Source organism: Qipengyuania sp. JB2-7 (assembly GCF_055693485.1).
Map to the genome: position 1 here is coordinate 1,067,039 of NZ_CM146335.1, position 110,483 is coordinate 1,177,521.

Here is a 110,483-nt window from a genome sequence, read left to right on the forward strand (position 1 = left end):
TTGCGGCTGTACCGCGAGCAGATCGGGCGTATTGGCGAAGGTAGTCGATGAGGCAGGGCGCGCCTGATTTTTATGCGGGTGACCTTTTTGGTGAGCTTTATGAACCGCAAGCGGTCCCAAAGCGTCGGCTTGTTGACTACATCCCGGGCCTGGCGACGTGCGGGACTGCGGCGCTAGCGGCGGCTTGGCTGGCCGAACATTATGGATTTCCGATTATCCTGCTTGGCCTGCTTATTGGGCTGGCGCTGAGTTTTCTGGCCGATGTTGAACGCACCGCACCAGGGCTCGATTTTGCATCTCGCTATGTGCTGCAAACGGGGATCGTGCTGCTGGGTTTGCAGGTGACGTTTGCACAAGTGATTGAGCTGGGCTGGTTCGCATTTGGCGGATTGCTGCTGGTCATGGCGGCGTCTTTTGCAGGGGCGATAATCGCCGCGCGGCTGGTGGGCGAGCAACGCGAAACTGGTCTTCTGGCCGGCGGGGCAACGGCCATTTGCGGGGCGTCTGCTGCGCTCGCGCTTTACGGCGTGATCGGCAAGGATCGGCTCGATCAGGCGCGGTTCTCTGTCACGCTGGTCGGGGTCGCGGTGGCGAGCGCCATCGCCATGTCCGTCTATCCCGCAATTGCGCAAATAGCGGGCCTATCCGATACGCAGGCGGGTTTCCTGATCGGTGCGTCTGTTCACGACGCGGCTCAGGCGATTGGCGGCGCTTACAGTTATAGCGATGCGGCTAGGTGCCAATGCGACGGTGGTCAAGCTGTCGCGCGTGGCCATGCTCGCGCCTATGGTCGCGCTGGTTGGTTGGTGGATCATGCGTTCGGGAAATGCCGATGTGAAAAAGCGTGGGCTGATGGCGTCCATGCCGTGGTTCATTCCGGCCTTTTTTCTGGTCGTGATCGGTAACAGTTTTGTGGAACTGCCACAGCAGCTTGGCGCAACGGCGCTCACCGTTTCAAAGGCGTGCCTACTCTTGGCGGTTACCGCCACGGCGATGCGTTCACGCCTTGGTCTGTTGCTGGAGGCCGGTTGGCGCACGCTTGCACCGGTCATTGCTGCGACCCTCGTATCGCTTGTTGTAGCGTTTGCTGTCGCGATGAGTCTGTCATGATCCGCTGCGGCTATTATGATCGGCTTGAGGGTCAGATCCACTATCGGGAATTGGGAGAAGGGGCGGATAATCCTCCACTCATCTGCCTTCATCCTGCACCGTTTAGCGGCCTCGCATTTACTGAGATAATGCCGCATTTGGCGCATCGCCGCCGCGTTATTGCGCCTGATTTTCCGGGACATGGCGGGTCGCACGCTATCGGCGCGCAGGCGTCCATTGCTGATTTTGCGAGCGCCGTGGAAGCGTTGATTGATGGACTTTGCGATGGCGGACCTGTCGATCTGTTCGGGTTCCACACCGGCGATCTGGTGGCGGTTGAGCTGGCTGTTACAGTGCCCGAAAAATTGCGCAGGCTGGTATTGTGCGATGTTCCCGCATTTGAGCCAGAGACCCGCGCGGAGTTGCTGAAAAGCAATGGATCACCGCCGGAGTTTACCTCGGCAATGTCCTCACTCGCTCCCGCATGGGAACGCGGTATCACCAAGCGGGTTGAGAGCCAGGGGATGGCGCGCAGCTTTGCCATGTTCGTAGAGCAATTGCGTCATGGCGAGGCGATGAACGCAGGCTTTTACGCCGGGTTCAGCTATCCGCTAGAGCAACGGTTCGCCCAGGCGGGAGGGGACATCACGTTGTTAGCAACCCAATCGATGTTGCTTGACGCGACCCGCCGCGCAGCCGACCTCATACCGGCTGCGAAGCTGGTGGAACGGCTCGATATCAAACGCGCGGTGCTTGACGAAGCTGCGCCGATCACTGCTCAAACGGTGTTGGACATACTCAATAGCTAGGCGGGCCGGGGCAGGGCGGTGGTATGCTTCATCCGCTCCATCGAAAAGCTGGCGCTAACGTCGGACAAACCCGGCACTTTCGCAATTAGCCTCTGATAGATGCGGTCATAATCACCAATATCGCGCACTTGCAGTACCAACATATAGTCGATGTCACCCGCCATCCGATGACACTCGATGATTTCGTCAATCGCCGCGACCCCTTGCGAAAAGGCTTCTAGCCATTCTGGATCATGCTGGTTGGTGCGGATCGTCACGAATACCGTTGTATCAAGTCCGATCTTGTCAGGATTGAGCAGTGCGACGCGCCGATCAATGATCCCGGCATCCTCCATCCGCTTGATGCGGCGCCAGCACGGGTTGGTCGACAGGCCGACCGCCTCTCCAATGGCATGCACCGGCTGTGAAGCATCCTGCTGCAGGATCGCAAGGATCGCCCAGTCGAGAGAATCTAAATCTACCTTATCACTCATAATTGGGATAAATTATCAAATTAATTGCGAAAGTCCAAAGAATTTGGGAAAAATTTGCCAGAATACCGTGTTAGAAGCGCTGCGATTGTCCATTCACCGGAGTTTACGCATCTTATGAAGCGCCTGTTTACCGAGCATCCTGAATCTATCGGCGAGACGTATTGGGAGCATTTGGCGCATGCCAGCGGCTTTGGCATTCGCATGGTGCTGGGCGGGTTCGCCTGCATCCTGCATGGGGTGTTGCCGTTCCTGTTTGTGAAAACAGGCAGCAAACAGATCGAAACTCTGCACGGCAAGATGGTCGTCAGCCGCAGCAAGCTGCCGCAGCCAATCGACTTTGTGATCTAGTTCAGCAGCTGGTTGATCTCGATGGCGACGCCGTTGGGATCAAACACATTGCATCCACGTACATTGATGTCTGGTCGGCCGTCGCGACCCGGATAAACCTGTAACCGGGTCGGGCCAGTCATTGTTACGCCCTCGATTTTGGTCGCCGCCTCGCAGGTCGCGGCAGCATCATCGGTATTGACAACCAGAAAAGCGGTTCCTGGCGCAAGACGGGTGGCATAGGGTTCATCAACGTCGGGTAGTGGCGGGTCGAATGGGTGCAGCAGTCCAACCCAGCCAATATAGGGATCATTGCCATTAAGCAGCACAAGTCGAGCCTTTGTGCCTGGTTCGCCCACGGGTAGATTGACACCCGATAGCTCGACCACCGTGTCGTAATTCACCTCAAGGCCCAGCACGTCGCGATAAAATGCCAGGCTCTGTTCCATATCGCGAACGACGATGGAGGCACGTCGGATGTCGGTCGGCAAAGTGCCATCGGTTTCGACGCCCTCCATCGCCCGGTTGGCGCTTTGCGGGGAGGAGCCGACCGGGTCGGCGGCCTGACTGTAATTATTGGTGACGGTGCAGCCGGACACGGCCAACGCGGCGGCCCCAAATACGCCAAAATGTTCTAGTTTCATGTGCTTTCCCCCACTGCGCCTTCGCGGATTAACGAACTCATTTTTTCGGTGCCGTAGCCGAGTGAGGACAGCACATCGCGCGCATCTTGCCCCGGCTGCGGCAATTGTTGCGGCGACCCAATTCGCTTGCCGTCCATCTCAAGCGGGATCGTTGGCAGACGAACTTCGGTGCCATTGTCGAGGGTCACATCTTCAAGCCCACCCTCGGCCAGATGTGGATCATCGAACATATCCTCGGGCTTGCCGATGGGGGCGAAGGGCAGACCCGTCCCATCAAGCTTTGCAATGACCTCGACTGCGGTCATCGTCCCGATCAATGCGCGGATTTGCGGAATGATTTCGTCACGTGCGAGAACGCGGGCGTTGTTCTCGTGCCATGCCTCATTGGCCCACAAATCATCGAGCCCGAAAAGCTTGCAGAATTTCTCCCACAGGGCATCGGTGACCACGCCGATAAAAACCGGCTCATCCTTGGTCTCAAACACATCATACACTGCCCAGGCAGAGACCCGTGCCGGCATTGGAGCCGCAGGTGTGCCTGTGACAGCGTATTGCGCCATATGCTGGCCAACCAGATATATCGTCGTTTCAAACAGGCTGGCCGTCACTTTTTGCCCTTTACCTGTGCGGTGGCGTTCCTCCAGCGCGGCGAGAATGCCGATCACGCCGAACATGCCGCCGGTTACGTCAATCACGCTGGCCCCGGCGCGGGTCGGTTTGCCGGGCTGGCCGGTCATATAGGCAAGCCCGCCCATCATCTGCGCGACCTCATCCAGCGCCGTGCGCTGTTCATAGGGGCCGGGAAGGAAGCCTTTCTCGCTACAATAAATCAGGCGCGGATTGTTTTTGGAGCAGTTTTCGTAATCGAGGCCAAGGCGGTCAAGCGCACCGGGGCGGAAGTTCTCGATCAGAATGTCCGCGCCCGCGATTAAATCCTTTGCGACTTGTACGCCATCGTCGTTCTTCAGGTTGAGGCAAATCGACTGCTTCCCACGATTATACATTGGGAAATAGCCTGAACCTGATCCCAGCAATCGCCGGGTGCGATCACCGCCAATCGGTTCAACCCGTACGATCTCTGCGCCCAGACCCGCCAGGATATGGCCGACGGCCGGGCCCATCACCATATGCGTGAATTCGACGACTTTGATGCCTTTTAGAGGCTGCGGCGAATTTGTTTCGCTCATGCCGCGACCCTTTCCGCGTAATCAAGCATTGGGCCTGCATCGGGTGTGAAACCGTAAAGCGGTTCGCCGGGGAGCGCGTCCTCCAGAATGCTGCGCACCTTGAGCAGTTTTTCCAGATCGATCCCGGTTTTGTATCCCATCGAATTGAGCATCAGAACCAGATCTTCGGTCACCAGATTGCCGGAGGCGCCGGGTGCGAAGGGACATCCGCCAAGGCCGCCAAGCGAGGAATCGAAGGTGGTGATGCCTTCCTCCAAACCTGCAACTACGTTTGCAAGGCCGAGTCCGCGGGTGTTGTGCAGGTGCAATGTTGTTAGCATATTTGCGCCGACAGCTGCTCTCACTTTTCGGGTCAGGCGACGGACCTGAGCCGGGTCGGCATAGCCGGTGGTATCAGACAGACTGAACTCCATCGCCCCGGCCTCGGCGGCCTGCTCTGCCAGGCGCACGACCTGATCCTCTGCCACTGCACCTTCCATTGTGCAGCCAAACGCGGTCGAGAGGCCCACCGCGAAATGAATGCTGTGATCCTTGGCGATTGCGGCGGCGTTACGGATTTCCTCCAACATGGCGGGGTGATCCTTGCGGACATTCTTGATCGAGTGCGTTTCCGACATGGAAAACGGGATGCTCATCCCGTCAACGCCGGCATCGGCGGCAAATTGCGCACCCTTGGCATTGGGCACGAGGGTAACGACGGTCAGACCATCGATACCCTTGGCGAATTTCACCAACTCGGCCGTGTCGGCCATTTGCGGGAGGAGTTTGGGTGGGACGAAGCTGCCCACCTCGATCTCTTTCACGCCTGCGTCAGCTTCTGCCGCAATCCATCTTTTTGGCGTCGAGCGGCATGACCCGATCAATCGATTGCAGGCCATCGCGAGGGCCAACCTCTGAAATGAGAATTTCGGTCATGCGGAATGCTCCAGTTATGTCCCCAAATACACCCAAGGCCGCACCGCACGGTCCGACTTGGTCCAATCGCTTATCGCTGCATCTTGAGTGAGCGTCAGATCAATCGCGTCGAGACCCTTCATCAGCATCAGCTTCGCCTCGGGATTGATGTCGAAATGATGGCTAACACCAACAATCATGACGGTTTGATCTTCAATCATGACGACAATATCGACACCTGCAGCGCTATCGATCACTTTGCGAGGAAGCGTGATGGGCAGGATGCCGTTGCGCTGACAATTCGCGCGGAAAATCGGCGCAAAGCTAACAGCGATAATCGCGCGTATTCCCCATTCGGCCAGCGCCCACACAGCGTGTTCGCGGCTTGATCCGCAGCCAAAATTGGCCCCGCCGAGAAGGATGGCGGCGTCGCGATAGTCCGGTTGATTGAGGGCAAAATCCGGGTTCTCGACGCGCGCATCTACATCTGAATATCGCCAGGGGGCGAACATACCATCGGCCAGCCCATCACGGTACGGTGGTGCGCATTTCACGGCTGGGAATGATCGTGTCAGTGTCGACATTGTCGACAATCAAAGGCGCGGCGATTGATACCAGTGGGGTTGGGAATGGCGTCATGCGTTCACCCCCTCGCGCGCATATTCACGCGGGTCAGCAATTACGCCGGCAATGGCGCTCGCAGCGACGGTTTCTGGCGAGGCGATATGGGTCTTGATACCCGGACCCTGACGCCCTTCAAAATTGCGATTGGTACTGCTGATTGTGCGACTTCCCTCGGGAAATCCTTCACCGCCTGCATAAAAACATAGCGAGCATCCGCTCATCCGCCATTCAAAGCCAGCAGCCTGAAATATCTTATCCAGCCCCTCTGCCTCTGCCTGACGTTTGACGTTGAGCGAGCCCGGCACCACCATCGCTTTCTTGATGGTGGGGGCGATTCGGCGCCCCTCAAGTATCGCAGCCGCACGGCGCAGGTCGGAAATACGACTGTTGGTGCAACTGCCGATAAAGGTGACATCGACGGCTGTTCCGGCAAGTGTCTGACCACCCTCCAGCGCGATATATTCGTGCACGCGTTTTGGCCCATGGGGCACGACGCTATCAACGGGCATGGCTTGTTCTGGACTGGTGCCCCAACTAACCATTGGGGCAATGACGCTGGCATCAATCACAATCTCAGCATCAAATTCTGCGGCATCGTCGCTTTTGAGATCGAGCCAGTATGGCTCATCGAAAGAACTGGGCGCAAATCGCCGTCCGGCGAGGTACTCGAACGCTTTGTCATCCGGCGCGACAAAGCCGGCCATAGCACCAAATTCGGTCGCCATATTGCACAGTGTCATGCGCCCTTCCATGTCGAGTGCTTCGACCGCCTCGCCGGCAAACTCCACGGCATGACCAGCGCCGCCGCCCGCGCCGTGTGTAGCGATAAGATGCAGGGCCATATCCTTCGCTGTCACGCCCGGAGCTATTTTGCCATCGAACCGCACGCGCATCGTTTTGGGCTTCTCCAGCCGCAATACGCCGGTGACCATGGCGTGCTCGGCCTCGCTAGATCCGATACCCCATGCAAGCGCACCGAAAGCCCCTTGCGTGCAGGTATGGCTGTCTGGCGCGACCAGGGTGACGCCCGGCAATACGATGCCAAGTTCTGGCGAGATGACGTGGACGATGCCCTGATCGCGGTCGTTCACGTCGAACAGGGTGATACCGGCTTCTTTGCAGGCAGCGCGAGTTTCGGTGATGAACGCCTCGCCACCCGTCATCAGAGTGCTGTCGCCCCTGCCGGGGCGCGTATCAACGATGTGATCCATCACGGCAAATACCCGCGCGGGATCGCGCACCAAACGACCTTTTTCTGCCATATTGCGTAACGCCGCCGCGCCGGTGCGTTCGTGCAGGAACACTCTGTCGATAGCGATCAGGGTTGCACCACCGGTCGTTTCAGAAACGCGGTGCACATCCCAGATCTTGTCAAACAGCGTGCGTGGCATAAATCCCATTCAGTCAAGCCGTATGCTTACGCGGTGGCCTTCATTTCCTCATCAACAGAGCGCCAATCCTTGGTCACGAAGACCTCTTGGATCGCGGTGCGCGTTTCCAGCTTTCCATCGCGGATCCAATGCCATGTGCGGCAGCGGTTCTTTCCGTCATCAGAAATCTGGATTTGCTCATAAAGATATAACGATGGATCGCCCGTGCGTTGCCAATAGAGCATCACGGTGCGGTTAAATTCATCGAGTGGAACCTCTGCAGCCCAGCCTTGGATCAGGTCATTATCCCACCATACGCGACCATCGCGATATTCGGCTGGAAATTCGCGAATTTCCTTTTTGCCATTCGCCCACGTGTAGTGATTTGTTTGGTGGTAGGGGTGCGGGCCACTGTCCGGGAACCGGCAGAGCAGGCGACTGGCGTGCTCATCGATCTTCTCATTGTCAGCGTTGAAATAACTATATGTGCCGTCCCAAACGCCTTCATGGCGGGCAAGCAACGGCATCGCTTCGCGAATATTCGTCATGAGTTCATTCCTTTTGAGGGGGATAAAATAGTGTGAAACCGTTTGGCTGCATCGCCTGCCTTTAGGCGGGCATGCATGCGTGATGCGATGGCAGCTGGAGTGATGGCCTCTTGCGCGACAGGCAGGGCGGCCTCTATCGAAGCCTCATACCAAGGCGCGAAAAATGCCTCCGCACGTGCTGCGCTCCATGCTCGTAGCAGATGCGAACCAAAGCGATCAGGTGTCAGGTCTGGGTAGAGCAGGTCCGGATCGCCTTCGGGTGTCTCCGGCCATCGTATAGTCGTCGCTCCAAGTGCGAGTGCTGCGGCCTCAATAGTGCCTTCTATATCGTCGAAGTCGCTAGAGTGGCCATGACCCGGAGCATCAATCGCCAAAGTTCCCGCTTCTGGTTCCATCAGCTCTTGGGCTGGTCCATGGAGAACGAGTGTGTTTGCGCCGTGCTCTCCGCGCCAATGGATCAGGCCGCCGTCAAGCTCCAGCCAGCCTTCGTTTTCATCTTCTGCCAGATCGGGGCAGGGCGCGAGACCCGCATGCTCAGCCAGAAACACGACGCTGGCGTCCTGATGATCCTGCGGCGTTGAGACGCGTTCAGCTCGCCAGTTCGACGGCATATCGCCAAGCCGGTCGATATGTTCCTGTAGAGGATCGCCGTCATAGGCGGTGATCAGGCAGGGCGGTACAGGTTCATCTGGCGAGGGGATATCACGCGGCGCACGCAGAACCGCGCCATAGCCAGCCTGATAATCATTGCCAGCGTCCAGCATTTCGCTGACCGCCTGGTTGACCCGCGCAAGATCAGCATGAGCTACACTCAAACGCGCTTCATCGCGTGTATCAAACCATGGGAAGAACCAGCTTTGCTCCAGCATCCGATTCCACAACCAGGTCAGATGCTCGCCATATTCCGAGGGATGCCATTCGGGCAGATATCGGTCGCTGAACAGGTCCATTTCCGCCTGCGTCCAGATTGCATACCCACCAATAGCGAGGCAGGAAAACAGCTCTGGATGGCGTTTCAACGCGGTCACCAGAATGATACCGCCTGAGTGAAAACCATAAGCGGCGCATTTTCCCGCGCCGAGAGCATCCACAAATTCTGCCAGTGCATCGGCAAAGTCACCGATCTCTGGATCTCCACCTAACGGATCAGACTGACCAAAGCCTGGCGTGTCGGGCGCGATACAGGTGAAGGAGGCGCTCCATTTGCGCATCAGCGCCTCGTATTCGGCGCTGGAACGGGGGCTTTGATGAACCATCAGCAGCATAGGGCCGCTGCCGCAACGACGGTAATGCACCCGTCTTGCGGGCTTGGATCCGGTAGCAGGGATCGTCAGTATATGGCGCGTAATCGTGTTCAAGAATTTGTCCGGACAAATTTTGCTCGACAAGCCTCTAGGCCTGTTTATTACCGTCTGTCAAAGAGGAATCGAAGGGTATCGATATGGCCGAGATGATTGGCACCAAGATGATTGAAGAGGGCAAGACCGCTCGCGAACTTTTCGAAAATGTGATGTCCAACCCTGCCCGCAAAAAGTTTGGCTTTGGAGAGAAGCTGGCGATTGTAAATGTCGATGTGCAGCAGGCCTATACGCGCACAGACATGTTCAAGACTGCCTATGAAACCGATCCGCGTCAGATTGAATATATCAATACTATCAGCCGTTTAGCGCGGGAAAAGGGAATGCCTGTAATCTGGAGCAGGGTCGCATACAAAAATGATGCCGCCGATGCCGGGGTGTGGGGCACGCGCACGGACACAGAGGATTCACTTCAGAACATTAAATACGATTCTGAACGGCATGCCTATGATCCGCGTTGCGAAGTTCATGCAGATGATCTGCAATTCACAAAACGTATGCCGAGCAGCTTTTTCGAAAGCCCTCTGGCCAGCTATCTGACCTTTCACAAGGTCGATACGGTCGTCGTTACGGGCGGTTCGACCAGCGGATGTGTGCGGGCAACGGCGGTCGATCTCGCTCAGCTATGGCTATCGCACGATCGTGCCGATTGAGACCTGCGCGGATAAGCATGAGAGTTATCATTTTGCAAACCTCACCGACCTTCAGCTGAAATATGCCGATGTTGAACCGGTACAGACGGTGATTGACTGGCTGGAGGCGCGTTGAGACATGAAAGAAGGCGCGTCCGATCCCGGCCTTTACGACTATCACCCCTATAACGACCGCCAGAAGATCGTTTGGCCAGAGGGGAAGACTTGCGCGGTGTGGGTCGCGCCCAATCTCGAATATTACGAGATAGATCCGCCTGCCAATCCCAATCGAAAGCCGTGGGCAAAACCGCATCCCGATGTTGTCGGCTATTCCTATCGCGATCATTCCAACCGCGTGAGCCATTGGCGGATGGCGGATGTGATGAGCAAGCACGGCTTTCCAGGCTCCGTCAGTCTGTCAGTGGCCCTGTGTCAGCATCACCCGGAAGTGGTGCAGGACGGTGTGGATCGCGGCTGGGAATTCTTCAGCCACGGCATTTACAACACGCGCTATTCCTACGGCATGGATGAGGCGCAGGAACGCGCCATCATCGAGGATCTCGATCAAGACTGTACAGGATGCGACCGGACAGAGAATTCGTGGTTGGTTGGCGCCGGCGCTCACGCACACGCCGCGCACACTCGATCTGCTGGCGGAGTATGAATTCGATTATACCTGCGATCTCTATCACGACGATCAGGTTCAGGAGGTAAAGGTTCCAAAAGGGCGGCTGGCGTCGATACCCTACAGCCTCGAGGTCAACGACCACTATGGCTTCAACGTCTATGGCATGGCGGGCCGTGAATATGCCGACAGTCTTATTAAGCAGTTTGATCGTCTGGCCGAAGAGGGCGAGACGTCTGGAACGGTCATGTGCATCCCGTTGCATGCCTACCTTATCGGCCAACCCCACCGAATTGGCCCGTTTGAAGAGGCACTGCGCCATATCGCCAATGACCCGCGATGCTGGAGGGCTAAAGCTGGCGATATTGTCGATAGCTGGAGGGCGCAACAATGAGCCTGCCGCAGGAATATACTCAGTATCCGCATCGGCGTGAGGGATACGACCATGATCTGTATGAGTGGTCAAACATTCACACCCGCGTGCCTGTCCGCTGGCCGGGTGACAAGACGGTCGCGATCTTCCTTTGCGTGAGTCTCGAATACTTCCCGATCACGCCATCGGATGAGCCGTTTCGCGCGCCGGGTCATATGGTTACTCCTTATCCCGACTATCGGCACTATACGGTGCGCGACTATGGCAATCGCGTGGCTGTTTTCCGCATGCTTGACGCGTTCGTGAAGGCCGGTGTGACTGCGAGTTTTGCGGTGAACGCGGCGGTTGCTGAGCGCTATCCCGAATTGATCGAGGCGGTGAAGGTCGGCGGGCATGAGATTATCGCGCATTCGACCGATATGAACGGAACAATCGCCAGCAGCATGAACGAGGGCGACGAGCGTGCGCTGATTGCGGATTCTCTTTCGCGGCTGGCAGAGGTGACGGGGCAGAAGCCCAAAGGTTGGCTGTCGATTGCGCGTTCGCAGAGTTGGCGGACCGTGGATATCCTCAAAGAGCATGGCCTTTCTTATTGCTGCGACTGGGTGAATGACGAGCTGCCTTGGCGCTTCAACAATGGCCTGGTGAATGTGCCGCTCAGTGTTGACTTGTCAGATCGCCAGATCGTCGCGGTGCAGCAGCATTCGGCAGAGGCTTGGGCACAGATGATGCGCGATAGCTTCGCTTGGCTGGCGGCGGAGGCGGCTGCACAATCGAGTGCGCGCCTGCTGCCCATGCAATTGACCCCGTACATAATGGGGCAGCCTTTTAGGATTGAGGCGCTGGAGGAATTGCTGACTGAATTGGTGCAGCGCGAGGAGAGTTGGTTCGCGAGTGGATCAGCCATTGTCGAGAGATGGGAGGGGCAACAGTGAAGGCATTTAACCCCCGCACTGGCAAGCAGGATTATGAATTTGCGGAAAGCTCGCGAGCGGAGATCGCGTCTGAGGCAGCTCGTCTGCGTGACATGCAACCGCATTGGGAAGGGCTAGGGCCTGAGGGGCGTGCCGCCGTTCTCAACAGGTTCGCCGATGCTGTAGAGGCTAACGCACCGACAATCGCCGAAGCGCTGAGCGTGGATACAGCCCGCAAGGCCGTGGCATGGATCGAGGTGGAGGGACTGGCGCGAAACCTGCGCAAATGGGCCGCGCGTGGTCCGGAGCTGTTCGCGGACTTGCCGAGCGATGCTGAACCATCTGCGACGCCGGGTATCGAGATTGTTCCGAAGTTTGACGCGTACCCGCTGTTCGGTGCAATCGCCCCTTGGAACTTCCCCGTTATTCTCAGCCATATCGATGCTGTTCCGGCGCTGATGGCGGGCTGCGCTGCGCTGGTGAAGCCATCTGAAGTTACCCCGCGTTGGGTCGCCGCGATGCAGCCTGTCCTGGACGAATTGCCTGAACTGCCACTGGCCTACGTGATGGGTGGCCCGAATGTGGGCCAGACGCTCATTGAAGAGGTCGATTATGTCTGCTTCACAGGTTCGACCGGCACCGGGCGCAAAGTTGCAGAAGCTGCGGCCCGCCAGCTGATCCCGGCCAATTTGGAGCTGGGTGGGAAGGACCCAATGATCATCACCGCGAACGCTGACCCTGAATGGGCAGCTGGTGTCGCGTTGCGCAGCTCCATCGTCGCAACGGGGCAGGCATGCCAGTCCATCGAACGCATTTTTGTGGCGCGCGACATCGCGGAGCAGTTTCTCGATGCTTTGGTGGCGAAGGCGGCGGACGTCGCAATTACTTATCCGAACTCTGATCAGGGGCATATCGGACCGTTCATATTCCCGCCTCAGGGTGCGAAAGTGCAGGCGCAGATTGATGATGCCGTTGCCAAGGGTGCTAAAATCCTTTCCGGCGGCCAAATCGAGGAATTGGGTGGCGGTACTTATCTGCGACCTACCGTGCTGACTGACGTCACGCCCGAAATGGCCGTGATGAAGGAAGAGACCTTTGGGCCCGTTTTGCCGGTCACGGTGTTTGACGCTTTGGATGATGCCATTGTGCAGGCGAACGACACTGAGTTTGGCCTCGCTGCGGCGGTGCTGGCCGGGTCGCTTGAAGAGGCCGCCAGCATAGGTGCGCGTCTGGAGGCCGGTGCAATCAGCCTGCAAGATGGAGCGCTTACCAGCATGGTCGGCGACGCAACCAACGAATCCCGCAAGGCATCAGGTCTCGGGCCGAGCCGTATGGGCGATAGTGGAATGCTACGCTTCCTGCGACGTCAGGCTATGATCCGTCAAACCGGGGATGCCGCAACAATCGCCATGTACGCAGAGGGACATCGCTGATGGGAAATCGCGCCGACTTGGGAGCGGTCATGCCCGCTATGCTTGATCACGATGGCTGGTGGGAGGGATCCTATCGAGATTTTGACTGCGATGGCCAGTTGCTCGACGAGCGACGCGTCAAAACCCATTGCGAATTCCCCGACACTGGCGATTGGCACTACATCCAGCATAACTGGATTAGCTGGGCCGATGGGCGCGAAGCGCTGTATGAGTTTGGCGGCAGGTTGGAGGGGAATCGCATCCTTTGGGAAACTGATCGTTTTTCCGGCTATGGCTGGCAAACGCACGAACACACCATCATGTTGCGACTTGATCGGCTGGATGTGCCCGGTGCCTGTTATGTCGAAATGATCAATTTGATGCCGGGAGCGCAGACCCGCGCGCGCACATGGCAATGGTTCAAGGGCGACACGCCGTGGAAGCGGACATTATGTGATGAAACGAGGATTACGCCATGATGAGCTTTGTTGCCATGCCATTGGCGGTGCTCGCCGCTGTGCAACCTGTTGCGGGTGAGCGTTTGGGTCCACCGCCTCAATCGACATGCGATCAGCCTGTCGTGATGGTGGTCACTGGTCTCACCTTAGATCGCGCGCGAATGGGTACCTATGCGCGGGCGCTTGCCGAAAGCAAAATCTACGAAGAGCTAGGCGGATATTACCTCAATATCCCGCAGACCCTGGCCATCTTTGAGGGAACGGATGATCCGCGTGCCACCACAATCACGGTTCGCTTTCCGTGTCTCGAGAATGCAAGGGCGTTTTGGTACAGCAAGACCTATCAGGAAACGATCCTGCCCTTGCGTCTGAATCCGAGCGCGGGCGATTACAGCGTGCGGGTATATCCAGAGGCTCCGTTAAGGGATGATATGCTCGGCAAGGTGGGCGATAACGCCTATGTGGCGGAGTTTCCGACTGATCGGGTCTCGCAAGTCGACCAATGATCTAGCGGTCCAGTTCGACCAGCTCGTACCTATTCATCATATAGCCGTCGATGGAGCCGTAAACGAGGATGGAATCCTCGTCAGCCGTGACCCACATGTCGAAATCAGGGTGCCTTGTGCCACCCATCCCGTCGTCGCTGTCATCGACATAACGATAGCGGCGGCATTGGAAGGTGCCGGCTTCGACCGTCTTCTCCTCCTCGCCAACATATTCCATCACCATTTCGAGACTGGCTATCTGCGGCGGTGTGGCACCGCGATGATCGGGTGAGGGCAGGAAGAAGCGCAGCTTGCGTTTGTGTGGACCTTTGCTGATGTCCATCAACCGCGTGGTAAAGCCATCACCGACAACCGGGTGCGTTCCGAAGGCGTCGAATTCGCCAGCTTCCTGAGTTTCCGAATTGCGGCCAATCGTCGGACCATGGCTCTCGCAAATGATCTGATTGGTATCTGCATCATATGCCATCCAGCCAGAGCCAAGAAATTCGTCACCGAGCGTAAGATGGACCAGCAAGTTTTTCGGTTTGCGATCAGGGCCGATGTGGCAGGTGATATTGCGCAGAACGGTTGGATCAGGCTCCTCAATTTCGCATTGCGCAGTCATAATGACTGATCCGTCGGCATGATGCGAGAAATTGAACCACTCACGGCCCCGTTCCTGCCCTTCCATACCGGGCTTGACCGAGGAATAGCGGATTTTGCCGCGGACGTTTCTATGCTTCATCGGCGATGCTCCATCAGATGATCCTTGCCCAAACTTTGCCCGGCTTAAATCAGCCCGGCGGCGTCAAGCCGCTCGATCACAAGCTCTTGCGCACGCTTGAAATAATCACGTTCAGGTGCCGTGGGCGTTCCGTTTTCCATCATGCCATTGCTGCGATGAAACGCTTCCGCACTGGCAGCATAGGCATCCGCAAACAGGCCAGGGCGTTGCCGGGCGAGCGAGTTGATCATGGCTGGCGTTCGGCGCGCGGCGCGCAGCGCGCCGATGTCGAGCGTCCCGAAGGCTGTGAATGTTTCTCCGTCGCCAGACTGTGCCATCAGCTTGCCACGGTAATCGACCACGCGGCTATTTCCATCTGCACTGGCGAGTGGGAGGCCGGTGCCAGCGATCCCGGTAACGTATTGGCAGAAACAACGTAAGCCATGTTTTCAAAAGCGCGAGCCTGCTTGGCGATGTCTTTGGGGGTGGCGAGTGGAGAGCCAATCTCGCTGGAGGAGTGTGCGAAAATTTCCGCGCCGCGCATGGCCAGCACTCGTGCGATTTCCGGATAGAGTATTTCTTCGCTTGCGATCGCCGCGATCCGGTAGATATCCGTATCAGCAACAGGAAACACCGCGTCGATGCCATAGTGGTCGAGATATGCGTCCCACACGTCATGCGGGCTGGGTGCGAACATTGAGAGCAGTCGACGATAGCGCAGCACGGTGTCGCCATTGGGTGCGACCACAAAACTTGTCTGAAAATAGAAATCAGGGAAGGCCGCGTCACGCTCATAGGCGTTGCCCGCGATAAACATGCCCAGCCTTTGCGCTATGCCGCCAAGCGCCTCATATTCCGGGCCATCCGCATCCCACGCTGCCTTTCGCGCAAAGTCCTTTGGCGAGATTGGGCCTGGGTAAGAGGTGAAGAGATATTCCGGCAGAACGGCCAGCTTCACCGGAGCGCCTGCATATTGCGCAATGAATATCGACGAGGCGCGGATGCGTGTCTCAATCTCAGCGATGTGGCTGAGCATCGCGGCGCGCGCATCCTCATCACTCAGCGGTTCCACCGCACGCGCAGTTAACTGCATCGCAACAGCTGCGTAAGGGGCAGGGGACGTGGTATCTGTGTTCATGACTGCTGCGATTACCTTAGATTACAGGCCGAGCGAACCGGGGTTCATCAGCCCGCGCGGATCAAGCTCAGCCTTCGTAGCTTTCAGCAGTGCATCTGCGCGCGGCTCCAAACTGTCGCGATAGCGATATGTTCGAGCCGATCTGGAAATGCGCAGAATCATGTTCGAAGAAGATATCGACGATGGCCTTTTTGAGTTTCTGAGTCAGCTCCCATGCCTCTGCATTAGAGTTCAGTTTGGGCAGCTTCTTCAGATGGGCTTTCTCGATCGTATCTTCGATCACCGGATTGCGCGCATCGGACCAGTATAAGCAAGGCTCGATAATCATGCCTGCCCCGCCAACCGAAGAGATCAGAGTGCCGTAATGCACCCCCAGCTCCTTCATCTCGGCAGCATGCTGGGCAAACAGCGCCTCAAATGCGGCAAAGCACTCCGCTGCGCGTCCGTGAGACACCAATCCATGAATGGGTGCCCAACGTTCCCCGTCAGGGCCCAGGATGGAATTGAGCGGGCCGAACGGGTTTGCACGTATGATCTTGGGGATCGTATTCTCGACTTCGCGACCACCATAATGCGCGACCAATTGCCGCGCGATCTCGATGTCGGCATCGGCGGCGGCTTGAATGCGACCCTCAGCCAGCACATGGAGAGAGAAGTTTGCGTCTTTCAGGAAGTCTCGTCCTGCGGCGACGACCTTTGCGCCTTCTTTGAGCGCTTTCAGCACGCCGCCCTGCTTTTTCATCATTCCAACGAGCTGCTTGGCGTCGCTGGTCAGGCTGTCGCGCTTCATCCGGATCGCGTTGAGATACGGATCGAAACCGAAGCATTCGCTGGCAATTCCGCGTCTTTCGATTTCGGAAGCTGCGGCAAACCAGCCTGCCGCGTCGTCAAAGGCAAAGCTGGCATAACCATGATTGTCCGCCTCTGGGATGAGACGCAGTGTAACCGTCGCTTTGATCCCCAACGCGCCAGTGTCGCCCAGAAACAAGCCGGTCAGATCGGGGCCATAGGGGCGAGTGTGTTTCTTGCCTGTCGCAAGTAAGGTCCCATCAGCCAGCACGACTTCCAGCGCGTTGCAGCTTTGCACGGCTGAACCGTGGCGACCGGTGCCCCAGAAAATGCCATTCTGGCTCATCCCGCCGCCAATCGTGGCCTTGAGGCCTGACAATGTGCCCCACATCGGGGTGCGCAGTTTGTGATGTGCGAGCCGTTCACGCAGGGCGGCCCAAGTGCATCCCGCCTCTACCGTGACGGTCATATTGATGTCGTCGACCTCCAGCACGCGGTTCATCTGTCCGAGATCGAACAGCACCGCACCGGGGGCATCCTGCGTGTAGCCACCAGTGTAGCTCATCCCGCCGCCACGCGGGGCAACCGGGTGCCCAGCATCCGTGGCCGCTTTTACCGCTGCGGCTAGCTGATGCTTATCCTTGGGCCTTACGACGGCGGCCAAATCAGCGCCTCGAGAATAGATGTCATGCGCGTAGAAATCGAGACTGGTTTCGTCGGTGAGGACGTCTGCACCCGAGGCGGCGAGTGCGTCGGCAAGAGTGGTTTCGGCAAGAGTGGCCATCAGGCTGTCTCCGGTTGGGGGGATAGGGCGGGGGCGCTATCACTATCATCCTCTGGCAGGTCTGTCGGGTAGCGGCCCAAGAACAGTAGCAGGCCGCCGCCGATCACGAAGCCGAACAGCGCAACTTGCAGGATCGGATCGTAGCTGCCCGTCGTGTCGCGCACATAGGCATAGATGATCGGTGACAATGCACTGAACAGGCCGAAGGGCATATACAGCATGCCGTAGATCTTACCGTAATTGGCCATGCCAAAATAGCGGTACGGTCAAATACGCGATCAGGTCGCTTTCTGCGCCTGCCGCAAAACCGAGCAGGAAACCGGCCAGTGCGGCCATTGTGAAAGTGACGTCGCCGCCTAGCAAAATTGCGCAGGATACCGCTGGTAAGCAAAGCAACGGGAATGCGACATAGCCCTGCCAGAAACGATCAAGCAGAGCGCCGGTTGCGATACGCCCCGTCAGAATGCCGATCCCCAAAATCCCCATAACGCTTGCGGCGCCCTGCTGACTGATTCCGCGATCGCCCAAGATCGTTGGCATGTTGATGAAGGCACCGCCAAACGCAGTCGCGATGATCGCGATGGAGAGCCAGATGAGCCAGAAGCGATAATCCTTGAGCGCTGTGCCCAGAGCGACTCCAGTCAGCTTGCCACTTGCGCTTTTAATGGCCTTTGGTCGTTCGTCAGGGCGCGGTTCGCGGAAAAGAAAATATGCGATCGGTAGAGCGACGATCAGCGGCAGGGTCGCGACAATCGCGAACATAGCGCGCCAGCCCTGTGTTTCGATGGCCCAAACGGCGAGCTTTGGCACGACAATAGCCGCCAGGCTGGTGCCCAAGAGGAGTATGCCGAGCGCGAGCCCGCGATGCTTGAAAAACCACAGATTGATCGCGCGGCTCCATGTCACGGGTGTCGATCCGATCCCGACGAGGCCTACCAGCACCCAAAGTGCGTAGTAGACATAGAGCGTTGATGTGGCGAGCCGCGGTTGGTGTCAGGCTGATAGCTGCGAATGAGAAGCCGAATGCGGCAAGAGACCACAAAGCTACACGCCGTACGCCGTGCTTATCCGCAAGCGAGCCGAAAAAGGGAGCTAGCAGGCTGGCGATCACGCCGAAAATCGTGATCGGGAAAAGGATTTGAGTGCGGGACCAGCCAAATTCTTCGATCAGTGGCTCGACCGTAAAACCAATCACATTGAACGGGATGGGGGAGGCACCGCATGCCACGCCAAGGACGCCCGCGAATAGGATCGTCCAACCTTTCGAGAACTCGCCGCTCTCCAATTTTGTGTGAGCGTCAGTCGCTGTCACTATAGAACTCCGTCAAATTTCCGTCTGGATCGCGCACTGCGAAAAGATCGACCGTGCCAATTCCGTCAATCACAACATCCTCGGCCTCGTAAGCAAAGGCAACACCCTTGGCCTGTAAATCTGCGCGGTAGTTTGCGAAATCTGCTACTGGATAACGAACACTGATGATGCCGAGATTGGGCAGGCTGGCATTCGCAGAGTGATCGCGCCCGGTGAACCCGGTGATCTGCATCACCTCAACTCTGCCGGTTTCGCCGGGCAGTGATGGCTGGAGAGCAGCAGCGGCGCGTTTGATCTCAGGCGTGAAATTGAGCGGGATGCTGAGATTGGAAAACGCTGGTTCTTCGGGTTCTTGGTCACTATCGAAAAGCAAACCGAACCCTAACAAATCGCGATAAAAGTCGCGCGCAGCCAGGTGGTTCCGTACCATCCGCATGGCATTGAAGCCTTGGCTGATCCGGTACGAGCGGAAAAGCGGTGAAGTCTGGTGTGATCCGCTCATAAGCGGCGACGTGTATTCCGTGCGGTCCGGTCAAAACGACATTTCGCAAGTCAGACGCACCAAATTGAAACCGGATCGGCGGGCTTTCAGCCCACCAGCCCAGCTCTAGCGCTTCTGCGTAGAGTTTAGGCACGCTGTCGGTTCTGACCATGATTGAATAAATGCCGCCCGTGTCCCAAGGTCTTGCTGCCGGACGGATTGGTTTCTGCGCGACACCCGACAGTCTCACAAAGCGAATACAGCCCGTATCAGCCGCAGGTGCACACCAGCGTTCGAATGATCCTGTGACTGAGTCTGCGAGCTGCCAATAGTCGATTTCGCTTGCATTCAGAGCCCCTGAAACCACGAGCCGCCAGCCGCCCGCATGACGGAACAGGCGCGTCGCAGGCTCAAACTCTGTTACCGAAACGACTGTTTCAGTCCAAGGTGCAACACCCCTATCAGCAGCGCCCTGTGCTTGCGCGCCGACAGTCGCCAAAAGCGAGATGCCGACCCCTGCAAGCAGGGACCGGCATCTGCGCCAAAAAGGCTTTGTCACATCAATCAAACGTAAAACCGACGTCGACACCCACAGTGAGCGGCGGCGCCGCGAAGACTTGGTTCTGGTTGCCGCCAACAAAGGTGTTCGCGCGGAAGTACTCACGATCCGTCAGGTTCTTGCCCCACAGGGTCACCCGCCAGCGATCAGTGCGATAGCCAACGCGCGCGTCGACACGGACACCAGGGTCCTGCTTGGTTCCCGGCACGTTAGCGACCAATCCGAATGTCGCATCTTCATACGCAGCATCGCCGCCGAGGAATACTTCGCCATCGCCAACCTCGAATTCATAATTGAACCCGATCAGGCCTTTCCATTCCGGAGCGTTCTTAAGGTCGAGCCCCAGAGCACAATCGATAATCGCTTGCTCGAATGCGGGGGTGTTGGGCGTGGCCGTCACATTGCCGCACGCAGGGCCCGGAGTGGTCGTGGTGCTGCCGGAAAGCAAACCAGCCTGCGCAAAGTTTAGTGACTGATATTCCGCATCGAGCCAGCTGGCATTGCCGTAAATGGTCAAGCCATCTGTTGGCTCAATGCTGCCTTCAACCTCGACACCCTGAATACGCGCCTCGCCCGCATTGATTCGTGTGAACCCGCCGGTTGGAAGGGTGCCGCTGATCTGCAAATCCTGGTAATCGTTATAGAAATAGGTGGCGTTGAAGGTTACGCGGCCATCCCAGAATTGCGTGCGAAGGCCAGCCTCAACGCTATCCAATTGCTCTTCATTTACCGGCAGAAAGCAGGCTGCCGGGCTGAAGCAGTCCGGCGAGAAACCAGGCGATTTGAAGCCTGTTGAATAAGATGCATAGAACAGGATGTCGTCTGTAAACGAATAGTCGACTTTGCCGGTCCACGTAACATTGTTTGTGTCAGCCTCACCCGTGATCCCGGAACCAAAGCCTGCCAGCGGTCCGCCGGCATTACCTTCGAATTCGCGATCTTCGCTTGTCCAGCGAAGGCCACCTGTCACAGTGAGGGCGTCGGTTACTTCGAATGCTCCTTGCGCGAAGAGTGAGAAGCTTTCGGTTTCAACATCGTTTTCAAACGGGAACACGAAGATGTAATCGAGGTCCACATTTTCGGTGTAGTAGAACGCGCCCGCTGTGAAGTTGAACGGCCCGTCAAACGTCGAATTCAGCAGGAATTCCTGACTGAACTGATCCTGCTCCGTCTGTTGGAAAAACGGGAAGCTGATGAAGCTTGAAAGATCATCTTGCAGCGCCCGCAACGCGGTGATCGATGTTATCGTGAAGTTGTCATACTCACCAGACAGCTGGATCGACGCGCCATAGGCTTCGACGCTGCTGTCAAAGTCTGTGACACATCCGATTGGCTGGAAGTTCACGGGTGTCAATGCTGAGCACGTCACACCGGCGGCAGGCTCAACTGTGAAGATGTCGCCATCAACGTCAGTTATGATAGCCGGGTTGGTGCTGCTCGCGGCGATCGAACTTGGCACTGGCTGGCTGTCATCTTTGGTGTAGTCAAAGATCGCCAATGCGGTCCAGTTCTCATTCATTTCTCCGTAGAGACTAGCGCGGAAAGCCAGAACTTGCTCTTCGCCCACTTCGGTGCCCGCCAGATCAGCAAAATCACCGTTCGGATTGAGTGTGTGGAAGCCATCACGCTCCTTGTACAGACCCGTCACACGAAAGGCTGCGCTGTCTGCCAACTCAAAATTAGCCGTCGCACGCGCCAGAATGCGGTCAAAGTTACCGTAGCCGAAGTCTGCCGAAACCGAAGTGTCGCCTAGCTGCGGGCGAACTGACGTAAACTTGATCGCGCCGCCATTGGTATTACGGCCATACAGTGTCCCCTGCGGGCCACGAAGAACCTCGACTTGTTCAACGTCGACCAAATCAACCAATGAACCAACAGTCCGGCCTAGATAGACATTATCTACATAAATCCCGACTGCCGGATCGATCGCTCCGCGCGATTCGTCTTCGCCAACCCCGCGGAAAAAGATCCGAGCGGAAGACGCCGTTCCCGTTCCGGTTGAGATGACGACGCCTGGAATTTGCGCCTGCAGATCGTTTGCATCTGCAATCTGGCGGCTTTCGAGCTGGGCTGCGCCAAGCGCGGTGACCGCAGCCGGTACGTCCTGAATGTTTTCAGCACGCCTCTGCGCTGTAACCACAATGACGTTATTGTCTGTCGCGTCATTCGCCGCTGCATCTGCAGCGGAATCCTGTGCTGAAACTTGCGTGCCCGCACATATCGCCAACGCTGAGGCGGCGAGCTTAAATGCGGATGTATTACGTTTGATGTGCTGCATTGATGGTCCTTCCCAAAGGCACAAAGTGTATCCCACCCCCGTGAGTAACGAAATTTGTCCGGACAAATCTCTGGCTTGTCAAGTAATTTTGGATTAGTTGTCCGGACAAATTTTGAAACTGATGTTCGTTTGCGTCACTTACACGGACATCCTGATTGATCTGGAGCGGTTCGTGGATTTTGTGATTTCGCCCTATTCTTTGCTTGTATATGCGCACCTCCTGCTGTTTGTGCTGTGGCTTGGTGCGGATGTCGGTGTGTTTTTGCTGGGTCAGCATTTTCGGAAACGCACCGAATATTCTCTCGACCAACGTATCGCGTTGCTGAAGTTGCTGGTGCTCGTTGATATGACACCGCGCAGCGCCTGGGCACTGATGGTGCCGCTCTCTCTCAGCGTGGTGGATGCAGGGTCGTGGTGGGACGTGCCCCCGCTCTTGTTATGGGGCGCGTGGGCCGTCGGCCTGTTTTGGCTTTGGTTAGTGTGGGATTCGCACTGGCATGACCAGACACCTCGGGCGGCGCGTAATCGCGGTATTGAAGGCTGGCTGCGTTGGATCGTTGGCGGTTTCTACCTCTGGCTCGGCGGGCAAAGCCTACTTCTTGATACACCGCTTCAGCCGGACTGGCTGGCATGGAAGGCGCTGTTGTTCGGAGCGATCTTTGTGGCGGCAATCATGATTGATGTAACGTTCAAGCCGGTAGGTGCGCAACTCACCGCAGTTCTTGAGAAGGGTTCTAGTGACGAGACCGAAATCCCGTTGCTTCGAACCATGAACAAGACCCGCATCTGGGTATGGATTGTCTATGCTTTGCTTTTAGTTACCGCCTTTTTGGGCAACGCTAAACCGTTGCCATAGAGCAACGGCACGAGTGGCTGGCACACGTAAAATAAGGACGGTGGAAAAATTTGTCTGGACAAATTTATCTGGACAAATGATCATTGAAGCAAGGTCTTGGGGGAGGCTCATGGACCAGGGAGGAATCAGATGAAACGTATAATCAAGCCGACTTTGCTAGCGGCGACGATGATCACGCCTGTGGCTGCACTCGCGCAACAGGCCGATGCTTTACCGAGTGAAGATGGGGCAACTAACGATAATCTTATTGTCGTCACAGCGCGGAAAAAAGAGGAGACTCTCTTAGACGCGCCCCTGGCTGTTTCGGTCTTGGGTCAGGAAGAACTAGAACAGGGCGGCTTTACCGACATTACAGAGATCACCAAAGCGGCCCCTGGTGCGTTTGTTGAGCCAACGGGTAACAATGTTGGCGGCCCGGCGCGGATAAACAGTACCCCTCGGTTTCGTGGTGTTTCGGTTCTGAGTGGAGATCGATTGCAACAAACCGCCACCGTTTTTGTTGATGGTGTTTACCTAAGCGGCGGCATCGAGACGATCGGGGTTAATGAGCTTCAACGCGTCGAGATCATCAAAGGGCCGCAATCGGCGCTGTTTGGACGCAATACTTTTGCTGGTGCGATCAACTATGTGACGAAGGACCCCAGCGATGAGTTCCGCGTAGATTTGGATGTTACCGCGGCAACACGCGACGAATATCGCTTTGCGGCTGGTATCGAAGGTCCGATTTTTGATGGACTTTCTTTCCGCGTCGGTGGCAATTACGTCAGCAAGGACGGCCATTATGACAACATCGCTGTCGCAGGTCAGCGTCTGGGTGACCAGGAGCAGTGGTCTGTCAATGGTTCTTTGCTGTTTGAACCATCGTCCAGTTTCCGCTTGAAACTGCGCGGCTCTTACCAGGAAATCGAAGATGGCCCCGCGGCTGCTGTGTCGTTCTTCGGAACCGCGCAACACAATTTCGGCGGTTTCTTGATAAATCCGGATGGGTCTGTCGACACCTCGGATAGCAGCCAGCCCGCCTTTGGTTCGCGTACTGAGTCGGTCTTCCGTGGGCAAATTGGTTTGCCTCCCGCATCAGCGATTGGTCAAAATTCCGGTGCAGACGCTGTCGCATTGTTGCGTGGGTTCATCAATGATCCACGTTCAGATCCAAGCGATGCGATCTTCAATTTCAAATATAATCCGACGACTGTCGATGAATTTGGCCTCAATCTGGACTCGCTCCAACTCAGCGCGGTCGGGTCATTCGACCTTACGGACAACCTAGAGTTCAGCTTTCTGGCGGGATACAATGAAGAGAACTTCGGCTTCTTCTCTGACTTTGATTTGACGCCAGACAATTCGTTTTTGAATTTCAATGCGCGTGAGACTGAGGACCTTACTCTGGAAGGGCGGCTTCAGGGCAACTTCCTTGACGATGATCTAACTGTGCTTGTTGGTGCAAGCTATGTCAGCATCGACATCAATGAACTTGGCGGAACGTCGAGTTTCTTTGGTCCGACCATCTTTTTCGGAGACATTTTCCGCGAAACTGGCTTCATATCTGGCGCAGAAACGATCGGCGTCTTTGGCCTGCTCGACTATCAGTTCTCGAACGAATTTTCGATCACGCTGGAAGGTCGCTATCAAGAGGATGAAATCTTCGAAGACGAGGTAAACCTTGGGTTGACCACTCCGATTTCGCCGGCGACGATCACCAACTTCTTGCCACGTGTGACATTACGTTATCAACCAAGTGATCTGACGACGTTGTATGCCACATATAGTGAGGGCAACTTGCCAGGTGGTTTCAACGCAGAGGTTGCGCAGCTTGACGCCTTGCAGCTTGGTGAGCTCGCTGCGGTCGCGCCTGATGCGGATGTCGTGTTCGGCGAGGAAAAGCTCATCAATTATGAGCTTGGCTGGAAACAGCAATCCGCAGATGGGAATATAGCGTTTAATCTCGCGGCATTTTATATGCGCCGGCAAAACGAGATATTCAACTCCTTCGAAGTGGTAACTGACACCAGCCCCGGTGCACCAAACCCGCAACGAACAGTCCAATTCATCTCAAATGGTGCGACAACCGACATCTACGGTGTTGAGCTAGACGCAGCATTTCAGGTGAGCGATGAGTTCTCTTTGCAAGGTTCCTTTGCCTACATTGATGCGACAATCGCCAGTTTCCCAGCTGACGGCGGCACCGGCGATTTCGGGGATATCTTCGGAGCAGATGCAGATGTCGCTGGTCAGCGTGCCCCGCGGTTCCCGCCCGTTTCTCTATCCTTGGGAACGCTCTATGAAGACGAGTTCAATGGGCTGGGGGAATTGTTCGATACCTGGTTCATGCGAACTGATCTGTACTTCACTGGCGACTACTTCATTAGCAACGCCAACGTTGCAGAGGTGGAATCAGCAACTGACGTGAATGCTCGGTTCGGCTTGCGTGGCGAAAATGTCGGTTTTGAACTTTTCGTGACCAACCTGTTCGATGAAGATGCGCCGACTTCAGCGCAAAACTTTGCTGATACCGGATTCGGTACGCGAACGCTCCCCGGCGGGTTCTTCAACTTTACTCGAGAAGGCGCTCGTGTGATCCTGCGGGATCGCCGACAGTTTGGCGTCAGGTTGAGCTATACCTTCCGGTGATGGAGGTTGCGACTGGTTCGCTGTAAATACAGAGAAGGGGCGGCGACTTCGGTTGCCGCCCTTTTTCGTTAGGCTTTGGCAAGCACGTGTTTGGCGGCAGTTTCGCCGCTCTCCAGCGCAGCTTCCATGCCGCTGCTGGCGATGGCCATATGCTCGCCTGCGAAGTGCACTCTGGACCCCTGATGCTGGATCGCCTGGGCAAGATCGCGCGCCATTCCGGTTCCGATGTGGTGGTAGATACCGCGCGCATAGGGATCGTTCTGCCAGCTATATCGGCGCAACATGGTCAGTTGGCCAACAGCAGAGGGTCGCGCTCTCTCGATACGGGCAATAATCTCGTTCGCGGCGGTTTCTAATGGCATGCGGTCGAGCAGATCGGCACCTGACCCGGTGGTCCAAAGCTTTAGCATGGCGGGGTCACGTCCGAGCACGAAAACACGCCCGATTAGCGGGTCATCGCTCCATAGCGTCGCGGGCAATCCGTCTTGCTCCCAGAATGGCGCTTTCGCTTGCAGGAAGGCGAAGCTGGCACGGGTGTAGGGCAGTTCAGCGATCATACGCGCTGTGCTGTCGGGTATCGATATAGAAAGCGGTATCGTGCGAAGCGCGGCAAACGGGATCGTGCAAATTACGTGGCGGACGCGCAGGGTCTGATCGGGCAGGCGCAGTGTTACGCCGTCCGCATCCTCCGCAATCGCGCGAATTGGCGTGTTGAATATGATTGGTGAGGCTAGATCGCTGGCCATCGCATCGGTCAGCCTCTGGGATCCCCCTTGATGGTCGATATCGGTCCCGGCTGACTTCGGAAAATTGCCGTGCTGCGCGCGCGATGAAGCACAGACATGCTTGCTGGCGTGCCGCCGTTGAAATTGGCGGTTATCAGCCGCAGCGCCTCATCATCTGCGCCTGCATCGCGCAGAATGTGTTCCAGCGATTGGTCGGCTTTCAGAGCTGTATTGAGCCAGTCCGATGGCTTGTCGAGATGCGGCAGGGCCTTGCTGAAATGACGCAAAAGCCCAGCCGGTTCGATGGCCCGCGCATCACCTTTCAGCCGGTTGGCTGCGCTGTCCGTCCAAGCTGACGAAGGCGTTGAAACACCATAGATATGATACAGATTGCCGGGCACTTGCGTGCGGCCCGCCCCCGCGCCGGAACTCGATGACAGCTCCACGCCGAGCTTCCCTGCTATCGCATGGAGGCGTTTGTACCCTGCGCCGATTTGGATACCGCCAGCATCGGGCGCTCCAGGCAAATCATCAAGGGTGTGAAGCCTGCCGCCAGCCCGGCCTTTCGCTTCAATGATAGTGGTTTTGAGCCCTGCATCCTCACACAGTTTTGCCGCGTTCAGACCCGCTAGACCTGCGCCAATGATTGCAACATCAGCTTGGGTGTTGCCCCATGCCATCCGTGGAGCGGCCCCAGCAATCAGCGCCGCGGAACTTCCGGTTAAAAATCCGCGGCGCGAGGATGACATCAGTCAGAGTGACCCGCTGCTGGCCGGGCTTCCTCGCTTTCAGCGCGTGCCCTGTCAGTCAGCAGCTTGAACTTGGTCCAAGTCGTTTCATTGCGTCGTGTGTCATCTTTTGGCGGCGCTTCTTCATAGATTGGATAGTTCTCACGGATCTCATCCTTAAGAACGCTGGGCAATTCCTCGAACCCACCTGGCAATTTGCGACCCATAGCATTGAAAACCATTTGTCCGGGACGTCCACCCATTTCCATCCATGGTGCCCATGACGAAATGCGCACCCAGCTGATCATCGGATAGGCGGTGGGTCTGGTGGAATCGTAAAGCTCGTCCTTAAGCGCCGCAAAGTCGAAAATCTCCATAGCGTGATACTTGCCGCCAACGAAATCCTGATAGTCCCCGGCAAGCGGGTTGGTATAGAGCAGCGGAACCTCGAACGGCATAAACACGTAGGGCCCGGCCTCCCTCAGTGTGCTGATGGTATAGGGCGTGCCATCGGCGCCGCGCGGGAAAGTCGGGCGACTGTTCACCGGGTCATTGTGGATCTGCATTACTGTGACGGTCTTGCCGGTGTAGGGATTCTCCCATTCATCGACGACTTCACCAGTGGTCGGATCAAGCATCAGCATAACCTCGCGGCTGATAATCCGCCAACCTTTGCCGCGCTCTGGGTCTTCCACTTCGACACAGCGGCGAATGTTCATTCCTTCGCCTTTGAACAACAGCTTGTCGCGGATACCCGGAGAGCGCCCGTAAATGTTGCCAGACCAGTGATAGACCGCAGGCTCATCGGCGGAAATACCGCATTGCATCCTTTTGGAAATCTCCACGGCGTCTTCAGGGACAGACGGATCGAGCATGCGGGCGGTTGCAACATGCCCCGTCGCCATCAGTGCGACCGCGCCAATTCCAGCCAAGAGTTTAAGAGCAATCATGATTTTGTTTCTCCCTGAAATCGGAATTTGTCCGGACAAATTTGCGATTCTCTCTTGACTTTAGATTTGTCCGGACAAATTGTGAAGCCACGCTATTTCGAATTATCGATCAAACTAGGAGTCGCTTCGCGTGTTTGCTGTCAGCAGCCTGTTATTTGTGCCCGGTTCGCGCCCTGATCGGTTCGCGAAGGCGAAGGCTGGCGGAGCAGATTTGACCGTTGTTGACCTTGAGGATGCAGTCGCCGCTGATGACAAGGCAAGCGCACGCAACGCGGCAATGGCAGAAATCGCGAAAGATGCCTCTGGCTGGGCCATCCGGATTAACGGCATTGTGACAGCCGCTGGCATCCGAGATCTTGCTGCGTTGGCCGATGCGGATATTTTGCCACACACATTGCTCGTGCCGATGGTTGAGGATGCTGCGGAGCTTGCGGTTGTTGCCGGCGCGCTCAGTGAGAATTGCCCTGACCTCGTGCCTTTGATCGAAACGCCCAGAGGCTTGCGTAACGCGCTTGCAATCGCGCAGCATGACAAGGTTGTCGCGGTAATGTTTGGCGGCGGGGATTTTTCCGGCGAGCTTGGTGTCGAGCTGGCATGGGAGCCTCTACTCACCGCGCGTCAGCAGGTCATTCTCGCCTGTGCGGAGGCTAACAAACCTGCGATTGATGTCCCCTTCATCCACCTCGAAAATGAAGATGGCTTGGCCGAAGAATGCCAACTCGCGCGAGCAATTGGCTTCACCGCAAAGGCGGCGATCCATCCGCGCCAGCTGGACGCGATCCGATCTGCGTTCGCGCCCTCTGATGCCGAAGTCAGTGAGGCACGCGAAGCGCTGGATGCTTACGAGGCGGGCGGCGGGCGCGCAATCCGGTTTAGGGGGCGCATGCTTGAAGCCCCGTTTGTCAAAAAGTATCGCGCGGTTCTGGCGCGGCATGAGGAGCAAGTGAATGCGTGATGGTGTGATTGAAGTTTCCCCGGGCAGATTCCGCGAGGTTCAGGGGCGGTACTTCGATGACTTCGAAGTGGGGCATGTTTATGAACATCGTCCCGGGCGCACGATTACCGATGCGGATAATGTATGGTTCACGCTGCTCACCATGAACACGCATCCGGCTCATTTTGATTATGAGCTGTCGAAGAAGACCGAATTTGGCAAGCCGCTCGTGGTCAGCCCGCTGACGATTGCCTTGATGACCGGCATGAGTGTGTCGGACACAAGCGGTAAGGCGATCGCCAATCTCGGCTGGGACGAGGTGCGGATGGTGCATCCGCTCTTTGTCGGCGACACAATTTATTGCGAAAGCGAAGTCCTAGAGAAACGAGAAAGCAAGAGCCGCGAAGGCCAAGGCATCGTTACATTCAAGACTATTGCCAAGAACCAGGATGGCGAAGTGGTAAGCCACTATAAGCGCTCCGTCTTGGTTTGGAAGCGTGGCTTTGGAAATCTCGACGACTAAGTCAACCAGATACAGCAGGACCCCCGAAGGAACACAGTATGGCAACCGCCGCAGTACTTGAAGACCAGATCCGTACCATCGATCCCGATGAAGAACGCGCCTTTATGGACGCAATTGATCGGTGGCTTGAACGCGAGGTAATTCCGGTCATTCAGCACCATGATCATGGCGATATTTGGCCGGAAAAGCTCGTTGAGCAGATGGCAGAGATGGGCCTGTTCGGTGCCACTATCGGTCAGGAGTATGGCGGCCTCGGCCTGCCAGCAACGACCTATGCAAAGATCGTGATGCGCATTTCCAGCTATTGGATGGCCATCACCGGTATCTTCAACTCGCACCTCATTATGGCGGCTGCGGTTGAGCGGTTCGGCACGCCAGAACAGAAGATGAAATGGTTGCCCAAATTTGCGACGGGCGAAATTCGTGGTGGCCTGGCGCTGACAGAACCCAATGCGGGCACGGACTTGCAGGCGATCCGTACAGTGGCCAAAAAAGATGAGAACGGCGACTACATTCTCAACGGTACGAAGACGTGGATTTCGAACGCGCTCAACGGTCAGTGCTTTGCCATGCTCGCCAAGACAGATCCAAATGCAGATCCGCGATATAAGGGCATGAGCCTCTTCATTGCTGACAAGAGAGACGGCCTGACCACCGGCAAAAAGTTCGACAAGCTTGGTTACAAGGCGATCGACTCTGCTGAACTGGTCATGGAGGATTATCGCATCCCCGCTGATCAGTTGATTGGTGGTGCCGAGGGGCAGGGCTTCTTTCAGGCGACCGGCGGGTTGGAGCTTGGCCGGATCAATGTTGCCGCACGCGGAGTTGGCTTGGCCGAGGGTTCGCTGCGTTTGGCGACCGAATATGCACAGCAGCGCGAAACAATGGGCAAGCCTATTGCTCAGCATCAAGCGATCCAGTTGAAGTTAGGCGAAATGGTGACGCGTGCTCGCGCGGCCCGCTTGCTCACGCTTGATGCATCGGAAGCTTACGATTCCGGTGAGCGCTGCGACAAAGAAGCAGGCATTGCCAAATACTTTGCATCCGAAGCCGCGGTCGAGAACAGCCAAGAGGCCATGCGGGTCTTTGGCGGTTACTCTTATTCCAAAGAGTACGACATTGAGCGGTATTACCGTGACAGCATGCTGATGTGCATTGGCGAGGGCACAAATGAGATGCAGCGCATGATCATCGCCAAGCAGCATCTTAAAGAGAACCAGATCTGAGTATGAGCGCTGGCCTTCCTCTCGCGGGCTTTCGGGTCGTTAGTGCTGAGCAATATGGCGCTGGACCTTATGGAACGATGCATCTGGCGCAATTGGGCGCTGAGGTCATCAAGATCGAGCCGCCGCGCAAAGACGGAAAAGGTGGTGGCGATACCGCTCGCGCGGTCGGTCCTCATTTTCTGCGCGAGGGCGAGAGCCTCTATTTTCAGGCCTTCAACCTCAACAAGAAGTCTCTGACGCTCGACCTGCGTGCGGAAGAGGGACAAAAGATCTTTCGCGACCTGGTCGCAAGCAGCCATGTTGTGGCGAACAATATGCGCGGCGATCTGCCTGAAAAACTGGGCCTGACCTATGATGCGCTGAAAGACGTCAATCCTGCTGTCGTGTGCGCGCATTTGTCAGCCTATGGCCGCGACAATGAGCGTGCCAAATGGCCGGGGTACGATTACCTGATGCAGGCTGAGGCTGGCTATTGCGCGATGACTGGCGAGCCGGGTGGAGAGCCGCAGCGGATGGGCCTGTCCATGGTCGATTTCATGACCGGGACGATTTTTACGATCGGTCTGCTGGCCGCGCTGACTGATGCGCAGCGCAGCGGGAAAGGGCGCGACGTCGACACAGACCTCTTGTCCGCAGCTGTCCATCAGACAAGCTATCCCGCGCTGTGGTATATGAACGAGGGCGATGAGACCGCCCGTACACCGCGCAGCGCACATCCAACTGCGACACCCAGCCAGATGTTCAAGGCCGCCGACGGCTGGATGTTTGTGATGTGTCAGCTGCCGAAATTCTGGGACATTTTGGTAGATCAAATCGTACCGCGATGATTTGCGCGATGACCCACGTTTTGCCAGCAATGCTGATAGGCTGGCGAACCGCGAAGTGCTGACCGAACTGCTTGATGCAGAATTTTCGAAGCAGCCTATGGCCTATTGGAAGGAATTGCTCGCCGGGTTTGTTCCTGTCGCGCCCGTGTATGAGTTGGCCGATGCCTTGGACAATCCGTGGCTTACCACAATCGGTATGCGCGATCAGGTCAATCATCCGGACCGTGATAATGTGCAAGTGCTGGCAAGCCCGATTAAGATTAACGGGGAACGGCTACCCAATCGCGCGGCGCCATTGCTTGGGGCTGACAGCGACACGCTGCTGAGTGAGTTGGGTTATGACGCAGAGGCTATTGCCAAATTGCGCGCTGGCGGCATTGTCTGACCACAGGCAAGCTGAGACGGGTCTAGTCAGATATGGGCAAACTTTCTGGTATTACGGTCGTTGACCTGACGCAGTTTCTGCCAGGGCCAATGATGACTGTCATGATGGCGGATCATGGCGCGCGTGTGATCAAGATCGAGCCAAAGGCTGGCGATCCCGCCCGCCAGATGGAGCCGAAGGAGGCAGGCCATTCGGTGTGGTTCGCAAATCTCAATCGCGGCAAGGAAAGCGTTGTTCTCGACCTGAAGAGCGAGGAAGGTAAAGCGGCGCTGATGGATTTGTGCCGCGACGCGGATGTTTTCGTCGAGGGTTTTCGTCCAGGAGTGATGAAGCGCCTCGGCTTTGATTACGATAGCGTGAAGTCGATCAAGCCCGATATTGTCTATTGCTCGATCTCCGCTTTTGGGCAGGAGGGAGAGCTCGCCCACCATCCCGCGCATGACATGGCGGTACAGGCTCTTGCCGGGTTCCTATCGGTCAATGATGGCGCGGACGGCATGCCGGTCGTGCCGGGGGCACCGAGCGCAGATATGGCCGCTGGTCTGACGGCACTTTCGGCAACCCTTATGGCGCTGCTCGGGCGAGATCGGACTGGCGAGGGCGCGTATATCGATTGCGCGATGTTCGACAGCCTGTTGCCGTGGTGCGCGCATACTGCCGGTAGCGCTATTGCGGGCGGCGAGAGCCCCGTCTCGCAGCGTCAGCGCTCGCTTGGCGGCGCGGGGTTCTATCACGTCTATCAGACGCGCGATGGCAAGCACGTTTCGCTTGGTGGGCGCGAAATTAAGTTCGCGACAAACCTGCTCACTGCGCTTGAGCGTGAAGACCTGATCCCGCATGCAGAGCGAGAGGCGGGTGAGCAAGAAGAGCTGATCGCTTTCCTACGCGAAACCTTTGCGGCCAAGACCCGCGATGAATGGGTCGCGTGGTTTGCGGATAAGGATGTCGCATTTGCGCCTGTTCTGAATTTTCGCGAAGCCTTGGACGAACCGCACATTGTCGAGCGCGGCCTGATTATTGAGGGTGAAGACGGAGCGCATCACATCGCCTCACCAATTCGCTTTGCGGGTGACACGTTCGTACCCGGAAGCGTGCCGAGTTTGGGCGAAAAATGAGGGCGTCAGCTGTCGAGGTCGATATGCATCGCGTAGGCGAAGCGGCCACCGGGGTGATGGCTCACGGAGATCTCGTACACGCTGCCCTTGGGGTCGAGATAACAACGTACGATCCGCAGCACCGGCTCGCCTTCGTCAATCTCGAGAAAGCCTGCCACACGGCTATCGGCGGTGATCGCCTGAATATCTTGCGTGACGCGGTCGATGGTCACACCGGCGGTTCGCTCAATCTGACTGAACAACGTACCGGCGGACAGATCAAGCTCGTCGACTGCATCGCCCAATTTCTCGTGAAAATAGGCGTCAGTAACGGCGATAGGCGGGGTATCGGGTGTTTGTCGCCGCACCCCGCGAAAACGGCGCCATATACCGTCCGTATCGTCGCCGATTTGTTCCGCAACGCCCTGGGGCAAAGCTCCGGAGTCGCGTTCGGAATACTCAACCTCGCTCTCGCGCGAATATTGGAGCAGCTCGCCTACATTCGACAGCGGCTGATGCAGTGCGCCACCCCGCGCGGAAGCGGGTTGAACTACAGTGCCCGAACCACGTTTGCGCGCAATCAGCCCCTCGTTTTGAAGTCGTTTCAACGCCTCGCGAACCGTAAAGCGGCTGACGTCGTATTGGCTGCACAATGCCGTCTCAGTCGGAAATTGCTGACCATCGGCATAGCGGCCAGACAAAATCTCTTCGCGCAATTCACCCGCAACCTGCATGTAGCGCGGGGTTTTGCTTTTCACAGGCGCGTCGGCGTCAGCCAAAATTATCTCCCAGTCCCAAGTCAAGGTATCGCGCCATGAGTGAGCCGTACCTCGCTACATTAGGACGTAGGCTAGCGCGCATTGTTCCCGATGGCGAGAAAAAGCGAGCACGTATCCACTTACTCGATTGGCTGGCATGTGTGGCAGGCGCTCGTGATACCGAAGCGGGGCATCTGGGGACTGCGATTTCGCAGGCTGGGTGGGAACGTGCGACATATGCCGGGAATGTATTGGAGATGGATGACGTTCATCGCACCGCATTGTTGCATCCCGGCCCGGTGATCTGGCCCACTGCGATGAGCATGAGCAGCGCTATGATGGATGACCGTCTCGGTGCGGCGGTGCGCGGGTATGAGGCAATGATCGCGGTCGGATCGGCATTTGATGCGCATCACTATGCGCATTGGCATCCGACTGCGACGGCGGGGGTCTTTGGAGCCGCCGCGGCGTTTGGATCGCTTATCGGTTTTGCGCCAGTCGAATATACCAATGCTCTGGGTAATGCGGGATCAGTGGCGGGTGGGCTGTGGCACATGCGCCATGACGATGTGCTGACCAAGCAATGGCATGTTTATCACGCTGTACGCACGGGGCGCGATGCGGCTCTCCATGTGCACTATGGCGCGACTGGCCCGTCAGGTATCTTGGAGGGCCCACAAGGTCTGTTTGCAGCCGCAACCAAGGAGCCGGGCGATCTTGGTGGGGATGATGCAGGCTGGTTGATCCACGATGTGAGCTTCAAGCCGTTTGCGGCATGTCGGCATGCCCATCCGGCGATTGATGCGGCAATGCAGTTACGTGATGCGGGCAAGCTCACAGCACCATTCAGCGTTGAAACGTTTGCCGATGCTCTGACATTTTGTGATCGACCTGATCCCAAGACCGAGATCGAGGCGAAGTTCTCGTTGCAGCATGCAGTCGCCGTTATCGCTGATGGTCGCAATGCAGACCCGGAAGACTTTACTGAGGAGGCGGTTGCTGCGCTGGCCGATTTGCGCGGACAAGTCTCGGTCTCAGAGAATCCAACAATTACAAGCCGTTATCCCGAACATTTCGGTGCGCGCGTGAATGGTCATGAGATCGCGGATACGCTTGGCGATCCAGAGGTCCCGGTGAACGAGGATCGCATTATCGAGAAGATGCACACGCTCGCGCGTTGGGGTGGCTTGGCCAAAGGTGAAGCAGATCGCGCGGTTGACCTAGCTCTGAATGGCGAAGATGCATTGGCAATCGATGCAATGCTGGAGGAGTGGCTGGCGTGAGCGCAACCGAAGACCTCTTGGAATTTGCCGCCGCGTCGCACACTTTGCCAGACGACGTAAGGTCCGCTGCCATCCGGCTAATGGGTGACACGCTGGCCATTGGAGCGGCAGCAGTAAATGCGCCTGGCGAGCCAGCAATTCTCGACACCGCGCGGCAGTTTGGCACCGGGAAAGAGGCGCGGCTGCTTGGCACGAGCGAACGTTTGCCAGCACCCTCAGCCGCGTTTGTGAACGGGTATCGCATCCACTGCCTTGAGTGGGATGCGGTGCATGAACCCGCTGTGGTCCACGCGATGAGCGTTGTGACGGCGGCGCTTGGCGCCGCTATCGACCGTCAGGGAGGATACGATCCAGAGGAAGCGCTTGTCGCGCTATCCATTGGCGTCGACATCGCATCGGGCCTGGGCCTTTGTGTCGACAGTGCGATGACGTTCTTCCGTCCAGCGGTATGTGGGGTGATGGGCGCGGCGATGGCTGTGGCGCGGCTGGATGGAGCGCCATTGGATGACGCGTTGGGGCTGGCCTATTCGAGTGCTGCCGGGACCATGCAGGCGCATGTCGAGGGCAGTGAGACCCTGCCTTTCCAGATCGCCAATGCGGCGCGTGCGGCAGTGACCGCCAGCGATCTTGCGAAGGCGGGTTTCTCCGCTCCCAAAGACCCGTTGGAGGGACCCTTTGGCTATTTGGCCTTGTTCGAAACGGGTGACCTGTCGCGCTACACCGCCGGCCTTGGTAAGGTTTGGCGGATTGCTGAGGTGAGCACCAAGCCATTCCCATCGGGCCGTGCGAGCCATGCCGCGCTGGGCAAGTTAGAGGAGTTGGCGCTTAGTCCGGCAGAAGTCACGAGCATTGAGCTTGCCTGCCCGCCGCTGATCCGCCGCTTGGTTGACCGACCATATTCGCCGGATATGACGCCCGCCTGGGCGCGACTTTGCATGCCGTATCTTACCGCACTTATGCTGACAGATGGACGGATTGATCCGCGCCGTTTCACATCAACCGACATTGGCGATCCGAAGCTGGCCGCAATCGCGGCCAAGGTTCGCCTTACTGACGACGGCAATACGGATGGCAATGCGCTGTTCCCGCAATCGCTCACGATAACTCGGATCGACGGCAGCACTGAAACGCACCCGGTAGATCATACACTTGGTAGCCCGGACAACCCGCTCTCACCCGAGCAAAACGCGGCCAAATTGAACCTCGCACGCGAGCTCGCAGCAGACGATGCGGATGCCCGTATTTTCGACGATCCTCTTGCCTATTTCACGGATATTCAATGACTTATTCGACCTATTTCGAAGCACTCGATCATAAGCAGATGCTGGCCGATTATCCGGTGGGCGAGGAATTCGTTTCGCGCTACACATCCATGAGCCGAGACGAGCTGTTTGCGGTGCAAGATGCGCAGTTCAAGAAGCTGATGGCCAAGGGCTGGCAAGTGCCATTCTACCAGCGGCTATGGGGTGCACAAGGCATTGAACCCGGCGATATCACCGGCTTGGCCGACATCACCAAGCTGCCCGTTTATGACAAGTCCGACCTGATGGCGTCTATCGCAGAGTATCCGCCCTATGGTGATTTTCACGGCATGGGCAACGCGGCGACGCGTGATCCGGTGGTTTTTCACACTACCAGCGGCACGACCGGCAAGCCGCAAGTGTTGATGTTTGGACCGAAGGGGCGCGAAGTCGGCAATTTGCTGGTTGGCCGCATGTATCGCTGGATGGGTTTGCAAAGCGATGATGTCGTCCATTCTGTCTATGGTCACGGCATGATAAATGGCGGTCACTATATCCGTGAAAGCGTGACCAAATTCACCAACTCAATCTTCCTCTCAGCGGGAACAGGCATCGAAACGCGTAGCGTCAATCAGGTTCAACTGATGGCTGATTTCGGCGTTACCTGTGTGGTGGGCTTTGTCGATTACATTCGCAAACTGGCGGAGACTGCGGAGGAGCTGGGCCTATTCGACACAATCAACATCAAGATGATTATCGGTCATCTGGGCACAGAGGATCGTCAGGCGACAGAGGACGCATGGCACGGCGCAAAAGCGTATGATTGGTACGGCGTGGGGGATACCGGATCCATCGCGGGCGAAGGACCGGACCGCAATGGCATGTATGTCTGGGAGGATGCGCAATATCTTGAGTTGCTCGGCGTTGATGATGGCGCGCCGGTGAGCCATGGCGAGACAGGAGATATGGTCGTTACCTGTCTTTACAAAGACGATATTGCGCCCTGTATTCGCTTTAACACGCATGACATTACGCATGAGCTTGATGGGCATGGTGAGATTGCGTTTAAGCGGATTGCGGGCTTCCGCGGGCGCAGTGACAATATGGTCAAGCTGCGCGGGATCAACGTGTTCCCACACGCGATCGGCGCAATTATTGAGAACCGTCCGGATCTCACCGGCGAATATGTGTGCCACCTCACGCGCGATGCGAGCCAGCGCGATTCCATGCGGGTGACGCTGGAAAGTCGGGGCGGAACCGACGAGGCGGCGCTCGCCGAAACGCTCAAGCAGGGGCTCGGCGTGGAAGTCGAGATTGCGCTTTGCGAGCCGGGCGGGACTGCGACGGTAACAGAGATCGACAAGCGGCAGAAACCGCTGCGCCTGATTGATGAGCGGGGCGTCTGAGCGCAACCCATGATCGACCGTTACAACGCCTTTCTCTATCGTGACGAAAACGCCACCGGCGGGGACGGCCCGCTGGCAGGCGTAACCGTTGGCGTGAAGGCCAACATTTCGGTGAAGGGCATGCCCTTCCATGCGGGCATCGGTGCGTGGGAAGACCGCGTCGCTAACGAGGACGCGGATGTGATCAAGCGCCTGCGCCAAGCGGGGGCAGCGATCACCGGTATCCTCAATATGGAAGAAGGCGCGCTCGGATCGAAAACCGACAACCCGCATTTCGGGCCGACGCAAAATCCCCATAAAGATGGCTATTCCCCTGGCGGTTCATCCGGGGGCAGCGGGGCAGCGGTAGCGGCTGGCCTTTGCGATGTGGCGCTGGGCACAGACACGATGGGGTCGGTGCGTATCCCGGCGGCGCATTGCGGGGTCTATGGCTTTAAGCCAGCGACCGAGGCTGTGAGCCAAGGTGGGCTCATCCCCGCAGACCCGTCGCTTGACGCGATTGGACCACTCGCACGTGATTTGGATATGCTTGAGCGCGCGGCGCGGGTGATGTCCGATTTTGGTGAAAGCGGGATCGAAGGGGGCGGCGCGACATTGGTGGATCACGGCGTGAATGTTGCTCTGCCTGTTGCCACCGCTTTCGAAGCGATAGTCGCGTCATTGCCGGATGCGCCTGCGCAGGTTTCGCTCAGCCAATCCAATTCACGCATCCGATTTGCCGGATTTATCGGCGTATCGAAATTTATGGCGGGAGATTTGGCTGGTATTGCGGTCTCAGAACATCTGGCCAAGCTGCTGACTTATGGCCCCAAGCGCTCCGAAGCCGATTGGGCCGACGATCAGCGCATTCTGGAGGCATCACGTCAGGAGGTGCAGGACATTGTCGCGAAGCATGGCTTTTTGATCATGCCAACCGTTCCCAATGTTGCGTTTCCGCATTCAGAGCCTGAGCCAGCGGCGCAGGCAGACTTTACCTGCCTCGCCAATATCGCGGGATTGCCTGCGATCAGTATTCCGGCGGGATGGACCAGCGACAACCTACCAATTGGTGTGCAGATTATCGGCGAAACCGGTGCGGAGGCAGGCTTGTTTCGCATTGCCCGCCAACTTGATGACAAACTTGGCGCTTACCGCGCACCACAAACTTAAGGGAGAAACGCCATGCGTATTATCGTTCCGTTCAATCTAAAGCCTGGCACAGACATCGCCGAATATGAGGCATGGGCGAAGGGCAAGGATATCCCGACCGCGAGCGCGCTACCGTCGGTGAAGAGCTTTACGGTACACAAGTCGACGGGTCTGTTCGGCGATCCCGATACGCCGCCGCCCTATGCCTATTTCGAGGTACTCGACATCACTGATATGGATGCGTTTGTGGCGGATGTCTCTGACCCGGAATTTCAAGCGAAAGCCGCACCGTTTCAAGACTATGCCGACGCACCGCAATTCATCCTGACCGAGGATTTGTAAGCGATGGACAAATACGCTGGCAAAACCATCGTTGTGACAGGCTCTGGAAAGGAGAAAGGGCTGGGGCAGGGCATCTTGCAGGCCTTTGCTGATGAAGGCGCGAACTGCGTCGTCTCCGATTTGGTTATTGATGATGAAGCCGAAGCGGTCGCAGAGGAATTGCGTGGGCGCTCATCTGTTTCGGGGGCCAAGGTCGCGACCATTGCCTGCGATGTTTCGAAGGCGGATCAATGCCAGACGCTTGTCGCACGGGCGATCGAGCAATTTGGCTCGCTCGACATCTTCGTCAACAATGCCGGCATTGGTTTTAAGATGAAGCCGCTTCTTGAAGTTGATACCGAAAGCGAGTGGGATCAAGTGATTGCGGTAAACCTGTCCGGTGCATTCTATGGCACACAGGCGGCCGGACGGGCGATGGTGGAGGCCGGAAAGGGTGGGCGCATCATCAATATTGCGTCACAGGCTGCCAAAACCGGTTTCCCGCATTTGCCCGCCTATGTCAGTTCTAAGCATGGGATGGTTGGCCTGACCCGCGCTTCGGCTGTCGAGCTTGGTGCGCATGGGATCACGGTGAACGCTGTGTGTCCAAACCATGTGACGACGGGCCTTGGCGCACAACAGAACGAATATTTCTCCAAGCTGCTCGGCTTCGATACGGTTGACGACTACCTTGCCAATATGTCCGCCAAAAACCCCATGGGTCGGCCAGGTCTGCCAAGTGATACTGCGGCGGCGTGTTTGTGGCTCGCCAGCGATGATGCCTTCTACGTGACTGGCGAAGCGCTGAATGTTTCAGGCGGCGAGGAGATGCATTGAGATTGTTCAGGTTTCCCAGGCCACCCGCGCCCTCCGCCCTTCGACCCGGAGCCTGCCGGGATACCATCCGGGTGGAAGGGCGGAGGGCGCGGGTGGCGCGGTCATCGAGCGATAGCGAGGACAAATGAAACTAGAAGAAGAACGTATCGACTGGCCAAACGATGCCAAGATGGCGCTCAGCGTCGTGGTGAATGTCGAGGAAGGCAGCGAGATGACCATTGCGCGAGGCGATCGTGGGATGGAGCCGGTCGACGAGCTAGGCGTGTTCGTAAAGTCGAAGATGCGCAATTATTCCAACGAGTCCAACTATCTCTATGGCATCAAGGCAGGCGCGCCGCGCATCGTCAAGCTGCTCAAGCGCTATGACATCATGGCCAGCTGGACCGTCGCCGCGCTTAGCCTTGAGAACCACCCGGAGATTGCCGAGGCGATTGTCGAGCTTGGCCATGAGCCGGTCAGCCATGGTTGGCGCTGGGTCCATCAGTTCAAGATGGATGAAGATGCCGAGCGCGAATTCATCCGCAAGGCCGTCACGAGCATTGAGAAGACCTGCGGTGTCCGGCCCTATGGTTGGCTATCGCGCTATCTGCTGACCGATAACACTCGGCGTTTGTTGCAGGAGGAGGGCTTCACCTATCACATGGACGACTATTCCGGCGATGTGCCCTTCTGGGATCGCGAGACCACCGGTAAACCCATGTGCATCGTTCCCTATCAGCTCGACAATAACGATATGAAAATGTGGACCGACCCGGCGCTGACTCCGCATCAATGGCTCGATTATGCGAAAGCGAACTTTGACCAGGTCTATCGTGAAGGCGAGGAAGGTAATCCGAAGATGATGAGCCTTGGATTACATTTGCGGATTATCGGGAGGCCAGGGCGAATCTGGGCGCTAGAGGAGTTCTTAAAGCATGTCCGCGCACATGATGGCGTTTGGGTAACCACGCGCAAAGCGATTGCCGATCATTTTATGGATACGCACCCGGCATGACCCTGCGCCTCGAAATTAGCGGGCAGCTCGCTCATCTGCTGATTGATCGCGCGGATAAGCGAAACGCGTTAAACATGGAGATGTGGCAGGCGATGCCTGCTTTGCTGGAGCAGGCATGTGCGACAGGCGGAGTGCGGGCTTTGGTCATCCGCGCGGCGGAGGCAGGTACTGCATTTTGTGCTGGTGCGGATATCAAGGAACTGCTCGCCAACAAAGACGACGCCGATTGGCGTGCAGCCAATCAGGCCGCGATCAACCGCGTGCAATATGAACTTGCACGCCTGGATTTGCCGACTGTGGCCGTTGTCGATGGTGATTGCATTGGCGGTGGTTGCGGCATCGCGATGGCTTGTGACCTGCGCATCGCAACCAGCGAAAAGGCACGTTTCGGCATCACACCGGCTAAGCTTGGGCTGGTCTATCCGTTGCATGATGTGAAGCTACTGATCGATCTGGTGGGGCCGGGGCAGGCCAAGCGATTGCTCTATACCGGCAAACTGATTGACGCGGCTGAGGCGTTGCGTATCGGCTTGATCGAACAGATCACTGATAAGCCGGAAGCTCTTGTTGATGAGCTGCTGGCCGCCAGCCCACATTCTATTCGCGAAACCAAAAAGTTCGTCCGGCGCGTTCTTGATGGGCAAACGGAAGATGACGCGGAAACGTTGAGTATTTTTGCTGCTGCTTTCACGGGTGATGACTTTCGAGAAGGCACAACCGCCTTCGTCGAGAAACGCAAACCAATCTTTGGAGATGACGGCTGATGACTATCGCGCACGGCACGATCATGGGCGGCCTCTCGACGGTGCCTGACCTTGATGCCGCAGTGCGCGGCTATCGTGATTGCCTGGGGCTGGAATTGGTCGAGCGCGGCGAGCTTGCGCGGGATTTGGCTGCAAGCTGGAACGCGCCCGCCAATGCTGCTTCACCTTATGCGGTTTTGCGTCCCGCAAGCGGCGAGCCATGCTGGTTTCGTCTAGTCGAGCAAGCGAGTCACAGTGATTTCAAACCTACGCGCAGCTATGGCTGGGCCGCGTTTGAATGCACTGTTGAGGATGTGTGGCACTGGCCCGAAGTCGTTGAGGATGCCGGGTTTCAGATCGTCGGGCCGCCAAAGAAGCTGGAGAACATTGAGCCGGCCTTTATCCCAATGCAGGTGCTGGGAACGGGGCAGGAGATGGTCTATCTCAATCAGGTTCTCAATGACATGCCTGGCACGGACTTGCCGCGCGCCAAATCGTCCGTCGACCGTATTTTCATCGTCGTGCTGGCCACCCCTGATCGCGATGCGAGCGTCGCATGGTATGCCGACCGGATTGGTCTGACCCGCGGTGCCGATTACACGCTGCCCTATTCGATGATCAACAATGCCTTTGGTTTGCCCGCCGATACGCAAACGACCATCACAATGGTTCAGCATGATCGCATGCCGATTGTCGAGGTGGATGACTATCCCGACGCAGCAACTGAGCGGGCACGCCATGGCGATATGCTGCCCCCGGGCAATGCGCTCGTCAGCCTTGCGGTGCGTGATCTGGATGCGTGTGAGGTTGATTGGATTACGCCACCCGTGGCTCGCCAAGGCGCGCTATATGAGGGGCGCCTTACAGGAACAACCATTGGTGCGGGCGGTGAACTGGTTGAGTTGGTCGAGGTCGCCGAATGAAACTCTACGCATTTTATTGCCGTGATGGAGACGATGCACCTGAGATTCGTGAAAAATTACTCTCGGCGCATCTTGATCATGTGGAGGCGAATATCGGTCACTATGCCGTGGCTGGCCCACTCAAGCGCGGCGAAGAAACAGTCGGCTCGTTGCTGGTTATCAAAGCCGTTGATGAAGGGGAGGCGAGGGCTTTCTTCGAACAAGACCCCTATTTTGATGCCGGGGTTTGGCAATCCATCCGCGTTGAGGAATTTTGTGGTGTCGCAGGAGACTGGGTCGGCGGGGCCGCCTGGAAGAGCTAAGTGTTTTGTTCGCGAGTAGTATGCTTGCCCGGTTCCCAAACATCGTCGGTGTAGGTTTCGCTGGCAAAGTTGAGCGGCTTGTCTTCCAACTCGGTCGCAAGCGTATCATTCCAGCGATTGAGGAAACCGAATAGGCCGATCACGCCCATAATTTCCATGATCTGTTGCTTGGAAAAGTGCCGCTCAAGTGCACGAAAATGCTCGTCAGTCGCAGCATTTGGCTGAACGCCTGCCGCAGCGGCCAGGTCTAGTGCAGCGCGTTCTGCATCGTTGAACAAATCGCTTGTCTGATACTCCCACGCTTTGGCGATCTTTTCCTGGTCTCCGCCCACCATCTTGGCCGCCCCATGCGCGGTATGCGCCTGGCAATACCGGCACCCGTACCGCACCGCTGGTGATTGTGGCTATCAAGCGTTTCAGCACTGGATCAAGCTCTCCCGGCTTGTAAATGACCTGTACCAACCCCTCCATCGCCGCGAGCAGCTCTGGCCAGTGTGCCATGGTCAGCACATCATTGGGCGCGAAACCCATGATCTCTTGGGCATAGGAGAGGCTCTCTCGTGTCTTGGGCGGTAGAGCCTCGATGGCGATTGGGACTATACGGCTCATGGTAGCAAAACCGTCGAGCCGGTCGTCTTGCCCGCCTGCAAATCGCGATGGGCCTGTGCCGCGTCTGTTAATGCGTAAGTCTGGCCAATTGTGACGGAAAGCGCGCCCTTGTCGAAGAGATCCCACACTCGCGCCGCGCCCGCAGCGCGGTCAGCTGGATCTTCGTAATAGTGAAACAACATCGGGCGGGTGTTAAACAGCGAACCTTTCATGGCCAGCACGCCAACATCGACCTCGCCGACGGGTGCATCGGCATTCCCGTAATTGATGATCAGGCCCATCCTGCCCGTCGCGTCCAGCGATGTTTCCCACGTCGATTTGCCAATCCCGTCAAAGGTTACGCGAACACCCTCTCCGCCCGTGATCTCGCGAGTGCGGGCTGCGGTGTCTTCATCCTTATAGAAGATAATATGGTCCGCTCCCGCAGCGCGTGCGGCCTCTGCCTTCGCCTCTGTTGAGACTGTGCCGATCACCTCTGCGCCGATATGCCTTAACCATTGGACAAGCAGCAGGCCGGTCGCTCCGGCAGCAGCATGGACCAGCACTGGCCAGCCAGCCTGCACCTTGCCGCACCGCTCAACCAGAAACTCGGTCGTGCAGGCTTTCAGAATGGCGGCGGCGGCGGTTTCATCACTGATACTGTCGGGAAGCCTGAACAGATGCTCGGCACCGATATTGCGCCGTGTGGCATAGGCACCGAGCAGTGGCCCGAATGTGGCCACGCGGTCTCCCTCGGCAAAGCCTTCAACGCCATCACCAATCGCCACGATCCGGCCAGCAGCCTCCAGACCCATGCCGCTGGGCAACTCGACCGGATAAATCCCGCGACGGTGGTAGGTATCGATGTAATTCAGCCCGACTGCGCCATGCTCGATAGTGACCTCGCCCGCGCTCGGTGTGGGGAGATCTTCGGTCACCCATTCGATGACCTCGGGTCCGCCATGCGATCGGAAAATCGCTCGTGTAGTTTCCATGTCTTTAGATGCCTTCGATCTCGGTGGGGGTCTCGCTGCAGCTGGCCTGAACCCAGCGTAGATTGATCCCGACGATTTCTGACGTGGGGGCGGCCCAGCTGTAGCTGTCGGCTTTTACCGGGTCATCGGTGTGCACGTAGATCACCCGCACCGGCTTGTTGGAACTGCTCTCAGCCCATGTGACGTTGCGCAAGCGGATGGTTACGTCAGGCGCAATGCCACCTCCGGGCACCAGCACACGACCACCCTGATCAAAGTTCTTCAGGCCTCGCTGAAAGGTCCAGTCTTCGCTTCCATCCGGTTTGCTTTCGAACTTTCTGACTGCAACCCAGCATGAGAATGGCTGCGCACGGCGCAGCTCGCTGCCATTGATTTGCCAACCAGTGGAGATACCCACCGTCAGGCCAGAGATCGGCTCATTGGACCAATCGCTCTGTGCCTGCCCGAATGCGTCAATAGCGCGCCATTGGCGGTCTTCGCCGATCTCAAGGAAAACAGGATCAGGCTTTGTGCGACCTTCTTCCTCCGCGAAATACGCATCTTCTGTGTTGGTCCAGATGCCCTGAGGCAGCATGTCTTGTGCCATCGCCGGGGCGCTGATCGCGACTGTAGAGGCTAACGCTAGTAGTGTCTTTTCGATCATGTGCCGGAGTGTAGGCACAATTTCGCCCTGATGGAAGAGTTGTCCGGACAAATTTTAACGTCCGTGGCTTTTGACCTTTGTCCAACCGCACAAATCGGATTGCTGCACCACCTGACGAGGCCGTAGAATGGGCACCGCCGCTTGATTATCAGACCCCCAGTTGCGACGGCTCATGGGTGACGTGCGCAGCCTGATCGAAAAATCAGTCAGCCAGTTGCCGAAGCATAGTGACTTTATCGCCAAATATTGGCAACAGGTTGAAGTTGCGGCGGCTTGATCGCGCGGACACAATTTCGAGCGGCCAATTCATGAGTTTCGATGTGGAGATCAGCGCGGAAATGCAGGCAGGCTTTGACGCGCTTGCCGACCGATGTGAGAATTGGATGCTGCAAAGCTCATTCCCATTTTGGGCGGAGCGCGCGGTCGATCCTGATGGCGGCTTTTTCGAGCGGCTAGATCTCGATGCGCGGCCAATCGTTGGCGAAGATAGCCGTGTAAGGCTGCAGGCGCGGATGGCGTATACATTCGCTTTGGCGGCAAAGCTTGGATGGGATCGAACGAGAGCCGAAGTGTTGGCGCATCGCGGGGTTGCTGTCCTTATCAATGAGTGTCGGCGGCCTGATGGCTTGTTCGGTCGGCGGGTCAAGCCCGGACATGGCCTGACCGATGACGGCGCAGAAACCTATGACACAGCCTTTGCGCTTTTGGCTTTTGCGACTGTTTACGAGGTTTTTGAGTCTCAAACGGCATTTGACGCAGGCACAGAATTGTGCGCAGCGATTGATGCATTGCTGAAGCGGCCCGCAAGCGAAGGGGGATATCGCGAACGTTTGCCTGCAACTTCCCTGCGCGAGCAAAATCCGCATATGCATTTGGCCGAGGCTTCGCTGGCCTGGTTTGAAGCGACGGGTGACAGGGCTGCTTTGGCACGCGCAGAGGCGCTTGCGCAGTTTGTCGAGCAGACATTCTATGATGCAGAGAACGGATGTTTGCTCGAATATGCCGGTAACGGGATTGAGGAAAACCGCGTGGAAGCCGGGCACATGTTTGAATGGGTCTGGATTCTGGGGCGTATGCGCGATTTGGGAGGGCGCTACCCAGCGCAGTTCGCGTCAGCGCTGCATGATAACGCCATGCGTTTGATTGCGGGCACGAATATGGTGCCTTTATCGCAGCATCTCGACGGATCAGAGCGAGAAAACTTTCAACGGACCTGGGGCCCTACGGAGAAGCTCAAGGGGCACATCGCCTTGTGGACTTCGGAACCGAGTGAATCCCTGACGGAAGAGATATTGGCAACGGCAAAGCGGCTGTGGGAAGACCACGTTGAACACGCCATCCCGGGTGCGTGGATCGATGTGATTTCGCCCGAGCGCGAACCCCTGATCACTGACATAACGCCAGCAACCGGCTATCATATCTACTTGGCGTTTGCCGAGTTTATTGACTTTGCCCGGGCGTTGTCAGTCCCAAAAACGCGCGTCTGATCGCGGCCTTATTGTGGACGCGCTGGAACCGCGACACGTCGGGCATAGTCGGCTGTATATGCTTCCAAGCCTGCAAGTTGACGCCCGGAACCCAGATCACCGCCTGAACAGTTGAGCATCAAATTGATGCAGTTTGTCATCCATTCGTCCAGAACATCATCGTCCCAGGCGCCAAACCAGTCGGCGTGGAAAGTCAGCCCTGATGTCAGGGCCGTGCGACCTTCCGCACGGTCAGATGAGAAATGCCATGTCTGAATGCTTGGGTCTGTATTGCCGGAACGATCAAGCGTATCATCGGTCTCGTACCATGTACTCAGCGTAAAGGTTGGAATGCGATATGGGTGGCTCGCGGGGCAGCTGGCGATACCAGTGTTCCGGTCGCGAACCTCATAGGACATGTGAGAGCGGTGATCGGCTGAATCCAGTTCCGTACCATTCCAGCAATCCGGTGCCGCGATGACCGCGCCTAAACGAGCACCGCTTGGGCAGTTTTGCGCCGCCTCAACCAAAGTCTCATAATGCCCCGGCGTGGCGCCCGGTCCATCGCAGTTGAAGTGTACGGCGCTCGCCCTCTCAGGCAGTCCACCATCCATTGTACGCCCAAAGATATAACGTAGACCGCGCGGTAGACCGATGCAGCCTTCGCCCTCGGCACATTTGGGGTCATTGTTTGGATAGCGCTTGTAATAGATCGAGATAAATTCTGGCATTACGACGCTGCCGCGCCCGTCAAGCAAGGCTGGAATCCAGTATGCCGAGCGGTTGAGCGCATTGCGGCACGTGCTGTCGCCGGTTGTTCTCAATGAAGTGAAGGTGGAGTCGCCATCAGCCTCTGTGTTGCCGAAGAACATATGCAGGTGCGAGCGGCCTTTTTCGCCAGGGAATACAATCGGGTCATCATAGGCGAGGTGGCTGGGTTTACAGAGGAATCGGAAGGCACCGACAACATCTGGCGCAGCGCTTGCCGGAATGGCGCCGGTACCCCACGTCGCGACCAATTCGTCATCGACAGTGAAATTTGTCGGAACTCGATCCAACTGTGGGAACCCCTGAGTGGTGTTATTTCCGACGATCGGGCCCGATGTGGGAGTGGGCGTCGGGGTTGGTGTAGGAGTTGGGGTAGGGGTCGGAGTCGGAGTCGGTGCTGGCGTCGGATCGCTGCCAATCGCCGCGGCGGTTGATGCAGGCGCGCTCGCCGAACCGCCACCACACCCCGTCAGCGCGAGGCAGGAAATGGTCAGAAGAGATACAGTCTTGAAGCTACGCATGCTAAAGAAACCCACCAGTTTTCGTTCTGAATTCCGAATGGCCGAACGACGTTAAGGCGGGGTCGAACGATATGGTTAAGCATGAGTTAGCCATATCGCGTTTGCGACCGGGGAGTTCCAAAAATTTAATATTTTGAGTAGCTTGCGCGTTTTTACTAACGCGGTAATTCGAACAGGGCACGTAGTATTACCCTCCCAGTTTGGAGGTGGCTGACGCCGGTGACCCTGTTCTTTGATTGCCTTTGGTAGTATTTTGGCTGTCGGTGAATCGAATTGAGACGTGCCGTTTGTTGCAAGCGGCGCAATGAGTGCGCGGAGAATTAGCCGTCAGATTGCGCGAAATGCGCGGCGCGTTTTGCCTGAATATCCTGCGCTAACTTGGCAGTCTCGGCGAGGCTAACCTGCAATTCACGCTCAATAGCCGCCATTTGCGGCAAGTCTGGAGCGTCAGTGCCATATTCATCGAACAACAGCGTTTTGCGAGCGTAGAGCTGGTTTTGTTGGCCGAGCAGAAAGTCCCGGCGATCAATCAGCTTCTCCATCGAAGTCCGTGGGCGCGTTGCCTCGGCCAGACGACGCTCTCGCTCTTCCTCGCGGTACAGCGTCATGGTGATGGCATCGCCTATAGTCTCCGGCGCTCGCCCCGTCTCATCCACCAGAACCTCACCGCAAAATGCGCTGGAACCGGACCAGTGTGCCACAACATACGTTGCCAAAGCCGCCCGTTCATCGCTCTTCAGGTTTTCACCCAGTTCCTGCAGAACGGCCATATTGCCAAGATCGAATTCGGAAATCGGGCGTTCCTTCACACTCCCACTGCAGGCAGCGAGTAGAGAGAACGCAAAAAGAAGAAACGAGTAACGCATAGTAAATGCTCGATTTTTACCTGCATTCAAAACCAACGACAAGGCGCGCAAACCAACCGATAATCCGCCAGAGTAAATAAACCGGAAAACACTACCGTATGTAAGCGCGTTTAGACCTTACGTGCGACATGTGCGATTACAAGACACCCGCGCGTCACAAGGCTTGACCCGATCTCGCCTGTGCTCGATAATTCCAACACATTTTGGGAGTGGCTGTGTACCTAGCGGCCATATTACACAGGGTATAGACGCACGCTTTTATGGAGCACGTAAGCGCCAACCAATCGCCTGATCAGGCGGTTACCGACACTGTCGACAGCGATGTTGATGTACCCGCCGCGAGCACGAAGCCTGCGGCGAACCAAGGCTTTAGCCTGTCTGATATGCGCTGGCCTGACGTCATTTGGCTGGTCGGGATGCTGGCCGTTTGTATTCCAACGATGGTCTTTGTCGCTGAAGAGACCTGGACGGGTGAACAAGGCGCGCACGGCCCAATCGTCTTGATGACCGGTCTTTGGCTGTTATGGCGGGAGTGGCCAGGGGTGCGGCATTTGTCCGAAGCACCGGCGATTTGGAAAGTCATTGGCCTGCTGATCCCCGCCTTGCTGGCTTACACGATCGCGCGGGTTACTCAGATCATTGAGATTGAAGGGTACGTCATGTACGGCGTGCTCGTCATCGGTGCGTACGCCTTGGTTGGCGCAAAGCCACTGATAAAGCTTGCTTTTCCGATCATCTATCTGGCGTTTATCTTTCCGCCACCTGACACCGTCATTTACACGCTCACACTGCCGATCAAAGTGGCGATCAGTGAGAGCGCGATCTGGTTGCTCGACCTGTTCGGCTATCCCATTGGCGGCACTGGCGTAACGATCCAGATTGGGCAGTATCAGCTGCTCGTTGCCGCGGCATGTGCCGGCTTGAACTCGATTGTTTCGCTCTCTGCGCTGACGATCTTCTACATCTACATCCGTCACATGGGTGAGCGGAAGCTGCAATTCACACTGCTGCTGTTTGTGTTGCCCGTGGCAATTGCAGCGAACTTCATCCGCGTGCTGATCCTGATCCTGCTTACATATCACGCCGGTGAAGCGGCGGCGCAGAGCTTCCTGCATGATATGGCGGGCCTCACCATGTTTGCGATGGCGCTGCTCCTGATCTTCCTCGTTGATATGGTGCTGAGCCGTTTCATGGGTAAGAAAGAGATGGATCATGTGGAAATGAACGCACCATCTGCGGACACCGATAAGGAGGCTAGCCATGCCTGACTCTTCAAAGAAAGGCTCGTTGGGCAATCTCGATCGTCGCAAAGTGCTGCTGGGTATCGGCATGGCCAGTGTCGCTGGTTTCGCGCAGGCGCGCCAGCCGACGCCAAACACACCGGCACTGGAAGAGGGTGAGCTTGAAGATTTGATGCCGGCCCAGATCGGGCAATGGAGCTTCATGACAAAAAGCGGGCTCGTCCTGCCGCCGCAGGACGCGCTGTCGGATCGTTTGTACGACAATCTGGTAACCCGGATTTACACAAATCCGCAGGGTAAAGTCGCTATGTTCCTTATGGCGTATAACAATCAGCAGGGCGGCGTGTTGCAAATCCACCGCCCAGAGATTTGTTATCCAGCCGGCGGTTTTGTTTTATCGCCAACGCAGCCCTTGGACATCGCACTGCCCGGCCAGAAACAACTGCCCACGCAGTTCTTTTCCGCCGACAGCCGGACGCGCGATGAAGTTGTGCTGTATTGGACGCGGGTCGGTGAAGAATTCCCGCGCCAATGGTCTCAGCAGCGCCTGACCGTTGCAAAGGCGAATATTCTTGGCGTGATCCCCGACGGCATGCTGGCACGCGTTTCCACGCTGGGCGACGACATGGATACTGAATTGCCTGCGCTTGAGGATTTCGTGACCGGACTATACGAATTGGCACCGCCGAAGCTCAAAGGGCTTTTGTTTGGTAACGGCGTGCCAGCTTAATTCACCACATTTGACCGAAGATTTTAGGGAAGGGCGGTATCTCATGACAGATCACTCCAAAGCGACAGCAGTGGCTAGCCACGCGCCGAAGAGCCGTAAGACAAAACTGCTGGCGAGCGCGATGCTCGCCGGATCACTGACACTGCTTGCTGCGTGCGGCGATAAGCAGCCAGAGGGGCAAGTCGTTGCCGTGCTCAATGGTGATGAAGTCACCCTGCAAGAGGTCAACGCTGCTCTACAAAACAATCAGATCCCAGAAGGGCAGGACGAAACCGTTGCCCGCAATGCCGCGCTGCAGAACGTCATCAACCGCCGTCTGATGGCGCAAGTCGCGCGTGACGATGGGATCGAGAATACGCCTGAGTACATTGTTCGACGCCGTCAGGTGGAAGAGGCGCTGCTGGTGCAGATGCTGAGCCAGAATATCGGTCGCGATTTGGAGCGACCATCCGATCAAGAGGTTGACGCATTTATTGCCGAAAACCCGCAAATGTTTGCAGAGCGTAAGGTATTCGCGGCGAACCAGATCCGTTTCCCCACGCCTGAGCGTGATGATTATCTGGCAGCGCTTGCTGACACCACGAACATGGACCAGGTGGTCGCTGCGCTTAATCGCCTGGGCATTCAGTTCCAGCAGGGCAACACCCGCATTGACAGTGGTAATCTGCCAACTGACCTGTTTGAGCAGGTGGTCGCCGTTGGCTCGCGTGAGCCGATTATCGTGCCCAGCGGTCCGTTTGTCACCGTGTCGCAAATTTTGCAGATGCGGGATGCGCCGATCACGGGTGAGAATGCGCGTCCCGTTGCGCTTAACACAATGAGCCAGCGTGCCGTGGCAGAGGCGCTGAAAGAGCGCCTTGATACTGCGAAGGAAGAAGCCGGTATCGATTATCAGCCAGGCTACGGCCCGGTTGAAGGCGCCGACGAGGCTGCTGATCTGACCGCTGATGGCGGTACCGAAGACATGACGCCGTCGCTGACGGAGTAAGAGCGCTTACAATCCATGTTGACGCAATGATAGCTGTTCCGTTGAGGCGGATCAGCTATCAGGTGCGTATGCGCAACCTTAAGGCAAATCATGACTGACGCAGCAGCCCCGTTGTTCGCGGCCTTTGATCAGGTTCGCATTGTCAATCTGCCCAGCAGAACTGACCGTCGTGCCGAAATGGAGCGCGAGTTGGCGAGGGTTGGCATGGCGGGCGATTCCCGGGTCGCATTCTTTTCCGCAATTGCGTGCCAGGATAGCGGACCGTTCCTGCGGGTCGGCTCGCATGGGAATTTTTTGGGGCGGCTGGCAATTCTTAAAGAGGCCGTCGCGGCGAATGCTTCGGTTTTGATCCTTGAGGATGACTGCGACTTTTTGCTGCCAGAGATATTCGATTATCAGCTGCCGGAAGAGTGGGACATTTTCTATGGCGGTTTTGAGTTTCTCGGCGATGGTGATCCTGCCGATAGCGATATTATCGGATCGCACTTCATGGGCTTCTCGCCCAAGGGGGCTGCGGTTACGCTTGATTATCTGACGCGATATCTCGAGCCTGACTTTCCGCCAGACGCTCAGGCGGCGCAAGAACCGGATTTCGATCCGGCCATTCGTCCACCCATCGATGGCGCCTTTGTATGGCTGCGGCGTGCACATCCTGAATTGAAGACAGTGTTTTGTAAGGTCGGGGCGCAGCGCGCATCGCGTACCGATGTCGGCGATCAGCGGTTTTTTGATCGAGTCCCGATTGTTCGCGACCTGGTCGGCATTGCCCGCCGCGTTTTGCGTAAGCTGCGCGGCACATCGCGGTCGATGAAAGAAAGCAATCTGCGCTAGCGCCGCAGCGCTGGCGCGACCCGACCGTTATCGACGGCGGGTGCGTTTCCATTCTGCTTCGGGTCCTTTGATGAAGCCCGCATAGACCGGAATTTTCCAAAGCACGTAAAATGGCATGCGCAGCAACGCAGCGCCGCTCAGGAATGGTCGGCCACCTGCCAACCACGCGATCAGGATGAGTATTAGCGCAAGAGCCAGCAAGCCTCCCAAAGCGGTGAGCGGCCAGTAGATATGGGTGAACCATGCAAGCCCCGCCAGCAGGACGCAAACCGTGCTGGACAGCATGACCAGCAAGGCCAATGGCGGCACCATCAGGTGCAGGCCCAGCAGTGTTTCGGACAGTGAGAAGCGTCGCAATCCGCCCAAAACAGTCGGCAGTGCATGGCTGCGCAGCGTTTGCAGGAAACCATGTTCCCATCGAGTACGCTGAGCCAGCGCGTCACGCATATCAGCAGGCGCGCTGCGTACATTGGCCCCAGCGATCAGCCGGGGCGCTTTGCCCGCGCGTGTCAGCGCAATGCCAAGCCCCAAATCCTCGACGATGTTGCCGGTCGCCAGTTCCGCCTTCCCGAAAATGGACCATGGGAAGGCCATACCCGTGCCGGTGAGCAGGGCTGCCCCGCCAAGGCGCTGCATGCCGCGCGACCGGAACAGGTTTTTGACCACCATCGCGAAGCTGGACACCTGCACCATTGGCGGTGCGGCCAAATCGCCATCGATCAGATTGACGGACTGCACCGGGACTTGTCGCTTTAACGCCTCATTGGCGAGCGTCTCAATGCTACCATTGCTGAGCCGACAATCAGCATCCAGCACAATCACAACATCGGGCGGGGTATCCTCTGAGGCCAGATGATCGCGCCCAAAGGCGAGTGCAAACCCCTTGCCGCGATTGTTAGGATCGCTCCGCTCAAGTACTTCTGTGCCCGAATCGCGTGCAATCTGCGCGGTATCGTCAGTGCAATTGTCGGCGACCACCACCACGCGGGTTTCAGCCGGGCTGACTGCTTTGAGTTCGCTCAACGTCTTCGCAATACCTGCGGCTTCGTTGTGAGCGGGCATCAGGACGACGATCGTGGGAGTGTTGTCACCTGCTGAAACCGAAGCGTTTCTGCTCGGCCACAGCCCGGCCAGCATTTCCAGCACGAACACGAGAAGCGGCAGCCCGACCATGATGACGAGCAGCCATGCAAGAACGGCCAGCATGGTTGTCACTTGGTGTGGCTTTCCGCGATCAATTCGGTACCGCAAACGCGCGATACTTCTTGGCGATGCTTGACCACGCAAACTCATCAGCGCGGGGATCAAAATCACCTCTACCGATCTCCAGCGCGCGCGCGATTTTTGCAGTCAGCGCAGACTGATCCTGCGTGTCGCACAGCGTCTCTCTATCACCGACGATCCAGCGCAGGCGCGGCGTGTCATGGCCAACAATCGGTAATCCGCCAGCCATCGCCTCAACGAAGACATTCCCGAAACTCTCATGCAGGGACATGTGCAAGAAAGCGTCTGCGGAACGATACAATGTCGCCATCTTGTCTGCAGTCGTCGTGAACCGGGTAAAGCGTCCTGGCAGAATCTGTGCCGCCAACGCATCAACTTCGTCGCGCAGCGGTCCGTCGCCAGCGCAGACGAAGTGCACGCCATCTAGCGGAGCCACCGCGCGCATTCCATCCATCACACGTTTGGTTTCGATAAATGCGCTGACCATCAGCACCACTGGCACGCCTTCGGGGATACCGAACGCGGCGCGATCACCCTCAACGCCGCGGAAACGGCTGGGATCGATGCCATTGGGAATGAGCGCAGTGCGCCAGCGCGGCGAATTGTCCCGCTCATAATCAGGATTGGTGCAGACGAGGCCGTCGCATGAGAAGTAGCGAAACTCTGACTTATCGCTGCGCGCGCACCAATCGCCATTTTGCGTAACGAAAATGTGGAGCGGAGCTTTCTCTCCGCCATGGCGACGCAAGGCCCAGTGGCTGAAGGGAAAATTACACGTAAGCGCGACGTCGAACTCAGCGGGATCGTAAGCTCGTTTCAGGCTGCGGGAAAAACTCGCATCCTCCCACACGGTTTCAGACCGAAACGGCGGGAAATTTGGTAGCCACTCAAGCTTGCGCCGATTGATCGCCTTGGCTTGGCGATATTCATATTGCGGCCCATCGCGGGGCGGACCCGAACCAATGACCGTTACTGTATCGCCCTGCTTGGCTAGCTCGTCAGCCACAGACAGCAACGCGACCTCAGCCCCGCGTTCCTCCTGATGGAAGCCGGGTAGCGCGAAGAGAAACCGGATCGGTTTCTCTCTCGTGCCGCCGTCCATTGGCTCTGGCTGATCGTCAAGACGCGCCACTGCGCTCCCCCTCAATTATTCCGCCAGATATGGCGAAGCGTGGTCGCTTTACGGGATGTGTTCCGCTTCGAGTAGCCCCAAACTGCCCTGTTTCAAATGTGGACGTTGCCGCATTGGGACAGAATTTACGCATTGAATATTGGCCTAATCGCTAAAACCCCCTATTGAACATGAAATAGTGCACTAATGGTGGCCTGTGCCGGGCCATCATGCGGGCCAAAACCGTTAGAGCGGCTCCAAAGTCCGCTAAGGAGAGAACGGATGGAAACGTTTTGGGACTGGATCACAGTCATCGCCTTTGGGGGGCTGGTGGTGCTGATGCTCAGCCGGTCTTCGCAAGAGGAACCGCCGGATCATCTGGCGGAATACCTCGTACCCGCTGCGGGGTGCGCAATCTCCAATTACATTGGCAACAATCACTCTGATGTTGGCGCAGCGATCGCACTCGCGCTGGTTGCTGCCTATGTCTATAAAGTGTTGAAGTGGCCGCCAGCTGATTTCTTCAGCCGCAACAACGGCGATGACGGTAACAATCCGCCAGCCTGACCTGCTCAACTGAAACAAGAAAAGGGCCACCAGTGATGGTGGCCCTTTTTGCGTTTGGCGATGCGGTTACGCGCTCAATTCTTGCGCTTGCCGTATTCCTTCAGGCCGTATGGATCGCCATAGCCATAGCCATAATCATCGGCAAAGCCGCCCTGATACCGGTTGAGAATAGTGCCGATACATGTCGCGGGCTCAAGCAGGTTCAGCGTTTCCTTGACCTGACCTGTGGTCGTGCGGCCATGATCAACCGCCAGCAGATAGCCGTCAATTTCGCGCATGCAGAGCATGGCATCGTCGTTGGCGAAAACAGGAGGCAAGTCGCACACGACCAAGAAGTCTTCAGGCAAGGCGCGAAGCCCGCTAATAAGATCAGCAAAGCGCGTGCCGCTCAGCAATTCGCTGCTGCCCTGAAGCGATGCGATGGACGGGAGCACATACAGGCCCGTATCATTCACGCGGTAAACGGCTTTGGTCCAGTCTTCCTCTTCACCGCGCAGATACATTCCCAGATCGATAGGAACCTCAGCGGGAAAGCGGGAAAGGATGGATCCGCGGCGCAGGTCAAAATCACATAGCAGGACCTTGCGCGTTTCAATCTTTGACATTGCCGCAGCCAAATTGCTCGACAGGAAAGTCTTACCGGTACGCCGGGGTGGCGCTGGTGATCCCGATCAGGCCGGCGCCGGTTTCCTCGATAAATTGCGTTAGCTGCGTGCGCAGCAGATTGAACGGACGAGAGCGCCCGTCAGAACTGTTGAACCCAACAATTAGCTGCTCATCCAACACATCTTCGCTGATGGTCAGCACCATAGCCTTATCTGCATCAAATGTGTGTTTTGGCTCAGTCATTGGAGCGTCTTTCACGTTAGTCAGCATGGAGCTGATCTTTCTTGCGCCAGAACATCAGTCGCTTGAGTATACCGGGCTTGGCCTCCGTCTCATCACCTTCACCGGGCAATGGACCGATGACCGGAACCATCGCAAGAGGCCGTGTCCCCGTAATGCGGGTAAGCGCCGAAGGATCACGAATAGGGTGCAGGAGTATCTCAATAGCGAGCGCGAGTAAGAGCCCCAGACCCAGTCCACCCACAATGCCTGCGCCGATAATCAACGGGCGATTGGGCGAGGATGGTGTGTCAGGGATCACTGGCGGATCAACCACTCGCAAGCGTTCACCCATCTGCTCTTCATTGGCACGTGCACCAGCGCGCGCAGCGAGCAGACGACCAGAAATCTCTTCATTCTGTGCGTAAAGCGTCGCCAGCCGTTGTTGCAATTGATCGCCCTGCTGTTGAATGGCTGGGACCTGAGCGCGATTGGTCATCATGGCCGTGACCTGAGCGTCAGTGCGCGCTTTCGCTGCGCGCAGTTCGGCGATCTGCGTGCGGTTAAAGGCAATCTGGCGATCAATACTCTCAACCGGAACGCGTTCGACGTTTTGTTGCGCAAATATTTTTGCCTGTTCCAGACGCTGTTTGGCCAAGACCACATCTGGATGGCCTTCTGTATAACGGGCTCTTGCAGAGGCCAGAGCCGCTTCGGCGTTGACCACAGCGGGGTCGCGTTCATCAGCGGTGTCGAGCAAAGCGCGACGTGCCTGAAGATCCTCGATCTGGCGCTCTAGGCTGGCAATCTGGAAATCATAACCACCGCCGCCGCCGGCGATGATTGGTGCCCCACCGGCTGACAGAATACCGCCATACTGGCGATTAAAGGCCGCAACCTGGGCCTCCATATCGGTGATCTGGGTTTGCAGATCAGACTGCTGGTCCGTCAGAAACTGAACTGTCTCGGTAAGCTGAGCGGTGTTGGTTGTCGCATCGACTTCAACAATACGCTCCATCAATTGCTGGGCGACCGCCTGTGCGCCAGCCGGTTCGCTATATTGGAACGCCAAGCGGACAGAGATTGTTTGACCCTGCCGACCAGGGCCCATTTCAATCGCTTGCGGGGTCAGCGTAATCGCGTCACGCATTTCCTCAATCAGTTCTGACAGAGGCGCGCTTTCGCGTTCACTGGCATAGAGGTTGTTGTTCTCAATCAGGCCGATCAGCGCAGGCCGATTGATGATCTGTTGCCGAATGGCCTCGATGCGCTGTTCGGTCGCCTCAGTTGGCTGATTGCCAATGACATCGGCGGGCAGGCTTGGCGCCTGCACCAGTAGAATAGCCGATGATTGATACTGTTTCGGCAACAGGAATGCAGTGGCGAGGCCCCCAACAATGCCAATCACCGCAGGAATGATCAGCCACCAGCGGCGCTGCCACAGGATTGACGGAAATTGCGAGAAGAATGCACCAATCCCGGCGCCCGCATCATCCGCAGAAGTGCCATACTCACTCATCGTCGTGCCCCAAGTTTGATACGCACACCGACGCCAGCACTAATGGCGGCGTCTGTCTGTAGATCGGGACGATAAAGCCGTGACACGCCGGCAAAGAGAAATCCGTCAAGTTGATCATTGAAACGGCGATTGATCCTGCCTCTAACATCGGCGAACTCGATTTCGGGGACGAGGATCGGCCCCTGCTCTGTGCCCTTCGTACGCGAGTAATTCCCGCTTACAGACACGTTGTCCCTCTCAGAGATGCGCTGTGACATTGATAGGTTAAGCGCTTCTGAATTGCGAACGCCGCCAAGCGATGTCGGTAATGGCGTGCGCCGATAGCTGAGGCACAGATTGCGCAGATCGTCGCGCTGACACAGCGCCGACTGCGTAGTAAACGTGGTAAAATCACGTCCTGGTACAAGCGGCGTTGTGTCAACCTCGGTATGGGCAACGCCCCCAGTCAATTCGAGCGATACACCGCCCCCGAAGTCTTGAATAAGAGATGCGCCGCCAGAATAGGTCGTGGCATCGCCATTATTCTCATCGTCGTAATTGTTCGTACGCGCGCCGCCAAACACACCAACTGTCGTGCGCTCGGCCAGGCGATGCTGCCACGAAACATCGGCGTTTACAGAGTTATAGTCCTGACCTTGTAGCTCATCAGAAAGCGACAGGTCTTGGTACCCCAGGCCAAAGCTGATCGTATCTCGATCACTCGCCACAACCTGAGCGCCGGTGTTGACGTTCCAGCTCGTGGTACGTCCACTTTGGCCAAGCACGGTTATGTCGTCGCCAAGAGCGGGGTCGACAGGTAAGGGTGGAAAGCCTGGCTCATCGACCACCAGCGGTAGGCCGGCATCCAGCAATCTGCTGCGGCGCGCATTGCTGGAGAAAATACCACCGCGCACGAATAGAGAGACCCGCTCGGTCGCCTGAGTGTTGATGGCCGCAGTACCGCCATAACGATCTTCTGAATCGTAATCAGAAGTAAACTCACGCAGACTTGCGAACGCTTGCAGGTCGAATGTCGTTGTCGCGGTCTCGCTTCGCAGCCAAGGGCGAATTTCGATGCTACCAGCGGGGACGATGTCGGTGTCCGACTGATCCAAAATCGGATTGCTCGCGACTTCAGCGATCACATTTATGTCGACGCCCGTTTTGGTGGCTTGCGCGTGAAGCGCAGTGATGGGCGCGCCAAACAGTGCGGAACTGCACAACAACGCAACACTGGTGCGGGATAAATTCTTGCGGATCATATCAATTCTCACGGAACGATCAGAACATCGCCGGGCAGCACGCGAACGATACCGGCTCGTTCAACATCGCGCGCACTTACGCCGGGGCGGAAAAGGTTGGCGAGGCGAAGGCGGGTCGAATAAACTTGCCCCTCCTGCTCTCGGATAAGGGTGACATTGTCGAGGTTGGCGAACTCTGCTGGCCCCCCGGCCAGACTGAGCGCCTCCAGCACATTCAAATAGCGGCCTGCCGTAAATGCCCCGGGCGAGCGGACTTTACCCATGATCGAAAACTGCAAGCCCGCCGTCTCGCTGACGGAAACAGTGACCACTGGCACTTCGCCGCGATATTGACCGCGCAGCCGGTCGCGAACCATGCGCTCAACATCCTGCGGCAGGGTTCCGGCGACCTTTAGCTGGCCGACAAGTGGAAATGCGATGCTGCCATCGGGAAGAACCTTCAGGCTGCGCTGGAGGCGTTCCTCGCCCCAGACATAGATTTCCAACGCATCGCCAGCATTGATTTGATAGCTTGAAATCGATGGTGTCGGTTGTGGCGGTGGGGTTTGCTCGATCACTTGCTGCGGCGCGGGTGTTGTCTGCGGTGGCGCAGCGACAGGCTGAGCCTCAGTGGGCTGTTCTGCAGTGTTTGTAGCGTCTTGAGCGACCGCCATACTGGATGCTGAAAGGGCTAGGCTTCCCGCTATGCCGATCATGGACAAGCGAAATTTGTCCCGCAAAGAGGCACTATTCATTACCAAAACTCTAACCCCGTCATAAATCTGGACTATCTGTCTGGCGAGGCTATTAACACGGCGATGTCGCATCGCCAATCATTTGTCGGCACCCTCCTCCCTGTATGGGACAGGCGTCGTATCATTCTTTTACCTTTGCTTCTTGGTTTGGCGGCTTGCTCCAACCTGTTTGAGAGCCCGCTCGACAAGGCCCGGAAAGAGGCGGAGTTAGCTCAGGTTTTTCTGGAGCAGGGCCAATTGCCTCTTGCACGGATGGCTGTGACGCGGGCGCTTGGGCATCGCGATGACCAGATCGAAATTCTGCAATTGGATGCCTTTATCAAATACCGGATGGGCGATCTAATTGCGTCTTACGAGGCTTACCGTGTTATTTTAGCCATAGATCCCAATAATCTGGGCGCGCTGGTTGGCGTTTCTCAATTGGGCCTAAGTACCGGCAACTTTCGCAGATCCCGCGCGGCAATCGACAAGGCGCTGGCCATTGACCCTCAGCGGCCAGATGTCCTTTTGGCCAAGGGTGTACATGCGCTGATCCGCAAGGAATATGATCAGGTCGTCGAGACGGGTGAGCGGATCAATTCATTCCTGCCTGATGATCCACGCGGTATTATCTTGCGGGCACGCGGCAAATTTCTGCGCGGAGAGCAGCAGGAGGCGATGGATCTGCTTTATGACGAGGCAGAGAGGATCGGCAATAATCGCATGATTGCCACGGCTTTGCTGGAGAATGCGCGTGCAATGCCGGACGTAGAAATCATGCTGCAACAATTGGCCTTTCTCCGTTCGAATGAGCCCAACAGCGTCGATCTCGCAATGGATGAGATTAACATCCTCTACAAAAGTGGCGATGTGCAACGGGCGCGCCGTTTCGGCCTGGAGGCGCTGGGCAAGTTCAGTGAAAATCAAGATGCTATCGGACGTTTGGCGGAGTTCTGGCGTGAATATGATGAAACGCCGCTCACCAGCAATGAAATCGGAAGCCTCGCAAATTCTGGCGGGGTCGATGCGCGGCTGGTTACGGCGCGTTTTCTTTTCGAACAGGGCGATCTTGAAGGTGCTGAGCGTTTGGTAGCTGGCCTTGATGACGACCGAGCGAGGGGCATGCTGGCGCGGATCGGCGTGCGCAAAGGACGCGGCGATGCGGATGAGCAGGCTGAGGCGATCCTTGAGGAGGATGCGGGGCAATGCAACGCATTGTCGGCGTTGGCTGAGGCGCGGCTTTCAACGGGTCAGCCGAATGAGGCCATCCGTGCCGCACAAGTGGTCGCGACAGATTGCCTGGATCGCAGCGACGGATATCACATATTGGCCCGCGCATATGCCACCACCGGTCGAGCGAGCGCGATAGAGCGGATATATCGTGAGGGGATCGACACTCACCCGCAAGACCATGATCTCACGAGCAAATTTGCCGATTGGCTGATGAGCCAAGACCGCGGACGGGCCGCGTTGTCAGCGGTACGGCGTCTCACAAAAACGGCCCCCGCGCGCATAAGCACGTGGGAACTATTTGGATCAACGTGTGAAAAGCTGGGCAACACGGCTTGCGCGGCAGAGGCGGCGAGGGGCAAGTCTGAAGCTCAGCAAAACTATGCGGTCGATCTGCCACCGGGCGCGCGCCCGGCCAACCCCCTGACCGGGCAAAGCTGGCGCTGACCGGATGGCCGACGGCGGGCAAGGCGCAGAGGTGTCCACTCTACCCAAAGTGCGGTTTCTCGGTGCGCCATTTTCGCGGTGCAGCGTTCCGGTTGCGGCAGATTGGGTGAGAGACGCCGCGCAAGGATCCGATTTTTCCTACCTTGTTACGCCCAATGTCGATCATATCGTCATGCTCAATGACCCGGGTACAGAGAGCTGGCTGTCAGTGTATCGACGGGCTGTCGCGAACAGCGATTTGTGCGTCAATGATAGCCGCATTCTTGTGCGGCTTGGGCGACTTTCTGGACAGCAGCTAGGCCTTGTGCCGGGCAGTGATCTTGTAAAACACTTGCTGGCGAATAAAGCCGAAGGGCTCGGCTCAATCGCGCTTATTGGTGGCAAGACCCGCGAATTTGAATGGTTGCGTGATAACTTGCCGGATCAGCGTATCGTCCATTTCGATCCGCCCATGGGGGTGCGCGAGAATGAGAGCGCACAGGCGGCGATCGCCGAGTTTATCGAGCGGGAGGCTTGCGATCTGGTGCTGATGGCATTTGGTGCACCGCAGAGCGAAATTACCTGCGCGCGCGTCAAAGATCGGGGCAAGGCTCGCGGCGTTGCTTTGTGTATTGGCGCGTCCGTTGAATTTTTGAGCGGTGCGCAAAGCCGGGCTCCTGCTTGGATGCAGAAGGCCAGCCTCGAATGGCTGTACCGGCTGCTGAGCGAGCCGCGCCGCTTGTGGCATCGTTATCTGGTGCGTGGACCGCGTGTGTTCGCAATCTGGTGGGCACGCCGTAAAGAGGTCACTGAGTAACGGGCCGCATATACGCCAAGGCTTGCTGAACTGTCAGGCGCGGCTTCGGATCAAAGTCGAAGCCTGGCGGTCGTGCCAGCTTGGTCCCATCGCCCAGATCACCGGAAACGCACGACAGGTGTTTATCGATGCACTCGCGGTGAAATGTATCGCGCACCCACGGCTCAATCGCTTCGAAATAGTCGCTGTGAAAGGTCGTGCCACCCGCCGCATTGGCCATCACATCGCTGGAATAGCGCCACTCGCTCGGGCGATCGTCTGCCTGCAGGGTCGTAATTTCGATATAGGTGACGGTGGGAATGACCAGCGGATGCGTTTTGGGGCACCGCCGGACGCCGGTGTTTTTCTGGCGGGTCGCATAGGCGAGATGAGCCTGATGATCGGGCGCGTCCGTGTGTTTCCCATCCCAGCAATCGGGCGCGCTAACGCTCGCGCGCAAAAACTCGCCCGGTTTGCAGTCTTGAACGGCCTCGGCAATGGATTGTGACAGATTACGGCCTGAGCAGTCAAAGCGAACATTCGGGCTTTGGCGCGCGTCGGTTTTGTAATTTGTGCCATAAATCGCACGCAATCCCACGGGCAGATCGACACAGCGTTCGCCGCGCTCTTCGCATTTTTTCGATCCCACCGGATACCGCTTGTAATAGAGCGTCGTGTAATCGGGCGTAACGATCAGGCCATCCTGATCAAACAGTACCGGTGCCCAAATGGCCGTGCGATAAAGCGATCCGCCATAGCAAGAGCTGTCTCCGGCGTTGCGCAAACTCGCATAGTCGGAGTTTTCATCGGTCAGCGTGTTTCCCATAAAGCGGTGCAGATGGCCGGCATTCGTTCGTCCAGGAAATACGATCGGATCGACCCGCGCGAAGTGGCTTGTACCGCAAAAAATTCTGAAGGCGCCAACGACATCGGGTTTGTTGCTTGGCGGAATACGCCGCCCGGTAACCTTTAAGCCCTTGGCATCGGTTGCGATGGGACTGATCAGCCCGAAATCACCGTCGCCGGGGGAGCGATCAGAAGCTTCGTGCGCGATAGCCACATCAATTGCGGCGAGGGCTCGCTGGGCAGCCTCACGAGCCGCCAGCAGGCATTGTTCTGGCGCATCCATCTCACACGAATTCGCCGTACCGTCAGTTGTATCGCCGGTCGCATTACCCGTCGCATAGGCTGGGGCGGCACTCACCAGCGCAGTCAGAAAACCAAAAGCGGCGATTGCACGCATATTCGTCAAGAATCTCGCTCCGTTATTCGTGTAGCGGTAAGATAGGCGAAGGCATTGTTTGGGTCACCCAGAGTGATCGCCATGTCAATTATGCCGTCGACCGGTGCGATGCCCGTGCGTGTGCGCAATTCGCTGACATTGTTGGCTGCGTTCACTTGTGGTTGTGCCTCGCCATCAATCGTGATCACAGCGTTGCGGTTACCACCACCAGCGCGGCAGGCCAGCACATCGATGTCATAGACTTTGGCATTGTCTAGCCCCGTAAAGCGCCAGATGGCAGGTGCGCCGCCATTGCGCCATATCGTCGCGGACAGCACAGCGTCCGGGATCCACGCGACGCCGCTCGTTAGAGTGCCATTGTTTGATTTGCCGGAGAATGGCGCATCGACAATGTAGCTCCAGCCGGTGGTGTTGCCTTCACTGTCGAGAATGTCTGCAATCTTGGTTCCGGTTGACGTGCCTTCATCGACCGCGTTCCAGCCGGGTACGGCGGTGGTGCTGCCATGGCGGATCATGGCCGTAACAGTGGAACCGCTATCAATTGCATCGAGTCGGGATTGAAGCGCGCTGACGTCATTGCCTTGCGCCGCAGCCGCATCGATTTTGGCTTGCGCGGCATCGACATCCACTTGGGATTGCGATGCCTCTGCCTGAGTCACCGCCTCGTTTGCGTCCTGCAAGTAAACTTGCTGCCGAACCGCCTCCAACCTGTTTGTGATTGCGGTTTTCTGTGCGCCCGCCACGATCGCATCAAGGGCAAATATACCCTCTTGATACCCGAGCACGCGGTTTGCGCCGGTCTCGCCAGTATCTTCGGCCAGGAGCGTGCGTTGCTCAATCTGACTGTCCGGCCATTCGCCAGTATAGACATAGCGAAACCACGTATCTGACCAGAGCTGGCGCACCAGCGCGTATTGCGCGCCTGTGCCGTGAACCTGATCCGCCAGCAATGCGCGATGAAGCAGGGTGAGAAGGTATTCGTCAACGCGCCCTGTGCCGATTGCGGCATCGTATACATCGGGCATATTCGCCTGAACGAAAGGTGCGATCACATTTTGGTTATAGGGAAGCGAACCACCAGACTGATCCTGAGGTGTAACCGCTGGCGCACTGGTATAGGCCCGATAGCTGGTTGTCCCGAGGCACAGCTGCATTCCGGCATTGTCGAACGCAGTGAAAATCGCCGCTAAATCCGTGTCCAGCGCCGCTTTTCCCGCCGCATCATAGGGCCGGTTGCTGGAAACATCGTTCCCGATCAGCGAGCCAAGCATCGCATAGCGAATGACGCCACTGTAATGGCTGGCAGCCGCCGGGGCATAAGTGCTCGCGATATTGCCAACACCCGCTCCGCCACGCGCATAGTTGAGAATGATTGGATCGCGGCCCGGGTGATCGGCGATCACCTGATCCTCAATACCTATCGAGCGGTGGGCACCCAATTCACGGCTTGCGCCAATCACTATGTGTGCATCCCAAGGACCGGTAGGCGGCTTCTTGTGCAGCAACGGACGGAGAAATTCGTTCGACCGCGTTGATGTGACGGTTAGCCTGATGGTGTCGCCGGCAGTGACCGCCAGCAGCATGGCCTGACGACGGTTATTGGCATCCGCGCCGTCGGGGCTGCGAAGCGTAAAACCCTGATCCACTCCGTTGAGGGTGACAAAAGCATTGCCGGGCTGGCTATCGCTCTGGAAGATAAACGAGAGCAGTGCATCGCCGTCTTCCTGCGCGGTCCACTCGACATACTCGGTGCCGTTGGCCGGGATCGCAAGTAGCGGGCGCGTTTTGTTGTCGGCGGTGCTGCTTGCAGCGGTCAGTGCGATTTGCTGGCTGGCAAAGCCTGCGCTGGTTGTGACGGTTGCCAGCATGCGCCAGTCAGCGGGCGGTGGCGTATGGCTCGCCGGTGGGGGCGGGGGTGGCAGAGCTTCACCAAGCGGACCTAAGGCCGCATTCGTGACATCGACGGTCAGGTCCAGCATTAGGCGAGACCCACGAGATTGGTGGCCGTGGTGCCCGATGCGCGGACAAACTCAGGGCGTACCGGGATGATTTGTCCCGCAGCTGCATTGATCAGAACATCAGTTTCGCCATCAATCGCGCGCAAGGTGATCGTGCCGCTGCCGCCAACCAGAATGGCCTTAGGCAATTTGACTAAGGGCTGGGCGTCATCGGGCGTGATCGGAAAAGCATCGCGAGCCGGGCTGGAAACGGTGTCGGCGTGGCTTTCGAAACGGTCAAAGTCATTGGCTGGCATAGCGTTTGGTCCTCATCTGGACGCGCAACAAAGCGCGTGATGGGACTCTCGCTAAAACTCAAAATGGTGTGTAGGAAAGTAAAAAATTACCAAATAGGTAAAAATGATCCAACAGCCAGAACGATGCCGATCCAAAGCGCCAAACTTGCGCTGCCAATGATCGCAAACTGTTGCCATGCGGGCAGGACCGCGGCGGCCCCCTCAATCATGCCGTCAACATCATCAATGACGGCGTCAGCATCGACAACATCGCGGCCATCGGATGTATCCGCCCAGGCTGCCAATTGCTCCTGCATCTGGCGAGCGGGGCTGGGGCGATAATGATCGGCAGGCTGGATTGCTTCTGAAAGCGCGACTGCCACCTCGCCGTCGCCCTTCGGGCGCTCGCCGGTCGTCGTTGGGACGGCTGAATAGTCCGCAGCGGGTTTACGTTGTGCCTGTGCCATCATCGTGCTCCTGTCGATGGGCAGTATTCTGGCGGCAACACTTTAAGAAAGTGTCACTTGGCAGCCGGAACGGCATCCTTGGCAGGTTTACCAAACCGGTCTGCAAGTCTTTTGCCCATGGCCGTAAAACGCGCTTCGAAATAGAATGTCGAAACATGTGCTGCTGCAACAGTCGCGGCAAGCAGGAACGGGCGCAGCAGATAGCGGGTCAGTTTATCCGCCTCTTCACCGCCGAGCCATGTGTGGCCCAACACGCCGTGCCAAACATACAGCGCGTAGCTGGTTTGGGCGACGTACTTCGCTGGTTTGCTGCACAGCGCCCAGCGCAAAAGGTCCGGCAAGGCATACAGCGATAGCCCGATGGTGAGCGCCGCAAAGTACGGGCGGAGATATTGCAATGGCCCGGTTTCTGGATGTGCAGCGGCGAGCATCATGATGCCTGCGCCGACACACGCCCATGGGCTGATCCGGTCCTTGAGGGCCTCGACCGGGAATTTGTGCAGGAACAGCGCCAAGCAGGCACCGACCAAAATCTCGTCGACGCGGTGCCATGTGATGATGCTGATATACTCGCCATCAATCACGCGCAGAGCGGTAATTCCGATACAGAATAGTGGGAGCAGCCAGAGCCCTCGCTTACCCAGAATTGCCACAAGCAGTGCGACGCTGAGATAAAATTGCACCTCGACGCACAGACTCCACAGATGATGGCCACCGGACATCAGCTTTGCCGGAGGCAGGTTGGAATAGAACAGGAAATTCGCGATAGCCGTTTGGGGCGCAGCGGCGGTCCAGATGACCAGAATGGTCATGGCCAGCCAAGCGAGGGGCAGAATGCGGAACAGACGCCGGATCAGGAACGGGATGATCCGTTGGTCTTTCAGCAAGAGCCGCGTGATCAGAAAGCCCGATAGCGTGAAAAACAGCGCCATGCCCGATGCCGCGATCATATGGTTGGCTTGCAACTCGCGAGGGATCGGCATCCAGTGGCCGATGATGACAAATGTGATGCTCACCGCGCGCCATCCGTCGAGAATGGCGATATGACCAGACAACGGCTTTGTATCGGGCAGTAATGCGTCGGCTTCGCGGTTCACGATGCGTCTCCAGTTTTCATGAGCGCCGTCGCGGTAAACAAGTCGATCAGCGGCAAACTGGCCTTTGGATACGAAAACTCGGCGGCGACCTTAGCTTTGCCCGCTTCGGCGAGCTCGGCGCGCAGCGCTTTATCCTCGCACATCGCAACCAGCTTAGTTTCCAGATCGTCCCAATTGCCCGGATCAAACAGAAGGCCCGTCTCGCGATCAATAATCAATTCCGGAATTCCGGCAACACGGGTCGCGACCGCCGGTACACCTTGCGCCAGCGCCTCCATCAGCACGATGGGCAATCCCTCCATAAAGCTGGGCAGAACCATCACATCAGCCTGTGCGATAGCGCGCAGCGTGCTGCGCTCGTCAAGCCGCCCCGTGAACTGGATATGCTCAGCATGATCAGATTGAGCGGCGAGGGCGTGCAGCGCAGCTTCCTGCGGGCCGTCGCCCACCAGTTTCAGACTGACTGGAACGCCTCTGCGACGCAGGTTCGAGAACGCTTGGATCAGCCCGGCATGCCCCTTTTCCGGCGACAGTCGACCCACGCAAATTATCTCGACTTCATCTGAAGTGCTGTCCTTGGCTACCGGCTCAGGCAGATCCTGAGGGTCAATACCGCAGCGGACAAGATGCAGTTTGCTCCACATATTCGGAGAGATCATCCGCATCGCCTGCGCGCGCCCGAAATGCGACACGCAGGCGGCAAAGCTCGCCTCCGCCAGCTTGGCAGGCAGCAGATTTCCTGCCGGATAGTCGAATTCTGAAATCCCATGCAGCGTCAGGCTCCATGGGATATCGAGATATGTCTTGGCCAGCAGGCCGACCGTGGCGGCGGGATTGGCAAAGTGATTATGCAGATGCGTGACGCCGTCCTTCTCAAGCTGCCGCGCCAACACGATCGCTTCCACGAAGTAAAATACTGCCCATAGAAGAGCTTTGAGGCCGGGTACGCGGTGGCGCAGTGCCAATCCAAACACGGAGAAAAACCGGATCGGATGGCTGAACAATGCAGCGAGAAAATCGATTGTGATACCGATCGCTCCGCGCCGCAAAACGAAGAAGGTTTCGCCTGCCGCTTCGCGCTCAAGATCATTGTCGAGGGCATGTTTTGGCGCGCGGATTGAGTAGCTGCGGATCGAAAGCCCCTTTGCGCGCAGGCTCGCAATCTCGCGCCGGATAAAGGTGTGACTGGGCGAGGGATACTCGCTCGTCAGATAGCCGATCACCGCGCCGCTCATTTGTACTCCACCGTACCGCCGGTTTCGCCGCGCAGTCGCCGCGACTGGAACCGCATGATGCCCAGCAGCTCAGCATATTTGCCGAGAATCGAAAGACTGGCTGAGGCGATGCCATCGCGCAGGGTGAGCCTAAGCCATTGCAACGCCGTGATTGCTGGCCAAAGCAAGATAAACGCGGGATGCAGGGCTATCGCCAAGACCATGCTCAAAAGCGGCAGGATCGACGCCCAGCCAATCGCGCGCTTAATCTCTCGCCCATAAAGCGCGCCACCGGGGGCATTCTGTGTGGCGAGGTTGGCTTGCTGATAGCCGATCCCGCTGCGCACCGCGCGGTTCCACCATTGCCCAAGCCTATGCATCGCCGCGTCATGCAGCGTCATGTCCGCATCCAGTCGCATGATCCGCCACTCCGCTTTGCGCAGGCGTGCACAGAGTTCTGGTTCTTCACCTGCGATCATGGCCGGGTTAAAGCCGCCAACCGCATTGTAAGCGGAAACTCGAAAAACTGAGTCGCCGCCGCATGCGTCAGCCTCACCGACGGGTGTATTCCATTCCCCATCAATCAAGCGGTTGTACAGCGAAGCCTCTGGAAAACGCTCTTTGCGCCTTCCGCACACCACCGCATAGTCCGGGTTGTTGTGCAGAAATTCAACCGCGACACTGGGCCAGCTTGCGACCACTTCACAATCGCCGTCGACAAACATTACGAACTCACAATCGGGAGCGAGCTCCATCAGCTTTGTGAAACCCTCTGCGCGGGCGCGGGCGGCAGTGAAAGGCAGCGCCATATCGAGCGGCACCACCGTAGCGCCAAGCTCGGCTGCGCGCTCCTGACTGCCATCAGTCGAGGCGGAATCGACGTAAACCACCAGCAGATCGTGCGACTGCAGTGAGGTAAGGCAACGGACCAACCGTTCCCCCTCATTCCGTCCAATCGCAATAACCCCCAGTTTAGCCATCCATGAGGCCCCTGAATTCCCACCATTCGGCTGGCGTGGGTACCAAACCCAAAGAGCCGAGCGAAGCTTTAACAGCGATCGCCGCGATCACGACAATCAGTGTCAGGATAATATCATCGCGATACTTCACAAATCCTTCACGGCGTTCGGCGGGCACGAGCACAGCCCAGCGCATGACTTCGGCTGCTATCAAGACCCCTAGCGCCCCGAAGAAGCTGCCCTGTGCCATCGCGATGGGTAACCCAATCAGCAGTACCAGAAACTTGACCAGATTTGCTCGTGCGCCCGGTTGCGGGCGACCGCAGCCCATCAACATGGAATCGGCGAAGGCAGACAGGATCCCAAACCAGATGCTGAGCAGCAGGACAGGCAGGATAAAGGCCGCAGCGCGATAACGATCATCATAGGCCAGCAGGATAAACTGATCGGACACCGCGATCCCGCAACCCGTCGCCACAGCTATGAGTGCCAGGACCTTGAAGCGCATCGTCCGAATGCGACTTGCCAGCTCCCCACGGCGTTCCTGCACAGCCGCGACCTTGGGAAATACAAGAAACGCACCCGCGCGTTGACCCAATTGGCTCAGTACCTCGGAAAATGATCGGGCCACCGCATAAACCCCGGCAAGAGCCAATGGCAGCGCGGCGACGAAGTATAATCGGTCATAGCTGGTGGCTGCAAAGTAGACGGCGGTCGACAGGAATATCCATTTGCCGAAGTTGATGATCTCGTGGACGTGCGCTTTATCCCAGGTGAGGCGAGGGCGCATCCGCGGCTTGAGGGAATAACTCATTGCGCAGGTGAACGCGGTGCTGACAACCAGAGCGATCACCAGCGCCCAGATGGTTGGCATCAGGATCGCAATGATGATCGAGAAACCGCAATGGAAAATCGTATAAGCTGTGTCATATGCGGCGCGCGTTTTCACATCGACCCGTCGCTGGACGAGAAACAGGCTGATCGAATGTAGGCCGGTGATCAGGAAGATTGGACTTACTGCGAGAATAATCAAAAACAGCTCGGGCTGTTCATACAGCTGCGCAATTGGATATGCTGCGGCTAGCATGAGAATGGTCAGCAGCACGCCGCGCAGAACCTGCAGTGTCCATGCCACATTGAGGAAATGGCGATCCTCGCCATTGGGTGAGCGAACAACGCTTTGTCCAATGCCAATGTCAGAGAGTAACTCGGTTCCAGTGCGCAGCGTATTCACCAGCAGCATCAGGCCGAAGATCTCTGGCGCGAGTAGCCCGGCCAGAATTATATTCGTGCCGAGCCTCAGCACCTGGTTCATCGCAAAGGGGGCTGCGACCCAACCAGCCTCGCCGACGAGTTTGCTGCCACTCAGCAGAGCCCGAATGCGCGGGAACACAGATGTGGTGTTGGACATAGCGGGTCAGGGCAGGCTGCTCCCAAGAGCGCTAGGCCTGCTCGCCTCCAGGCATGCGGCTACGGGCCAGATTGACCGGCTGGCCAGGACGCCAGACTTTGCTCTTGCTGACCGGGCCTTTCTTGGCCGGTCCTTGCAGGTTTGTCTCCACCCGCTCCGGCGACAGGGCCACGCCTTTTTTCCGCGCGACAGCGCAAGCAGCGATAATGGCGACATTCAGGAAGAATACGCGTTGAGGTAATTCTACGAACCAGACATATTCAAAGTTGTTGTGCACGATCAGCGCGAAAATCGCAGCCGCTGACCCCAAGGCGATGCCTCCCAACGGATCGCGCGGTCTGCTGAATGCTGCCTTGAGCCCAATCAACAGCGGCACGCCCAAAAGGATCATCAGGGCGATCTGTCCTGCCCATCCCGTCTCTGCGCGAGCCAGTAGATATGCGTTGTGAACAGGTGCAGAACGGCTGCCAAAGTTCCAGTTCACCCCGGCACGCGCGGCGTAGCCTCCGGTATTGCTAACTGCGACATATGTATTCGCGCCGACACCCAGCGGATGATCCGCCGCCATTGCGGTCGCTGCACGTTTGAAAGCGGCACGCTCGTTCTCTGCAGTGACAAATGAGTGTTCACCAAATCGTTCATTGAGCGTGTTGAACGCCAGTGGCACAAACACAAGCGCACCCAGCGCCGCCCCACCAACCATCTTGAGCTTTCGTGCAGATGTTCCGCGAGCGAGGCTGAGTATGACCAGCGCGATTACGCCTGCCGCAACGAACGCCATTGTGCCGCGTGATCCGCCGCCTGTGACCACGATCATGCCACCGACGATCCCGCCATAAATCCATTTGCTGCGTTCACCCTCTAGCACGGCAGCGATAAGGGGCAGTACCGCAAGCTCTACCATGAGGCCCAAAATGTTCTGGTGCGACATAGTGCCAGCGGCCTGAACAACGCCGTTCACTTTCTGATACGCGACGAAGCCGCCCTGGATCATCAGGCCAACAGACAAGCCGATCATCAGGTTTCTCAGCGCGCCCGGGCGATGCACTTCCCCCCAACGGCGATCACAAATATGGCCATGCGTATCAGTTGGACAAGGGTGAAGCTTGACGCGATTGGACTGCCTGATGCGGTGATCGAGAGGGCGATTGGGATCGCGAAAATCGCGATGAGCGCCATGATCGGGAAGTAGATATTGTGGCTTTTTCGAGTAAAGATCAGGGCCAGACACAGAGTGTCTATCGGCGATATCATGATCCCTTTAACGGTGCCATTCCACATCGGCCACGTATACAGGGCCGCGTCAATCTGAAGTGATCCAGAGGCGAAGCAGAACAGGCCGACAGCGATCAGCGCTTGATCACGGCGTTCCTTGTTCTGAGACAGGAACGCAATAAACGCAGGCAGGCTCGCAAGAATGACTGCAAGAGCTATCCACCGCATGGCGCCAAACCTCTCATCTAACTAAAGCCCCTGTTTCTGCCTAAACGGTTAGTACGCATTGTTATGCGATACCACTTTCACCGTGGCGAGCAGAATAGTGAAATCGTTCCAAAGGCTCCAGTCCTGCAAATAGTGCAGGTCATACCGCAACCTCGCGACGAGATCTTCGCGCGTATGCGTTGCGCCGCGGAAACCATTGATCTGGGCGAGCCCAGTGATGCCCGGCTTCAGGGCGTGGCGCATCCAATAGAGCTCTGACACTTCCCAGAATAGCTGCGAGCCTGCACGCGATCCTTCGGCATGAGGGCGCGGACCGACGAGCGACATGTTGCCAATCAGCACGTTAATCAGCTGCGGCAGCTCATCAATGCTGGTGCGCCGGATGAACGCGCCGACCTTAGTGATCCGGTCATCATCGCGCTGTGTCGATTGGTTGCCGCGATCATCCTGCGCATCAATACGCATGGAGCGGAATTTGTATATCTGAAACGGCAGGTTGGCCTGACCGATGCGGCTTTGGCGGAACAGGGCAGGGCCGGGCGATTCAAGCCTGATCGCCAGTGTAACCAGCAACATTAGCGGCGCGAGGAAGATCAGCAGTGGCACAGTGATCGCCAGATCAAAGATGCGTTTCTGCATCCTGCTACCAAGGCTGAGCGGACCACGCGAAAGCACAAGAGTGTCGTTTTGTCCGACCCAGCCAATGCCCACGGCGGAATGAATCTCGTCGTTGGACACCACAACCTCGCAAGCGACACCGGTCGCTTTGAGTGCGGTCACCCAATTAACAACTTGGTCTTTCATGCGGATGCCGTCCAGGTAGACCACATCATAGCGGCATAGGACATCAGAAACCTCGGCCATTTGTGTCGGGTCCGAGAGGTCGGGCTTGAGGCCAACCTCTTTTAGATCAATGACATCCATACCGATGCTGGAAGCATGATCTGCTGGCGCATCATTGGTAACGAGCAGTCTGTCCGCAATCTTACCCTTGAGGAACAGGCGGGCGAACAGCGCAATGACTATTCGCGACAGCAACAACAGGGCGGTGGAAACGATGACTGCGTAGAAAAAGGCGGAGCGCGAAATCTTCATGCCAAACTTGGCGAGGAAAGCGCAGACCATCATCACCACGATCGCGCCAAGCAGGGCACGGCAAGCGCTGCTGAAAGATTTGGACATACTCGCCAAATTATATGTCGAGTAACTCGACCACAGGATCGCAAAGTACAGGAATGCAGGAACAATGATGACCAAAAGCGGCACACCGCCGGGCGACAGCCAGCGATAGTCGCGCATCAGTTCCACTGATTGAAAGCCAACGATCAACGCTAAAGAATCGAAAACTGCCGCAAGGACTGCCAGGAGAATGCGCAGGTTCTCTCGTTTAATGGCAGGGCGAACGGGGCGCGACACTGTACCGCTTGGTTTTACCAGCGTCTCCTCCCTCACATTACCCTCCATGTCAGTCCCACAATCTTCATTCTCTTTGGCATGCCTGATGCTCAGCAATTAGCGTCAGCCCATGCAAGCTGATAGCCAACGAAACGTGCATGTTTCGTGTCAGGACAAGCCTTTGGGCAATTCTTTAACACCACTCAACATGCCCAATCTGTCCCGCTTTGGCACGATAGTTCGCTGCTACCGTGATTTCTCGCCCGACGCAAAGGTTGCGCACGCTCACAGCTCTGTCGCTCCCCTGTCGATATAGCCGGTTATTGGCAAATCCTGTCTGAACGGGATCAATCTCGGGCTTGAATTCACGAAGTTTAACTTTTGACCATCGGCTGTTTCATGGTGTGACCGGATGTCGATTTGTCTTGAAGCTGCTGGCCCCGGCGATACAAGGCGCAGCGAATATTCAGGAACGGATGGGTTATGTCGCGGGACTATTTTTCTAATCGCAGGGTGCTGGTCACTGGCGGTGCAGGCTTTGTTGGCTCTCACTTGATTGATCGCTTGATCGCGGCGGGCGACGAGGTGCTTTGCGTCGACAACCTGTTTACGGGTGCCAAAGCGAACATCGCGCATTTGCACGACAATCCGCGTTTTGAATTTATGCGTCATGACATCTGCTTTCCGTTATTTGTTGAAGTGGACGCGATTTACAATCTCGCATGCCCAGCATCACCGGTGCACTATCAGCACGATCCCGTCCAAACGACCAAGGTATCGGTCATGGGCTCCATCAATATGCTGGGACTGGCCAAGCGTACGGGTGTGCCGATCCTTCAAGCCTCGACCAGTGAGGTTTACGGAGACCCGGAGCAGCATCCCCAGCGTGAAGAATATTGGGGCAATGTGAACCCGATTGGCCTGCGCAGCTGTTATGACGAGGGTAAGCGCTGCGCCGAGACACTGTTCTTTGACTATCACCGCCAGCATAACCTCGACATCAAAGTCGCACGTATTTTCAACACATATGGCCCGCGCATGCACCCTGCCGATGGCCGCGTGGTGTCGAACTTTGTAATGCAGGCGCTTAGCTGTGAAGACATCACGATTTACGGTGACGGATCGCAGACACGCAGCTTCTGCTATGTCGATGATTTGGTGGAAGGCCTGATCCGACTGATGGAATCGCGCGACGGCTTCACCGGCCCGTGTAACCTCGGGAACCCGGTCGAGTTCACTATCCGTGAGCTGGCCGAGCTTGTTCTGGAAATGGTTGGCTCAAAATCCAAGCTGATTGAGCAGCCCTTGCCATCGGATGACCCTACCCAGCGCAAGCCTGACATCTCGTTGGCGAAGAAAGAGCTGGATTGGGAGCCTTCAGTGCCTCTGCGTGATGGCCTGGAGAAAACCATCGCTTATTTCCGCAAGCTGAAGAACTAGCTTCCCGTTTCTGAATTTGCGGACGGCGTTCTCTCAGCGTCAGTTGTCGGCTCAAACCCATCGCGATAATCGATCTGGGCGCTGGCTCGCAGATCTGACAATAGCTCATCAACTGAGCGATTGAGCTGGCGTTCTCTTACAATCCGTTCCGCAAGCGGGCGGGCGTCGGCCCCTGCGACAGGGGCGCTGCGTGCTTCTCGCAAGACGGCGATGGCCAATCGTGATCCTTCGGGTAGCAGGAACGGCCTGCCACCACGCATTTTCAAGATCGAATCAAGCTTATCCTCAGAAATACTTAGTGAATCCAATTCAATAGAGCCGCGATTGAAGGGGATATCGAGCCTCTTGAGACGTTCAGAAACGGCCTCAAGCGACTGCGCATTCTCGAGCGGTTGCAGTTCACGCCGATCAGAGGGAACATCGAAGACGATCCGTTCCAATGTCAGCAATCGGCGGTTAGCAAATAGCGGCGCGTTGTCTTTGATGAACTGATCCACTTCCACCTGATCTGCTGCGCCGAGCGATTGTTCGGCCTGTTCGCGCAGCAATTGAGCAAGCAAGGCGTCGCGCAACTGCCGTTCTCGGAGAAGGAAATAGCTTGTTTGGTCGATCCCCTCATTACGCGCGGCCTGCGCCATCAGGCGGCGGTCGATAATGCGCTCCAGAGCAAGTTTCTGCCCGTCCGCTTCGCCGATACCGTCGGGTAACTGCATACCGCGCAGTTCGGCATTGACCTCGGCAAAGGTAATCTCGTCACCGTTGATATTCGCAGCGACTTGGCCACCGACCGCATCGCTGCACGCGGCGAGAGCCAGCGGAGCGACAAGACCCAGCAGAAGCCGCGCACGGGAGTTCAAGATATTGTGATGTTTGGGCAAAATCGTCTCTTTTGGCGGCTTTGTGCGATGCTAGGTTGAGTTAATCTGATAGCTGGTAAGCAATCCAGAAAATTTGTGCCATTCCTGAGACCAAAGGTGAAGGGTGTGGACGTAAATTCGCGGTAAATCTAAACGGCACCCAGCAGATACGGAATCTCAAGTGGCCACTATGCAGCGCGTGCGCAAACGCGACATTGCTGTTTTTCTGATCGTCCTAGCCATTATTGGCCTGGCGCTCGGTCGGTGGTGGATGACGTATAGCGAGGCGACTTCATCGAGATCTGTCGACGGAATTTCCAGCGATATTGAAGGAGGGAGCCAGCGCGTTATTCTCCCTGAAATCGGACAGCAGTCTTACAAACCACTGAGCGAAACAGAGGCGTTTGTGGAGAACGCGCAGCTCCCTTTCTCCAACACACCGATTGAAGAGGCGCGGCCCTATGCCATGCCGGATAGGCCGGATATGCCTTTTGCGCGTCGTTCCGCCATCGAGTGCCTTACCGCCGCGGTTTATTACGAGGCGGGTTTTGAGCCGACAGCAGGAAAACGTGCCGTGGCTCAGGTCATTTTGAACAGGGCCCGGCATCCAGCCTTTCCAAACTCTGTATGTGCGGTTGTGTATCAGGGGTCTGAAAGACGTACCGGATGCCAGTTCACCTTCACATGCGATGGCAGTTTGGCGCGGCAGCCGGCCCCGGCAGCGTGGGCAGCGGCGCGGCAGGTTGCGACCGGGGCATTGTCCGGCACGGTAGAACCGAGTGTGGGGATGGCAACGCATTACCATGCGGATTATGTGGTGCCGTATTGGGCATCATCGCTGAACAAGATCACCAAGCATGGCAGCCATTATTTTTACCGTTGGAAGGGGAATTGGGGCCTTCGCCGCGCCTTTACGCAAGCGGTCGTTGCTGACGCACTGGCCCCTGGAATGACGCCGCCGGGCGAGGGCGTGGATGAAGAGATCGGCGATTTGCTGGCGACAACCACGGCAGCGACAGAGGTTGCGCCGCCATCGAACATCTTTGCCGATGAGAACGCGGGTAGCTTGATTCAGGGCGAGTTATCACCGGGCCTGGGTGGTGGAGGCGCCGATGTTGCGCAGGGTGCCGTCGCCACTACGGAGAACGCTTCGCCATCGAGGATCGAGGCCGATCGCTCGGCTGGCACGTTGGTTGTTGATGAGAGAATTGGCGAGATACGCCAGTAAGTTCATCTAGCTAGATCTAGAGCGGCTTGCGTCCGATGACATTTCCGGGCCGTTTGTACCGGCAGACCAGAATTTCTTCTGCACCTTTGTCACTGACGGCACAGCCAACCTCTCGTGTCTTGCGCCAGATCACCTGCGTATAGTGGCTTACATCCGCGACATTACCGGTGGTGCTGTTGTGGGGAAAGGTGCCGGTTTTGAAGTACCGTTTCTCTGCCAGCCACAGACCAACCATCGATTCCGCCGAATATGCGCCAGCGGTCCCGCCCCAGATATTCTCGCCTTCGAATGGCTGCCCGGGCACGTTGGGCGAATGCTTAAATTGTCCGGTGGCTGATAGGTGATCCGCCCATTGTTGAGCGCCCTTGGCCAGATCGTCATTCCAGCGCATGTTTGGGACACCCATGATAGCGCGTTCGTGATTGTGACTTGCCAACATTCGGCCTTCCAGATCAGATACACGACTTTGCGCGCCGGGCAGCAACGCCAATGCGCCGGCCAAAACGCCGAGCTTGCCAATTTTTGAGAAAGCTGTGTTGCGCATCGTATCCATCTCGAACCTGAGACAGACATGCGCATACGCAACCTAAAACGCGGTGCAGGAACAGGCTTAATCGCTTTGCTTAAAACGGGTTAAGCATCATTGGAAAGAACGGGATTATGCGGCAGACGAAATAAGACGCCTTGGTCTTTTCCGGATCAGACCGGACAATTTCAACCACGTCATTTTTCTCGGCAGCTTCGAACAGAAGACGAGCAAATTCGAGCGGCAAACCTATACAGCCATGCGTCGCGCGGTTGGCGGCCATCGGGCTGCCGTGCAGCGCCACGCCATCATTTGTGATGAACAATGAATAGGGCATGGGCGCATCGTAACTGCGTGAATGATAATCACGAACGCGGCGCATGATTGGGAAAGATCCCGTCGGCGAGGCTTTCTCTTTCGCGCCATAGACGATCACGGCTGTGCCAATCTCGTGACCATCACGAAACACCGAAACCATCTGCCGGGTCAGGTCGACCCAGATGGTAAGATCGCCTTCGGTAACCCCCTCATCCAACCACATATATTGCCCGTGGCTGAGCGTGCCGGGAGTATTGAGCACTGATTTCACGTCTGCGGGAAGCAGTTTGCCTGCTGCCGCTACGTCCGCTTCCTCTTGAGACAGGACGCTGCGCCGACGATCTTCGTTTGCAGTAGTTTCAGTTGAAGGCGCCTCTTGCGCCGAGGCGAAAGCGTGCTTGAAGCCAAGCGTGTCAGCGAGCGAAGGCGCTGCGAGAAAGGTTGCGCCCACTGCGCCAATTGTCAGAATGCCGAGGAGAAACGAGCGCTCGCGCATCGTCCGCCTTATTGACCCAGGATGCGGGCTGTCGCATTTGAGCCAAGCCTGCGTCGGCGCATCGCACCACCGATAGCGCCAAAGCCGAGGATCATCATCATCCAGGTGCCGGGTTCAGGAACCGCTGACATTACACCGCCAGAAGAAGAGCCCCCAGTGGACGTTCCGCCGCCGGTTGAACCGCCAGTCGATCCACCGCTTGAGCCCCCACTAGAGCCAGTACCACCGGTGCTGCCGCCAGACGAACTGCCGCCAGAACTTGATGCCACTGCGCCGCTAGAACCGCCTGATGACCCGCCAATTGGAATGATCAGGCCGCCGGGCGTGCCAAAACCGCTGGTCGCGGGTGCTGGCAATGTCGCGGAAGCTGGCGAGCTTGCGATATCGCTGATCGGGCGTGCCGTGCCGGGGATCGCTTGAGGCCCAATTGGGCCTTGTGCGAGTTTCTCGATATCTTCCTCAGGCGGGGTATCGAACACCTTGCCAAGCGCGCGCTGCTCAGGAGTTACTTTCTCGCCCAGCGCCAGAGCCGTACCTTTGCCCTTGCCCTTAAGTGGGGCGGTTGCACCACGTGCACCGGGGGAACGATCAACGAACTGTTTCAGAGCATCGCTGCCTTGCGCGATAGCTGTAGAAACGGCTGATTGCGGAAACATAGCGAGCGAAGCAGGCACAGCTAATACCGCTGCGAACAGCGGCAATGCCCACTTCATACGTGCTTTGTTAGACCCGTTGTTAATCATTATTCCTAATTCTGATAACCGATGTTTTCTGAACAGGCTTAGAACGTGACCAAGCCACTTACTCAAGTGCAATTAGATCGATTTTGCTTGTTTTTACAAAGCCGTTAACCAAATAAATCCCGGAAATGCGACGAACCGAGCCAATCGGAGCATGGCCGCTTGGTCAACGAATGCATAAGCATTAGCGTTAACCATATTTGTTAACTGTGACCATGCCGAGGCTACTTATCTGACGACTTTGCCGAGCGCGTGCGAATAGCATTCCGCTTAGGATGAGTTGTGCGAAAAAAGAGGCCGCCCTCTGCAGGGCGACCTCCTGATTGGTCCAGTAATTGAAGGTAGGTGTCAGAAGCCCACTTTGTTAAGCCCAGCCAATTTCCCATCAACAAACGTCCCGGTTATGAAGCTGTCCGAGTTTGCATCGGTCCGCCACAGATAGGTCGCTGAGTTGGTTGTGAAGGCTTCGCGATCGCCAGCGAAACCAACAATCGCATTGACGTCATCTACGCTCATACCTGGTTCGATGCGATTGAACGCGTCTCGCGAAATCCCATAGCCGGTTTGTGCCGGGGCCGAGGCGGCGACGACCTCACCCTCTGCAAGCGGCGCAGCATCGCTTGGGTTTACAGGAAGGCCGCCCAGCTGATCGACCATGTCGCGATACGCCTCCAGATATGCGAGCACGATTACCTGACCGATCTGCGTGTTTTCATAGCCCGAGCCGCTGATGGCAGCCAGCGTACCACCAAAAATGCCGCCACCGCGACCGCCGAACGAAACGTCTGACTTGCGGGCATAGCCTTCTGTGATGCGTTCCAGTTCGGTCGTACGCGAATTCACAAGTGTCAGAGTGACGTTCGCCTCTTTCTTATTGACCTTAACGCCGCCCAGAATGCCGCCGAAAGCGCGGCGGCCCAATGCACCGGCGAGCGCGCCGCCAATGCCGCCACCGCCAGAGCGCTTGTTGCGCCCGACCAGGTCAGGAATGACGAAATAGTCAGCGGCCTTGACCTGGCCCCGCCCAATGTTTGATCCGCGTTGCAATTCACCGCTATCAGCCAGATCACGCTCCAGCCCGCGCATTTCCAGGCCGCGTCCGCGATCCACGATGCTGAAGCATCCCGACTTCGCCACGAAAACTTTGATCAATGCCTCTGGGTTCGGGAGGTCATAAGCCCGCCACCAACGGTTTTCCGGTTCATCAATCGCGATAGTGCCAAGCTTTTGGCGGCAAACGGGGATTTCCTGCATCCCCTGCTCTTGCGCCTTGCGGCCAGAGGACTTGCCTTGCGCAGCCGCTGGCACGCTCGTGAGTACTGTCGCAACCGCAGTCGCGGCCATCATCAATCCAAAAAGTCGCATGATTTCCCCAATTCCCAATAGCAAACCATTGAAGCTTAGACCTAAAGAGCACTTTGCGAAAGCCAGTGATTGGAAAAAGACGACTATCTGTTGATCAAATTTACTCGAGCCTCATTCGATATGTGATCGTGAAGCCTGGATGATCTGCACCATTGGAGGCGTTTAACGAGCCTGTTGGTTCGATAAGAATCCCGGTCACATTCCCATCATAGGAGCCGCTGGGTGAGTAGGAGTAGGGTGCGGCGCCAACTGGCTGGTCTGAAAAGCTGACCATTGTGTTTGGATCGAATGCGTTGAGCCCACTCGCTGTGGCACCTTCTGTAAGTGTAATTCCGGTCGAAACGTCATATTCGACTTGTGGCGGGATGATGTCAGTCAGATCGAGCGTGTCGACATCAACGGGTGCGTCGCCCTCATTTCGGACGCTGATCGTATACTCAATGATTGCGCCAGGGATTGCCTTGTGATTGCTTGCCTCGAAATCGTTGGTGATGACGGAAGATGATTTTTCAACCACGAGCACAGCGTTTGCTGGGCTTTTTGTGTTGGTCAGGACACATGTCACGACATCGCCAATGGCAAGTTGTAACTCGGCAATCGCGACCGAACTTGGCAAGGGCGTGGCGGACGATGGGTTTGCGTTTGTGCATACTGTATTGGCGTTATAAAAATTTAGATCAGTGGTGCCTATGGCAAACTCGCGCACGCGGAGCTGATTGCCGGGCGTGACTTCGATCTGGTCAACTATGTTATTGGAAAGCGTCGATCCGCTGCCTGTAGTGTCTAATGTGGCAAGATTGATCGCGGTACCGTCCGGTCACGAACACGCAGGCGGAACTGATCGGTATCAAATCTGCGTCCACCCGATCCCAGAGCCTTGCGATAAGTAATATGTGGCAGAGGTGTATTCGTGAAAATGCAATCGACCGCATCGCCGAATTGCAGTGAGCCAAAATTGTAATCAGTCGTAGCAACCGCAGTCGGAAGAGGCGTACTCGATCCAGTATTGTCGTTTGTGCAGGTCAGCAGCGATTGATAGCTCGTCAGCGCACTGTTGCTTCCCGTCGCCATGCTTTCGCGCACCCGCAGCGGAATGCCAGATGCAGTCGTCAGAACTGCCGCATCAAATGGGCCGAGGCCGGTGCCACTGGTAGACCCGGTCGCGAAAACCGTGCCGGTGGATTGAGACTCGATAGAAAAATCGAATTGATCGCTCGGATCCAGGCGGACACCTCCGATCTGTTTCGAAAGCGTGATCGATGCAAAGCGCAAGGCAAACATCATTCCCTGCAGGCCCGCGCCGTTCATGGTTGCGGTCACCGTCGTTGGGCTGTTCGATCCGATGATGTGCGCGCCGACGCGGCCGCTTTGGCCACCGCCATCGCTGCGAAAGGTTGTCGTCCCTTCTCCGCTTGGGATCGGCAACTGGCTGCCGCTGATCGGTGGAACTTCGTCGAGCAACTCCCACGCGCCGCCATTGGTTGTGAATTCGAGAAATTCGGCATTATCAGTCGATTCCGCATCAGCAGCAACGAACGCATATTCAGTAACGGCGGCCACACCTTGGTGGCGGGGTCACCGCTATATTGGAGAATGTGAATGTGACCGTCGCACCCGAATTGACCATGTACAGGATCGGGCGACCGGGAATGCCGAGAAATGCACTATTGCCGACAGCCGCGCCGGTCCAGCTTGGTGCGGTTATGGCATTCGCTCCACTGGCGGTGTTGGTCGTGGTGTTCAACGTGAAGCTGAGCACCGTGCCATCAGTAAGCGTGATTGAGAAATTCTGTCCTGCTGCCGTGCGTGCTTGCGCATCGTTGTAATTGGCCATGTCGATCCAGCAATAGGTCGGCCATGAAGGAGGGGCCGTGCCGCCACTGCTGGCGGCGCCGCAATTGGTGGTTTGTGCAGATGCTGAATGCGCGAGGAAAAACCCGCTGAGCAGCATCGCTGTCAGTCGCCAGAAAGCCGCAATGTTAGCGCGGGCGAATTGCATCTTTCCCCAACCTGAAAACACTCGCGCACGCATAGGAAACCAGCGTTGAATAGTGGTTAATGCAGTTTAACCCGCGCGTTACGTAATGATGCTGGACGCGAGAGGCCTTGCCGCCTATCAATAATCCCATCCCCGGGGAGCTAGCTTATTTGGCTGAGAGGGGCGCGTTGCAGCGCTCGACCCGTTGAACCTGATCCGGCAGTTTGTTTGCCGCCGAAAAGTGGGAACCGGTTTTCGGCTCTTCGGCAAGCGAGCAAGCAAAAACCGGCGTAGGGAGCGGATGGCTTTTGGCCTGAAGTTCCCTTTCGACATTGAAAGAGAGAGAACGAGAGACATGGCCGACATCAATTCCCCCGTAGAGATTGGCGTAACCGCAGGCCCCATTCGCGGCAGCCGCAAGGTTTATGTTGGAGCCCGCACGGGCAGCGGCGTGCGCGTGGCCATGCGCGAAATTGATCTCGAGGGGGATGAGCCGAGTGTGCGCGTTTACGACACCTCCGGCCCCTACACAGACCCAGAAGCGAATATCGATATCAATGCAGGCCTGCCAGCGCTGCGCAGTGACTGGATCACTTCACGCGGCGATGTTGAGGAATACGCCGCGCGCGAGGTAAAGCCAGAGGATAACGGCCAGCTTGGCCCGGATCGCAGCGGCGGCGTTGCACAATTCCCAAACGTGGTGAGGCGCCCCTTGCGCGCAAAAGCGGGCCAGAACGTCAGCCAGATGCACTATGCCCGCAAAGGCATAATTACCCCCGAAATGGAGTATGTTGCGGAGCGCGAAAACCTCGGTCGCGAGATGGCCGCAGACCTGATCGCCGCCAATCGGGCCGGTGCGCTGAGCTGGGGCGCGCAGATACCCGATGTCATCACGCCAGAATTCGTCCGCGATGAGGTCGCGCGTGGTCGCGCAATTATCCCGAACAACATCAATCATCCGGAAAGCGAACCGATGGCTATCGGGCGCAATTTCCTGGTCAAGATCAACGCCAATATCGGCAATTCAGCCGTTGCATCGGACGTCGCCACCGAGGTTGACAAGATGGTGTGGGCCACCCGCTGGGGCGCCGACACGATCATGGACCTCAGCACCGGGCGTAACATTCATGACACGCGCGAATGGATCATCCGCAACTCCGCCGTGCCGGTCGGCACCGTCCCGATTTATCAGGCGCTGGAGAAAGTCGGCGGCGTCGCCGAAGACCTGACGTGGGAGATTTTCCGCGATACCCTGATCGAACAGGCGGAGCAGGGCGTCGACTATTTCACCATCCACGCCGGGGTTCGCCTGCCCTATGTGCCGATGGCGGCAAACCGTGTGACCGGCATCGTATCTCGCGGCGGCAGCATCATGGCGAAATGGTGCCTCGCGCATCACAAGGAGAGCTTCCTCTACGAACATTTCGACGACATCACCGAGATCATGAAGGCCTATGACATCGCCTATTCACTTGGCGACGGCCTGCGCCCCGGCTCCATCGCCGATGCCAATGACGAGGCGCAATTTGCCGAGCTTTACACTCTGGGCGAGCTGACGCACCGTGCCTGGAAACATGACGTGCAGGTGATGATCGAGGGGCCGGGTCACGTGCCCATGCACAAGATCAAGGAGAATATGGACAAGCAGCTGGAGGTGTGCGGCGAGGCCCCGTTCTACACGCTCGGCCCGCTCGTCACCGATATTGCGCCGGGATATGACCACATCACCAGCGGCATCGGCGCGGCGCAGATCGGCTGGTACGGCACAGCGATGCTCTGCTACGTGACGCCCAAAGAACACCTCGGCCTGCCCGACCGCGACGATGTGAAGGTTGGCGTGGTGACCTACAAGCTCGCCGCTCACGCCGCCGACCTCGCCAAAGGGCATCCAGCGGCGAAGGTACGCGATGATGCCCTGTCAAAAGCGCGCTTTGAGTTCCGCTGGCGTGATCAGTTCAACCTGTCGCTCGATCCCGATACGGCGGAGGATTACCACGACCAGACGCTCCCGGCAGAGGGTGCGAAGACCGCGCATTTCTGCTCCATGTGCGGCCCGAAATTCTGCTCGATGCAGATCAGCCAAGAAGTCCGCGATTTCGCCGCCAAGCAGAACGAAAGCCCCGAAACCTTCCTCGCCGCCGAGAAACTGGGCGCGGACACCGCCGAGGCGAGCAAGCAGGCGGCGCTCAAGGGCATGGAAGAGATGAGCGAGAAGTATAGGGACATGGGGCAGAAACTGTATCTGCCTGAAGGGGAGAAGGCAGAGTGAAACATCACATCACATCAATCGCAGCGACCCTCGCGTTTCTCGCCGCGCCAGTTGCCGCAAATGACCACGCGTCGACACAAGCTGCCGAGCCAGAATACCGCCCGCTTGCCGCTGGCAATTTCCCGTTATCAGAAGCGGTGCAAGTCGGCGATATTCTCTATCTGTCGGGGCAACTGGGGCTGAGGAAAGACGGACGCGGTATAGTGGAAGGCGGCATCGAACCCGAAGCACGCCGAACGATGGACCGGATTGGTGAGACGTTGGCCAAGTATGAGCTTACGCATGACGCCATTTTCAAATGTACCGTATGGCTTGCTGATATGCAGGATTTCGGCGCATTCAACGCGGTCTATAGCGAATATTTCAAACCGGGGCGTTACCCGGCCCGTTCCGCGATGTCGGTGAAGGGCCTGGCTGCGGGCGCTCTGGTAGAGGTCGAATGCATGGCCTGGAACCCGCAGGATTGATCAGCGCGGCGTTAAGCGGGGCTGACTCATGAATGGGATGCAAAGGCGGCCAGAAAGTGCGAACTTTGGCGCTGAGACCTTTGTAATTATCGGAGAGCGAAATGGAATCGCATAAGCCGGAGAAGCAGCCCTACCGCGTTCCCTTTGTTGAACGCACCGGGATGCAATATCTTGTCAAGGAGCGCGGCTTTGCGAGGCTCCTCATGCCGCTTGAGCCGAACGCCAATCACGTAGCGGTGATGTATTTAGGCGCATTCACCGTACTGGCAGAAGCCACGGCGGCAAATCCCGGCATCTCCGTTATCGATACGGAAAAGTACTTTCCGATCGTCAAGGACATCGCCGTTGATTTTCACCGCATGGCAAAGAGCGATGTGGTGGCCGAATATCGACTGTCAGAAGACCAGATTTCCGGCATCCTCGCCGATTTGGAGCGCAAGGGCAGTGCGACCTATCTCGCTGAGGTGCCCATGCACGATGATGACGGCGTGCTGGTGGCCACCGGGCGAGTGACGATAAAACTGCTAAGTCACAGCTGGAAGGGGTAATATCTGGTCTGCGTTCTGTTTACCGACTCAGCTTCACCAGCACCCGGTCCAGTTCTTGCAAAAACCGTGACCGATCTGCCTTGCTAAATGGCGGAGGGCCTCCGCCAATCCCGTCCATCCCGGCGCGCAAATCTTCCATAATTGCGCGGGTTGCAATCGCGCTGCCAATGCTCGCCGCGTCAAACCGTTTGCCATTATGCGCCATCACCGCTGCGCCTGCTCTCAGGCATCGTTCGGCGAGCAAGATGTCTGCGGTGATCACGACACTTTTTGCGTCCGCATTCTCCGCGATCCAATCGTCCGCTGCGTCGAAGCCGTCGCTCACCACAACCCGCTTGACCCGCTCGCTCACCGGCACGCGAAAGGGCGAATTGCTGACCACGCGAACATGTGCGCCGTGCCGTTCGGCCACGCGATAAATCTCGTCCTTCACCGGACAGGCATCGGCATCGACCAGTATTGTGGCTGGGCTGGGCATCCCGATGTCGTAGCCGCGACCGCCCCCTGAAGCCAGCAAAGGCGATCTAGACCCAGCCTTTCCGACTTGCCTCCATCCCTTCAATTCAATAGCTTGCTAGCACACAACAACGCTTCGGGGGTGGCAAACAATGTTCAATAAGAAACAGGTCATGTGGGTTGTGGCGGCATCGGGATTTGCGGCCACGCCAGCAGCGGCGCAATATATGCCGCATCTCGACCCCAACACCTACATTCTCGCCACAATGAATTACGGCAATGGCGCGAATACCTGTATGACGGGTAGCCCGCCGCCAGATGATGAGATCGCCGAGGCGCGGGGGCCTGCGCCAGGCGTCATGCAGACCTATTTCAACGCCGCGCAAAATGACGGTGCGCTGAGCGCGTCATTCCGCAAGTCGAAGAAGTCGCAATGGACGCATGGCGACACGACCGTGTCCCATGATCAGATTGATGCGCAGCGCGATCCGCTGGCCGCGCCGGGCAACGTGCTGGAGGCGGAGCCGCTGCGGTTCTTTCGCGCGGGCGATTTTAACTCCGCCCACGGCCAATGGGCGGTGATGGATGCGGGCGGGGCGGTCGTTGGCGTTTACGATGCGCAGTTCCGGCGCAAGCGCGGCGAGTGGATGCTGCATGCCCTCACAGTGCTGGATGCGGACGCGAAGGTAACGCCAGCGATGCAATATTGCTCTGAACCCGGTGATGTGACGGAGTATAAGGTTGAAACCGCTGATGAGCAGATCGAAAACCTGAAAGAGGTGGTTGAGAAAAATACGCGCAGGCTGGTCCGCGATGAGGCGCGGCTGGCAGAGGCGCGGGAGCGGTTGGCCGAGAGCCCCAATCGCACGCGATATCGCGAGGCGGTGCGGCGCGAACGGCTGAACCTGGAACGACGTCAGGCGAAACTGGCGGACCTGATGGAGACCGTTGAAGATGCGCAGGAGTTTCAGACGAAGTCCAAGCGCGATGTTGCCGAGATCGCGGCGATGACGGTGCCGGTAACTGAGGCTGGGCGGTTGCGCGGCTTTGAGACCACTACAGAGATAGAGGCGGCGGAGGAAAAGGCAGCTGAGGAGGCTGAAGCAACAGGCGGCTGAGCCGCCTCGCGTCTGGTCTGGAGCGGCGGCTTTCCTACTCCCCAACAATCTGGCTTATCCCGATGGATGAGCTGGATTTCGCATAGGTTTTTGGGGTGCCGGAGGGGTCGTGCGCTTCTGCGGCCTTTTACCCCCTATACCGTGTTCCACGTGTTCCATCCGGTTGGGTTTGCGGGCGGCGAAATCCTGCATCTGTCCTACACGAATTCGCTGGAAGATTGGGTGATGCGTACCCATATCATGCGAGACGGGGGACCTTATGAGAGAGGAGCATTTCCCCTAATGACCCAAACACCCTCCGATATGCAATTTCAGTTCAACTCCGACAGTTCCGTGATGGGTACGGCGAACGTCGCCGAACGGATCGAAGCCTCTGTGCGACAGAAGCTTGCACGGTTTGAGGATCGCCTGACCCGGCTGGAGGTGCATGTCTCTGATGAGAATGCGCGCAAGGGCGGCGATGATGACAAGACCTGCATGATTGAGGCGCGGCCCCGTGGTGATAAACCGATTGGCGTGACTGAGCATGCGGCGGACGTCGATACTGCGGCGCGCAAGGCGGCGAATACGATGGCTCAACGGCTTGAGCGCGTTCTCGAGCCGGGCGGACAAGCATCGCCACGATCCGCGCCCTGACAAGGTAATGTGAGCGCACGCGATGTACGGGATCTGGCGTGCAGCTGAATGTGCAGTCAGGCGCCGAGGATGCTGGCCTCACGCATCGCGCGCTCCATCTGCTTTTTGACACCGAAGAACCCGGCCTTGGCATGCGGCCAGGTCGCCCGGTCGAGATCAGAGACCAGCGTGATGACCCGACCTTGCTCAGCCAGCGGAGCGATTTGCGGCCACAGCGCGTCGCGCGTCCACCCGGTCGGCAGATAGGGTATGGCCAAGTGCTCCACGTCGGCTTGGCCGAGGATGGCGTCGAGACCGGTCTCAGGCGTCCAAGGCAGCGCCGGACAGCCGAAGTCGCTTGCGGCGGCTTGCATGCCAGACTCAACCGCGCCTCTCGCAAATCGAGCGGCGGCGTCGCTGATCTCAACAGGACTGCGCGCCTCTGGCCGCGCTGCTCCGATTACAAGCGCCGGTGCGCTTGGCAAGTTGAGCGGAAGATGACTCGCGGCCTCATCATGCAGCAGCAATGCGAATGGCTGAGCAAAAGCATCTTCGCTCGGCACGGCAGGCAGGTTGAGCGTTTGTCGGGCATGCTCTTCCGCCTCGATGAGCGGCTCGGGTTCGATAGCGAGACCTTCCGCTGCCAACGGACCGTGCGGGTGGTCGGCAGTGAAGCGCGTTATGTTCTCCGCACTCGCAGCATAGTTCTTGCCCTTGGTGTGAAGCCCCGCCACCCAGCGCCAGCTCAGCGTGTTCGACGCCGCATCGCCATCGAGCAGATGGCGCAGGAAGAAATCGGCGCCCAGATGCCAATCTAGTTTTAGTGTGAACATCCAGATGCTCGCGAACCACATGCGCGCGTGATTGTGAAGGTAGCCGGTCTCAACCAATTCTTGTGCCCAATAATCGAACGCCTCGATGCCGGTGCGACCTGAAGTTGCCTCATTATAGGCTTTGTGCAGGCCGGCATTGCCTTCCGTTGTCGCAATGGCTTCATCGCGCCCTTCGCAAAAGGCACGCCATACGCTGGGGCACTGCTCGAGATAGCCTTTGAAATAGACCCGCCAAAACACCTCGCTGATAAATTTATCAGCAGATTGGGTCGAATGCTTGCCCAGAATCTGCTTCAGAACTTTGGTTTCGTCGATCACACCAGCGTGCAACCAGGGGGATAGCAGCGAAACGTTTTGGCGCTCCTGACCGTTGTCGTGATTGCGGGTAGCGGTGTAATGTCTTCCCGCCGTTGGGAGAAAAGCGTCAAGTTGCGTTAGCGCAGCGTCTCTGGTCGGATCCCATTGCATTATCAGCCAACGGGCATGCCTCTTTCTCGTTCCAACGCATCAGCTAAACGGCGCAGCCACAATTTTGACAAAATCGGAACATCCACCCGGCAGTTCCGTTCGTATCTTATCGCAGGCAGCGGAATTCGCCGCGCCCACTGAAGATACTCCCCCAACTTTCCGAAAGAGGATTTCACTATGAACACCCTTCGCATTGCACTCGCCTCATCTGCCGCACTCGCACTCGCTGCATGTGCGCCGGAAGCCGAAGATACATCAACAATGGAAGACACCGCGATGGCCGATACCATGGCCAATGAAGAGGCCGCTGCGGGCACAATTGTAGAGGTTGCCCAGGGCAATGAAGACTTCTCAACGCTGGTCGCGGCAGTCACGGCTGCAGGTCTCGGTGACACACTGTCAGGGGAAGGGCCGTTCACCGTATTTGCGCCAAACAACGCAGCGTTTGCGAAGATCCCTGAGGAAACGATCATGGACCTGACAACCAATGACACCGAAACGCTCGGCGCAATTCTGCAGTATCACGTGGTGTCCGGAGCAGTTGATGCGAGCACGCTGACGCAAGCGATCACAGAGGCAGGCGACGCGGGCTATACCGTCGAAACCGTTGGCGGAGGTTCGCTGACCGCGTCAATCGTGGACGGCAATGTCGTCCTAACAGATGCCGCTGGCGGCACCTCGACGGTTGTCGCGACAGACGTTGCAGCGTCAAACGGTCTGATCCACGTGATTGATACCGTGCTGATGCCGCAGTAATTTCGCTAAACGGCTAAGAGATTTCGGGGCGGACTGAGCGATCAGTTCGCCCCTTTCTCTTGGAGCCAGGCGAGGCTATCGCAAGATGAAACGACTATGCGGGATGTAAATATGGTCAGTGTACGTGCGAGATTGTTGAACTGGGCGCTTCCATTTCTGCCGATCTCAAAATTCGCGGCTGAGCCTGATAAGATTGAGCAACGCCTGTCGACAGCGCGGGCGCGACCTCAGCCGCAGCCTTCGGCAAAAATGCGGGCACGGCTCGACGTCACTCAGGACAATTCACGAGGCTTTCCTGTATTCACTGTCGAACCAAAGGGTGGTGCGAAGAAGGGCGCGCCGCATCTCCTTTACCTGCATGGCGGCGGCTATGTGTTCGAAATTGATGCTATGCATTATGGCCTTGTCGGGAGGCTGGCGGAAACGCTTGGAGCAACGGTCACTGTTCCTCTCTATCCCCTCGCACCGGAGCATAAGGCGACAGAAGTGCTCGATGCCATGCTGAAACTGTATAGCGATCTGGCGCAGAAGCATTCGGCGGACACCATCACGATAATGGGCGATAGCGCGGGCGGAGGTATGACTCTGGCGATGGCGCAGATGCTGCGTGATCGAAAGGAGCCTCTGCCCGCTAGTCTGGTACTCTATTCGCCATGGTTGGATGCGGCTGCAAGCGGCCCAGATCAGCCTCAGATCCAGGCGGATGACCGTATGTTGACCATTGGTATGCTGCGTAAGTGCGGTGAGCTCTATCGCGGCGAACTTGCGGTTGACGATCCAAGGGTCAGCCCGCTTTTCGGTGAGCTACAAGGCTTACCACCGATGGCGATATTCGCTGGCACATATGATATTCTGCTCAGCGATGCGCGCCGTTTGATAGCGCGTCTTTCAACTGAAAATGCGCCATCACATGTCTATCACGAATATGAAAAGATGATGCATGTCTGGATGGTTGCGCCTCTGCCCGAGAGCAGGCGAACCGTTGCCGAAACCGCCCAGTTTGTGAAAGAGCGTGTGGCATGAACAAACACGCGTTTCTGGTCGCTTTTCCCATGATCGCGCTTGCCGCTTGCCAAGGTGATAAGCCACCAAATCTTGCCGTCGGTTTTGATGGGATTTCCGACAACGAAACTGTTTACTTCACCGGCAATGAGCCATTTTGGGGTGGAGAGGTCGCTGGTACAGAACTGCGCTATTCGACGCCAGAGAATGTCGAAGGTAAAACGATCACCGTGAGCCGTTTTGTCGGCAATAGCGGGTTGGGCTTTTCTGGCACGCTCAATGATCAATCGTTTGACCTGACGGTGACGGCTGGAAAGTGCTATGACACGATGAGCGATCGGACATACCCATTTACCGCCACACTAAAGCTGGATGAGGAGGTCTTGTCTGGCTGCGCTTGGACAGATGCTGAACCATTCCAGGGTGACGCCGCCCCATGATGCGGGGTGTTCCGGCTCTGCCGAGGTCACTCGGGCTAGCGGGCGTTTTGCCGCAACTGGCCTGTGTGGCGCTGCTGGTCTGGGGTAAGCCGGAGTGGCGTGAAATCACGCAGCTCGGCGCGCTCATTTACGCGGCGATCATCTTCACATTTCTGGGCGGCACGTGGTGGGGGATCGCTGCGTCAGCACCGGCTGCTGAACGTCGTCAGGCGCTGGGCTGGTTATGGATTGCCGGTATTCTTCCCTCGCTCATTGGTTTCGCTGCCGTGCTGTGGCCGCTTCACCAAATGGCGATCGAGCCGGCGCTTGTGGCAGTGGCGGGCGGATTAATCCTCGCTCTCGCGGTGGATGCCAAGATTGCCCCGCTTGCGCCAGCCTGGTGGATGCAGTTGCGTGCGCCGCTCTCGCTGCTGTTGGGTTCAGCGACGCTTGCTGTCGCGCTGCTTTAGGTTTCGCCAAGTACGCCTGCACGAACCAGTTCTGGCCGAAGCCGCCCTGTCAGCCACATCCACCACATTTTGAAATCGGCAATCAGACTCCACAGCGGATATGTGAATGTGGCTGGCCGGTTCTTCTCGACCATGAAGTGGGCGATCCATGCAAAGAAATAGCCGGCAATCGGCAGCGCAATGAATAGCGCCCAATTCTGCGTCGCCACCATCGCGATTGCCAGGAGCACGACCAGACTGGTGCCCACATAGTGCAATGCGCGCGTTTGGGGCTTGGCATGCTCACGCAGGTAGAACGGCCAGAATTCGGCGAAAGTGGTGTAACGGTTATCCATGACTGCGGTTTAGCGCGAAGATGCTTCTTGGGCTAGAACAGCCCGGGAATTTCGCGCTGCGCCGCAGTTGGTCGATCAGGTTGCATCAACTCCATGCGGTCACCAACAGACTGCACCGTGCGTTGTCCGGGTACGCCGGAAATTGGCGTGCAAGAACGGCCTGCCATGAAATCGAGTGCTACGCTGATCGATTCCTCATTCGCATCACCAAGAGGATTGTTGAAATCATCTTCGGCACGGCAAGTGGTATCAACTACGCTGGCAAGCCCGGTGAAGTATTCACCTTCATCATCGGCATTGGTCGTCTGGAAGGTCACGGCGCGGAGGCGGTCATCGCAGGCAGAACGGTCAAACGCGAATTGGCCGACCGGCTTACCGGAAGTATTCCCGCCAATCAGCGCCAGATCAGCACCGAGGAAAGGGATGAAGGAGTTCGTCACAAGTTCGCTCGCAGAAGCCGTGCCACTTGTGGCAATGACGGCAAGCTTGGTTACGCCAATCGAGGACGCTTCCTGGCCAAAGAGACGCGTTTCATTTTCTGAAGACTTAGAGGCGCGCAGTACGGTATTGCTGAACACTTGGCCCTGTCGACCGTTCGCCATCAGATCGCCCAGCACCTCAGCAGCAGAAACAAATCCGCCACCATTATAGCGTAAGTCCAGAATGACCTTGTCGATGCCCGCGTCGCGGAATTGCTGAAACGCCTCTCGCAATTGCGGAGCTGCATCGTTTGAGAAAAAGGTACGGAGACTGAGATAGCCCACATCTTGTGTACCATCATTCAGAATGCGAACGCCAAAGCGGTCAGAGATTGGATCGAGCGTATATTCGGCTTTTGTAACAGGAGTATTCAGTGTGGGCGCCGTATCATTGATCTTGAAGCCCAAGGTTCTGGTTATGCCGGGATCGCTCGGCCCAAGAGCATCAATAACTGCGCGCGGCCCACCTGACGCCATCAGTGTTGATACATTCTGATTGTCGATGCGAACCAGCTCGGTGCCTCGATCAATGCCCGCTTGAAAGGCCGGGGCATTTTCAAACGCCTCTAGAATGAAGACGCGATTTGCATCGGTGTCATAGGCTAGGCGTATCCCAAAGCCTGCGGTTGAGCCTTCGGCCAGCCTCTGTTCCTCTTCGATCGATGTTATAAATGAGAAGAACTTGTCTCGTGAGGCGTTGCGCGCTGGCGCCACCAACGCATCGATATAGCTCTGAACATCGCTATATTGGGCTGGGTTGACGCTGGCATCGAGCAGGTCCGGGAATAGATACCATTCCTGCATGACATCAAGAACAAAACGCTGGCGCTCAGCGAGAGAGCAACCAGCTGTGACTTGGCCGCCGCCTGCACCTCCACCTCCACCATTATTTGCGACCGACGTATTCCCATCTCCGCCGCCACATGCAGCAAGGGAAACAGCAAGTATGGCGGAAAGTGCAGTCCGTGCAGTATTCATAGTGACTTCTCGACCCCAAAGATCTCGTTTTGCTTTTGTGTCCGACATATGCGGAAAAATCCCCTTAACGGGGGCTGAGTGACCTTATCCACCCCTGTTTTTGCCGCAAAAACCCCGGAATTCCAGCACTTACACCCGCAATCGGGGGAAAACGGGGTAAATTCACGTCAAATGGCATGGCGAAAGCCCTAAGGGAGGCGCATGATTATTTCACAGCGACGCAAAGTCGACGGGACGCGAGTCTCATCAGGAGGAAAAGGTAAATGAGTGCAGGAGTGCCTGATTGGGTGGCGAAAGCTATCGGCGGGAAGCCTGCGTCTGCCGTTCCCACGATAGCGAAGGCCGGATCGGAAAAAACGCTCGGTCGATCGGGATCTCGCAATGACTAGCCCAGCCTTCGAAAACGGCGGCGAACTCGATCCGAGCTTTACGGCATGTGAAGAAGACTCCGTCGCTCCGCCATTTGAGTGGACAGCACCACCGCCCGGTGCGCAGGAACTGGTGTTGATCGCCGAAGATCTTGATAGCGGAGATAGCAAACCGCCCTTGCACTGGTTGGTGTGGGGGCTGGCGCCGCAGCGAGGCAAATTGCTTGAGGGGGAAGTTCCTCCGCGCACTGGCAAGAATGGTCTTGGCAATTCAGAATGGTTGTTGCCTGACCCGCCGCTGGGTGAGGAGCACCGCTACATCTTTCAGCTTTTCGCGCTCGATCTGCCGCTGACGACTATGCCGGGCGCGACATATGATGAGATTTTGTCCGAGATTGACGGACATGTGATGGCCAGCGCGATCATTACCGCGCGGTTTGAAGGGCACGAAGTTGAGGAATGGGATCCCGGTGATGATGATTGGGATGCCGAATGAAAGTTCGCCGGGCTCGGGATGGAGCCCAGATTTTTAGCAAGCATGACTTAGGAAAGGATTAGATCATGGCTGGCAAGAACAACGCACTGCAAAAACCAGTGACCCTCTCAGGAGATCTTGAGAACGTGGTTGGCAAGGGGCCAATGACACGCGCTCAGGTGACTTCGAAGGTCTGGGAATACATCAAGGCCAACAACCTTCAGGATTCCAAGGACAAGCGTCAGATCAACCCTGATGCGAAACTTGGCGCGGTGATCGGCAAAGACCAGATTTCCATGTTCAAGATGACTGCTGCGGTGTCCAAGCACCTCAGCTAAGTTCAGCTTTGCGTATGTGTCGGGCGGCGACCAAATGGCCAATCGGTCACGCCGCCCGTCCATAGGCTGAGCCAAATAATAAGAGGCTGTGCGAACATGCGCGGCACGTGATAGGTGAGACCCGCTCCGCCATCATCACTGGCCAAATCCATCGCAAAATGATGGATGTTGGCGGGAAACACGCAGATTGCATATAACGCTAGGCCCCAAGCGCCCCATTTGCGCAGGGTGACGTTGAATGGCTGCGCAAGCGCGATAGCCCCTGCAAGTTCAACCACGCCTGTCCAAAAGACTGTGGCGACCGGATAGGGGACCCAAGCCGGCATTATCCGCATAAAAAAATCCGGATTAGTTATGTGTGCGTACCCCACATAGGCATAAAATGCCGCAAGTACCCAGCGCAAGCCAGCCCGGATCATCAACTGGTTTATATCCTACGCCTTGTTCGGCAGTTTAGATCGTTCGGTTGACGCGAGATCTTCGAGTTCATCCTCGCTCATGCTGTCGTACATCTCTTTCGAGGCTCCGACCAAATCTCTGACGTTCTGCTCGCCGCGTTTCGCAGCCAGCGCAGCGCCCGCAGCCTTCTGCTGAGCCTTGCTCTTTGCGTCCTGCACTAATCGCTCGCAGCCTCTAACTCGCTGCCTAGCTTCAGCACCTTATCACCATCTTCCTGTTTGATCAGGTAAGCGGGATTATCTTCGCTGCCGTCGCGGGTGACCTCGCTACCCTTGAGCGTGCGGGTTACTTCGCGCTCAAACCGCTCTTGGATTTGACCTTCGGCAGTTCCACTGCCCCAATTCCACTGGACATATTGATTGGTCTGGAAACTGTTGGCGTTACTCATCCTTCAAACTCCGTCATTGCGAAGTGTGACGATGTGAGCGCTCCTAATTGGAAAGCGCTGGAATAATCCAAACGGCAGACATCACGACGATCGCGAGAAACAGACCAATGCCAAGGACATATCGCATATGTCCTGTCGTGTGGGCTGCCCGGGCATCATCGTCTTCGATATGGATTTCGTCACCTTCTTTGTGTGTCATTATTCCCTCCAAAATTGCCTGCTTAGAAGAGTTACGGACGACAAACGTGATTGTTCCAATACCACATAAAAGAAGTTTCGCTCAGTCGCGTAGTAAGTCGTTGATTCCAGTCTTTTCTCGTGTCCGCGCATCGACCGTTTTGACGATCACGGCACATGCGAGCGACGGTCCACCGTTGGGGTCAGGTAGAGTACCGGGCACCACCACTGAATATGGCGGCACTTCACCGCGCGTTATCTCGCCAGTCTCGCGGTTCACGATTTTGGTCGATTGTGTGATGAATACCCCCATGGCCACCACGCTGCCTTCGCCCACAATAACCCCCTCAACGATTTCAGAGCGTGCGCCAATGAAGCAGTTATCGCCGATGATTGTCGGGTTCGCCTGCATCGGTTCCAACACGCCGCCGATACCTGTGCCCGCCGAGATGTGGCAGTTCTTGCCGATCTGGGCACAGCTGCCAATTGAACCCCAGGTATCAACCATCGTGCCCTCGCCAACATACGCGCCGATGTTCACGAAGCTCGGCATCAGAACGCAGCCGGGCGCGATATAGGACCCCTGGCGCGCGATTGCGCCGGGGACTACGCGAAAACCCGCCGCAGCGAACCGAGCTGCATCCCAACCGGAAAACTTGCTGGGGACTTTGTCATAGGCAGGGTGCCCTGCGCTACCGCCGTCCATCACCTCGTTTTCATTGAGGCGAAAAGACAGGAGCACAGCTTTTTTGAGCCATTGATTGACATGCCAACCGCCATTTCCGTCGGGTTCTGCAACACGGCCAGTGCCAGCGTCCAGCATAGCAAGAGCCTCATCTACATCGGCGCGAACATCGCTGCTTTGCGGTGTCACGCCGGCGCGATCTTCCCATGCCTGTTCGATGCGGTCGGCTAGCTCAGCGCTCATAAAATCTCCGAATTGGCTGCAAACTGTCTGGCGCGGCTGTTAGGCGGTGTGCCACTCTATCGCAAGGATGGAGAATCGCGTTTGTGAGGTTGGTTTGGCCGGTGCGATTGGCAACATGAACACAGGCCAGCGTAAAATTAAGTGACTGCGCCCCAACAGCGCTGGCGTTAACCTTGCGGCCAGAATAGCGTTGTACCGCAGTATGTTCTCATCGGGGGATGGGTCGTCTTGGATTGTGAGTTCTATGGTTGCGAAGAAGAATACGGGTGTAAAGCTGGCGACGGCAATCGTTGCTATTACGATGGTTACGGCGTGCGGCGGTGGTGGAGAACGGTACGGTGAGCGCACCTGTGGCGACGCCTCCACCGGCGCCACCCCCGCCACCACCACCTCCTCCTCCGCCACCTCCAAGCACTAATTTCAACACTGCCGAGTTTCGCGATTCTGACGGTCCGGATCAGCATAACGCTATCTCTGCTTGGGAAGGCGGCGCGACGGGCGATGGTGAAATTGTCGCGGTAATCGACACCGGCCTTGACGCGGATAGCCCGGAATTCGCGGGGCGTATTCATCCAGATTCCCAGGACGTGGCGGGCAATCGCAGCTTTGACGCAGAAGATGACCATGGGACCAACGTGGCCCTTGTGGCGGCTGGAGGGCGCAATAATACAGGTGTTCTAGGCATTGCCTTCGACGCGCAAGTGCTTGCCTTAAGGGCAGACGCGCCCGGAACCTGTGGGACCGACACGCCGGAAAACACCGATCTTGGTTGCAGTTTCTTCGATAGCGATATTGCCAACGGTATCAATCAGGCCGTGACCTCAGGCGCGACTGTCATCAATATCAGCCTTGGCGGTGGCGGGGGAACAACCGACGCGGTTCGTCAGGCGGTTGCCAGAGCGGCCAATCGGGGAGTTGTCGTCATCGTTTCTGCGGGCAATGATGGGGATGGATCAGGCGGCGGCGACCCAAGCCAACCAGATCCGTTTGCGACTGAACTGGTCCAGGCTGGCAATGGTAATGTGATAATCGTCGGTTCGGTTGATGAGAGCAACCGCTTTTCCGATTTCAGTCAGCGTGCCGGCGATCAGGCGCAGTTTTATCTGTCGGCGCGCGGTCAGCGTATCTGTTGTGTCTATGAAGACGGCGAAGTCTTCGTCGGTCAGGATGCTCAGGGATCATTCCGTCTGGTGTTTTCGGGGACCAGTTTTGCGGCACCGCAAGTTGCTGGTGCGGTCGCTTTGTTGGCGCAGGCCTTCCCCAATCTGACTGGCCAGGAAATCGTCAACATACTGCTCGACAGCGCGACCGATGCTGGTGCCAACGGCACGGACACCACGTTTGGCCGCGGTATTCTGGATATCGCCGCAGCGTTCGCGCCAGCGGGTGCAACCACATTGGCCGGTGGTACAGCTGTTTTGCGCGCCGGTAGCAACACCGCTGTCGGCTCGCCTGCGATGGGCGATGCGTTCGCAAACGGGCAGGGCGTTCAGAGCGTTGTGCTGGATCAGTACGATCGAGCCTATGAGCTGAATATTGCCGCTGGATTGCGCGGCGCATCCATTCAGCCACGCTTGCAAAGCGCGGTGGACAGCCAGAACCGGCGAGTATCCTTGAATGCTGGTAGCGTTGCTCTGGCATTCTCGATTGCTGATCCGGGCACAACGCCCGGAGAGAACTGGTCACAGCAGCTTAGGCTGACGCCAGAGCAGGCAGAGAACTCTCGCGTTCTAGCTGCGCGGATTGCGGCGCGTATTGCTCCGGGCACGCAAGTGGGATTTGCTTTACGCGAAGGCGCAAGCGGTCTCTCCGCCCAGTTGCAAGGCGCTCAGCGCCCTGCCTTTATGATCGCGGGCGATACTATCGGCGAAACGGGTTTTGCATTGCAAAGCGACACCGCTTTCGCCGTTAGGCAGAATATCGCCGGCTTTGGGCTGACCGCGTCGGCGCAACGTGGCCAAGCTTGGCTGGGCAATACACGACGCGAGCAGCAATTCATTACCAACCGGCGAGAGCGCTACCCAGCGCATACATTCTCTCTGGCGGCTGACAGGAGACTTGGTCCTATTCATGCGGTTCTCGGTATGAGTTGGCTACAGGAGGAGCGCACCGTCCTTGGCGGTTTCTTCCACGAGAGTTTTGGTGTCAGCGGGGCAGAGACGCTGTTTCTCGACGGATCCGCAACGATGACGATTAGCGATAATTGGAGAGTGGGTGCATCTTGGCGACAAGGGTGGACGAAGCCCAATAGTGGTGGCTTGGTCGCCAATGGTTCCAATATCGCCAGCAACGCATGGGCACTTGATGTGACGCATGCGGGCACCTTTAAGTCAGGTGACAGCTTTGGTTTCCGTCTTTCGCAGCCATTGCGTGTCAGTGGCGGTGGCCTAAACCTGACTTTGCCGGTGGCGTATGATTATATCACGGAGACCGCGCGGTTCGGAACGCAACAGATTTCACTCACTCCGTCCGGACGTGAAATGATTGGCGAGATCAATTGGCGAGGGCCACTTGCGGTGGGCTATGCCAGCGCAAGCGTTTATATGCGTAACGAGCCCGGACATTATGCCGACGTCCCAATGGATGCTGGCGTCGCCGTGAGTTGGAGTGTGGATTTTTAGAATATCTCACGAGGGCGCGGGCGACTAGGCCCAGAACCCGCAAATCCTAATCCGGCATTCCTGACGCTTTTGCGAATGCATGGGCTTGCTGCACCAGCGGTGTGACCCGGTCGCTCATCTGTTTCGCGTGCGCTGACGACGCAGTGCCGTCTATCACCCGCTTCTTGATGCCTTGCAAAATTCCGGCGAGCCGGAACAGATTATAGGCAAAATACCACTCCATCGGTGGCACAGGATAGCCGGTGCGGGCTACGTAACGTTCAACCGCCTCCTGCACGCTGGGGATGCCGAGGGGCTCGATATCCAAACCGCCCAGACCAGCTCGCCCATCCGCCGGATTGAACCAGTTGAGCATCAGGTAACTGAAGTCCGCGATGGGATCGCCTAGCGTCGAAAGCTCCCAATCAAGGACGGCGATGATGCGGTTCTCTTCCTTGTGGAAGATTACGTTATCGAGTCGATAATCGCCATGGACGATGCCGCTCGCATGCTGCGGCGGAATAGTCTCCGGCAGCCATTCGATCAGGCGGTCCATCTCCGGAATCGTTTCAGTTTCTGAGAGCTTATACTGCTTGCTCCACCGGCTGATTTGGCGCGCGCAGTAATCCTCTGACTTGCCATAATCACCCAGACCGATTTCGGCTGGCTTCTGCAAGTGCAGGTCCGCCATCGTATCAATCAGCGAATGGTAGATTTCACGGCGTTCTTCTGGAGAATTGTTCGGCAATGCGCCGTTCCAGAGCGAGCGACCATCCGCCATGCTCATCACGAAGAATTTGGAGCCGATCACGTCAGCATCTTCGCAAAGCCCATGAGTTTGCGGAACAGGGAAACCAGTGGGATGTAAACCTGTCATGGCCCGATATTCACGGTCTACTGCGTGAGCGCTCGGCAGCAACTTTCCAAAGGGTTGGCGACGCAGTACATAGGATGCCGCAGGTGTATCTATTCGATACGTCGGATTGGATTGGCCGCCCTTAAACTTTGAGTAGCTTATCGGACCGGCAAAGCCATCGACATTCTTCTCAAACCATTCTGTCAGCTTTCCCAGGTCAAGCTGATCGCGCTCCTGCACCTCAACAGTGCCAACCATCTCTTTTTCATAGTCAATCTGAGGCATCAATCAAACACCACAACGCTGCGCGCGCTGTGCCCCTCTCGCATTTTGTCAAAGCCTTCATTGATCTGATCGAGCGCAATTCGCTCCGCGATGATCGTGTCCAGATCAAGCAGGCCTCTAAGATAGAAATCCACCAGGCGAGGCAGATCGACCGGAAAATGGTTCATTCCCATAATTGCCCCTTGCAGCTTCTTGCCGCTCAGCAAATCCATAGCGCCAAGCCCAACTTTGCAATCGAGCGGCATCATACCAAGGATCGTCGCCGTTCCTCCGCGACGCAGAGAGGCCACCGCCAAATCGGCGCTAGCTTGCCGTCCGACTGCCTCAATAGCGTGATGAACCCCGCCAGAACTGACGTCGATGATTTGTTTGGCGGCGTTGTCTGCCATCGCATCAACCACATGTGTCGCGCCTAGCACCTTCGCCAAGTCACGTTTCTCCGCAATCGGATCAACGGCAATAACCTGGCCTGCGCCTGCAATCTTGGCTGCGTTGACCGCTGCCAGCCCGACACCGCCGCATCCGATGATTGCGACGCTTTCGCCAGGAACGACCGAGCAGGCATTAAAGATCGTCCCGGCACCTGTTGTGACCGCACAACCAATGATGGCGGCACGATCCAGCGGCATGTCCTTGTCAATGGCAACGCAGGCGTGTTCGTGGATCAGCATCTGCTCGCTAAAAGCCGACAGATTGAGCATCTGATTGACATTCTCACCACCACTGCGGGTGATGCGGGCATTGTCTGTCTTGCCGCGCCTTGTGTCGCCGCCAAGGCATAGGGCCATTCTTCCAGTCACGCAGAACTCGCAATGTCCGCAGAATGCGCTCAAGCACGAAACCACATGATCGCCCGGCTTCACGGTGGTTACTTCGCTGCCTACGGCGCGGACGACGCCTGCTGCCTCGTGCCCCGGAATTGCGGGCAGTGGGTGCGGATAGTGTCCGTCGATGAAATGCAGATCGGAATGGCACAACCCGCAGGCTTTTGTGTCGATCAACACTTCATGAGGCCGCGGATCGGCGATGTCGACATCACCGATCACAAGGCTTTCGCCCGGCGTTTCAAGGATTGCCGCGCGGGTCATTACCGGGTTGCCCCCATATCGCCGGAGCTAAGGCCAGCGTCATTGGCGGCGCGACCACCACCATCGCGCAGAGCGTTGGCTGATGGTCCAGCATCTGGGATGTGTTTGCCGATTTCCATGCGGGCGATCGATCGCGCGTGCACTTCGTCCGGCCCATCGGCGAGACGCAGCGTGCGCTGATGCGCATATGCCTGGGCGAGGCCGTAATCCTCCGACACACCGCCACCGCCATGCGCCTGGATAGCATCGTCAATGATCTGCAACGCCATGTTGGGGGCCTGCACCTTGATCATGGCGATTTCCTGTTTGGCCGATTTGTTGCCGACCTTATCCATCATGTCTGCCGCCTTGAGGCAGAGCAGGCGAGTCATGTCGATATCAATACGGGCACGCGCGACGCGCTCTTCCCAAACTGAGTGCTTGTAGATCGGCTTGCCAAAGGCTTCGCGCTCTTGCAGGCGCTTGCACATCTTCTCCAGCGCTTCCTCTGCCACACCGATGGTACGCATGCAGTGGTGGATGCGGCCAGGGCCGAGGCGACCTTGCGCGATCTCAAAACCGCGCCCTTCGCCCAGCAGCATGTTGGTGACCGGGATGCGAACGTCTTTCAGTTCAATTTCCATGTGGCCGTGCGGCGCATCGTCATAGCCAAAGACCGGTAAGTGGCGGAGAATATTCACACCCGGCGCATCAAGCGGCATCAGCACCATGCTTTGCTGAGCGTGACGCTTTGCCTCAAAATCGGTCTTGCCCATGACAATCGCGACCTTGCAGCGCGGATCGCCTGCGCCCGATGACCACCATTTGCGGTACGTTGATCACATACTCGTCACCATCGCGTTCGATACGAGTTTCGATATTGGTCGCATCTGATGATGCGGTAAATGGCTCGGTCATGAGGAAGGCGGAGCGGATTTCCCCGTTCATCAGCGGCTGGAGATATGTCTCCTTCTGCTCGCGCGTTCCGTAGCGGTGGAACACTTCCATGTTGCCGGTGTCAGGTGCGGAACAGTTGAACACCTCTGATGCCCAACCGATACGGCCCATCTCTTCGGCGCACAGCGCATATTCGAGATTTGTCAGGCCGGGGCCGTCGAATTCGAACGTATCATCCACGTGGTGATGGCTGTCATTGCGCGGCGGCATGAACAGGTTCCAGATGCCAGCTTCCTTCGCTAGCTTCTTCTTGTCTTCGATGACCTGAATGACTTTCCAGCGATCACCCTCTGCGTCCTGCGCCTTGTAAGTGCCGATGTTCGGACGGACTTCTTTTTCGATGAAGTCACGTACACGGTCGCGCCAATAAACCTGACGTTCGGTTGGTTCAAAATCCATGAGAGAGTGCTCCTATTTGTCTGTCATTGTATTGGCAGAGCCGTAAGGCAGCGCCAACCGATGTTTTTGGGTTAATCCTGAAGCGCAGCCGCCTGATTGGTCGTCGATTGCATATCCCGCCGCGCCACGCGCGCCTCGTGCTCTTCCCGAGTGATGGGGAACCGCCCGAGCCAGAACGCAGCGATGAGGGCGAGAGCAATTGTCGCGATCGCAAAAGTGATAATCATTGATGACAGCACGCCCATGGGAACCGTGGACGGATCCGCGCCCTGTTCAAGCTGCGAAAACGCAATGATCTGACCGGTGAGAGCCGCGCCAAAGCCTGTCGCGCACTTTTGAACCAGCCAGTTGCCGGAATAAAAAGCTCCCTCGGCGCGCCGTCCCGTGCGCTCTTCAAACGCCTCCACGATTTCCGCCAACATAGACGTTGCAGAGATCATGAGCACAACGCCGAACATGTTGGAGAAGATGATGAAAAGAAAGAACAGCAGGGTCGATGATAGAGACGGGATCGCTGGCCAAAATCCGACGAGGAATAAGCCGTAAGGCAGCAATCCTATGATCAAGGCTGCTATGGCGCTGATCGCGGCACTTTTGGGCTTGCCAAGCCGATGATGCATAGGCCCTACAATCAGAAACATGCCAATGACCGAAATACCCAGAATGAAAGGATAGGCGGTTAAACCATTGAGCCATTGCGGCGCGCCGTCGAAGCTCACCCGATCCAGCTGCCACACAAATATATTGAGGTAATTGGATATGGAAAAACTCATCCCTTGGCTGACATAAGCAGCAAGGCCGCCTGCAGCGAAGATCAAAAACGCCTTCTCGCTGAAAGCCTCAATGATTTCAGCAAATGCTTCCTTCAAATTGAAAGGCGCAGGCTTCGTCGGTGGTAAATGCGCCACGATTTTGTGCTGGCCATACGCCGAGCCGAGCACGGCCACGGCCATCAAAACCGCGCCAAACATGCCGTATGCTGGGTAGCCTTCCTGTTGAAGTAGGCCGTTCTCACCCGGCATAAAGACGGTATAGGCGAGGACCATCATCAATATCCCGCCCATCCATCCGGACAGATAGCGGTATCTGAACAGCGTTGTGCGTTCGTGATAGTCCGAGGTTAGTTCCGGAACCAAGCTGATTGATGGCACCTCGCAGGCAGATAACAACAATCGGACAGCCACCATAATGCCAAGCAAGCCCAATGCGCTAGGCGCTTCGCCGCCCGGGGGTGACCACAAAATCACCCAAGCGAATGCCAACGGAATGGGCGCCACATAGAGCCATGGCAGGCGCCTGCCCCAGCGGGTGTACGTGCGATCCGAGAGGTAGCCGATGATCGGATCGACGACTGCATCAATGAGCAGCGCGCCCAGCAATATCAGGCCGACGAGCCCGGCGTCCATGCCAAGAACTTGGCTGTAATAGAAGAGCAGGAAGAAAAGGAATCCGCCATCTTTTACACCGAAGGCAACCGCGCCAAACCCGTGAATGAGTTTAAGCCTCAGCGGGATGGGGCCTTTGACAAAACTCATCCGGCGGCACCGGCTTTTGCAGCTTCTTCGAGCTGCTCAAGCCCTTCAAACATGCCTGGCTCTTCTTCGTCCCAGCTATGTCGCGGGCCGAGCGTAATCCCGCCATCAACCAGCATAGAGGAGCCGGTCATAAAACCAGCCGCCTCGCTGGCCAGATAAGCCGCGGCCTGTGCGATGTCAGAAGGCTGACCGGCGCGCTTTACTGGCTGGGCATTGCTGCTCATCTGAGCGATCATGCTTTTCGCCATGTCTTTCGCTTCGTCCGGTATCTCCATCGAGGAGGTGAAGATGTTGGTGTTGATGAAGCCAGGCTGGATCGCGTTCACCCTGATTGAGTATTTCGCCAAATCTGCAGCCGCTGTTTTTGTGAGATGCAGTACACCTGCTTTCGCAACAGCATAGGCGGTGGGCGAATACCCCGGCCCAGTTGCGGCAACGCTGGAGATGTTAACGATACTCGCGCCCGGGCGGCTTTTCATATGCGGGACCGCATAGCGAATGCCGAACGCAACTGAGCGCAGCAACAGGTCCATCGTGAGATCCCACTGATCGGGCTCAATCTCACCAATCGGTTCGCGCGCGCCACCAGCGCCAGCATTATTCAGTACGACGTCGATGCCGCCGGTTTCTTCGACCGCACGGTCCATCAGCGCTTTGATATTTGCGGGATCACAGACGTCGCAGCGATGAAAGCGAATGGAACCGTCGGAATTTTCGGCCAGAGCTTTGCCGCCAGCTTCATCAATATCGGCAGCATAAACGACGGCACCTTCGCTAGAAAACAGCTTTGCAGCCTCTGCGCCAATGCCAGATGCCGCACCAGTAATAATGACCGTCTTCTGCGAGAATCGCATGCCGGCTCTCTCCCAATTCTCTCACGACCAGCTTAGGCGCGCCTCCGTTTTCGTCAACGTAAACTGCTTGACGCTACGGCATGGCGACTAAGCGTAGTTCTGCTTGCAGGCGAGGCCCGAATCGCTTTACGTTGGCGTCAACTTCACATCCCTTTTTGAGAGAGGAAAACTGGTGATGTCCGATCTGGAAACATTCCGCCTAGAGACCCGTGATTGGCTGGAGGCGAACTGCCCGGCTGAGATGCGCGAACCCGTTCGCGATGATGGAGATGTCTATTGGGGCGGTCGTAAAGCGACTTTCAAGAATGACGCGCAAAAGGCGTGGTTCGAAGTGTGTCGTGATAGGGGATACACCGTGCCGGAATGGCCCACCGAATATGGCGGGGCTGGCCTTTCCCCAGCGCAAGCGAAGGTCCTGCGTCAGGAAATGCAGCGGATTGGCGCGCGCCCGCCACTGTCCAGCTTCGGCATCTGGATGCTCGGCCCTGCGCTGCTGCACTTTGGCACAGAGGGTCAGAAGAAGCGCTTTTTGAACGAGATTGCGCGAGGCGAAATCCGCTGGTGTCAGGGATATTCAGAGCCTGGTAGCGGATCCGATCTGGTTTCCATGCAGACCTTTGGCGAAGACAAAGGCGATCACTGGGTCGTAAACGGACAAAAGGTGTGGACGTCTTACGCGGATCAGGCTGACTGGATTTTCTGCCTCGTCCGCACGGACAAGAATGACAAATATCGCGGCATCACCTTTATGCTGTTCGATATGGAGAGTAAAGGCGCGAGCACCAAACCGATCCTGCTCATCAGCGGCAACTCACCTTTCTGTGAAACTTTCTTTGACGATGTTGAAGTGCCAAAATCCTACGGTGATGATTGCCCGGCCTATGTCGGTGAGGTCAATCGTGGCTGGGATGTTGCCAAATATTTGCTGGGCCACGAGCGTGAGATGATTTCCGGCGCGGGCGGCGGTGATCGCACATCGGCCATCGGTGCTGCCATGAAACGTCACGCGGGAAAAACCGGCGATGACCTGGATCCGATCCTGCGCGCAGAACTCGCCATGTTCGATGTCGATGCGCTCGCTTACGCAGCCATGGGCGAAAAGTTCCTCGACGAAATCAAGGTTGGCAAAGCCCACCCGGCGCAGCCCAATATGATGAAATATGTCGGTACAGAGCTGAACAAGCGTCGTCACGAATTGATGATGAGCGCCGGTGGCTCGCGCAGCCTTGAGTGGGAAAGCGACGAGACCAGCGGCGGCAAGCCCTCGCGCAATTGGCTACGCACTAAGGCAAACTCGATCGAAGGCGGCACAAGTGAAGTGATGCTCAACGTCATTTCGAAGCGGATTCTCGATCTGCCGGGCGCCTGATCCCAAAGCAATAATCGCCGCCCTGTTTGCACCGGGCGGCCCATGACATTTCTGAAGAGAGGAACTGGCTCAATGCCACTCTATCACAATGATGATCAGGCCATGCTGGCCGACACCGCCAGCCAGTTTATGGCAGAAGAAGGCAACATTTCGAAACAGCTACGCCACTGGCGTGACCGCGACTGTCCCGACGGTTTCGGCCATGCGTTGTGGAAACAGTTTGGCGAAATGGGTTTTACCGGCATCCTTGTTGACGAGGCCGATGGTGGCCTTGGCATGGGGCACGTTGAGACAGGCATCGTTCTCGAAGAGATTGGCCGTAACCTGACCCCATCTCCATTCCTGACCAGTTCGGTTCTGGCTGCAAGCGCGCTAAGGCATGGTAGCGATGAGGTGCGCGGGCGGTATCTGCCAGGCCTCGTTTCCGGCGATAGTGTGTTTGCCGTCGCCATCGACGAGACATCCAAGCATCGTCCAGAGCGCATTCAGACTAAGGCGGAAAAATCGGGCAACGGCTTTAAGCTCACTGGCCAAAAGAGCTTCGTCCTGCAGGGCGCGAGTGCCGACATGCTGGTGGTTGCGGCGCGCACATCTGGCGGCGATGAGGATGCGGACGGAATTACTCTTTTCGCAGTGCCAAAAGATGCGGGAAATATGAGCCACGAAGCGGTTCGTTTGGTCGATAGTTCCATGGCAACACACACCAAGTTTGACGGTGTTGAGCTTGATGGCGATGCGGTGATCGGCGAAGTGGATGGCGAGCCGCGAAGTGCTCAACGCGATGTTGCTTGCGGGCCGAGTTGGTTCCGCCGCAGAGGGCGTGGGTGTTGCTCGCGGTGCGATGGATATGACCGTCGATTACCTCAAGCAGCGCAAGCAATTCGGCAAACTTATTGGCGAATTTCAGGCACTTCAGCACCGCGCTTCGCATCTTTATTCAGAAGTCGAGATTGCCCGCGCAGTCGCGATCAAGGCGGCACAATTGCTTGATGGTGGCAGCGAAAAGGCCGATCTCATGACGTCTGTTGCGAAAGCGAAAGTTTCCAGAGTTGCCGGGCTCGCGGTACGCGAAGGCGTGCAAATGCATGGCGGCATTGGCATGACCGATGAATACGATATCGGCCTTTATATGAAGCGGGATCGTGCGCTCACGGAATTTCTGGGTGACGCAAACTACCATGCGAACCGCGTGGCCGAACTTAGCGGCTACTAAGAGCCACAGCCGCTCGTGGTGAGCCTGTCGAACCATGAACGCGATTTCCTCGCCCTTCGACAGGCTCAGGACCAACGGAAATACCTATGATGAAACTCAATGAACTCTTCGGCCTTGAGGGTCGAGTGGCACTGGTGACCGGGGGATCGCGCGGTATCGGCAAGATGATCGTGGAGGGCTTGCTTGAGGCTGGCTGCGCGCGCGTCTACATCGTCGCTCGCAAGAAAGAGCAAGTCGACGATACCGCAGCGGAACTGGGTGACAGAGTCATCGGAATGGTTGGCGATCTCAGCCAGATGGATGGCATTCAGCAGTTGGCAGATGATCTTGCCGCTCGCGAAGACAAGCTGGATTTGCTGGTCAACAATGCAGGCGCCGCCTGGGGTGAGCCGTTTGAGAAGTTCACAGAAGCCGGTTGGGATCGTACGATGGATCTCAACGTTAAGACGCCATTCTTCCTTACGCAAAAACTGACGCCGCTGCTTAAGGCGGCTGGTACGCCAGAGCGTCCTGCGAAGGTTCTGATGATTGCCAGTATCGACGGGATGAAGTCGAACCCGTGGCCGACCTATCCCTATCAGGCGTCGAAGGCTGGCCTGATCCATCTAACGCGCCGCATGGCCGCTGAGCTGATCGGACACAACATTGTTGTGAACGGTATCGGCCCTGGCGCTTTCCCCAGCGCGATGAACCGAGCGGCGCGCGACAATGAAGAACTGGTCAAGAAAGGTATCCCGTCCAAGCGTGTTGGCGTGACTGAAGATATGGCGGGCGGGGCGATTTATCTGCTCAGCCGTGCAGGCGACTACGTGGTTGGCACAACGCTGGCGATTGATGGCGGTGTAGTGAACGCGAATATCGGCGCTGGAAACTTTGTCGACCCGTCGGGCGGCTGACGATAACCATTCTGTGGAGTAGTTCGCCCGGCAGCTACTCCATCAATTCCCTCACAAACGGGATCAGGCCCGTTTGCCGGGTGCGTTTCATGCGTTCTGAATGCAGGATCTCGCGGACCTTGGCGAAGCAACTGTCGAGGTCGTCGTTGACCACCACATAATCGTATTCAGCCCAATGGCTTATCTCACCCTTGGCGCGCTCCATCCGGTCGTCGATCACATCGTCGGCATCGGTCGCACGTGACTCTAGCCGGCGACGTAGCTCCTCAATGCTTGGCGGCAGGATGAACACGCTCACCACATCCTGCTGATCTTTCTGATACAGCTGCTGCGTGCCCTGCCAATCAATGTCGAATAGAAAATCCTGCCCTTCTTTCAGCGCTTTGCGGATCGCACCTTTCGGCGTGCCATAACGGTGATTGAAGACATGAGCCCACTCATAGAAATCGTCTTCCTCAATCATCCGATCAAACTCGGCATCGTCAACGAAGTAATAATGCACGCCGTCTTTTTCGCCCGGGCGGGGCGGGCGTGTGGTGGCGGATACAGAGAGCTTAATCTCTTCGTCCGCAGCCAACAGCTTGCGTGATATTGTTGTTTTGCCCGCACCGGATGGCGAGGAGAGGATAAACAGCAGTCCACGTCGATGGAGAGTATCTTGATCGGCCATGTGCGCTGTTGGCCTAGCCCGCACTGGCAAATCAAGTGTTAAGCGGGATTTTTCTGCGCGCCATCCGCTTTTCAGTTTGCCGGATCATCGGCTTGTTCGGCCTGCTTGCGAGCGCGGCGGGCTTCGCTGCGATCATAGAGCGCCTTTGCGATAAGCGTGCCGCCTACGAGAATTGAGCCGGGAACTGACTTTGTGGCGACTTTGGCTATGCCATACGCTGCGATCGTGTTTACAAGAGAACGGTTCTCGACGGCTTCCTGAGCAATCTGCTTGCTATATTTGCTGCCCAAAAAGGCTTTCTCTGCCGCCTTACGCGCAAATGTTGTCGCCCCGCGCAGCACCACTTCACTCGCCAAGAGACTGGTTTGTGGGCTAGCGCCGGGCACTTCGGCCTCATTGATTTCGGCAGCGCTATCTACCTCAACACCGGCTGTTTCACGCGGTTTGGTTTTGGAAGGATTTTTGCGTTTGGCCACGTGTTTTTGCCACCGCTACTTCTTGCGGCCAAAATCGACTTCGACGACATTGGAGCCATCATCTGCGCCTTTTGGTTGTTCATCATTGCCCGCTGCTTCGTCATTCTCGGGCGCTTCAGTAGCGGCGGGAGCCATGTCGGAAACGGCCGCCTGAAATTGCAG

General features: G+C 57.1%; 122 protein-coding genes and 4 pseudogenes (2 of these 126 running past the window's edge). 56 read left to right on the forward strand and 70 right to left on the reverse strand.

The annotated features are described in order from the left end of the window. The 4 genes and pseudogenes from ACZ1GM_RS05210 to ACZ1GM_RS05225 all read left to right on the forward strand — a co-directional run. Nucleotides 1-51, forward strand: the 3' end of a protein-coding gene (locus tag ACZ1GM_RS05210) for an MFS transporter (RefSeq protein ID WP_472678078.1). The gene continues 1,314 nt to the left of window position 1, outside the view; 51 of the gene's 1,365 nt are visible here — the last part of the coding sequence; its start codon lies off the left edge, out of view; it ends in the stop codon at nt 49-51. Continuing rightward, nucleotides 48-656 (forward strand): annotated as a pseudogene (locus tag ACZ1GM_RS05215) (putative sulfate exporter family transporter); the annotation flags it as partial. The gene ACZ1GM_RS05210 and the pseudogene ACZ1GM_RS05215, both read left to right, overlap by 4 nt. A 118-nt stretch (nt 657-774) precedes the next feature. Continuing rightward, the gene (locus ACZ1GM_RS05220) at nt 775-1,110 is read left to right on the forward strand and encodes a putative sulfate exporter family transporter (RefSeq protein ID WP_472678079.1); all 336 of its coding nucleotides are present in this window, start codon (nt 775-777) and stop codon (nt 1,108-1,110) included. After that, entirely contained in the window at nt 1,107-1,898 is a 792-nt protein-coding gene (locus ACZ1GM_RS05225) for an alpha/beta fold hydrolase (RefSeq protein ID WP_472678080.1), read from the forward strand. The genes ACZ1GM_RS05220 and ACZ1GM_RS05225 overlap by 4 nt, the downstream gene beginning before the upstream one ends. On the opposite strand, the gene ACZ1GM_RS05230 is transcribed toward ACZ1GM_RS05225, so the two are convergent. After that, entirely contained in the window at nt 1,895-2,371 is a 477-nt protein-coding gene (locus tag ACZ1GM_RS05230) for an Lrp/AsnC family transcriptional regulator (protein WP_472678081.1), read from the reverse strand. The two genes, ACZ1GM_RS05225 and ACZ1GM_RS05230, sit on opposite strands and share 4 nt — an antisense overlap. A 54-nt stretch (nt 2,372-2,425) precedes the next feature. Here ACZ1GM_RS05230 and ACZ1GM_RS05235 point away from each other — a divergent pair, with 54 nt between their 5' ends. Continuing rightward, a complete protein-coding gene (locus ACZ1GM_RS05235; RefSeq protein WP_472678082.1) occupies nt 2,426-2,719 on the forward strand; it encodes a DUF6356 family protein in 294 nt (97 codons plus the stop codon). On the opposite strand, the gene ACZ1GM_RS05240 is transcribed toward ACZ1GM_RS05235, so the two are convergent. From ACZ1GM_RS05240 to ACZ1GM_RS05270, 7 genes are all read right to left on the reverse strand, one after another. Continuing rightward, nucleotides 2,716-3,342, reverse strand: a complete 627-nt coding sequence (locus tag ACZ1GM_RS05240) for a VOC family protein (protein ID WP_472678083.1) — start codon at nt 3,340-3,342, stop codon at nt 2,716-2,718. The genes ACZ1GM_RS05235 and ACZ1GM_RS05240 overlap by 4 nt on opposite strands. Continuing rightward, on the reverse strand, nt 3,339-4,529 hold the full coding sequence (locus ACZ1GM_RS05245) for a CaiB/BaiF CoA transferase family protein (protein WP_472678084.1): 1,191 nt from the start codon (nt 4,527-4,529) through the stop codon (nt 3,339-3,341). The genes ACZ1GM_RS05240 and ACZ1GM_RS05245 overlap by 4 nt, the downstream gene beginning before the upstream one ends. Beyond that, nucleotides 4,526-5,332 carry a hydroxymethylglutaryl-CoA lyase gene (locus ACZ1GM_RS05250; RefSeq protein WP_472678085.1) on the reverse strand — a complete coding sequence of 269 codons (807 nt, stop codon included), beginning with the start codon at nt 5,330-5,332 and terminating at the stop codon, nt 4,526-4,528. The genes ACZ1GM_RS05245 and ACZ1GM_RS05250 overlap by 4 nt, the downstream gene beginning before the upstream one ends. A gap of 126 nt (nt 5,333-5,458) precedes the next feature. Then, the gene (gene leuD / locus ACZ1GM_RS05255; protein ID WP_472678086.1) at nt 5,459-5,977 is read right to left on the reverse strand and encodes a 3-isopropylmalate dehydratase small subunit; all 519 of its coding nucleotides are present in this window, start codon (nt 5,975-5,977) and stop codon (nt 5,459-5,461) included. A gap of 81 nt (nt 5,978-6,058) precedes the next feature. Next, nucleotides 6,059-7,438 carry a 3-isopropylmalate dehydratase large subunit gene (locus ACZ1GM_RS05260; RefSeq protein WP_472678504.1) on the reverse strand — a complete coding sequence of 460 codons (1,380 nt, stop codon included), beginning with the start codon at nt 7,436-7,438 and terminating at the stop codon, nt 6,059-6,061. A gap of 26 nt (nt 7,439-7,464) precedes the next feature. Next, on the reverse strand, nt 7,465-7,965 hold the full coding sequence (locus ACZ1GM_RS05265; protein WP_472678087.1) for a DUF3598 domain-containing protein: 501 nt from the start codon (nt 7,963-7,965) through the stop codon (nt 7,465-7,467). Further along, nucleotides 7,962-9,230 carry an alpha/beta hydrolase gene (locus ACZ1GM_RS05270; protein WP_472678088.1) on the reverse strand — a complete coding sequence of 423 codons (1,269 nt, stop codon included), beginning with the start codon at nt 9,228-9,230 and terminating at the stop codon, nt 7,962-7,964. The genes ACZ1GM_RS05265 and ACZ1GM_RS05270 overlap by 4 nt, the downstream gene beginning before the upstream one ends. Nucleotides 9,231-9,406: 176 nt before the next feature. Between ACZ1GM_RS05270 and ACZ1GM_RS05275 the strand changes: the two genes are divergently transcribed. The 8 genes from ACZ1GM_RS05275 to ACZ1GM_RS05310 are packed head-to-tail and all read left to right on the forward strand — an operon-like array spanning nt 9,407 to nt 14,243. Then, nucleotides 9,407-9,976 (forward strand): cysteine hydrolase family protein, encoded by a 570-nt coding sequence (locus tag ACZ1GM_RS05275; protein ID WP_472678089.1) that lies wholly within the window; start codon nt 9,407-9,409, stop codon nt 9,974-9,976. Then, complete coding sequence (locus ACZ1GM_RS05280) at nt 9,966-10,091, forward strand: hypothetical protein (RefSeq protein WP_472678090.1); 126 nt, start codon at nt 9,966-9,968, stop codon at nt 10,089-10,091. The genes ACZ1GM_RS05275 and ACZ1GM_RS05280 overlap by 11 nt, the downstream gene beginning before the upstream one ends. A gap of 3 nt (nt 10,092-10,094) precedes the next feature. Next, nucleotides 10,095-10,619 carry a polysaccharide deacetylase family protein gene (locus ACZ1GM_RS05285; protein ID WP_472678091.1) on the forward strand — a complete coding sequence of 175 codons (525 nt, stop codon included), beginning with the start codon at nt 10,095-10,097 and terminating at the stop codon, nt 10,617-10,619. After that, nucleotides 10,564-10,974: a polysaccharide deacetylase family protein gene (locus ACZ1GM_RS05290; RefSeq protein WP_472678092.1), complete on the forward strand. Its 411-nt coding sequence runs from the start codon at nt 10,564-10,566 to the stop codon at nt 10,972-10,974. Before ACZ1GM_RS05285 ends, ACZ1GM_RS05290 begins: the two co-directional genes overlap by 56 nt. Further along, nucleotides 10,971-11,888: a polysaccharide deacetylase family protein gene (locus tag ACZ1GM_RS05295; RefSeq protein ID WP_472678093.1), complete on the forward strand. Its 918-nt coding sequence runs from the start codon at nt 10,971-10,973 to the stop codon at nt 11,886-11,888. The genes ACZ1GM_RS05290 and ACZ1GM_RS05295 overlap by 4 nt, the downstream gene beginning before the upstream one ends. Continuing rightward, nucleotides 11,885-13,300, forward strand: a complete 1,416-nt coding sequence (locus tag ACZ1GM_RS05300) for an aldehyde dehydrogenase family protein (RefSeq protein WP_472678094.1) — start codon at nt 11,885-11,887, stop codon at nt 13,298-13,300. The genes ACZ1GM_RS05295 and ACZ1GM_RS05300 overlap by 4 nt, the downstream gene beginning before the upstream one ends. Then, a complete protein-coding gene (locus tag ACZ1GM_RS05305) occupies nt 13,300-13,758 on the forward strand; it encodes a hypothetical protein (RefSeq protein WP_472678095.1) in 459 nt (152 codons plus the stop codon). The genes ACZ1GM_RS05300 and ACZ1GM_RS05305 overlap by 1 nt, the downstream gene beginning before the upstream one ends. Then, entirely contained in the window at nt 13,755-14,243 is a 489-nt protein-coding gene (locus tag ACZ1GM_RS05310) for a DUF1330 domain-containing protein (protein WP_472678096.1), read from the forward strand. The genes ACZ1GM_RS05305 and ACZ1GM_RS05310 overlap by 4 nt, the downstream gene beginning before the upstream one ends. 1 nt (nt 14,244) lies before the next feature. On the opposite strand, the gene ACZ1GM_RS05315 is transcribed toward ACZ1GM_RS05310, so the two are convergent. From ACZ1GM_RS05315 to ACZ1GM_RS05360, 10 genes and pseudogenes are all read right to left on the reverse strand, one after another. Continuing rightward, nucleotides 14,245-14,967 carry a hypothetical protein gene (locus ACZ1GM_RS05315; protein WP_472678097.1) on the reverse strand — a complete coding sequence of 241 codons (723 nt, stop codon included), beginning with the start codon at nt 14,965-14,967 and terminating at the stop codon, nt 14,245-14,247. 44 nt (nt 14,968-15,011) lie between these two features. Then, nucleotides 15,012-15,308 (reverse strand): hypothetical protein, encoded by a 297-nt coding sequence (locus ACZ1GM_RS05320; RefSeq protein ID WP_472678098.1) that lies wholly within the window; start codon nt 15,306-15,308, stop codon nt 15,012-15,014. Next, entirely contained in the window at nt 15,284-16,084 is an 801-nt protein-coding gene (locus ACZ1GM_RS05325) for a nitrilase-related carbon-nitrogen hydrolase (protein ID WP_472678099.1), read from the reverse strand. Before ACZ1GM_RS05325 ends, ACZ1GM_RS05320 begins: the two co-directional genes overlap by 25 nt. A gap of 67 nt (nt 16,085-16,151) precedes the next feature. After that, nucleotides 16,152-17,657, reverse strand: a complete 1,506-nt coding sequence (locus tag ACZ1GM_RS05330) for an FAD-binding oxidoreductase (protein ID WP_472678100.1) — start codon at nt 17,655-17,657, stop codon at nt 16,152-16,154. Beyond that, nucleotides 17,657-17,878 (reverse strand): hypothetical protein, encoded by a 222-nt coding sequence (locus ACZ1GM_RS05335; protein WP_472678101.1) that lies wholly within the window; start codon nt 17,876-17,878, stop codon nt 17,657-17,659. Before ACZ1GM_RS05335 ends, ACZ1GM_RS05330 begins: the two co-directional genes overlap by 1 nt. Nucleotides 17,879-17,888: 10 nt before the next feature. Further along, nucleotides 17,889-18,599 carry an MFS transporter gene (locus ACZ1GM_RS05340; protein ID WP_472678102.1) on the reverse strand — a complete coding sequence of 237 codons (711 nt, stop codon included), beginning with the start codon at nt 18,597-18,599 and terminating at the stop codon, nt 17,889-17,891. A 58-nt stretch (nt 18,600-18,657) separates the two neighbouring features. Further along, nucleotides 18,658-18,969, reverse strand: a pseudogene (locus ACZ1GM_RS05345) (MFS transporter); the annotation flags it as partial. After that, a complete protein-coding gene (locus ACZ1GM_RS05350; RefSeq protein WP_472678103.1) occupies nt 18,956-19,342 on the reverse strand; it encodes a VOC family protein in 387 nt (128 codons plus the stop codon). The pseudogene ACZ1GM_RS05345 and the gene ACZ1GM_RS05350, both read right to left, overlap by 14 nt. Beyond that, the gene (locus ACZ1GM_RS05355; RefSeq protein ID WP_472678104.1) at nt 19,329-19,949 is read right to left on the reverse strand and encodes a hypothetical protein; all 621 of its coding nucleotides are present in this window, start codon (nt 19,947-19,949) and stop codon (nt 19,329-19,331) included. Before ACZ1GM_RS05355 ends, ACZ1GM_RS05350 begins: the two co-directional genes overlap by 14 nt. Nucleotides 19,950-20,010: 61 nt before the next feature. Next, complete coding sequence (locus ACZ1GM_RS05360) at nt 20,011-22,287, reverse strand: TonB-dependent receptor (protein ID WP_472678105.1); 2,277 nt, start codon at nt 22,285-22,287, stop codon at nt 20,011-20,013. A gap of 121 nt (nt 22,288-22,408) precedes the next feature. Here ACZ1GM_RS05360 and ACZ1GM_RS05365 point away from each other — a divergent pair, with 121 nt between their 5' ends. After that, entirely contained in the window at nt 22,409-23,143 is a 735-nt protein-coding gene (locus tag ACZ1GM_RS05365) for a hypothetical protein (protein WP_472678505.1), read from the forward strand. A gap of 129 nt (nt 23,144-23,272) precedes the next feature. Next, nucleotides 23,273-25,771 (forward strand): TonB-dependent receptor, encoded by a 2,499-nt coding sequence (locus tag ACZ1GM_RS05370; protein WP_472678106.1) that lies wholly within the window; start codon nt 23,273-23,275, stop codon nt 25,769-25,771. A gap of 68 nt (nt 25,772-25,839) precedes the next feature. Here ACZ1GM_RS05370 and ACZ1GM_RS05375 read toward each other — a convergent pair whose 3' ends face one another. The 3 genes from ACZ1GM_RS05375 to ACZ1GM_RS05385 all read right to left on the reverse strand — a co-directional run bounded on the left by ACZ1GM_RS05375 (nt 25,840) and on the right by ACZ1GM_RS05385 (nt 28,174). Continuing rightward, the gene (locus tag ACZ1GM_RS05375) at nt 25,840-26,517 is read right to left on the reverse strand and encodes a flavin monoamine oxidase family protein (RefSeq protein ID WP_472678107.1); all 678 of its coding nucleotides are present in this window, start codon (nt 26,515-26,517) and stop codon (nt 25,840-25,842) included. A gap of 8 nt (nt 26,518-26,525) precedes the next feature. After that, nucleotides 26,526-27,176 (reverse strand): NAD(P)-binding protein, encoded by a 651-nt coding sequence (locus ACZ1GM_RS05380; RefSeq protein ID WP_472678108.1) that lies wholly within the window; start codon nt 27,174-27,176, stop codon nt 26,526-26,528. Nucleotides 27,177-27,244: 68 nt separating this feature from the next. After that, nucleotides 27,245-28,174, reverse strand: coding sequence for a DUF1838 family protein (locus tag ACZ1GM_RS05385; protein WP_472678109.1), 930 nt, complete (start codon nt 28,172-28,174; stop codon nt 27,245-27,247). A 130-nt stretch (nt 28,175-28,304) separates the two neighbouring features. Between ACZ1GM_RS05385 and ACZ1GM_RS05390 the strand changes: the two genes are divergently transcribed. From ACZ1GM_RS05390 to ACZ1GM_RS05415, 6 genes are read left to right on the forward strand one after another with little or no spacing between them, the layout of a single operon-like run. Then, entirely contained in the window at nt 28,305-29,129 is an 825-nt protein-coding gene (locus tag ACZ1GM_RS05390) for an HpcH/HpaI aldolase/citrate lyase family protein (protein ID WP_472678110.1), read from the forward strand. Beyond that, nucleotides 29,122-29,631, forward strand: coding sequence for a MaoC family dehydratase (locus ACZ1GM_RS05395; RefSeq protein WP_472678111.1), 510 nt, complete (start codon nt 29,122-29,124; stop codon nt 29,629-29,631). The genes ACZ1GM_RS05390 and ACZ1GM_RS05395 overlap by 8 nt, the downstream gene beginning before the upstream one ends. A gap of 38 nt (nt 29,632-29,669) precedes the next feature. Continuing rightward, the gene (locus ACZ1GM_RS05400; RefSeq protein WP_472678112.1) at nt 29,670-30,857 is read left to right on the forward strand and encodes an acyl-CoA dehydrogenase family protein; all 1,188 of its coding nucleotides are present in this window, start codon (nt 29,670-29,672) and stop codon (nt 30,855-30,857) included. Between the two features lie 2 nt (nt 30,858-30,859). Then, the gene (locus tag ACZ1GM_RS05405) at nt 30,860-31,684 is read left to right on the forward strand and encodes a CaiB/BaiF CoA transferase family protein (RefSeq protein WP_472678113.1); all 825 of its coding nucleotides are present in this window, start codon (nt 30,860-30,862) and stop codon (nt 31,682-31,684) included. 1 nt (nt 31,685) lies between these two features. Next, nucleotides 31,686-32,069, forward strand: coding sequence for a CoA transferase (locus ACZ1GM_RS05410; RefSeq protein WP_472678114.1), 384 nt, complete (start codon nt 31,686-31,688; stop codon nt 32,067-32,069). 32 nt (nt 32,070-32,101) lie between these two features. Next, nucleotides 32,102-33,184, forward strand: a complete 1,083-nt coding sequence (locus ACZ1GM_RS05415; protein WP_472678115.1) for a CaiB/BaiF CoA transferase family protein — start codon at nt 32,102-32,104, stop codon at nt 33,182-33,184. Between the two features lie 5 nt (nt 33,185-33,189). Here ACZ1GM_RS05415 and ACZ1GM_RS05420 read toward each other — a convergent pair whose 3' ends face one another. After that, nucleotides 33,190-33,942, reverse strand: coding sequence for a GntR family transcriptional regulator (locus ACZ1GM_RS05420; RefSeq protein ID WP_472678116.1), 753 nt, complete (start codon nt 33,940-33,942; stop codon nt 33,190-33,192). A 35-nt stretch (nt 33,943-33,977) separates the two neighbouring features. Between ACZ1GM_RS05420 and ACZ1GM_RS05425 the strand changes: the two genes are divergently transcribed. The 10 genes from ACZ1GM_RS05425 (at nt 33,978) to ACZ1GM_RS05470 (ending at nt 43,099) form a co-directional block, all read left to right on the forward strand. Next, nucleotides 33,978-35,204 (forward strand): MmgE/PrpD family protein, encoded by a 1,227-nt coding sequence (locus ACZ1GM_RS05425; RefSeq protein WP_472678117.1) that lies wholly within the window; start codon nt 33,978-33,980, stop codon nt 35,202-35,204. Next, entirely contained in the window at nt 35,201-36,487 is a 1,287-nt protein-coding gene (locus ACZ1GM_RS05430) for an MmgE/PrpD family protein (protein WP_472678118.1), read from the forward strand. The genes ACZ1GM_RS05425 and ACZ1GM_RS05430 overlap by 4 nt, the downstream gene beginning before the upstream one ends. Continuing rightward, a complete protein-coding gene (locus ACZ1GM_RS05435) occupies nt 36,484-37,851 on the forward strand; it encodes a phenylacetate--CoA ligase family protein (RefSeq protein ID WP_472678119.1) in 1,368 nt (455 codons plus the stop codon). Before ACZ1GM_RS05430 ends, ACZ1GM_RS05435 begins: the two co-directional genes overlap by 4 nt. A 9-nt stretch (nt 37,852-37,860) precedes the next feature. Beyond that, a complete protein-coding gene (locus tag ACZ1GM_RS05440; protein ID WP_472678120.1) occupies nt 37,861-39,000 on the forward strand; it encodes an amidase in 1,140 nt (379 codons plus the stop codon). 12 nt (nt 39,001-39,012) lie between these two features. Then, entirely contained in the window at nt 39,013-39,321 is a 309-nt protein-coding gene (locus ACZ1GM_RS05445; protein ID WP_472678121.1) for an REDY-like protein HapK, read from the forward strand. Nucleotides 39,322-39,324: 3 nt separating this feature from the next. Then, nucleotides 39,325-40,137, forward strand: coding sequence for an SDR family NAD(P)-dependent oxidoreductase (locus ACZ1GM_RS05450; RefSeq protein WP_472678122.1), 813 nt, complete (start codon nt 39,325-39,327; stop codon nt 40,135-40,137). Nucleotides 40,138-40,261: 124 nt separating this feature from the next. Next, complete coding sequence (locus ACZ1GM_RS05455) at nt 40,262-41,131, forward strand: polysaccharide deacetylase family protein (protein WP_472678123.1); 870 nt, start codon at nt 40,262-40,264, stop codon at nt 41,129-41,131. Beyond that, nucleotides 41,128-41,895 (forward strand): enoyl-CoA hydratase/isomerase family protein, encoded by a 768-nt coding sequence (locus ACZ1GM_RS05460; RefSeq protein ID WP_472678124.1) that lies wholly within the window; start codon nt 41,128-41,130, stop codon nt 41,893-41,895. The genes ACZ1GM_RS05455 and ACZ1GM_RS05460 overlap by 4 nt, the downstream gene beginning before the upstream one ends. Then, on the forward strand, nt 41,895-42,797 hold the full coding sequence (locus ACZ1GM_RS05465) for a VOC family protein (RefSeq protein WP_472678125.1): 903 nt from the start codon (nt 41,895-41,897) through the stop codon (nt 42,795-42,797). The genes ACZ1GM_RS05460 and ACZ1GM_RS05465 overlap by 1 nt, the downstream gene beginning before the upstream one ends. Next, nucleotides 42,794-43,099, forward strand: coding sequence for a YciI family protein (locus ACZ1GM_RS05470; RefSeq protein ID WP_472678126.1), 306 nt, complete (start codon nt 42,794-42,796; stop codon nt 43,097-43,099). The genes ACZ1GM_RS05465 and ACZ1GM_RS05470 overlap by 4 nt, the downstream gene beginning before the upstream one ends. Here ACZ1GM_RS05470 and ACZ1GM_RS05475 read toward each other — a convergent pair. From ACZ1GM_RS05475 to ACZ1GM_RS05485, 3 genes are all read right to left on the reverse strand, one after another. Continuing rightward, nucleotides 43,096-43,434: a carboxymuconolactone decarboxylase family protein gene (locus ACZ1GM_RS05475; RefSeq protein ID WP_472678127.1), complete on the reverse strand. Its 339-nt coding sequence runs from the start codon at nt 43,432-43,434 to the stop codon at nt 43,096-43,098. The two genes, ACZ1GM_RS05470 and ACZ1GM_RS05475, sit on opposite strands and share 4 nt — an antisense overlap. Before the next feature lie 270 nt (nt 43,435-43,704). Then, nucleotides 43,705-44,682, reverse strand: a complete 978-nt coding sequence (locus ACZ1GM_RS05480) for a quinone oxidoreductase family protein (protein ID WP_472678128.1) — start codon at nt 44,680-44,682, stop codon at nt 43,705-43,707. 4 nt (nt 44,683-44,686) lie between these two features. Further along, on the reverse strand, nt 44,687-45,343 hold the full coding sequence (locus tag ACZ1GM_RS05485) for a hypothetical protein (RefSeq protein WP_472678129.1): 657 nt from the start codon (nt 45,341-45,343) through the stop codon (nt 44,687-44,689). Nucleotides 45,344-45,633: 290 nt separating this feature from the next. On the opposite strand from ACZ1GM_RS05485, the gene ACZ1GM_RS05490 reads away from it, so the two are divergent. After that, complete coding sequence (locus tag ACZ1GM_RS05490) at nt 45,634-46,812, forward strand: AGE family epimerase/isomerase (protein WP_472678130.1); 1,179 nt, start codon at nt 45,634-45,636, stop codon at nt 46,810-46,812. Between the two features lie 8 nt (nt 46,813-46,820). Here the strand turns inward: ACZ1GM_RS05490 and ACZ1GM_RS05495 are convergent, their stop codons facing one another. Together ACZ1GM_RS05495 and ACZ1GM_RS05500 are read right to left on the reverse strand one after the other, a co-directional pair. Next, nucleotides 46,821-48,095, reverse strand: a complete 1,275-nt coding sequence (locus ACZ1GM_RS05495) for a DUF1996 domain-containing protein (RefSeq protein WP_472678131.1) — start codon at nt 48,093-48,095, stop codon at nt 46,821-46,823. 305 nt (nt 48,096-48,400) lie between these two features. Continuing rightward, nucleotides 48,401-48,889, reverse strand: a complete 489-nt coding sequence (locus ACZ1GM_RS05500; protein ID WP_472678132.1) for a hypothetical protein — start codon at nt 48,887-48,889, stop codon at nt 48,401-48,403. A 317-nt stretch (nt 48,890-49,206) separates the two neighbouring features. Here ACZ1GM_RS05500 and xrtV point away from each other — a divergent pair, with 317 nt between their 5' ends. From xrtV to ACZ1GM_RS05520, 4 genes are all read left to right on the forward strand, one after another. Beyond that, nucleotides 49,207-50,214: an exosortase V gene (gene xrtV / locus ACZ1GM_RS05505; protein ID WP_472678133.1), complete on the forward strand. Its 1,008-nt coding sequence runs from the start codon at nt 49,207-49,209 to the stop codon at nt 50,212-50,214. Beyond that, complete coding sequence (gene epsI / locus ACZ1GM_RS05510; RefSeq protein ID WP_472678134.1) at nt 50,207-50,917, forward strand: exosortase-associated protein EpsI, V-type; 711 nt, start codon at nt 50,207-50,209, stop codon at nt 50,915-50,917. Before xrtV ends, epsI begins: the two co-directional genes overlap by 8 nt. A 43-nt stretch (nt 50,918-50,960) precedes the next feature. Beyond that, nucleotides 50,961-51,905 (forward strand): hypothetical protein, encoded by a 945-nt coding sequence (locus ACZ1GM_RS05515; RefSeq protein ID WP_472678135.1) that lies wholly within the window; start codon nt 50,961-50,963, stop codon nt 51,903-51,905. Between the two features lie 90 nt (nt 51,906-51,995). Beyond that, complete coding sequence (locus tag ACZ1GM_RS05520; protein WP_472678136.1) at nt 51,996-52,736, forward strand: hypothetical protein; 741 nt, start codon at nt 51,996-51,998, stop codon at nt 52,734-52,736. A 27-nt stretch (nt 52,737-52,763) separates the two neighbouring features. Here ACZ1GM_RS05520 and ACZ1GM_RS05525 read toward each other — a convergent pair whose 3' ends face one another. After that, nucleotides 52,764-53,942 (reverse strand): glycosyltransferase family 2 protein, encoded by a 1,179-nt coding sequence (locus ACZ1GM_RS05525; protein ID WP_472678137.1) that lies wholly within the window; start codon nt 53,940-53,942, stop codon nt 52,764-52,766. Nucleotides 53,943-53,970: 28 nt separating this feature from the next. Then, nucleotides 53,971-55,092 carry a glycosyltransferase family 4 protein gene (locus ACZ1GM_RS05530; RefSeq protein ID WP_472678138.1) on the reverse strand — a complete coding sequence of 374 codons (1,122 nt, stop codon included), beginning with the start codon at nt 55,090-55,092 and terminating at the stop codon, nt 53,971-53,973. Between the two features lie 261 nt (nt 55,093-55,353). Between ACZ1GM_RS05530 and ACZ1GM_RS05535 the strand changes: the two genes are divergently transcribed. Beyond that, the gene (locus tag ACZ1GM_RS05535; RefSeq protein WP_472678139.1) at nt 55,354-55,638 is read left to right on the forward strand and encodes an XrtV sorting system accessory protein; all 285 of its coding nucleotides are present in this window, start codon (nt 55,354-55,356) and stop codon (nt 55,636-55,638) included. A 74-nt stretch (nt 55,639-55,712) separates the two neighbouring features. Here ACZ1GM_RS05535 and ACZ1GM_RS05540 read toward each other — a convergent pair whose 3' ends face one another. Genes ACZ1GM_RS05540 through ACZ1GM_RS05560 form a run of 5 tightly spaced genes read right to left on the reverse strand, consistent with a single transcriptional unit; the run spans nt 55,713 to nt 59,957 of the window. Further along, nucleotides 55,713-56,243, reverse strand: coding sequence for a P-loop NTPase family protein (locus ACZ1GM_RS05540; RefSeq protein ID WP_472678140.1), 531 nt, complete (start codon nt 56,241-56,243; stop codon nt 55,713-55,715). A gap of 31 nt (nt 56,244-56,274) precedes the next feature. Next, the gene (locus tag ACZ1GM_RS05545; protein WP_472678141.1) at nt 56,275-56,487 is read right to left on the reverse strand and encodes a hypothetical protein; all 213 of its coding nucleotides are present in this window, start codon (nt 56,485-56,487) and stop codon (nt 56,275-56,277) included. 16 nt (nt 56,488-56,503) lie between these two features. Next, nucleotides 56,504-57,982: a GumC family protein gene (locus tag ACZ1GM_RS05550; protein WP_472678142.1), complete on the reverse strand. Its 1,479-nt coding sequence runs from the start codon at nt 57,980-57,982 to the stop codon at nt 56,504-56,506. Further along, nucleotides 57,979-59,223, reverse strand: coding sequence for a porin family protein (locus ACZ1GM_RS05555; protein WP_472678143.1), 1,245 nt, complete (start codon nt 59,221-59,223; stop codon nt 57,979-57,981). The genes ACZ1GM_RS05550 and ACZ1GM_RS05555 overlap by 4 nt, the downstream gene beginning before the upstream one ends. Before the next feature lie 8 nt (nt 59,224-59,231). Then, nucleotides 59,232-59,957 carry a polysaccharide biosynthesis/export family protein gene (locus tag ACZ1GM_RS05560; protein ID WP_472678144.1) on the reverse strand — a complete coding sequence of 242 codons (726 nt, stop codon included), beginning with the start codon at nt 59,955-59,957 and terminating at the stop codon, nt 59,232-59,234. A 147-nt stretch (nt 59,958-60,104) separates the two neighbouring features. Here ACZ1GM_RS05560 and ACZ1GM_RS05565 point away from each other — a divergent pair, with 147 nt between their 5' ends. Further along, the gene (locus ACZ1GM_RS05565; protein ID WP_472678145.1) at nt 60,105-61,613 is read left to right on the forward strand and encodes a tetratricopeptide repeat protein; all 1,509 of its coding nucleotides are present in this window, start codon (nt 60,105-60,107) and stop codon (nt 61,611-61,613) included. Nucleotides 61,614-61,617: 4 nt separating this feature from the next. Then, complete coding sequence (locus ACZ1GM_RS05570) at nt 61,618-62,409, forward strand: WecB/TagA/CpsF family glycosyltransferase (protein ID WP_472678146.1); 792 nt, start codon at nt 61,618-61,620, stop codon at nt 62,407-62,409. On the opposite strand, the gene ACZ1GM_RS05575 is transcribed toward ACZ1GM_RS05570, so the two are convergent. The 11 genes from ACZ1GM_RS05575 to ACZ1GM_RS05625 form a co-directional block, all read right to left on the reverse strand. Then, on the reverse strand, nt 62,399-63,631 hold the full coding sequence (locus tag ACZ1GM_RS05575) for a DUF1996 domain-containing protein (protein ID WP_472678506.1): 1,233 nt from the start codon (nt 63,629-63,631) through the stop codon (nt 62,399-62,401). The two genes, ACZ1GM_RS05570 and ACZ1GM_RS05575, sit on opposite strands and share 11 nt — an antisense overlap. 5 nt (nt 63,632-63,636) lie before the next feature. Continuing rightward, the gene (locus tag ACZ1GM_RS05580; protein ID WP_472678147.1) at nt 63,637-65,610 is read right to left on the reverse strand and encodes a hypothetical protein; all 1,974 of its coding nucleotides are present in this window, start codon (nt 65,608-65,610) and stop codon (nt 63,637-63,639) included. After that, nucleotides 65,610-65,885 (reverse strand): spike base protein, RCAP_Rcc01079 family, encoded by a 276-nt coding sequence (locus ACZ1GM_RS05585; protein ID WP_472678148.1) that lies wholly within the window; start codon nt 65,883-65,885, stop codon nt 65,610-65,612. Before ACZ1GM_RS05585 ends, ACZ1GM_RS05580 begins: the two co-directional genes overlap by 1 nt. An 86-nt stretch (nt 65,886-65,971) precedes the next feature. Continuing rightward, nucleotides 65,972-66,334, reverse strand: a complete 363-nt coding sequence (locus tag ACZ1GM_RS05590) for a hypothetical protein (protein WP_472678149.1) — start codon at nt 66,332-66,334, stop codon at nt 65,972-65,974. Between the two features lie 50 nt (nt 66,335-66,384). Then, nucleotides 66,385-67,428, reverse strand: a complete 1,044-nt coding sequence (locus tag ACZ1GM_RS05595; RefSeq protein WP_472678150.1) for an acyltransferase family protein — start codon at nt 67,426-67,428, stop codon at nt 66,385-66,387. After that, nucleotides 67,425-68,663, reverse strand: a complete 1,239-nt coding sequence (locus tag ACZ1GM_RS05600; RefSeq protein WP_472678151.1) for a glycosyltransferase family 4 protein — start codon at nt 68,661-68,663, stop codon at nt 67,425-67,427. Before ACZ1GM_RS05600 ends, ACZ1GM_RS05595 begins: the two co-directional genes overlap by 4 nt. Then, complete coding sequence (locus tag ACZ1GM_RS05605) at nt 68,660-69,622, reverse strand: glycosyltransferase family 2 protein (protein ID WP_472678152.1); 963 nt, start codon at nt 69,620-69,622, stop codon at nt 68,660-68,662. The genes ACZ1GM_RS05600 and ACZ1GM_RS05605 overlap by 4 nt, the downstream gene beginning before the upstream one ends. Beyond that, the gene (locus ACZ1GM_RS05610; RefSeq protein ID WP_472678153.1) at nt 69,615-71,012 is read right to left on the reverse strand and encodes an oligosaccharide flippase family protein; all 1,398 of its coding nucleotides are present in this window, start codon (nt 71,010-71,012) and stop codon (nt 69,615-69,617) included. The genes ACZ1GM_RS05605 and ACZ1GM_RS05610 overlap by 8 nt, the downstream gene beginning before the upstream one ends. A gap of 31 nt (nt 71,013-71,043) precedes the next feature. Then, a complete protein-coding gene (locus ACZ1GM_RS05615) occupies nt 71,044-72,030 on the reverse strand; it encodes an O-antigen ligase family protein (protein ID WP_472678154.1) in 987 nt (328 codons plus the stop codon). A gap of 8 nt (nt 72,031-72,038) precedes the next feature. Further along, a complete protein-coding gene (locus ACZ1GM_RS05620) occupies nt 72,039-72,455 on the reverse strand; it encodes a hypothetical protein (protein ID WP_472678155.1) in 417 nt (138 codons plus the stop codon). 48 nt (nt 72,456-72,503) lie between these two features. Continuing rightward, nucleotides 72,504-73,967, reverse strand: coding sequence for a sugar transferase (locus ACZ1GM_RS05625; RefSeq protein WP_472678156.1), 1,464 nt, complete (start codon nt 73,965-73,967; stop codon nt 72,504-72,506). Nucleotides 73,968-74,333: 366 nt separating this feature from the next. Between ACZ1GM_RS05625 and ACZ1GM_RS05630 the strand changes: the two genes are divergently transcribed. After that, nucleotides 74,334-75,290 carry a UDP-glucuronic acid decarboxylase family protein gene (locus tag ACZ1GM_RS05630; protein WP_472678157.1) on the forward strand — a complete coding sequence of 319 codons (957 nt, stop codon included), beginning with the start codon at nt 74,334-74,336 and terminating at the stop codon, nt 75,288-75,290. Here ACZ1GM_RS05630 and ACZ1GM_RS05635 read toward each other — a convergent pair. Further along, the gene (locus ACZ1GM_RS05635; RefSeq protein ID WP_472678158.1) at nt 75,287-76,168 is read right to left on the reverse strand and encodes a hypothetical protein; all 882 of its coding nucleotides are present in this window, start codon (nt 76,166-76,168) and stop codon (nt 75,287-75,289) included. The two genes, ACZ1GM_RS05630 and ACZ1GM_RS05635, sit on opposite strands and share 4 nt — an antisense overlap. 169 nt (nt 76,169-76,337) lie before the next feature. Between ACZ1GM_RS05635 and ACZ1GM_RS05640 the strand changes: the two genes are divergently transcribed. Next, on the forward strand, nt 76,338-77,375 hold the full coding sequence (locus tag ACZ1GM_RS05640; protein ID WP_472678507.1) for a cell wall hydrolase: 1,038 nt from the start codon (nt 76,338-76,340) through the stop codon (nt 77,373-77,375). Between the two features lie 16 nt (nt 77,376-77,391). Here the strand turns inward: ACZ1GM_RS05640 and ACZ1GM_RS05645 are convergent, their stop codons facing one another. The 7 genes from ACZ1GM_RS05645 to ACZ1GM_RS05675 form a co-directional block, all read right to left on the reverse strand. Then, nucleotides 77,392-77,919: a CAP domain-containing protein gene (locus ACZ1GM_RS05645; RefSeq protein WP_472678159.1), complete on the reverse strand. Its 528-nt coding sequence runs from the start codon at nt 77,917-77,919 to the stop codon at nt 77,392-77,394. A 79-nt stretch (nt 77,920-77,998) separates the two neighbouring features. Next, a complete protein-coding gene (locus ACZ1GM_RS05650) occupies nt 77,999-78,715 on the reverse strand; it encodes a L,D-transpeptidase (protein ID WP_472678160.1) in 717 nt (238 codons plus the stop codon). 8 nt (nt 78,716-78,723) lie between these two features. After that, nucleotides 78,724-79,458, reverse strand: a complete 735-nt coding sequence (locus ACZ1GM_RS05655; protein WP_472678161.1) for a PEPxxWA-CTERM sorting domain-containing protein — start codon at nt 79,456-79,458, stop codon at nt 78,724-78,726. 345 nt (nt 79,459-79,803) lie between these two features. Further along, entirely contained in the window at nt 79,804-80,820 is a 1,017-nt protein-coding gene (locus tag ACZ1GM_RS05660; RefSeq protein WP_472678162.1) for a CsgG/HfaB family protein, read from the reverse strand. Between the two features lie 100 nt (nt 80,821-80,920). Beyond that, nucleotides 80,921-81,622: a hypothetical protein gene (locus tag ACZ1GM_RS05665; protein ID WP_472678508.1), complete on the reverse strand. Its 702-nt coding sequence runs from the start codon at nt 81,620-81,622 to the stop codon at nt 80,921-80,923. After that, nucleotides 81,604-82,380 carry a CshA/CshB family fibrillar adhesin-related protein gene (locus tag ACZ1GM_RS05670; protein ID WP_472678163.1) on the reverse strand — a complete coding sequence of 259 codons (777 nt, stop codon included), beginning with the start codon at nt 82,378-82,380 and terminating at the stop codon, nt 81,604-81,606. Before ACZ1GM_RS05670 ends, ACZ1GM_RS05665 begins: the two co-directional genes overlap by 19 nt. Beyond that, nucleotides 82,364-82,819 (reverse strand): hypothetical protein, encoded by a 456-nt coding sequence (locus tag ACZ1GM_RS05675; protein ID WP_472678164.1) that lies wholly within the window; start codon nt 82,817-82,819, stop codon nt 82,364-82,366. Before ACZ1GM_RS05675 ends, ACZ1GM_RS05670 begins: the two co-directional genes overlap by 17 nt. A gap of 334 nt (nt 82,820-83,153) precedes the next feature. On the opposite strand from ACZ1GM_RS05675, the gene thiC reads away from it, so the two are divergent. The 3 genes from thiC (at nt 83,154) to ACZ1GM_RS05690 (ending at nt 86,082) form a co-directional block, all read left to right on the forward strand. Further along, nucleotides 83,154-85,067 (forward strand): phosphomethylpyrimidine synthase ThiC, encoded by a 1,914-nt coding sequence (gene thiC, locus ACZ1GM_RS05680; protein WP_472678165.1) that lies wholly within the window; start codon nt 83,154-83,156, stop codon nt 85,065-85,067. Next, on the forward strand, nt 85,064-85,534 hold the full coding sequence (locus ACZ1GM_RS05685) for a RidA family protein (protein WP_472678166.1): 471 nt from the start codon (nt 85,064-85,066) through the stop codon (nt 85,532-85,534). The genes thiC and ACZ1GM_RS05685 overlap by 4 nt, the downstream gene beginning before the upstream one ends. 101 nt (nt 85,535-85,635) lie before the next feature. Beyond that, nucleotides 85,636-86,082: a PaaI family thioesterase gene (locus tag ACZ1GM_RS05690; RefSeq protein ID WP_472678167.1), complete on the forward strand. Its 447-nt coding sequence runs from the start codon at nt 85,636-85,638 to the stop codon at nt 86,080-86,082. A gap of 19 nt (nt 86,083-86,101) precedes the next feature. Here the strand turns inward: ACZ1GM_RS05690 and ACZ1GM_RS05695 are convergent, their stop codons facing one another. After that, nucleotides 86,102-86,560, reverse strand: coding sequence for a YaiI/YqxD family protein (locus tag ACZ1GM_RS05695; protein ID WP_472678168.1), 459 nt, complete (start codon nt 86,558-86,560; stop codon nt 86,102-86,104). 130 nt (nt 86,561-86,690) lie between these two features. Here ACZ1GM_RS05695 and ACZ1GM_RS05700 point away from each other — a divergent pair, with 130 nt between their 5' ends. Continuing rightward, on the forward strand, nt 86,691-87,656 hold the full coding sequence (locus ACZ1GM_RS05700; protein WP_472678169.1) for a hypothetical protein: 966 nt from the start codon (nt 86,691-86,693) through the stop codon (nt 87,654-87,656). Nucleotides 87,657-87,938: 282 nt separating this feature from the next. Beyond that, complete coding sequence (locus tag ACZ1GM_RS05705; protein WP_472678170.1) at nt 87,939-88,292, forward strand: HPF/RaiA family ribosome-associated protein; 354 nt, start codon at nt 87,939-87,941, stop codon at nt 88,290-88,292. Between the two features lie 56 nt (nt 88,293-88,348). Here ACZ1GM_RS05705 and ACZ1GM_RS05710 read toward each other — a convergent pair whose 3' ends face one another. Next, nucleotides 88,349-89,422: an FAD-binding domain-containing protein gene (locus ACZ1GM_RS05710; protein ID WP_472678171.1), complete on the reverse strand. Its 1,074-nt coding sequence runs from the start codon at nt 89,420-89,422 to the stop codon at nt 88,349-88,351. A gap of 327 nt (nt 89,423-89,749) precedes the next feature. On the opposite strand from ACZ1GM_RS05710, the gene ACZ1GM_RS05715 reads away from it, so the two are divergent. The 4 genes from ACZ1GM_RS05715 to ACZ1GM_RS05730 all read left to right on the forward strand — a co-directional run bounded on the left by ACZ1GM_RS05715 (nt 89,750) and on the right by ACZ1GM_RS05730 (nt 92,219). Next, nucleotides 89,750-90,328: a fasciclin domain-containing protein gene (locus ACZ1GM_RS05715; protein WP_472678172.1), complete on the forward strand. Its 579-nt coding sequence runs from the start codon at nt 89,750-89,752 to the stop codon at nt 90,326-90,328. A 135-nt stretch (nt 90,329-90,463) separates the two neighbouring features. Further along, nucleotides 90,464-91,351, forward strand: coding sequence for an alpha/beta hydrolase (locus tag ACZ1GM_RS05720; protein WP_472678173.1), 888 nt, complete (start codon nt 90,464-90,466; stop codon nt 91,349-91,351). Beyond that, complete coding sequence (locus tag ACZ1GM_RS05725; RefSeq protein WP_472678174.1) at nt 91,348-91,770, forward strand: COG3650 family protein; 423 nt, start codon at nt 91,348-91,350, stop codon at nt 91,768-91,770. The genes ACZ1GM_RS05720 and ACZ1GM_RS05725 overlap by 4 nt, the downstream gene beginning before the upstream one ends. After that, entirely contained in the window at nt 91,767-92,219 is a 453-nt protein-coding gene (locus ACZ1GM_RS05730) for a DUF3429 domain-containing protein (protein WP_472678175.1), read from the forward strand. The genes ACZ1GM_RS05725 and ACZ1GM_RS05730 overlap by 4 nt, the downstream gene beginning before the upstream one ends. On the opposite strand, the gene ACZ1GM_RS05735 is transcribed toward ACZ1GM_RS05730, so the two are convergent. After that, the gene (locus ACZ1GM_RS05735) at nt 92,216-92,554 is read right to left on the reverse strand and encodes an Mpo1-like protein (RefSeq protein ID WP_472678176.1); all 339 of its coding nucleotides are present in this window, start codon (nt 92,552-92,554) and stop codon (nt 92,216-92,218) included. The genes ACZ1GM_RS05730 and ACZ1GM_RS05735 overlap by 4 nt on opposite strands. Before the next feature lie 32 nt (nt 92,555-92,586). Next, nucleotides 92,587-94,011: a S41 family peptidase gene (locus ACZ1GM_RS05740; RefSeq protein ID WP_472678177.1), complete on the reverse strand. Its 1,425-nt coding sequence runs from the start codon at nt 94,009-94,011 to the stop codon at nt 92,587-92,589. Nucleotides 94,012-94,392: 381 nt separating this feature from the next. Here ACZ1GM_RS05740 and ACZ1GM_RS05745 point away from each other — a divergent pair, with 381 nt between their 5' ends. Next, a complete protein-coding gene (locus ACZ1GM_RS05745) occupies nt 94,393-94,875 on the forward strand; it encodes a YbhB/YbcL family Raf kinase inhibitor-like protein (protein ID WP_472678178.1) in 483 nt (160 codons plus the stop codon). A gap of 65 nt (nt 94,876-94,940) precedes the next feature. After that, nucleotides 94,941-95,192, forward strand: a complete 252-nt coding sequence (locus ACZ1GM_RS05750; protein WP_472678179.1) for an SWIB/MDM2 domain-containing protein — start codon at nt 94,941-94,943, stop codon at nt 95,190-95,192. Between the two features lie 2 nt (nt 95,193-95,194). On the opposite strand, the gene ACZ1GM_RS05755 is transcribed toward ACZ1GM_RS05750, so the two are convergent. From ACZ1GM_RS05755 to dapD, 5 genes are all read right to left on the reverse strand, one after another. Next, on the reverse strand, nt 95,195-95,611 hold the full coding sequence (locus tag ACZ1GM_RS05755) for a DoxX family protein (RefSeq protein WP_472678180.1): 417 nt from the start codon (nt 95,609-95,611) through the stop codon (nt 95,195-95,197). 15 nt (nt 95,612-95,626) lie between these two features. Beyond that, the gene (locus ACZ1GM_RS05760; protein WP_472678181.1) at nt 95,627-95,809 is read right to left on the reverse strand and encodes a DUF3008 family protein; all 183 of its coding nucleotides are present in this window, start codon (nt 95,807-95,809) and stop codon (nt 95,627-95,629) included. Beyond that, nucleotides 95,809-96,039 carry a hypervirulence associated TUDOR domain-containing protein gene (locus ACZ1GM_RS05765; protein ID WP_472678182.1) on the reverse strand — a complete coding sequence of 77 codons (231 nt, stop codon included), beginning with the start codon at nt 96,037-96,039 and terminating at the stop codon, nt 95,809-95,811. The genes ACZ1GM_RS05760 and ACZ1GM_RS05765 overlap by 1 nt, the downstream gene beginning before the upstream one ends. A 43-nt stretch (nt 96,040-96,082) precedes the next feature. Beyond that, the gene (locus tag ACZ1GM_RS05770) at nt 96,083-96,238 is read right to left on the reverse strand and encodes a hypothetical protein (protein ID WP_472678183.1); all 156 of its coding nucleotides are present in this window, start codon (nt 96,236-96,238) and stop codon (nt 96,083-96,085) included. 81 nt (nt 96,239-96,319) lie between these two features. Beyond that, nucleotides 96,320-97,144 carry a 2,3,4,5-tetrahydropyridine-2,6-dicarboxylate N-succinyltransferase gene (gene dapD, locus ACZ1GM_RS05775; protein ID WP_472678184.1) on the reverse strand — a complete coding sequence of 275 codons (825 nt, stop codon included), beginning with the start codon at nt 97,142-97,144 and terminating at the stop codon, nt 96,320-96,322. Between the two features lie 338 nt (nt 97,145-97,482). Between dapD and ACZ1GM_RS05780 the strand changes: the two genes are divergently transcribed. Further along, complete coding sequence (locus ACZ1GM_RS05780) at nt 97,483-99,765, forward strand: S8 family peptidase (protein ID WP_472678185.1); 2,283 nt, start codon at nt 97,483-97,485, stop codon at nt 99,763-99,765. Nucleotides 99,766-99,811: 46 nt separating this feature from the next. Here the strand turns inward: ACZ1GM_RS05780 and ACZ1GM_RS05785 are convergent, their stop codons facing one another. From ACZ1GM_RS05785 to ACZ1GM_RS05805, 5 genes and pseudogenes are all read right to left on the reverse strand, one after another. Next, nucleotides 99,812-100,885, reverse strand: a complete 1,074-nt coding sequence (locus tag ACZ1GM_RS05785; RefSeq protein WP_472678186.1) for a phosphotransferase family protein — start codon at nt 100,883-100,885, stop codon at nt 99,812-99,814. Next, nucleotides 100,885-101,973: a Zn-dependent alcohol dehydrogenase gene (locus ACZ1GM_RS05790; RefSeq protein ID WP_472678187.1), complete on the reverse strand. Its 1,089-nt coding sequence runs from the start codon at nt 101,971-101,973 to the stop codon at nt 100,885-100,887. The genes ACZ1GM_RS05785 and ACZ1GM_RS05790 overlap by 1 nt, the downstream gene beginning before the upstream one ends. Then, nucleotides 101,973-103,308: pseudogene (locus ACZ1GM_RS05795) on the reverse strand (acyl-CoA dehydrogenase family protein). Before ACZ1GM_RS05795 ends, ACZ1GM_RS05790 begins: the two are co-directional and overlap by 1 nt. A gap of 71 nt (nt 103,309-103,379) precedes the next feature. Continuing rightward, entirely contained in the window at nt 103,380-104,843 is a 1,464-nt protein-coding gene (locus tag ACZ1GM_RS05800; RefSeq protein WP_472678188.1) for an MFS transporter, read from the reverse strand. Further along, on the reverse strand, nt 104,840-105,697 hold the full coding sequence (locus ACZ1GM_RS05805; RefSeq protein WP_472678189.1) for an SDR family NAD(P)-dependent oxidoreductase: 858 nt from the start codon (nt 105,695-105,697) through the stop codon (nt 104,840-104,842). Before ACZ1GM_RS05805 ends, ACZ1GM_RS05800 begins: the two co-directional genes overlap by 4 nt. 175 nt (nt 105,698-105,872) lie before the next feature. Here ACZ1GM_RS05805 and ACZ1GM_RS05810 point away from each other — a divergent pair, with 175 nt between their 5' ends. The 3 genes and pseudogenes from ACZ1GM_RS05810 (at nt 105,873) to ACZ1GM_RS05820 (ending at nt 109,175) form a co-directional block, all read left to right on the forward strand. Next, nucleotides 105,873-107,066, forward strand: coding sequence for an acyl-CoA dehydrogenase family protein (locus tag ACZ1GM_RS05810; protein WP_472678190.1), 1,194 nt, complete (start codon nt 105,873-105,875; stop codon nt 107,064-107,066). Nucleotides 107,067-107,138: 72 nt separating this feature from the next. After that, nucleotides 107,139-108,279: pseudogene (locus ACZ1GM_RS05815) on the forward strand (acyl-CoA dehydrogenase family protein). An 89-nt stretch (nt 108,280-108,368) separates the two neighbouring features. Beyond that, nucleotides 108,369-109,175 carry an SDR family NAD(P)-dependent oxidoreductase gene (locus ACZ1GM_RS05820; RefSeq protein WP_472678509.1) on the forward strand — a complete coding sequence of 269 codons (807 nt, stop codon included), beginning with the start codon at nt 108,369-108,371 and terminating at the stop codon, nt 109,173-109,175. A gap of 34 nt (nt 109,176-109,209) precedes the next feature. Here the strand turns inward: ACZ1GM_RS05820 and gmk are convergent, their stop codons facing one another. From gmk to ACZ1GM_RS05835, 3 genes are all read right to left on the reverse strand, one after another. Next, the gene (gene gmk, locus ACZ1GM_RS05825) at nt 109,210-109,845 is read right to left on the reverse strand and encodes a guanylate kinase (protein WP_472678191.1); all 636 of its coding nucleotides are present in this window, start codon (nt 109,843-109,845) and stop codon (nt 109,210-109,212) included. Between the two features lie 71 nt (nt 109,846-109,916). Beyond that, a complete protein-coding gene (locus ACZ1GM_RS05830; RefSeq protein ID WP_472678192.1) occupies nt 109,917-110,321 on the reverse strand; it encodes a hypothetical protein in 405 nt (134 codons plus the stop codon). Nucleotides 110,322-110,336: 15 nt separating this feature from the next. Continuing rightward, nucleotides 110,337-110,483 carry the end of an SspB family protein gene (locus ACZ1GM_RS05835; protein WP_472678193.1) on the reverse strand. 354 nt of this gene lie beyond the right edge of the window, so the window shows 147 of its 501 coding nt (coding positions 355-501); its start codon lies off the right edge, out of view; the stop codon is at nt 110,337-110,339.

Excerpts from the sequence above, each read along its gene's own strand:
- ACZ1GM_RS05425 (WP_472678117.1), top strand. The coding sequence starts at position 33,978 with ATGAGTGAGCCGTACCTCGCTACATTAGGACGTAGGCTAGCGCGCATT.
- ACZ1GM_RS05480 (WP_472678128.1), bottom strand. The coding sequence starts at position 44,682 with ATGGAAACTACACGAGCGATTTTCCGATCGCATGGCGGACCCGAGGTC.
- ACZ1GM_RS05415 (WP_472678115.1), top strand. The coding sequence starts at position 32,102 with ATGGGCAAACTTTCTGGTATTACGGTCGTTGACCTGACGCAGTTTCTG.
- ACZ1GM_RS05660 (WP_472678162.1), bottom strand. The coding sequence starts at position 80,820 with ATGCGACTTTTTGGATTGATGATGGCCGCGACTGCGGTTGCGACAGTA.
- ACZ1GM_RS05520 (WP_472678136.1), top strand. The coding sequence starts at position 51,996 with ATGACTGACGCAGCAGCCCCGTTGTTCGCGGCCTTTGATCAGGTTCGC.
- ACZ1GM_RS05450 (WP_472678122.1), top strand. The coding sequence starts at position 39,325 with ATGGACAAATACGCTGGCAAAACCATCGTTGTGACAGGCTCTGGAAAG.
- ACZ1GM_RS05610 (WP_472678153.1), bottom strand. The coding sequence starts at position 71,012 with ATGTCCAACACCACATCTGTGTTCCCGCGCATTCGGGCTCTGCTGAGT.
- ACZ1GM_RS05490 (WP_472678130.1), top strand. The coding sequence starts at position 45,634 with ATGAGTTTCGATGTGGAGATCAGCGCGGAAATGCAGGCAGGCTTTGAC.
- ACZ1GM_RS05270 (WP_472678088.1), bottom strand. The coding sequence starts at position 9,230 with ATGCTGCTGATGGTTCATCAAAGCCCCCGTTCCAGCGCCGAATACGAG.
- ACZ1GM_RS05735 (WP_472678176.1), bottom strand. The coding sequence starts at position 92,554 with ATGGATAACCGTTACACCACTTTCGCCGAATTCTGGCCGTTCTACCTG.
- ACZ1GM_RS05455 (WP_472678123.1), top strand. The coding sequence starts at position 40,262 with ATGAAACTAGAAGAAGAACGTATCGACTGGCCAAACGATGCCAAGATG.
- ACZ1GM_RS05220 (WP_472678079.1), top strand. The coding sequence starts at position 775 with ATGCTCGCGCCTATGGTCGCGCTGGTTGGTTGGTGGATCATGCGTTCG.
- ACZ1GM_RS05315 (WP_472678097.1), bottom strand. The coding sequence starts at position 14,967 with ATGAAGCATAGAAACGTCCGCGGCAAAATCCGCTATTCCTCGGTCAAG.
- ACZ1GM_RS05690 (WP_472678167.1), top strand. The coding sequence starts at position 85,636 with ATGGAATCGCATAAGCCGGAGAAGCAGCCCTACCGCGTTCCCTTTGTT.
- ACZ1GM_RS05550 (WP_472678142.1), bottom strand. The coding sequence starts at position 57,982 with ATGAGTGAGTATGGCACTTCTGCGGATGATGCGGGCGCCGGGATTGGT.
- ACZ1GM_RS05810 (WP_472678190.1), top strand. The coding sequence starts at position 105,873 with ATGTCCGATCTGGAAACATTCCGCCTAGAGACCCGTGATTGGCTGGAG.
- dapD (WP_472678184.1), bottom strand. The coding sequence starts at position 97,144 with ATGAGCGCTGAGCTAGCCGACCGCATCGAACAGGCATGGGAAGATCGC.
- thiC (WP_472678165.1), top strand. The coding sequence starts at position 83,154 with ATGGCCGACATCAATTCCCCCGTAGAGATTGGCGTAACCGCAGGCCCC.
- ACZ1GM_RS05585 (WP_472678148.1), bottom strand. The coding sequence starts at position 65,885 with ATGCCAGCCAATGACTTTGACCGTTTCGAAAGCCACGCCGACACCGTT.
- ACZ1GM_RS05240 (WP_472678083.1), bottom strand. The coding sequence starts at position 3,342 with ATGAAACTAGAACATTTTGGCGTATTTGGGGCCGCCGCGTTGGCCGTG.
- ACZ1GM_RS05715 (WP_472678172.1), top strand. The coding sequence starts at position 89,750 with ATGAACACCCTTCGCATTGCACTCGCCTCATCTGCCGCACTCGCACTC.
- epsI (WP_472678134.1), top strand. The coding sequence starts at position 50,207 with ATGCCTGACTCTTCAAAGAAAGGCTCGTTGGGCAATCTCGATCGTCGC.
- ACZ1GM_RS05515 (WP_472678135.1), top strand. The coding sequence starts at position 50,961 with ATGACAGATCACTCCAAAGCGACAGCAGTGGCTAGCCACGCGCCGAAG.
- ACZ1GM_RS05650 (WP_472678160.1), bottom strand. The coding sequence starts at position 78,715 with ATGCGCGAGCGCTCGTTTCTCCTCGGCATTCTGACAATTGGCGCAGTG.
- ACZ1GM_RS05265 (WP_472678087.1), bottom strand. The coding sequence starts at position 7,965 with ATGACGAATATTCGCGAAGCGATGCCGTTGCTTGCCCGCCATGAAGGC.
- ACZ1GM_RS05605 (WP_472678152.1), bottom strand. The coding sequence starts at position 69,622 with ATGGCTAAACTGGGGGTTATTGCGATTGGACGGAATGAGGGGGAACGG.
- ACZ1GM_RS05395 (WP_472678111.1), top strand. The coding sequence starts at position 29,122 with ATGCGTGATGGTGTGATTGAAGTTTCCCCGGGCAGATTCCGCGAGGTT.
- ACZ1GM_RS05575 (WP_472678506.1), bottom strand. The coding sequence starts at position 63,631 with ATGCGTGCAATCGCCGCTTTTGGTTTTCTGACTGCGCTGGTGAGTGCC.
- ACZ1GM_RS05790 (WP_472678187.1), bottom strand. The coding sequence starts at position 101,973 with ATGACCCGCGCGGCAATCCTTGAAACGCCGGGCGAAAGCCTTGTGATC.
- ACZ1GM_RS05555 (WP_472678143.1), bottom strand. The coding sequence starts at position 59,223 with ATGATCCGCAAGAATTTATCCCGCACCAGTGTTGCGTTGTTGTGCAGT.
- ACZ1GM_RS05540 (WP_472678140.1), bottom strand. The coding sequence starts at position 56,243 with ATGTCAAAGATTGAAACGCGCAAGGTCCTGCTATGTGATTTTGACCTG.
- xrtV (WP_472678133.1), top strand. The coding sequence starts at position 49,207 with ATGGAGCACGTAAGCGCCAACCAATCGCCTGATCAGGCGGTTACCGAC.
- ACZ1GM_RS05405 (WP_472678113.1), top strand. The coding sequence starts at position 30,860 with ATGAGCGCTGGCCTTCCTCTCGCGGGCTTTCGGGTCGTTAGTGCTGAG.
- ACZ1GM_RS05525 (WP_472678137.1), bottom strand. The coding sequence starts at position 53,942 with ATGCTGGCCGTTCTTGCATGGCTGCTCGTCATCATGGTCGGGCTGCCG.
- ACZ1GM_RS05380 (WP_472678108.1), bottom strand. The coding sequence starts at position 27,176 with ATGGCATGGGGCAACACCCAAGCTGATGTTGCAATCATTGGCGCAGGT.
- ACZ1GM_RS05745 (WP_472678178.1), top strand. The coding sequence starts at position 94,393 with ATGACTAGCCCAGCCTTCGAAAACGGCGGCGAACTCGATCCGAGCTTT.
- ACZ1GM_RS05645 (WP_472678159.1), bottom strand. The coding sequence starts at position 77,919 with ATGCGCAACACAGCTTTCTCAAAAATTGGCAAGCTCGGCGTTTTGGCC.
- ACZ1GM_RS05590 (WP_472678149.1), bottom strand. The coding sequence starts at position 66,334 with ATGATGGCACAGGCACAACGTAAACCCGCTGCGGACTATTCAGCCGTC.
- ACZ1GM_RS05580 (WP_472678147.1), bottom strand. The coding sequence starts at position 65,610 with ATGCTGGACCTGACCGTCGATGTCACGAATGCGGCCTTAGGTCCGCTT.
- ACZ1GM_RS05330 (WP_472678100.1), bottom strand. The coding sequence starts at position 17,657 with ATGGCCACTCTTGCCGAAACCACTCTTGCCGACGCACTCGCCGCCTCG.
- ACZ1GM_RS05285 (WP_472678091.1), top strand. The coding sequence starts at position 10,095 with ATGAAAGAAGGCGCGTCCGATCCCGGCCTTTACGACTATCACCCCTAT.
- ACZ1GM_RS05435 (WP_472678119.1), top strand. The coding sequence starts at position 36,484 with ATGACTTATTCGACCTATTTCGAAGCACTCGATCATAAGCAGATGCTG.
- ACZ1GM_RS05620 (WP_472678155.1), bottom strand. The coding sequence starts at position 72,455 with ATGCGGTGGATAGCTCTTGCAGTCATTCTTGCGAGCCTGCCTGCGTTT.
- ACZ1GM_RS05470 (WP_472678126.1), top strand. The coding sequence starts at position 42,794 with ATGAAACTCTACGCATTTTATTGCCGTGATGGAGACGATGCACCTGAG.
- ACZ1GM_RS05465 (WP_472678125.1), top strand. The coding sequence starts at position 41,895 with ATGACTATCGCGCACGGCACGATCATGGGCGGCCTCTCGACGGTGCCT.
- ACZ1GM_RS05705 (WP_472678170.1), top strand. The coding sequence starts at position 87,939 with ATGACCCAAACACCCTCCGATATGCAATTTCAGTTCAACTCCGACAGT.
- ACZ1GM_RS05535 (WP_472678139.1), top strand. The coding sequence starts at position 55,354 with ATGGAAACGTTTTGGGACTGGATCACAGTCATCGCCTTTGGGGGGCTG.
- ACZ1GM_RS05400 (WP_472678112.1), top strand. The coding sequence starts at position 29,670 with ATGGCAACCGCCGCAGTACTTGAAGACCAGATCCGTACCATCGATCCC.
- ACZ1GM_RS05460 (WP_472678124.1), top strand. The coding sequence starts at position 41,128 with ATGACCCTGCGCCTCGAAATTAGCGGGCAGCTCGCTCATCTGCTGATT.
- ACZ1GM_RS05365 (WP_472678505.1), top strand. The coding sequence starts at position 22,409 with ATGTTCGTTTGCGTCACTTACACGGACATCCTGATTGATCTGGAGCGG.
- ACZ1GM_RS05275 (WP_472678089.1), top strand. The coding sequence starts at position 9,407 with ATGGCCGAGATGATTGGCACCAAGATGATTGAAGAGGGCAAGACCGCT.
- ACZ1GM_RS05655 (WP_472678161.1), bottom strand. The coding sequence starts at position 79,458 with ATGATTAACAACGGGTCTAACAAAGCACGTATGAAGTGGGCATTGCCG.
- ACZ1GM_RS05750 (WP_472678179.1), top strand. The coding sequence starts at position 94,941 with ATGGCTGGCAAGAACAACGCACTGCAAAAACCAGTGACCCTCTCAGGA.
- ACZ1GM_RS05335 (WP_472678101.1), bottom strand. The coding sequence starts at position 17,878 with ATGCTGTATATGCCCTTCGGCCTGTTCAGTGCATTGTCACCGATCATC.
- ACZ1GM_RS05310 (WP_472678096.1), top strand. The coding sequence starts at position 13,755 with ATGATGAGCTTTGTTGCCATGCCATTGGCGGTGCTCGCCGCTGTGCAA.
- ACZ1GM_RS05740 (WP_472678177.1), bottom strand. The coding sequence starts at position 94,011 with ATGAATACTGCACGGACTGCACTTTCCGCCATACTTGCTGTTTCCCTT.
- gmk (WP_472678191.1), bottom strand. The coding sequence starts at position 109,845 with ATGGCCGATCAAGATACTCTCCATCGACGTGGACTGCTGTTTATCCTC.
- ACZ1GM_RS05260 (WP_472678504.1), bottom strand. The coding sequence starts at position 7,438 with ATGCCACGCACGCTGTTTGACAAGATCTGGGATGTGCACCGCGTTTCT.
- ACZ1GM_RS05800 (WP_472678188.1), bottom strand. The coding sequence starts at position 104,843 with ATGAGTTTTGTCAAAGGCCCCATCCCGCTGAGGCTTAAACTCATTCAC.
- ACZ1GM_RS05225 (WP_472678080.1), top strand. The coding sequence starts at position 1,107 with ATGATCCGCTGCGGCTATTATGATCGGCTTGAGGGTCAGATCCACTAT.
- ACZ1GM_RS05600 (WP_472678151.1), bottom strand. The coding sequence starts at position 68,663 with ATGAGCGGCGCGGTGATCGGCTATCTGACGAGCGAGTATCCCTCGCCC.
- ACZ1GM_RS05820 (WP_472678509.1), top strand. The coding sequence starts at position 108,369 with ATGAAACTCAATGAACTCTTCGGCCTTGAGGGTCGAGTGGCACTGGTG.
- ACZ1GM_RS05640 (WP_472678507.1), top strand. The coding sequence starts at position 76,338 with ATGCAGCGCGTGCGCAAACGCGACATTGCTGTTTTTCTGATCGTCCTA.
- ACZ1GM_RS05730 (WP_472678175.1), top strand. The coding sequence starts at position 91,767 with ATGATGCGGGGTGTTCCGGCTCTGCCGAGGTCACTCGGGCTAGCGGGC.
- ACZ1GM_RS05245 (WP_472678084.1), bottom strand. The coding sequence starts at position 4,529 with ATGAGCGAAACAAATTCGCCGCAGCCTCTAAAAGGCATCAAAGTCGTC.
- ACZ1GM_RS05445 (WP_472678121.1), top strand. The coding sequence starts at position 39,013 with ATGCGTATTATCGTTCCGTTCAATCTAAAGCCTGGCACAGACATCGCC.
- ACZ1GM_RS05695 (WP_472678168.1), bottom strand. The coding sequence starts at position 86,560 with ATGCCCAGCCCAGCCACAATACTGGTCGATGCCGATGCCTGTCCGGTG.
- ACZ1GM_RS05325 (WP_472678099.1), bottom strand. The coding sequence starts at position 16,084 with ATGAACACAGATACCACGTCCCCTGCCCCTTACGCAGCTGTTGCGATG.
- ACZ1GM_RS05360 (WP_472678105.1), bottom strand. The coding sequence starts at position 22,287 with ATGCAGCACATCAAACGTAATACATCCGCATTTAAGCTCGCCGCCTCA.
- ACZ1GM_RS05295 (WP_472678093.1), top strand. The coding sequence starts at position 10,971 with ATGAGCCTGCCGCAGGAATATACTCAGTATCCGCATCGGCGTGAGGGA.
- ACZ1GM_RS05805 (WP_472678189.1), bottom strand. The coding sequence starts at position 105,697 with ATGCGATTCTCGCAGAAGACGGTCATTATTACTGGTGCGGCATCTGGC.
- ACZ1GM_RS05725 (WP_472678174.1), top strand. The coding sequence starts at position 91,348 with ATGAACAAACACGCGTTTCTGGTCGCTTTTCCCATGATCGCGCTTGCC.
- ACZ1GM_RS05305 (WP_472678095.1), top strand. The coding sequence starts at position 13,300 with ATGGGAAATCGCGCCGACTTGGGAGCGGTCATGCCCGCTATGCTTGAT.
- ACZ1GM_RS05570 (WP_472678146.1), top strand. The coding sequence starts at position 61,618 with ATGGCCGACGGCGGGCAAGGCGCAGAGGTGTCCACTCTACCCAAAGTG.
- ACZ1GM_RS05785 (WP_472678186.1), bottom strand. The coding sequence starts at position 100,885 with ATGCCTCAGATTGACTATGAAAAAGAGATGGTTGGCACTGTTGAGGTG.
- ACZ1GM_RS05545 (WP_472678141.1), bottom strand. The coding sequence starts at position 56,487 with ATGACTGAGCCAAAACACACATTTGATGCAGATAAGGCTATGGTGCTG.
- ACZ1GM_RS05560 (WP_472678144.1), bottom strand. The coding sequence starts at position 59,957 with ATGAATAGTGCCTCTTTGCGGGACAAATTTCGCTTGTCCATGATCGGC.
- ACZ1GM_RS05475 (WP_472678127.1), bottom strand. The coding sequence starts at position 43,434 with ATGGTGGGCGGAGACCAGGAAAAGATCGCCAAAGCGTGGGAGTATCAG.
- ACZ1GM_RS05375 (WP_472678107.1), bottom strand. The coding sequence starts at position 26,517 with ATGGCCAGCGATCTAGCCTCACCAATCATATTCAACACGCCAATTCGC.
- ACZ1GM_RS05370 (WP_472678106.1), top strand. The coding sequence starts at position 23,273 with ATGAAACGTATAATCAAGCCGACTTTGCTAGCGGCGACGATGATCACG.
- ACZ1GM_RS05675 (WP_472678164.1), bottom strand. The coding sequence starts at position 82,819 with ATGCAATTCGCCCGCGCTAACATTGCGGCTTTCTGGCGACTGACAGCG.
- ACZ1GM_RS05700 (WP_472678169.1), top strand. The coding sequence starts at position 86,691 with ATGTTCAATAAGAAACAGGTCATGTGGGTTGTGGCGGCATCGGGATTT.
- ACZ1GM_RS05630 (WP_472678157.1), top strand. The coding sequence starts at position 74,334 with ATGTCGCGGGACTATTTTTCTAATCGCAGGGTGCTGGTCACTGGCGGT.
- ACZ1GM_RS05770 (WP_472678183.1), bottom strand. The coding sequence starts at position 96,238 with ATGACACACAAAGAAGGTGACGAAATCCATATCGAAGACGATGATGCC.
- ACZ1GM_RS05385 (WP_472678109.1), bottom strand. The coding sequence starts at position 28,174 with ATGATTGCTCTTAAACTCTTGGCTGGAATTGGCGCGGTCGCACTGATG.
- ACZ1GM_RS05230 (WP_472678081.1), bottom strand. The coding sequence starts at position 2,371 with ATGAGTGATAAGGTAGATTTAGATTCTCTCGACTGGGCGATCCTTGCG.
- ACZ1GM_RS05755 (WP_472678180.1), bottom strand. The coding sequence starts at position 95,611 with ATGATCCGGGCTGGCTTGCGCTGGGTACTTGCGGCATTTTATGCCTAT.
- ACZ1GM_RS05765 (WP_472678182.1), bottom strand. The coding sequence starts at position 96,039 with ATGAGTAACGCCAACAGTTTCCAGACCAATCAATATGTCCAGTGGAAT.
- ACZ1GM_RS05615 (WP_472678154.1), bottom strand. The coding sequence starts at position 72,030 with ATGATCGGCTTGTCTGTTGGCCTGATGATCCAGGGCGGCTTCGTCGCG.
- ACZ1GM_RS05440 (WP_472678120.1), top strand. The coding sequence starts at position 37,861 with ATGATCGACCGTTACAACGCCTTTCTCTATCGTGACGAAAACGCCACC.